This window comes from Streptomyces sp. NPDC127129, assembly GCF_042671585.1.
In the GTDB taxonomy this organism is placed as follows: domain Bacteria; phylum Actinomycetota; class Actinomycetes; order Streptomycetales; family Streptomycetaceae; genus Streptomyces.
Map to the genome: position 1 here is coordinate 164,952 of NZ_JBHXTV010000003.1, position 113,525 is coordinate 278,476.

General features: G+C 72.2%; 98 protein-coding genes and 2 tRNA genes (2 of these 100 cut by a window edge). 46 read left to right on the forward strand and 54 right to left on the reverse strand.

The annotated features are described in order from the left end of the window. Positions 1-2,899, reverse strand: partial view of an excinuclease ABC subunit UvrA gene (gene uvrA, locus ACFVGW_RS06900; protein WP_385851112.1) — the 5' portion only. Its footprint begins 95 nt before the window's first position; only the first 2,899 of its 2,994 coding nucleotides appear in the window; it begins with the start codon at positions 2,897-2,899; the stop codon falls past the left edge of the window. A gap of 187 nt (positions 2,900-3,086) precedes the next feature. Here uvrA and ACFVGW_RS06905 point away from each other — a divergent pair, with 187 nt between their 5' ends. From ACFVGW_RS06905 to ACFVGW_RS06915, 3 genes are all read left to right on the forward strand, one after another. After that, the gene (locus tag ACFVGW_RS06905) at positions 3,087-3,776 is read left to right on the forward strand and encodes a maleylpyruvate isomerase family mycothiol-dependent enzyme (RefSeq protein ID WP_383221147.1); all 690 of its coding nucleotides are present in this window, start codon (positions 3,087-3,089) and stop codon (positions 3,774-3,776) included. 49 nt (positions 3,777-3,825) lie between these two features. Beyond that, positions 3,826-4,482 carry an MBL fold metallo-hydrolase gene (locus tag ACFVGW_RS06910; protein ID WP_385851113.1) on the forward strand — a complete coding sequence of 219 codons (657 nt, stop codon included), beginning with the start codon at positions 3,826-3,828 and terminating at the stop codon, positions 4,480-4,482. Positions 4,483-4,817: 335 nt separating this feature from the next. Then, positions 4,818-6,125 (forward strand): MFS transporter, encoded by a 1,308-nt coding sequence (locus tag ACFVGW_RS06915; protein ID WP_385851114.1) that lies wholly within the window; start codon positions 4,818-4,820, stop codon positions 6,123-6,125. 78 nt (positions 6,126-6,203) lie between these two features. Here ACFVGW_RS06915 and ACFVGW_RS06920 read toward each other — a convergent pair whose 3' ends face one another. The 5 genes from ACFVGW_RS06920 to ACFVGW_RS06940 all read right to left on the reverse strand — a co-directional run bounded on the left by ACFVGW_RS06920 (position 6,204) and on the right by ACFVGW_RS06940 (position 13,430). Then, a complete protein-coding gene (locus ACFVGW_RS06920; protein WP_383221153.1) occupies positions 6,204-7,223 on the reverse strand; it encodes a TerC family protein in 1,020 nt (339 codons plus the stop codon). A 236-nt stretch (positions 7,224-7,459) separates the two neighbouring features. Continuing rightward, complete coding sequence (locus ACFVGW_RS06925; RefSeq protein ID WP_385851115.1) at positions 7,460-9,436, reverse strand: TerD family protein; 1,977 nt, start codon at positions 9,434-9,436, stop codon at positions 7,460-7,462. Positions 9,437-9,542: 106 nt separating this feature from the next. Next, positions 9,543-10,121, reverse strand: coding sequence for a TerD family protein (locus ACFVGW_RS06930; protein WP_352186305.1), 579 nt, complete (start codon positions 10,119-10,121; stop codon positions 9,543-9,545). 151 nt (positions 10,122-10,272) lie between these two features. Next, positions 10,273-12,411 carry an excinuclease ABC subunit UvrB gene (gene uvrB, locus ACFVGW_RS06935; RefSeq protein ID WP_383221157.1) on the reverse strand — a complete coding sequence of 713 codons (2,139 nt, stop codon included), beginning with the start codon at positions 12,409-12,411 and terminating at the stop codon, positions 10,273-10,275. A gap of 71 nt (positions 12,412-12,482) precedes the next feature. Continuing rightward, on the reverse strand, positions 12,483-13,430 hold the full coding sequence (locus tag ACFVGW_RS06940) for an MHYT domain-containing protein (protein WP_385851116.1): 948 nt from the start codon (positions 13,428-13,430) through the stop codon (positions 12,483-12,485). Positions 13,431-13,628: 198 nt separating this feature from the next. On the opposite strand from ACFVGW_RS06940, the gene ACFVGW_RS06945 reads away from it, so the two are divergent. After that, complete coding sequence (locus tag ACFVGW_RS06945; RefSeq protein ID WP_383221160.1) at positions 13,629-14,162, forward strand: methylated-DNA--[protein]-cysteine S-methyltransferase; 534 nt, start codon at positions 13,629-13,631, stop codon at positions 14,160-14,162. A gap of 68 nt (positions 14,163-14,230) precedes the next feature. Further along, on the forward strand, positions 14,231-15,523 hold the full coding sequence (locus ACFVGW_RS06950; RefSeq protein WP_383221162.1) for an MFS transporter: 1,293 nt from the start codon (positions 14,231-14,233) through the stop codon (positions 15,521-15,523). Between the two features lie 97 nt (positions 15,524-15,620). Here the strand turns inward: ACFVGW_RS06950 and ACFVGW_RS06955 are convergent, their stop codons facing one another. Further along, the gene (locus ACFVGW_RS06955) at positions 15,621-15,977 is read right to left on the reverse strand and encodes a cupin domain-containing protein (protein WP_352186309.1); all 357 of its coding nucleotides are present in this window, start codon (positions 15,975-15,977) and stop codon (positions 15,621-15,623) included. A 595-nt stretch (positions 15,978-16,572) separates the two neighbouring features. Between ACFVGW_RS06955 and ACFVGW_RS06960 the strand changes: the two genes are divergently transcribed. Genes ACFVGW_RS06960 through ACFVGW_RS06975 form a run of 4 tightly spaced genes read left to right on the forward strand, consistent with a single transcriptional unit; the run spans position 16,573 to position 20,500 of the window. Then, positions 16,573-17,433 carry a hypothetical protein gene (locus ACFVGW_RS06960; protein WP_352186310.1) on the forward strand — a complete coding sequence of 287 codons (861 nt, stop codon included), beginning with the start codon at positions 16,573-16,575 and terminating at the stop codon, positions 17,431-17,433. After that, on the forward strand, positions 17,417-18,640 hold the full coding sequence (locus tag ACFVGW_RS06965; RefSeq protein WP_385851117.1) for a hypothetical protein: 1,224 nt from the start codon (positions 17,417-17,419) through the stop codon (positions 18,638-18,640). Before ACFVGW_RS06960 ends, ACFVGW_RS06965 begins: the two co-directional genes overlap by 17 nt. 49 nt (positions 18,641-18,689) lie before the next feature. Further along, positions 18,690-19,610: a pseudouridine-5'-phosphate glycosidase gene (locus ACFVGW_RS06970; RefSeq protein WP_385851118.1), complete on the forward strand. Its 921-nt coding sequence runs from the start codon at positions 18,690-18,692 to the stop codon at positions 19,608-19,610. After that, entirely contained in the window at positions 19,607-20,500 is an 894-nt protein-coding gene (locus tag ACFVGW_RS06975; protein WP_385851119.1) for a carbohydrate kinase family protein, read from the forward strand. Before ACFVGW_RS06970 ends, ACFVGW_RS06975 begins: the two co-directional genes overlap by 4 nt. Positions 20,501-20,550: 50 nt before the next feature. On the opposite strand, the gene ACFVGW_RS06980 is transcribed toward ACFVGW_RS06975, so the two are convergent. The 3 genes from ACFVGW_RS06980 to ACFVGW_RS06990 form a co-directional block, all read right to left on the reverse strand. Further along, positions 20,551-21,198, reverse strand: a complete 648-nt coding sequence (locus ACFVGW_RS06980; RefSeq protein ID WP_385851120.1) for a uridine kinase — start codon at positions 21,196-21,198, stop codon at positions 20,551-20,553. Between the two features lie 45 nt (positions 21,199-21,243). Further along, positions 21,244-21,720: a cupin domain-containing protein gene (locus ACFVGW_RS06985; RefSeq protein WP_385851121.1), complete on the reverse strand. Its 477-nt coding sequence runs from the start codon at positions 21,718-21,720 to the stop codon at positions 21,244-21,246. Between the two features lie 99 nt (positions 21,721-21,819). Beyond that, positions 21,820-22,449 carry a winged helix-turn-helix transcriptional regulator gene (locus ACFVGW_RS06990; RefSeq protein ID WP_385851122.1) on the reverse strand — a complete coding sequence of 210 codons (630 nt, stop codon included), beginning with the start codon at positions 22,447-22,449 and terminating at the stop codon, positions 21,820-21,822. An 84-nt stretch (positions 22,450-22,533) separates the two neighbouring features. Here ACFVGW_RS06990 and ACFVGW_RS06995 point away from each other — a divergent pair, with 84 nt between their 5' ends. Both ACFVGW_RS06995 and ACFVGW_RS07000 read left to right on the forward strand, forming a co-directional pair. Further along, positions 22,534-23,745 (forward strand): pyridoxal phosphate-dependent aminotransferase, encoded by a 1,212-nt coding sequence (locus tag ACFVGW_RS06995; protein ID WP_385851123.1) that lies wholly within the window; start codon positions 22,534-22,536, stop codon positions 23,743-23,745. Between the two features lie 64 nt (positions 23,746-23,809). Further along, a complete protein-coding gene (locus tag ACFVGW_RS07000; protein WP_385851124.1) occupies positions 23,810-25,189 on the forward strand; it encodes an MFS transporter in 1,380 nt (459 codons plus the stop codon). A 321-nt stretch (positions 25,190-25,510) separates the two neighbouring features. On the opposite strand, the gene ACFVGW_RS07005 is transcribed toward ACFVGW_RS07000, so the two are convergent. Together ACFVGW_RS07005 and ACFVGW_RS07010 are read right to left on the reverse strand one after the other, a co-directional pair. Beyond that, positions 25,511-25,597: transfer RNA gene (locus ACFVGW_RS07005), tRNA-OTHER, on the reverse strand. A 36-nt stretch (positions 25,598-25,633) separates the two neighbouring features. Further along, on the reverse strand, positions 25,634-26,368 hold the full coding sequence (locus tag ACFVGW_RS07010; RefSeq protein WP_383221178.1) for a hypothetical protein: 735 nt from the start codon (positions 26,366-26,368) through the stop codon (positions 25,634-25,636). Between the two features lie 80 nt (positions 26,369-26,448). On the opposite strand from ACFVGW_RS07010, the gene ACFVGW_RS07015 reads away from it, so the two are divergent. After that, the gene (locus ACFVGW_RS07015; RefSeq protein WP_383311841.1) at positions 26,449-26,907 is read left to right on the forward strand and encodes a hypothetical protein; all 459 of its coding nucleotides are present in this window, start codon (positions 26,449-26,451) and stop codon (positions 26,905-26,907) included. A gap of 12 nt (positions 26,908-26,919) precedes the next feature. After that, complete coding sequence (locus ACFVGW_RS07020; protein ID WP_385851125.1) at positions 26,920-27,579, forward strand: DUF2293 domain-containing protein; 660 nt, start codon at positions 26,920-26,922, stop codon at positions 27,577-27,579. Positions 27,580-27,607: 28 nt separating this feature from the next. On the opposite strand, the gene ACFVGW_RS07025 is transcribed toward ACFVGW_RS07020, so the two are convergent. The 3 genes from ACFVGW_RS07025 to ACFVGW_RS07035 form a co-directional block, all read right to left on the reverse strand. Then, complete coding sequence (locus ACFVGW_RS07025; RefSeq protein ID WP_385851126.1) at positions 27,608-28,432, reverse strand: chaplin; 825 nt, start codon at positions 28,430-28,432, stop codon at positions 27,608-27,610. Positions 28,433-28,594: 162 nt separating this feature from the next. After that, positions 28,595-29,899 carry an SWIM zinc finger family protein gene (locus ACFVGW_RS07030; RefSeq protein ID WP_385851127.1) on the reverse strand — a complete coding sequence of 435 codons (1,305 nt, stop codon included), beginning with the start codon at positions 29,897-29,899 and terminating at the stop codon, positions 28,595-28,597. Further along, the gene (locus ACFVGW_RS07035) at positions 29,896-32,832 is read right to left on the reverse strand and encodes a DEAD/DEAH box helicase (protein WP_385851128.1); all 2,937 of its coding nucleotides are present in this window, start codon (positions 32,830-32,832) and stop codon (positions 29,896-29,898) included. Before ACFVGW_RS07035 ends, ACFVGW_RS07030 begins: the two co-directional genes overlap by 4 nt. Before the next feature lie 188 nt (positions 32,833-33,020). Here ACFVGW_RS07035 and ACFVGW_RS07040 point away from each other — a divergent pair, with 188 nt between their 5' ends. Further along, complete coding sequence (locus ACFVGW_RS07040) at positions 33,021-33,353, forward strand: hypothetical protein (protein ID WP_385851129.1); 333 nt, start codon at positions 33,021-33,023, stop codon at positions 33,351-33,353. Positions 33,354-33,379: 26 nt separating this feature from the next. Here the strand turns inward: ACFVGW_RS07040 and ACFVGW_RS07045 are convergent, their stop codons facing one another. Together ACFVGW_RS07045 and ACFVGW_RS07050 are read right to left on the reverse strand one after the other, a co-directional pair. After that, positions 33,380-33,826 (reverse strand): DoxX family protein, encoded by a 447-nt coding sequence (locus ACFVGW_RS07045; RefSeq protein WP_385851130.1) that lies wholly within the window; start codon positions 33,824-33,826, stop codon positions 33,380-33,382. Between the two features lie 119 nt (positions 33,827-33,945). After that, positions 33,946-34,641 (reverse strand): class I SAM-dependent methyltransferase, encoded by a 696-nt coding sequence (locus ACFVGW_RS07050; protein WP_385851131.1) that lies wholly within the window; start codon positions 34,639-34,641, stop codon positions 33,946-33,948. A gap of 139 nt (positions 34,642-34,780) precedes the next feature. On the opposite strand from ACFVGW_RS07050, the gene ACFVGW_RS07055 reads away from it, so the two are divergent. Further along, positions 34,781-35,062: a DUF6343 family protein gene (locus ACFVGW_RS07055; protein WP_383221189.1), complete on the forward strand. Its 282-nt coding sequence runs from the start codon at positions 34,781-34,783 to the stop codon at positions 35,060-35,062. Positions 35,063-35,094: 32 nt separating this feature from the next. On the opposite strand, the gene ACFVGW_RS07060 is transcribed toward ACFVGW_RS07055, so the two are convergent. The 4 genes from ACFVGW_RS07060 to rpsA all read right to left on the reverse strand — a co-directional run bounded on the left by ACFVGW_RS07060 (position 35,095) and on the right by rpsA (position 38,967). Beyond that, a complete protein-coding gene (locus ACFVGW_RS07060; RefSeq protein WP_383221190.1) occupies positions 35,095-35,463 on the reverse strand; it encodes a tetratricopeptide repeat protein in 369 nt (122 codons plus the stop codon). 204 nt (positions 35,464-35,667) lie between these two features. Continuing rightward, on the reverse strand, positions 35,668-36,276 hold the full coding sequence (gene coaE, locus ACFVGW_RS07065) for a dephospho-CoA kinase (RefSeq protein ID WP_383221192.1): 609 nt from the start codon (positions 36,274-36,276) through the stop codon (positions 35,668-35,670). Between the two features lie 31 nt (positions 36,277-36,307). Continuing rightward, complete coding sequence (locus tag ACFVGW_RS07070; RefSeq protein WP_383290690.1) at positions 36,308-37,246, reverse strand: PAC2 family protein; 939 nt, start codon at positions 37,244-37,246, stop codon at positions 36,308-36,310. Positions 37,247-37,464: 218 nt separating this feature from the next. Beyond that, positions 37,465-38,967 (reverse strand): 30S ribosomal protein S1, encoded by a 1,503-nt coding sequence (gene rpsA / locus ACFVGW_RS07075; protein ID WP_019885395.1) that lies wholly within the window; start codon positions 38,965-38,967, stop codon positions 37,465-37,467. Positions 38,968-39,311: 344 nt separating this feature from the next. On the opposite strand from rpsA, the gene ACFVGW_RS07080 reads away from it, so the two are divergent. Both ACFVGW_RS07080 and hrpB read left to right on the forward strand, forming a co-directional pair. Then, entirely contained in the window at positions 39,312-40,139 is an 828-nt protein-coding gene (locus tag ACFVGW_RS07080; protein WP_385851132.1) for a class I SAM-dependent methyltransferase, read from the forward strand. 81 nt (positions 40,140-40,220) lie between these two features. After that, the gene (hrpB, locus tag ACFVGW_RS07085) at positions 40,221-42,785 is read left to right on the forward strand and encodes an ATP-dependent helicase HrpB (RefSeq protein ID WP_385851133.1); all 2,565 of its coding nucleotides are present in this window, start codon (positions 40,221-40,223) and stop codon (positions 42,783-42,785) included. Here the strand turns inward: hrpB and ACFVGW_RS07090 are convergent. The 3 genes from ACFVGW_RS07090 to ACFVGW_RS07100 form a co-directional block, all read right to left on the reverse strand. After that, on the reverse strand, positions 42,769-43,734 hold the full coding sequence (locus ACFVGW_RS07090) for a DUF3068 domain-containing protein (protein ID WP_385851134.1): 966 nt from the start codon (positions 43,732-43,734) through the stop codon (positions 42,769-42,771). The two genes, hrpB and ACFVGW_RS07090, sit on opposite strands and share 17 nt — an antisense overlap. 14 nt (positions 43,735-43,748) lie before the next feature. Further along, entirely contained in the window at positions 43,749-43,889 is a 141-nt protein-coding gene (locus tag ACFVGW_RS07095; protein WP_352186335.1) for an SPW_0924 family protein, read from the reverse strand. 188 nt (positions 43,890-44,077) lie between these two features. Continuing rightward, positions 44,078-45,817 (reverse strand): lytic transglycosylase domain-containing protein, encoded by a 1,740-nt coding sequence (locus ACFVGW_RS07100; protein ID WP_385851135.1) that lies wholly within the window; start codon positions 45,815-45,817, stop codon positions 44,078-44,080. A gap of 232 nt (positions 45,818-46,049) precedes the next feature. On the opposite strand from ACFVGW_RS07100, the gene ACFVGW_RS07105 reads away from it, so the two are divergent. Next, entirely contained in the window at positions 46,050-46,928 is an 879-nt protein-coding gene (locus ACFVGW_RS07105; RefSeq protein WP_385851136.1) for a DUF4184 family protein, read from the forward strand. 96 nt (positions 46,929-47,024) lie between these two features. Here ACFVGW_RS07105 and polA read toward each other — a convergent pair whose 3' ends face one another. Next, positions 47,025-49,679 carry a DNA polymerase I gene (gene polA / locus ACFVGW_RS07110; RefSeq protein WP_385851309.1) on the reverse strand — a complete coding sequence of 885 codons (2,655 nt, stop codon included), beginning with the start codon at positions 49,677-49,679 and terminating at the stop codon, positions 47,025-47,027. A gap of 178 nt (positions 49,680-49,857) precedes the next feature. On the opposite strand from polA, the gene ACFVGW_RS07115 reads away from it, so the two are divergent. The 7 genes from ACFVGW_RS07115 to ACFVGW_RS07145 all read left to right on the forward strand — a co-directional run bounded on the left by ACFVGW_RS07115 (position 49,858) and on the right by ACFVGW_RS07145 (position 59,911). Next, complete coding sequence (locus ACFVGW_RS07115; protein ID WP_385851137.1) at positions 49,858-52,137, forward strand: FdhF/YdeP family oxidoreductase; 2,280 nt, start codon at positions 49,858-49,860, stop codon at positions 52,135-52,137. Between the two features lie 127 nt (positions 52,138-52,264). Next, entirely contained in the window at positions 52,265-52,771 is a 507-nt protein-coding gene (locus ACFVGW_RS07120; protein ID WP_385851138.1) for a PaaI family thioesterase, read from the forward strand. Positions 52,772-54,041: 1,270 nt separating this feature from the next. Then, the gene (locus ACFVGW_RS07125) at positions 54,042-55,274 is read left to right on the forward strand and encodes a branched-chain amino acid ABC transporter substrate-binding protein (RefSeq protein WP_352186340.1); all 1,233 of its coding nucleotides are present in this window, start codon (positions 54,042-54,044) and stop codon (positions 55,272-55,274) included. Between the two features lie 100 nt (positions 55,275-55,374). Next, positions 55,375-56,304: a branched-chain amino acid ABC transporter permease gene (locus ACFVGW_RS07130; protein ID WP_352186341.1), complete on the forward strand. Its 930-nt coding sequence runs from the start codon at positions 55,375-55,377 to the stop codon at positions 56,302-56,304. Positions 56,305-56,309: 5 nt separating this feature from the next. Continuing rightward, positions 56,310-58,142: a branched-chain amino acid ABC transporter permease gene (locus ACFVGW_RS07135; protein ID WP_352186342.1), complete on the forward strand. Its 1,833-nt coding sequence runs from the start codon at positions 56,310-56,312 to the stop codon at positions 58,140-58,142. Positions 58,143-58,145: 3 nt separating this feature from the next. Further along, a complete protein-coding gene (locus ACFVGW_RS07140) occupies positions 58,146-59,198 on the forward strand; it encodes an ABC transporter ATP-binding protein (RefSeq protein ID WP_385851139.1) in 1,053 nt (350 codons plus the stop codon). Next, positions 59,195-59,911 carry an ABC transporter ATP-binding protein gene (locus tag ACFVGW_RS07145; RefSeq protein ID WP_352186344.1) on the forward strand — a complete coding sequence of 239 codons (717 nt, stop codon included), beginning with the start codon at positions 59,195-59,197 and terminating at the stop codon, positions 59,909-59,911. The genes ACFVGW_RS07140 and ACFVGW_RS07145 overlap by 4 nt, the downstream gene beginning before the upstream one ends. 76 nt (positions 59,912-59,987) lie before the next feature. Here ACFVGW_RS07145 and ACFVGW_RS07150 read toward each other — a convergent pair whose 3' ends face one another. Beyond that, positions 59,988-60,638, reverse strand: a complete 651-nt coding sequence (locus tag ACFVGW_RS07150; protein ID WP_385851140.1) for an ANTAR domain-containing response regulator — start codon at positions 60,636-60,638, stop codon at positions 59,988-59,990. A gap of 93 nt (positions 60,639-60,731) precedes the next feature. Between ACFVGW_RS07150 and ACFVGW_RS07155 the strand changes: the two genes are divergently transcribed. After that, positions 60,732-60,814, forward strand: a tRNA-Leu gene (locus ACFVGW_RS07155). Between the two features lie 84 nt (positions 60,815-60,898). After that, complete coding sequence (locus tag ACFVGW_RS07160) at positions 60,899-61,687, forward strand: helix-turn-helix domain-containing protein (RefSeq protein WP_385851141.1); 789 nt, start codon at positions 60,899-60,901, stop codon at positions 61,685-61,687. On the opposite strand, the gene ACFVGW_RS07165 is transcribed toward ACFVGW_RS07160, so the two are convergent. The 3 genes from ACFVGW_RS07165 to ACFVGW_RS07175 all read right to left on the reverse strand — a co-directional run bounded on the left by ACFVGW_RS07165 (position 61,688) and on the right by ACFVGW_RS07175 (position 64,950). Beyond that, positions 61,688-62,641, reverse strand: a complete 954-nt coding sequence (locus ACFVGW_RS07165; RefSeq protein WP_385851142.1) for a DUF4331 family protein — start codon at positions 62,639-62,641, stop codon at positions 61,688-61,690. Between the two features lie 54 nt (positions 62,642-62,695). Then, entirely contained in the window at positions 62,696-64,132 is a 1,437-nt protein-coding gene (pyk, locus tag ACFVGW_RS07170; RefSeq protein WP_352186348.1) for a pyruvate kinase, read from the reverse strand. A gap of 134 nt (positions 64,133-64,266) precedes the next feature. Continuing rightward, positions 64,267-64,950 (reverse strand): SIMPL domain-containing protein, encoded by a 684-nt coding sequence (locus tag ACFVGW_RS07175; protein WP_385851143.1) that lies wholly within the window; start codon positions 64,948-64,950, stop codon positions 64,267-64,269. Positions 64,951-65,085: 135 nt separating this feature from the next. Between ACFVGW_RS07175 and ACFVGW_RS07180 the strand changes: the two genes are divergently transcribed. Then, entirely contained in the window at positions 65,086-66,885 is a 1,800-nt protein-coding gene (locus ACFVGW_RS07180) for a bifunctional metallophosphatase/5'-nucleotidase (protein ID WP_385851144.1), read from the forward strand. Between the two features lie 6 nt (positions 66,886-66,891). Here ACFVGW_RS07180 and ACFVGW_RS07185 read toward each other — a convergent pair whose 3' ends face one another. The 6 genes from ACFVGW_RS07185 to ACFVGW_RS07210 all read right to left on the reverse strand — a co-directional run bounded on the left by ACFVGW_RS07185 (position 66,892) and on the right by ACFVGW_RS07210 (position 74,715). Beyond that, positions 66,892-68,304: a lysine N(6)-hydroxylase/L-ornithine N(5)-oxygenase family protein gene (locus ACFVGW_RS07185; protein ID WP_385851145.1), complete on the reverse strand. Its 1,413-nt coding sequence runs from the start codon at positions 68,302-68,304 to the stop codon at positions 66,892-66,894. Beyond that, entirely contained in the window at positions 68,301-69,806 is a 1,506-nt protein-coding gene (locus tag ACFVGW_RS07190; protein ID WP_385851146.1) for a pyridoxal phosphate-dependent decarboxylase family protein, read from the reverse strand. The genes ACFVGW_RS07185 and ACFVGW_RS07190 overlap by 4 nt, the downstream gene beginning before the upstream one ends. Before the next feature lie 148 nt (positions 69,807-69,954). Next, positions 69,955-72,447, reverse strand: coding sequence for an aminopeptidase N (pepN, locus tag ACFVGW_RS07195; RefSeq protein ID WP_385851147.1), 2,493 nt, complete (start codon positions 72,445-72,447; stop codon positions 69,955-69,957). Positions 72,448-72,515: 68 nt separating this feature from the next. Next, entirely contained in the window at positions 72,516-73,511 is a 996-nt protein-coding gene (locus tag ACFVGW_RS07200) for an asparaginase (protein WP_385851148.1), read from the reverse strand. Then, entirely contained in the window at positions 73,508-73,816 is a 309-nt protein-coding gene (locus tag ACFVGW_RS07205; RefSeq protein WP_383221222.1) for a chorismate mutase, read from the reverse strand. The genes ACFVGW_RS07200 and ACFVGW_RS07205 overlap by 4 nt, the downstream gene beginning before the upstream one ends. Positions 73,817-73,827: 11 nt before the next feature. Further along, positions 73,828-74,715 (reverse strand): helix-turn-helix domain-containing protein, encoded by an 888-nt coding sequence (locus ACFVGW_RS07210; RefSeq protein WP_383221224.1) that lies wholly within the window; start codon positions 74,713-74,715, stop codon positions 73,828-73,830. An 84-nt stretch (positions 74,716-74,799) separates the two neighbouring features. Between ACFVGW_RS07210 and ACFVGW_RS07215 the strand changes: the two genes are divergently transcribed. Further along, positions 74,800-76,542: a beta-galactosidase family protein gene (locus tag ACFVGW_RS07215; RefSeq protein WP_385851149.1), complete on the forward strand. Its 1,743-nt coding sequence runs from the start codon at positions 74,800-74,802 to the stop codon at positions 76,540-76,542. Positions 76,543-76,622: 80 nt separating this feature from the next. Here ACFVGW_RS07215 and ACFVGW_RS07220 read toward each other — a convergent pair whose 3' ends face one another. Next, positions 76,623-77,420: a serine protease gene (locus tag ACFVGW_RS07220; protein WP_352186358.1), complete on the reverse strand. Its 798-nt coding sequence runs from the start codon at positions 77,418-77,420 to the stop codon at positions 76,623-76,625. 141 nt (positions 77,421-77,561) lie between these two features. On the opposite strand from ACFVGW_RS07220, the gene ACFVGW_RS07225 reads away from it, so the two are divergent. From ACFVGW_RS07225 to ACFVGW_RS07260, 8 genes are all read left to right on the forward strand, one after another. After that, positions 77,562-78,446, forward strand: coding sequence for a hypothetical protein (locus tag ACFVGW_RS07225; protein ID WP_385851150.1), 885 nt, complete (start codon positions 77,562-77,564; stop codon positions 78,444-78,446). A 69-nt stretch (positions 78,447-78,515) separates the two neighbouring features. Continuing rightward, on the forward strand, positions 78,516-80,147 hold the full coding sequence (locus ACFVGW_RS07230; RefSeq protein ID WP_385851151.1) for an ankyrin repeat domain-containing protein: 1,632 nt from the start codon (positions 78,516-78,518) through the stop codon (positions 80,145-80,147). 196 nt (positions 80,148-80,343) lie between these two features. Further along, the gene (locus ACFVGW_RS07235) at positions 80,344-81,495 is read left to right on the forward strand and encodes an ABC transporter substrate-binding protein (protein WP_385851152.1); all 1,152 of its coding nucleotides are present in this window, start codon (positions 80,344-80,346) and stop codon (positions 81,493-81,495) included. Positions 81,496-81,595: 100 nt separating this feature from the next. After that, positions 81,596-82,504: an ABC transporter permease gene (locus ACFVGW_RS07240; RefSeq protein WP_385851310.1), complete on the forward strand. Its 909-nt coding sequence runs from the start codon at positions 81,596-81,598 to the stop codon at positions 82,502-82,504. After that, positions 82,492-83,346 (forward strand): ABC transporter permease, encoded by an 855-nt coding sequence (locus tag ACFVGW_RS07245; protein ID WP_385851153.1) that lies wholly within the window; start codon positions 82,492-82,494, stop codon positions 83,344-83,346. Before ACFVGW_RS07240 ends, ACFVGW_RS07245 begins: the two co-directional genes overlap by 13 nt. Then, the gene (locus ACFVGW_RS07250; RefSeq protein WP_385851154.1) at positions 83,343-84,419 is read left to right on the forward strand and encodes an ABC transporter ATP-binding protein; all 1,077 of its coding nucleotides are present in this window, start codon (positions 83,343-83,345) and stop codon (positions 84,417-84,419) included. Before ACFVGW_RS07245 ends, ACFVGW_RS07250 begins: the two co-directional genes overlap by 4 nt. Then, positions 84,416-85,069, forward strand: coding sequence for an HAD family hydrolase (locus tag ACFVGW_RS07255; protein ID WP_383221235.1), 654 nt, complete (start codon positions 84,416-84,418; stop codon positions 85,067-85,069). The genes ACFVGW_RS07250 and ACFVGW_RS07255 overlap by 4 nt, the downstream gene beginning before the upstream one ends. Before the next feature lie 25 nt (positions 85,070-85,094). Continuing rightward, on the forward strand, positions 85,095-85,850 hold the full coding sequence (locus tag ACFVGW_RS07260; RefSeq protein ID WP_385851155.1) for a GntR family transcriptional regulator: 756 nt from the start codon (positions 85,095-85,097) through the stop codon (positions 85,848-85,850). A gap of 49 nt (positions 85,851-85,899) precedes the next feature. Here the strand turns inward: ACFVGW_RS07260 and ACFVGW_RS07265 are convergent, their stop codons facing one another. The 5 genes from ACFVGW_RS07265 to ACFVGW_RS07285 form a co-directional block, all read right to left on the reverse strand. Beyond that, positions 85,900-86,460, reverse strand: a complete 561-nt coding sequence (locus ACFVGW_RS07265; RefSeq protein WP_385851156.1) for a phosphonate degradation HD-domain oxygenase — start codon at positions 86,458-86,460, stop codon at positions 85,900-85,902. Beyond that, positions 86,457-87,548, reverse strand: a complete 1,092-nt coding sequence (locus ACFVGW_RS07270; RefSeq protein WP_385851157.1) for a TauD/TfdA family dioxygenase — start codon at positions 87,546-87,548, stop codon at positions 86,457-86,459. Before ACFVGW_RS07270 ends, ACFVGW_RS07265 begins: the two co-directional genes overlap by 4 nt. A gap of 155 nt (positions 87,549-87,703) precedes the next feature. Further along, positions 87,704-88,123, reverse strand: a complete 420-nt coding sequence (locus ACFVGW_RS07275) for a ribonuclease (protein ID WP_385851158.1) — start codon at positions 88,121-88,123, stop codon at positions 87,704-87,706. A gap of 282 nt (positions 88,124-88,405) precedes the next feature. Next, on the reverse strand, positions 88,406-89,287 hold the full coding sequence (locus tag ACFVGW_RS07280; protein WP_385851159.1) for an SDR family oxidoreductase: 882 nt from the start codon (positions 89,285-89,287) through the stop codon (positions 88,406-88,408). A 1-nt stretch (position 89,288) separates the two neighbouring features. Next, positions 89,289-90,053 carry an SDR family oxidoreductase gene (locus ACFVGW_RS07285; RefSeq protein ID WP_385851160.1) on the reverse strand — a complete coding sequence of 255 codons (765 nt, stop codon included), beginning with the start codon at positions 90,051-90,053 and terminating at the stop codon, positions 89,289-89,291. 68 nt (positions 90,054-90,121) lie between these two features. Here ACFVGW_RS07285 and ACFVGW_RS07290 point away from each other — a divergent pair, with 68 nt between their 5' ends. Genes ACFVGW_RS07290 through ACFVGW_RS07310 form a run of 5 tightly spaced genes read left to right on the forward strand, consistent with a single transcriptional unit; the run spans position 90,122 to position 94,443 of the window. Continuing rightward, complete coding sequence (locus ACFVGW_RS07290) at positions 90,122-90,883, forward strand: enoyl-CoA hydratase family protein (protein WP_385851161.1); 762 nt, start codon at positions 90,122-90,124, stop codon at positions 90,881-90,883. Then, positions 90,880-91,725, forward strand: coding sequence for a CoA transferase subunit A (locus ACFVGW_RS07295; RefSeq protein WP_385851162.1), 846 nt, complete (start codon positions 90,880-90,882; stop codon positions 91,723-91,725). The genes ACFVGW_RS07290 and ACFVGW_RS07295 overlap by 4 nt, the downstream gene beginning before the upstream one ends. Continuing rightward, positions 91,722-92,468 carry a CoA-transferase subunit beta gene (locus tag ACFVGW_RS07300; RefSeq protein WP_385851163.1) on the forward strand — a complete coding sequence of 249 codons (747 nt, stop codon included), beginning with the start codon at positions 91,722-91,724 and terminating at the stop codon, positions 92,466-92,468. The genes ACFVGW_RS07295 and ACFVGW_RS07300 overlap by 4 nt, the downstream gene beginning before the upstream one ends. Beyond that, positions 92,468-93,517 (forward strand): NAD(P)H-dependent flavin oxidoreductase, encoded by a 1,050-nt coding sequence (locus ACFVGW_RS07305; protein WP_385851164.1) that lies wholly within the window; start codon positions 92,468-92,470, stop codon positions 93,515-93,517. Before ACFVGW_RS07300 ends, ACFVGW_RS07305 begins: the two co-directional genes overlap by 1 nt. 29 nt (positions 93,518-93,546) lie before the next feature. Beyond that, entirely contained in the window at positions 93,547-94,443 is an 897-nt protein-coding gene (locus ACFVGW_RS07310; RefSeq protein ID WP_385851165.1) for a tyrosine-protein phosphatase, read from the forward strand. Here the strand turns inward: ACFVGW_RS07310 and ACFVGW_RS07315 are convergent. From ACFVGW_RS07315 to ACFVGW_RS07340, 6 genes are all read right to left on the reverse strand, one after another. Further along, complete coding sequence (locus tag ACFVGW_RS07315) at positions 94,440-96,095, reverse strand: DEAD/DEAH box helicase (protein ID WP_385851166.1); 1,656 nt, start codon at positions 96,093-96,095, stop codon at positions 94,440-94,442. The two genes, ACFVGW_RS07310 and ACFVGW_RS07315, sit on opposite strands and share 4 nt — an antisense overlap. Positions 96,096-96,184: 89 nt before the next feature. Then, complete coding sequence (locus tag ACFVGW_RS07320) at positions 96,185-96,388, reverse strand: cold-shock protein (protein WP_005318814.1); 204 nt, start codon at positions 96,386-96,388, stop codon at positions 96,185-96,187. Positions 96,389-96,607: 219 nt separating this feature from the next. Beyond that, positions 96,608-97,765: an acetyl-CoA C-acetyltransferase gene (locus ACFVGW_RS07325; RefSeq protein ID WP_383221257.1), complete on the reverse strand. Its 1,158-nt coding sequence runs from the start codon at positions 97,763-97,765 to the stop codon at positions 96,608-96,610. An 18-nt stretch (positions 97,766-97,783) separates the two neighbouring features. Next, positions 97,784-98,413, reverse strand: coding sequence for a TetR/AcrR family transcriptional regulator (locus ACFVGW_RS07330; protein WP_385851167.1), 630 nt, complete (start codon positions 98,411-98,413; stop codon positions 97,784-97,786). 15 nt (positions 98,414-98,428) lie between these two features. Next, positions 98,429-99,235, reverse strand: a complete 807-nt coding sequence (locus tag ACFVGW_RS07335) for an SDR family oxidoreductase (RefSeq protein ID WP_385851168.1) — start codon at positions 99,233-99,235, stop codon at positions 98,429-98,431. Next, positions 99,232-100,368: an acyl-CoA dehydrogenase family protein gene (locus tag ACFVGW_RS07340; protein ID WP_385851311.1), complete on the reverse strand. Its 1,137-nt coding sequence runs from the start codon at positions 100,366-100,368 to the stop codon at positions 99,232-99,234. Before ACFVGW_RS07340 ends, ACFVGW_RS07335 begins: the two co-directional genes overlap by 4 nt. A 56-nt stretch (positions 100,369-100,424) precedes the next feature. Between ACFVGW_RS07340 and ACFVGW_RS07345 the strand changes: the two genes are divergently transcribed. Together ACFVGW_RS07345 and ACFVGW_RS07350 are read left to right on the forward strand one after the other, a co-directional pair. Beyond that, positions 100,425-101,600 carry an acyl-CoA dehydrogenase family protein gene (locus ACFVGW_RS07345; protein WP_385851169.1) on the forward strand — a complete coding sequence of 392 codons (1,176 nt, stop codon included), beginning with the start codon at positions 100,425-100,427 and terminating at the stop codon, positions 101,598-101,600. Beyond that, positions 101,600-102,604, forward strand: coding sequence for an acyl-CoA dehydrogenase family protein (locus tag ACFVGW_RS07350; protein WP_385851170.1), 1,005 nt, complete (start codon positions 101,600-101,602; stop codon positions 102,602-102,604). The genes ACFVGW_RS07345 and ACFVGW_RS07350 overlap by 1 nt, the downstream gene beginning before the upstream one ends. Here ACFVGW_RS07350 and ACFVGW_RS07355 read toward each other — a convergent pair. The 5 genes from ACFVGW_RS07355 to ACFVGW_RS07375 form a co-directional block, all read right to left on the reverse strand. Next, a complete protein-coding gene (locus tag ACFVGW_RS07355) occupies positions 102,599-103,114 on the reverse strand; it encodes a pyridoxamine 5'-phosphate oxidase family protein (RefSeq protein ID WP_385851171.1) in 516 nt (171 codons plus the stop codon). The genes ACFVGW_RS07350 and ACFVGW_RS07355 overlap by 6 nt on opposite strands. 108 nt (positions 103,115-103,222) lie before the next feature. Continuing rightward, entirely contained in the window at positions 103,223-103,597 is a 375-nt protein-coding gene (locus ACFVGW_RS07360; RefSeq protein WP_383292765.1) for a VOC family protein, read from the reverse strand. A gap of 70 nt (positions 103,598-103,667) precedes the next feature. Then, positions 103,668-104,387 (reverse strand): vWA domain-containing protein, encoded by a 720-nt coding sequence (locus ACFVGW_RS07365; RefSeq protein WP_385851172.1) that lies wholly within the window; start codon positions 104,385-104,387, stop codon positions 103,668-103,670. A 139-nt stretch (positions 104,388-104,526) separates the two neighbouring features. Beyond that, positions 104,527-105,405 (reverse strand): alpha/beta fold hydrolase, encoded by an 879-nt coding sequence (locus ACFVGW_RS07370; protein ID WP_385851173.1) that lies wholly within the window; start codon positions 105,403-105,405, stop codon positions 104,527-104,529. Next, the gene (locus ACFVGW_RS07375; protein WP_385851174.1) at positions 105,405-106,007 is read right to left on the reverse strand and encodes a PadR family transcriptional regulator; all 603 of its coding nucleotides are present in this window, start codon (positions 106,005-106,007) and stop codon (positions 105,405-105,407) included. Before ACFVGW_RS07375 ends, ACFVGW_RS07370 begins: the two co-directional genes overlap by 1 nt. A gap of 79 nt (positions 106,008-106,086) precedes the next feature. Here ACFVGW_RS07375 and ACFVGW_RS07380 point away from each other — a divergent pair, with 79 nt between their 5' ends. Both ACFVGW_RS07380 and ACFVGW_RS07385 read left to right on the forward strand, forming a co-directional pair. Continuing rightward, positions 106,087-107,217 (forward strand): LLM class flavin-dependent oxidoreductase, encoded by a 1,131-nt coding sequence (locus tag ACFVGW_RS07380; protein WP_385851175.1) that lies wholly within the window; start codon positions 106,087-106,089, stop codon positions 107,215-107,217. Then, positions 107,214-108,095, forward strand: coding sequence for an alpha/beta hydrolase (locus ACFVGW_RS07385; protein ID WP_385851176.1), 882 nt, complete (start codon positions 107,214-107,216; stop codon positions 108,093-108,095). Before ACFVGW_RS07380 ends, ACFVGW_RS07385 begins: the two co-directional genes overlap by 4 nt. Before the next feature lie 192 nt (positions 108,096-108,287). On the opposite strand, the gene ACFVGW_RS07390 is transcribed toward ACFVGW_RS07385, so the two are convergent. Further along, entirely contained in the window at positions 108,288-109,748 is a 1,461-nt protein-coding gene (locus tag ACFVGW_RS07390) for a glutamate synthase subunit beta (protein ID WP_383221274.1), read from the reverse strand. Then, a protein-coding gene (gene gltB / locus ACFVGW_RS07395; RefSeq protein ID WP_385851177.1) for a glutamate synthase large subunit crosses the window boundary here: on the reverse strand, positions 109,741-113,525 show its 3' portion. It continues 802 nt past the right edge of the window; 3,785 of the gene's 4,587 nt are visible here — the last part of the coding sequence; its start codon lies off the right edge, out of view; it ends in the stop codon at positions 109,741-109,743. Before gltB ends, ACFVGW_RS07390 begins: the two co-directional genes overlap by 8 nt.

A 113,525-nucleotide genomic window follows, 5' to 3' on the forward strand; every position in this document is an offset into this window, starting at 1 on the left:
TCTTCGCGGAGCCGGACGCCTTGCGCGCCGCCGGCACCGTCGCGTCGCTGACCCGGTCGGCACCCAGGATCTCGCGGAGGAACTTGCCGGTGTGGCTCGCCGGGACCGAGGCGACCTCCTCCGGCGTGCCCTCGGCGATCACCAGACCGCCGCCGCTGCCGCCCTCCGGGCCCATGTCGATGACCCAGTCCGCGGTCTTGATGACATCGAGGTTGTGCTCGATGACGATCACCGAGTTCCCCTTGTCGACCAGACCCGACAGGACCTTGATCAGCTTCGAGATGTCCTCGAAGTGCAGACCCGTCGTCGGCTCGTCCAGGACGTAGACCGTGCGTCCCGTCGACCGCTTCTGGAGCTCGGACGCGAGCTTCACGCGCTGCGCCTCACCGCCCGAGAGCGTCGGCGCGGACTGGCCGAGCCGGACGTACCCGAGGCCGACCTCGTTGAGCGTGCGCAGATGGCGCGCGATGGTCGGGACCGCCTCGAAGAAGTCCAGGGCCTCCTCGATCGGCATGTCCAGGACCTCGGCGATGGACTTGCCCTTGTAGTGGACCTCCAGGGTCTCCCGGTTGTACCGGGCGCCGTGGCAGACCTCGCACGGGACGTACACGTCCGGCAGGAAGTTCATCTCGATCTTGATCGTGCCGTCACCGGAGCAGTTCTCGCAGCGGCCGCCCTTGACGTTGAAGGAGAACCGGCCCGGCAGATAGCCGCGGACCTTCGCCTCCATCGTCTCGGCGAACAGCCTGCGGACGTGGTCGAAGACGCCGGTGTACGTCGCCGGGTTCGACCGCGGGGTGCGGCCGATCGGCGACTGGTCCACGTGCACCACCTTGTCGACGAGGTCGTCGCCGTCCACGCGCGTGTGCCGGCCGGGCACCGACTTGGCGCCGTTCAGCTCGCGCGCCAGGTGCGTGTAGAGGATGTCGTTGACCAGCGTCGACTTGCCGGATCCGGAGACTCCGGTGACGGCCGTGAGGACACCCAGCGGGAACGAGACGTCGATGTCCCGCAGGTTGTTCTCGCGGGCGCCGTGCACGGTGAGCCGGCGCGTGGGGTCCACGGGGCGGCGGATGTCCGGCATCCCGATGGCCCTGCGGCCCGAGAGGTACTGCCCGGTCACCGACTCCTTGTTGGCGAGCAGCTCCTTCAAGGGACCGGAGTGGACGACCTTGCCGCCGTGCTCGCCGGCGCCGGGGCCGATGTCGACGACCCAGTCGGCCACGTTGATGGTGTCCTCGTCGTGCTCGACGACGATGAGCGTGTTGCCCATGTCCCGGAGCCGGACCAGGGTCTCGATGAGCCGGTGGTTGTCGCGCTGGTGGAGACCGATGGAGGGCTCGTCCAGGACGTAGAGCACGCCGACGAGACCGGAGCCGATCTGGGTGGCGAGCCGGATGCGCTGGGCCTCGCCGCCGGAGAGCGTGCCGGCCGCCCGGTTGAGGGAGAGGTAGTCGAGGCCGACGTCGACGAGGAACCGCAGGCGCTCGTTGACCTCCTTCAGGACCCGCTCGGCGATCTTCTTGTCGCGGGCGTTGAGCTTCAGCCGGCCGAGGAAGTCGGCGCACTCGCTGATCGACATCGCGGCGACCTCGGCGATGGACCTCTCCATGACCGTGACGGCGAGGACGATCGGCTTCAGTCGCGTGCCCTCACAGGTGGGGCAGGGCACCTCACGCATGTAGCCCTCGAAGCGCTCGCGGCTGGAGTCGCTCTCGGCCTCGCTGTGCCGCCGCTTGACGAAGGAGACGGCGCCTTCGAAGGCCGGGGTGGTGTACGCCCGTTCCCGTCCGTACCGGTTGCGGTAGCGGACCTCGACCTGGGTCTTGTGGCCGTACATCAGGGCCTTCTTGGCCCGTGCGGGGAGCGCGGCGTACGGCAGGTCCGTACGGAAGCCGAGGGCCTGGGAGAGGCCGCCGATGAGCCGGCCGAAGTACTCCTTGGTGTGGCCGTGGGACCAGGGGTGGATGGCGCCCTCGTCGAGCGAGCGGTCCTCGTCCGGGACGATCAGCTCGGGGTCGACCTCCATGCGCGTGCCGATGCCGGTGCAGTCCGGGCAGGCGCCGAAGGGCGAGTTGAAGGAGAAGGAGCGGGGCTCCAGCTCCTCGAAGGACAGGTCGTCGTACGGGCAGTACAGGTGCTCCGAGTACATCCGCTCGCGCTCGGGGTCGTCCTCGGCGAGGTCGACGAAGTCGAGCACGACCATGCCGCCGGAGAGCCCGAGGGCCGTCTCCACGGAGTCGGTGAGCCGGCGCTTGGCGCTGTCCTTCACGGTGAGGCGGTCGACGACCACCTCGATCGTGTGCTTCTCCTGCTTCTTCAGGGTCGGCGGCTCGCTGAGCTGGACGGTCTGCCCGTCCACCCGGGCCCGGCTGTACCCCTTGGTCTGGAGGTCGGCGAAAAGGTCGACGAACTCGCCCTTGCGCTCGCGCACGAGCGGGGAGAGGACCTGGAAGCGGCTGCCCTCGGGCAGCTCAAGGACCTTGTCGACGATGGCCTGGGGCGACTGGCGCGAGATCGGGCGGCTGCACTCCGGACAGTGCGGCTTGCCGATACGGGCGAAGAGCAGGCGGAGGTAGTCGTAGACCTCCGTGATCGTGCCGACCGTCGAGCGCGGGTTGCGCGAGGTCGACTTCTGGTCGATGGAGACGGCGGGCGAGAGCCCCTCGATGAAGTCGACGTCCGGCTTGTCCATCTGGCCGAGGAACTGCCGGGCGTACGACGACAGCGACTCGACGTACCGACGCTGTCCCTCGGCGAAGATCGTGTCGAACGCGAGGGAGGACTTGCCCGACCCGGACAGCCCGGTGAAGACGATCAGGGAGTCGCGGGGAAGGTCGAGCGAGACGTTCTTGAGGTTGTGCTCGCGAGCGCCACGAACGATGAGACGGTCGGCCACGCCGGTCCGCACCTTTCTTGAGAGAGCGGAGGCACAGAGTGCGGGTCACAGATATGCCTGGATGATCCTGAGTACCCAACAACCAAGGATGCCGGATGCTTCCATCGAGCCTATAGCACGCACATTCGATTTCCGGCCTCGCTCCGACCGCTTCACCCGAACGAGTGGCGGCGCTAGGGTCGGGCTCATGATCGACCATGCGCGTGACCTGGACTCTGTACGTGAAGCGACCGAGCGGCTCCTGAGCGCAGCCGCCTCCCTGGACAACGCGGCCGTCGCCGAGGCGTCACGGCTTCCCGGCTGGACCCGCGGCCATGTCCTGGCCCACATCGCCCGCAACGCCGACGCCCTCGTGAACGTTCTCCAGGGCCTGCCGATGTACGCCGACGCCGCCACCCGCGACGCCGACATCGAGCGGGACGCCCCGCGCCCGGCGTCCGAGCAGCTCGCCGACGTCCGCGAGACGGGCGAGCGCTTCCAGGCCGTGGGCGCCGAGCCCGCCGACTGGCAGCGGACCGTGGAGCTGCGCAACGGCGTCACGGACCAGGCGGCCCGCGTGCCCTTCCGCCGCTGGGTGGAGGTCGCGCTGCACCACGTCGACCTGGGGATCGGCTACGAGCTGGAGGACCTGCCGGAGGAGTTCGTCCTGCGGGAGATCGACTTCCTCGCGGAGCGGTTCGCCGGCCACAAGGACGTCCCGTCGACCGGCCTCCGGTCGGAGAGCGGCCGGATGTGGACGACCGGCGGCGGGGCCGAGGGCGGTGCGGTGGCCGTCTCGGGGCCCGCTCCCGAGCTGCTCGGCTGGCTCGCGGGCCGTCGTGACGGTTCCGCCCTGAAGGTCGAGGGCGGCACCCTTCCGCAGCTCCCGCCCCTGTAGTCCCGGCCGTTGGGACCCGTCCGCCGGTGCCCGGCGATAGGCTGAGCCCATGACGTACAGCGGAGCGGTGAAGGTCGGCGGGCCCGCCGATGTGCACGAACTGACGGACCTGATGATCTCCAAGGTCGCGGTCGGTCCGATGGACAACAACGCGTATCTGCTGCGCTGCCGGGCGACCGGCGAGCAGCTGCTGATCGACGCGGCCAACGAGGCCGACACGCTCCTCACGCTGATCGGTGACGACGGCATCGCGTCCGTCGTCACCACCCACCAGCACGGAGACCACTGGCAGGCGCTGGCCGAGGTGGTCGCGGCGACCGGGGCGCGGACGTACGCGGGGGCGTACGACGCCGAGGGCATCCCGGTCCCGACGGACGTCCGGGTCGAGGACGGCGACACGATCAAGGTCGGCCGGGTGGAGCTGACCGCCCGCCGGCTGGTCGGGCACACGCCCGGCTCGATCGCGCTGGTCTACGACGACCCGCACGGCCACCCGCACGTCTTCACCGGCGACTGCCTGTTCCCGGGCGGCGTCGGGAACACCTGGAAGGACCCGAAGGCCTTCGCGAGCCTGATCCAGGACGTGGAGACCAAGCTCTTCGCCGTGCTGCCGGACGAGAGCTGGGTCTACCCGGGCCACGGCAAGGACACCACGCTCGGTGACGAGCGCCCGCATCTGCCGGAGTGGCGCGCACGCGGCTGGTGACGCCTCGGGGACGGGCGTGACGGGCGGGCGTGCGGCCGAGGCCGCCGCCCGTCCCAGCCGTCCCCGCCTCGGGAGGCGCGCGGCCGGCGGCCGTGTGCTCCCGCACGCCCCCGTAACTCCGGTGGACGCCGGGTAGTTGGCGCGACATGCACCACGGTCACTCTCCGCGCCCACCATCACCCCCGGATGCCCCGCCGCTCCCGGACCCCCCGGCTCCGTCCGGCTCCCCGGCCCTCTCCGGCCCCCAGGCTCCACGGGGCTCTCCCGAGGCGCAGACGAACTGCCCCGGCGGGCCGCCGGCACCCGGGGCTCCGGCGCCCGCCGCCGCCCCCTCCATGGGGCGGCTCGCCGTCGCGTCGCTCGTGGGGACGGCCATCGAGTTCTTCGACTTCTTCGTCTACGGGACGGCCGCCGCGCTCGTTCTCGGGCCGCTCTTCTTCCCGACCTTCTCCCCCGTCGCCGGGACCCTGGCCGCGTTCGGCACCTTCGCCGTCGGTTTCGTGGCCCGGCCGCTCGGCTCCGTGCTCTTCGGTCATGTCGGCGACCGGTACGGGCGACGCCCGGTCATGTTCGCCTCGCTGGTGCTGACCGGCTGTGCCACGGTCGCGGTCGGCCTGGTCCCGACGTACGCGACGATCGGGATCTCGGCGCCCGTCCTGCTGCTCGTGCTGCGCTTCCTGCAGGGGCTCGGTCTGGGCGGCGAGTGGGGCGGGGCCGTCCTGCTCACCGCCGAGCACGCCCCGGAACGGCGGCGGGGACTGTGGGCGAGCTTCCCGCAGGTCGGCCCGGCGGTCGGCTTCCTGCTGGCGAACGGGGTGATGCTGGCGCTGTCGGCCGCGCTGACCGACGCCCAGTTCCGGGAGTGGGGCTGGCGCGTGCCGTTCTGGGCCGCGGGCCTGCTCGCGGTGGGCGGGCTGCTGCTGCGCTCCTCGCTCGCCGAGACGCCGCAGTTCCAGGAGCTCAGCGCGACCGGGCGGCGGGCGAACGCCCCGCTCGCCGAGGTGGCACGCGACCACTGGCGGCTCGTCCTGCTGACCGCCGGCGCGCTCGCCGTCGGGTACGCGGTGTTCTACACGGTCTCCACCTGGGCCCTTGCCTACGGCACCGAGCGTCTCGGGGTCGACCGTACGACCATGCTGATCTGCATCATGGCGGCCGTGGCGGTCAAGGGCGCCACGACACCGCTGGCGGCGATGCTGGGCGACCGCTACGGCCGCCGTCCGCTCTGCCTCGCCGGCTGCGCGGCCTCCGCCGCCTGGATGTTCCCCATGGTCGCCCTGCTGCACACGGGGCGGCCGGTGCTGATGTTCCTCGGGTTCCTGGGCGCCCTGCTCGCGTTCATCACCATGTTCGCGGTGGTCGCGGCGTACCTCCCGGAGCTCTACGAGCCGAGGGTGCGCTGCACGGGAGCGGCGGTCGGCTACAACCTGGCGGGCGTCCTGGGCGGGGCGCTGACGCCGATCCTGGCGACGGCGCTGTCCGGGGGCTCGGGGCCGCCCTGGGGGGTGGCGGCGTATCTGACCGTGGTGGCGCTGGTGAGCCTGGGCTGCTTCGCGCTGCTCCCGGAGACGTTGCCGGCCGCCGCCCGCGCGAAGGCGCCGGCGAAGACGTCGGCCCAGGCCACGGCTGAGGTGTCCGGGTAGAGACGCACCGCGGCCGGTGCGAGCGGTGGTGTGCCGCCCGCACCGGCCGCGGTGCGTGGTTCTCCGTGTCGTGCGCGGTCAGGCGCCGACGCTGTCCTTCTCGGTCTCCCCGGCCTCCGCGGCGGGGGCCGTGGAGGCCTCGGCGGCCTCGAGCGCCGCCTGCCTCCTGGAGGCGATCAGGCTGGTGATCGTCGTGATGACCAGGACGCCGCCGATGACCGCCAGCGAGAACGGGATGGAGATCTCGGGGACGTGGACCCCGGACTCGTGCAGGGCGTGCAGCACCAGCTTCACGCCGATGAAGCCGAGGATCACCGACAGGCCGTAGCTGAGGTGGACCAGCTTCTTCAGCAGGCCGCCGATCAGGAAGTACAGCTGGCGCAGACCCATCAGCGCGAAGGCGTTGGCGGTGAAGACGATGTACGGGTCCTGGGTCAGGCCGAAGATCGCCGGGATCGAGTCGAGGGCGAAGAGGACGTCCGTCGTGCCGATGGCGAGCATGACGACCATCAGCGGCGTCAGCACCCGCTTGCCGTTGACCTTGATGAAGAGCTTCGTGCCGTGGTACTTGTCCGCGACGCCGAACCTCTTCTCGACCGACTTGAGGAGACGGTTCTCCTCCCACTCGTCCTCGTCGTCGCCGGCACGCGCCTCCTGGATGAGCTTCCAGGCGGTGTAGATCAGGAACGCGCCGAAGATGTAGAAGACCCAGGAGAAGCTGGCGATGATCGTGGCGCCGGCGGCGATGAAGATCGCACGCAGGACCAGGGCGATCAGCACACCCACGAGCAGCACGCGCTGCTGGAGGTGGGAGGGCACCGAGAACTTCGCCATGATCAGCACGAAGACGAAGAGGTTGTCGACACTGAGCGACTTCTCGGTGATGAATCCGGCGAAGAACTCACCGGACGCCTGACCGTTGCCGAAGAACGCCAGGCCGACGCCGAAGAGCACGGCGAGCACGATCCAGACGATCGTCCAGATTCCGGCTTCCTTGACCGACACGTCATGGGGCTTGCGCCCGATGAAGAAGTCGATCGCGATGAGGGCGCCCAGACCGAGAATGGTCAGCACCCAGAGAGTCGTCGAAACGTCCACTGCGCCTCCGGCGTCGTACGGCTACTTGATCAGCGTCGTCGCTGCCGGAGGTCTCTTCCACCCGGGCCGTCCGCGCGGGACGGGCCGGGCCGGCGCCCCGGGATCGACCCCGCTCGGGGTACGTCCGTATTGACGGGAACGCCGCACATGGGGAGTACTCCCCTCCGCGCCGAGAAGACTACCCGAAGAACCAAGAAAAGGTAAAGGCTAGGGTAAAGAGCCCCCAAAGCAGCAGGTCAGCGGCCCCACTGTCGTCGGGCCTCGGCCACCTGCGCGAGGACCTGGGGCAGTATCCGGCTGCCGGACGGGAAGAGCGGGGGCTCGTACGTCCAGGCATGGCCGACCCACGGATCGGCGAGGTGGTCGTCCGGTACGGGAGTGATCCGCAGCAGCGACCGCCACAGCGGGTCGAGCACCGGGCCGTACGCGGAAGCGGCCTCACGGTCGGCGACCATCAGCAGATGCACCCCGACCGCCGGGCCCTCGTCCGCGAGGTAGCGGAGCTGATTGACCGCCCGGTCGTCGAAGCCGTGCGGGAAGTCATGGACGATCAGGAGCTGCTCGGCGGTGTCCATGCCCGGCGGCAGTGCGTCGGGGGCCCCGGCCCTCAACGCCATCTGGACCAGGTCCACGCGCTCGGTGAGCTGGGCGAGGACGGCCGTGACCCCGGCCGCTCCGGCCGCCGGAGGGCCCGCGAGGACACCCGCCTGGACGAGCGGCGCGAGCGCCGTCGCGCCCGAGCCCGCCGGGTCGACGACATGGACCGTGAACTCGCCCGGCGGGTACACCGCGAGCAGCCGCGCCGCGTGCGCGACGGCGGTGTCCAGCGCGAGCCGGCGCAGCTCGGCCTCGTCGAGCAGCCCGGCCGCCTCGGAGCGCCCGCGTCCGGAGTCCACCCACAAGCCGCGCTCCAGCGGGAGCCTGACCAGCATCGGGATGCGCAGATCCGTGCGCTCGGGGAGGTGGAGGTCGCCCAGGCGCAGTGCCATCGGGGCTTCCATGGGGACGCGGTAGGCGTGCCAGACGGGGTTGTCCCAGCGGGCGTAGGCGGGGGGCAGCGCCGGTTCGACGACCTCGGACTCGGCGGCGAGCTGGGTGAGGTCCCGGTCCAGGACCTCCTGGGCGCGGGCGGTGAGCTCGTCGTGCCGGGCCCGGGCCGCCTCGCGGGCGGCGTCCCCGGCACCGCCGATGCGGCTGCGCGGGTCGGAGAGCACTCCGTCGAGCTCCTTGTCGAGCCGTGACTCGGCGAAGTCGCAGGCGCTGCGGTACGCGGCGGTGGTGCGGGCCAGGTCCTCGAACATCCCCCAGACCTGGTTGTAGAGCCGCTCGTCCATGGACCAGCCGCTCGCGTCCCCGGCGACGGGAGCGGGGGGTGCCTGCCGGGGCTCGGGCTCGGGTGCGGCCGCGCGGCGGCCCGGATGGGCGTAGCTGATGGGGCCGCCGCCCGCGGTTCCGCCGCCCGTGGTTCCGCCGGACGGGGCCGGGGCGGACGGCGCCGGCGTGGAGGGCAGGGGCGTGGACGGCAGCGGCGGAGGCGGCGTCACCGGCAGCGTGGGGGCCGAGTCCGCGGCAGCCATCGTCTCCGGAGCGGCCGCCGGTGCCGAGTGGCGGACGCGCTCGGTCTCGGGGACGCGCGGGGGCGGGGCGGAGACCGAGCGGGCCAGGCCCCTGGCGACGGCGTCCAGGATCGTGGCGGCCAGGTCGGCGGGGCGCTCGAGGCCCTGGTCGCCGAGCATGGCGGCGAGACCGCCCTCGTACCCCTGGCCCATCGCCCGCACCTTCCAGGCGCCCTGACGGCGGTACAGCTCCAGGGCGACGACGGCCGACTCACGGTCCAGGCCGGTGATCGTGTAGGAGGCGACCTCGGTGCCGTCGAGGCCGGTGACGGCCACGAAGGGGGCCGCGACGGCGCCGAAGCGGGTCGGGCCGCCGACGCCGACGGGCAGGGCGAGGAGGAGCGAGAGGCGGTGCACGGCCGCCGGGACCGCTTCCAGGTCGACGGCGAGCCGGTGGTCGGCCGCCGCCTGCTGGGAGACCTCGACTCCGGGCAGCGAGGGCGAGCCCGGGTGGGCGATCCACTCGACGCCGGGGACCCGGCCCCCCTCGTCGGCGAGCGTGGCTCCGGCGACGACCGGATGTCCGGCCGAGACCCGGATCTCCAGTCGGGTGTCGGGCAGGGGATGGTTCTGTCCCCGGACCAGCTCGACCGTCATCGGCTCTGTCCCCTCAGCGTCTTCCGTGCGGATCATGGTGGATATGTGGGACAGCTCCCGGTGGCCTGCCGCCTCCGGGAGCTGTGGGTGCGTCTGCCGTGCCGGACTAGAGGTGCGGCAGGATCGCGGGCATGAGGTCCTGGAACGTCCGGCCGTTGGCCGGGTTGCCCAGGGCCGTCATCTTCCAGCCGGAGCCCGCCCGGTGCACCTTCGCCATGATCTGCGCGGTGTACTGGCCGCCGCCGTCCAGGGTGTAGCGCGCGAGCTCCTGGCCGTTGGTCTCGTCGACGATCCGGCAGAAGGCGTTCTGCACCTCCTGGAACGTCTGTCCGGTGAAGGAGTTCACCGTGAAGACGATCTGGTCGATGTGGACCGGCACGCGCTGGAGGTCGACGAGGATCGACTCGTCGTCGCCGCCCTGACCGGCGCCGCCGACCAGGTTGTCGCCGGTGTGCCGGACCGAGCCGTCGTCACTCACCAGGTGGCGGAAGAAGACCACGTCCACCGGCTGCTTGTCGGCGAAGAGCACCGCGGAGGCGTCCAGGTCGACCTCGCGCGTACGCGAACCGAACAGGCCGCGCCGGGGCGCCGCCTGCCAGCCGAGCCCCATCCGTACGGACGTCAGGTCGCCCCCGCCCTGCTTCTCCAGGCTGATGGCCTGACCCTTGGTCATGTTGACCGTCACGCGCTGTCCCCTCTCCTAGCGATCCCCGCGCCCGCCTTGCTGTGCGTGCGGTTTCCCAGCACCCTACGCAGGGGCACTGACAACGCAGCAGACGTGGTCGCGTTTTGTGTCGGTCTTGCAACACAGCGGGCGGGCCGAGCAGCCCCGGAGGTCAGGCGAGTCCCGCCTCCTTCATCTGACGCAACTCCTTCTTCAGCTCTCCGACCTCGTCACGGAGCCGGGCGGCGACCTCGAACTGCAGCTCCGCCGCGGCGGCCCGCATCCGGTCCGTCATCTCCTCGATGATCGCTGCCAGTTCGGTCGCAGGGCGGTCGCCGAGCTCGACCGTGGAGCCCGCCTTGCCACCCTTTGCCCGGCCCTTCGTCGCGTGCGCGGCGAGCGAGGGGACGGGCGCCTTCGCCCCCTTGCCGTCCTTCGCCTGCCGGTAGCCGGTGCCGAGCAGCTGCTCGGTGTCGACCTCCTCGCGGGCGATGGTGGCGACGATGTCGTTGATCTTCTTGCGCAGCGGCTGCGGGTCGATGCCGTTGGCGGTGTTGTACGCGATCTGCTTCTCGCGGCGCCGGTTGGTCTCGTCGATGGCCTTCTCCATGGCCGGCGTGACGGTGTCCGCGTACATGTGGACCTGGCCGGAGACGTTGCGCGCCGCGCGGCCGATGGTCTGGATCAGCGAGGTCCCGGAGCGCAGGAAGCCCTGCTTGTCGGCGTCGAGGATGGCGACGAGCGAGACCTCGGGCAGGTCGAGCCCCTCGCGGAGCAGGTTGATGCCGACCAGGACGTCGTACTCGCCGGCGCGCAGCTCGCGCAGCAGCTCGATACGGCGGAGGGTGTCGACGTCGCTGTGCAGATAGCGGACCTGGATGCCGAGCTCCAGGAAGTAGTCGGTGAGGTCCTCCGACATCTTCTTGGTGAGTGTGGTGACGAGGACGCGCTCGTCCCGCTCGGTCCGCAGCCGGATCTCGTGGACCAGGTCGTCGATCTGGCCCTCGGTGGGCTTGACGACGACCTCGGGGTCGACGAGGCCGGTGGGGCGGATGATCTGCTCGACGAAACCGTCGCCGCGCGAGAGCTCGTACGTCCCGGGGGTGGCCGACAGGTAGACGGTCTGGCCGATCCGCTTCTGGAACTCCTCCCACTTCAGCGGGCGGTTGTCGAGCGCGGAGGGCAGCCGGAAGCCGTGGTCGACCAGGGTCCGCTTGCGGGAGGCGTCGCCCTCGTACATGGCACCGATCTGCGGGACGGTGACGTGCGACTCGTCGATCACGAGCAGGAAGTCCTCGGGGAAGTAGTCGAGGAGCGTGTTGGGCGCGGAGCCGGGCTCGCGGTCGTCGAAGTGCATCGAGTAGTTCTCGATGCCGGAGCACGACCCGATCTGGCGCATCATCTCGATGTCGTACGTCGTGCGCATGCGCAGACGCTGGGCCTCCAGCATCTTGCCCTGCTTCTCCAGCTCGGCGAGCCGGGTCTCGAGCTCGCGCTCGATGCCGTTGACCGCCTTCTCCATGCGCTCGGGGCCCGCCACGTAGTGGCTGGCGGGGAAGACGTACAGCTCGCGGTCCTCGCTGATGATCTCGCCGGTGAGGGGGTGGAGCGTGGAGAGCGCCTCGATCTCGTCGCCGAACATCTCGATGCGGACGGCGAGCTCCTCGTAGACCGGGAAGATCTCGATGGTGTCGCCGCGGACGCGGAAGGTGCCCCGGGTGAACGCCAGGTCGTTGCGCGTGTACTGGATGTCGACGAAGCGGCGCAGCAGCTGGTCGCGGTCGATCTCCTCGCCGACCTTGAGCGGGACCATCCGGTCCACGTACTCCTGGGGCGTACCGAGGCCGTAGATGCAGGAGACGGAGGCGACCACGACCACGTCCCTGCGGGTGAGCAGCGAGTTCGTCGCGGAGTGGCGGAGCCGCTCGACCTCCTCGTTGATCGAGGAGTCCTTCTCGATGTAGGTGTCCGACTGCGGGACGTACGCCTCGGGCTGGTAGTAGTCGTAGTACGAGACGAAGTACTCGACCGCGTTGTTCGGCAGGAGCTCGCGGAACTCGTTGGCCAGCTGGGCGGCCAGCGTCTTGTTCGGCGCCATCACCAGGGTGGGTCGCTGCAGCTTCTCGATCATCCACGCGGTGGTCGCGGACTTTCCGGTGCCGGTCGCACCGAGGAGGACGACGTCCTTCTCACCGGCGCGGACGCGCCGGTCGAGGTCGGCGATCGCCGTCGGCTGGTCGCCGCTGGGCTGGTAGGGACTGACGACCTCGAAAGGCGCCACCGTACGTTCGATCTGGGAAACGGGCCGCATGGAACCACCGTACGACCCCCCACTGACAGTCGGGCGGGGAACGCCTCAGGGCCTGCCCGCAGGGCCTCTTCTCACCACTCCTGGGATCGGTGGGCACCCCGTCCCGCGCTCTTGGCGCGCCCGCGGCTCTCCCGGTCCGCGCGGCCTCCCCGGCCTCCCCTGACTCCCCGGCCGGCGGGCTGCCGGGCCGACCAGTTCGCGGGCTCGCCGTAGGCGGGGGCGCGGCGCTGGGCCGGTACTCCGGGGCGGTGGGGACCGTGCGCGGAGGGCCGCTGCCAGTCCGGGTCGCCCATCACGAGCAGCGGGTCGAACATGACGACGACCGCGGCGAGGAGCAGGAAGACGGCCGGGCCGACCAGCATCGGCAGCAGCAGCGAGGTGGCCGTGTCGCCGCCGCCCGCGACGGTGGCGGAGTCGTGCACATGGACGTTGACGGCCGCCATGGCGGTGTAGTGCATACCACTGACGGCGAGGCCCATCACCAGGCTGGCACCGAGGCTGGCCAGAAATCCATGGACCGATACGGCCGCCCAGAGCGAGGTGGTGGCCGCGACGACGGCGATCACGACGGAGAGGGCGACGGTGGGGGTGTCGTAGTCGATGGTCCCCTGGAGCCTCATGCCCGCCATGCCGAGGTAGTGCATGGTGGCGACGCCGAGGCCGGTGATCGTGCCGCCGGTGACGAGGGTGAGCGGGGTGGCCCCGCGGTGGCCGACGATGAAGATGCCGATGCCGACCATCAGGATCGCGACGCCCAGGCTGGCGAAGGTGAGGGGGCGGTCGTAGCTGATGGGCGCCTGGCGCACGGAGAAGCCCATCATCGCGATGAAGTGCATCGTCCAGATGCCCGTGCCTATCGACGTCGCTCCGAGCGCGAGCCAGCCCGCTTTGAAGGTGTCGCGGTGACGCAGGGATCTCGTCGTGCAGCGCAGGCCCAGGGCGCCGCCGAGGCAGGCCATGAGGTAGGCGGCGACCGGGGTGACGAGGCCGTAGCTGAATCCGTCGACCGTGCCCTGCATGAGCGTCTGTACCTCCAGCCGTGGTGCCCACGTCGTCCGAAAACAGTCGGTACCGCTGAGTAGTAGTACTACCGGGGCGAGATTATGGCGCGCCGCGGGCCGTACGACCATGAGGTCCGGGAATTGCCGTCGGTGAGACCGGGACGAGACCCGGCTGTGACGACCGTGATGTCAGTGCCCGGTCGTACCGTGAGCGTCATGGACACCACGGTGGAATGGGCGGTCGTGCCGAGCGGTATCGGTCCGCTGATGCTCGCGGCGACCGGGCGCGGACTGGTGAGCGTGGTCTTCCACGCCGACGAGGCGGTCCGGGAGACGGCGATCGGCCGGCTGGCGGGGCAGCTCGGCGCGGAGCCGGTGGAGAGCGCGTCGGGGCGGCTCGCCGAGCCGATACGGCAGCTCGTGGAGTACTTCGAGGGTGACCGGCGCGCGTTCGACCTGGCCCTGGACTGGACGCTGACGACGGGCTTCAACCGCCAGGTGCTGCGTGAGCTGGCCGAGGGTGTGCCGTTCGGGACGGTCGTCGGGTACGGCGATCTGGCGAAGCGGGTGGGGCAGCCCGGCGCCGCCCAGGCCGTCGGGGCGGCGATGGGCGCCAATCCTCTGCCGGTGGTCGTGCCATGCCATCGGGTGGTCGAGAGCGACGGCGGGATCGGCGGCTTCGGGGGCGGACTGGAGACGAAGCGGACGCTGCTGGCCCTGGAGGGCGTCCTGCCGCAGCCTCTCTTCTGAGGCCGCGGCGAGCGCGGGTCGTGCGGGCGGCGTTCTCAGGGGCGGGGCCGGCTGGCACACTCTCGTCAGTGACCAACGCCCCCGATGCTCCTGACGCCGCACGTCCGGCGGAGATATCCACGCCCGTCGCGGCACCCGTGCCCCCGGCGCTCCGGCGGCGGATCCAGGCCGTGCTGATCGCCACGCAGATCCTCGGCGGGCTCGGTATCGCCACCGGCATCGCCCTCGCCGCCGTCCTGGCCAAGGAGGTGAGCGGCACGGAGGCTCTGTCGGGCCTCGCCTCGACGGCCACGGTGGCCGGCCCCGCGCTGCTGGCGATGCCTCTGGCCGCGCTGATGGGTGCGCGCGGGCGGCGCCCCGGACTCGTGCTGGCGTATCTGATCGGGGCGCTGGGCGCCGGGGTCGCCGTCCTCGGGGCGGTCGTGAACAGCTTCCCCTTGCTCCTCGCCGGCCTGGTCGGGTTCGGCGCCGCCTCCTCGGCCAACCTGGCGGCCCGGTTCGCCGCGGCGGACCTGGTCGAACCGCATCACCGGGGCCGGGCCATCTCGACCGTCGTCTGGGCCACGACGATCGGCGCCGTCCTCGGCCCGAACATCGCCGCACCGGCCGGCAGGAGCGTCGCCGGACTCGGCATCCCGGCGACGGCGGGCCCCTTCGTCTGGGCGGCCGGCGCGTTCCTGATCGCGGCGCTCGTGGTCGCGCTGCTGCTCCGCCCCGACCCTCTGCTCACGGCGCGCGCCCTGGCCGCCCCGGAGGAGGACCAGGGGGCCGAGAGCCGCTCCCTCAGGGCGGGTGTGCGGGCCGTACGGAAGTCCCCGGGGGCCCGCCTCGCACTGGTCACCGTGACCGCCTCGCACACCGCGATGGTCTCGATCATGTCGATGACCCCGGTGGCGCTGAGCCACCACGGCGCCGGCATCCAGCTGATCGGCCTCGTGATCAGCGGGCACATCGCCGGCATGTACGCCTTCTCCCCGGTCATGGGCTGGCTGTCGGACCGTCTGGGCCGGCTCTCCGTCATCGGCCTCTCGGTCGGACTCCTCTGCCTGGCGGCGCTGCTCGCGGGCACGGCGGGCCCCAGCCACGGGCAGACCGCGGCGGGTCTGTTCGTCCTCGGCCTCGGCTGGTCGGCGGGCCTGGTGTCGGGCTCGGCGCTGCTCACGGACTCGGTCCCGCAGGCCGCGCGGGCGGCCGTGCAGGGCCTGTCGGACTTCATCATGAACACCGCGGCCGGCCTCGGCGGCCTGATGGCCGGGCTGATCGTGGCCCGCGCGGGCTACGGCTGGCTGAACCTGGTGGGCGCGTGTCTGCTGCTGCCGATGGCGGCGCTGGCGGTACGCGGAGTGCTGCGGCGGGGCTGAGGGGCGCCGGGCACCGGCGGCTCGCGGCGGCCGGCCCGCACCGCACGGCACGCCCGCGTCCGACCGGGCCCTCGACTCCCCCTCACCGCACCACGGTTCAGAGGCTGATGTGGTACGCCTTGCGCAGCGTCTCGTGGACCGTCCAGGTGGTCCGGTCCCCCTCGCGCAGCACGCAGGCGTCACCGGGCCCGATCTCCAGCGTGGCACCGCCCTCGACGGCGACGGTGGCCCGCCCGCTGACGACGACGAAGAGCTCGTCGGCCTCGGTGTCGGTGACGACTCCGGGGGTGATCTGCCAGATGCCGCGCACCTGCTTGCCGTCGGCGGACTCCCAGAGGACCTTGCCGGTCACCTCGGGCGTTCCCGAGACGATCTGGGCGGGGTCGAGCGGCTCGGGCTCGAGCTCCGCGTCGGGGATGTGGACGGCGAACGAGGGCTGGTCATGTGTGGTCATGGCCGGTGACTGTAGCGGGGGCTCGTGGCCGCCTCACCCCCAGGACCGGCTGGAACAACGCCCTCCGCTTCGCCCCTGACCAGGTGACTTCACCGGACCGGCGGACCGCGACGAAATCCGAAGCGCGGGCGGAGGCGGGCGCCGCACGGGCCCGGCCGGCGCTTCCGGCGAGGCCGCGGGCGGGGTCTCGCGGTGGTCCCCGGCGCGGCCGGGAGAGACCGTCGCCGTGCGAGGCGGGCGGGAGCCGGTGGCCGGCCACCGATTCCGAAGGAGTGGTGGAGGCGGCCAATCGGCGTACATCCGGTCGTAGTCGGACCCTCGGACGTCGTACAAGTGGCAGATGAACACTTCGGCTCCCTCGGGGGCGGAACCGCTCATACGCGCACACCGCCGAGGCCTGTGTCCCGGCGCCGCACGGCTGGAGAACACGGCCGGCAGGACAGTCGGCGGACCGGTGTTCCCGCAGGTCACCGCAGGCGCCTTTGGTGCGCCCAATGTTGGTCGGACGGAATCCTCCGAGCCCCCTGTCAAGCCTGGCGTGTGCGCGTCAAACTCGCTCCGTGACCTCCTCCCCCACCTCCGACAGGAGAGTGCGATGCCCGCGTCGTCCTTCATCCCTCGCAAGGCCCCCCGCACCGCCACCGTCCTGACCGCCGCCGCGCTGCTCGCGGTCCTCGCGGCCGCGCCCCCGGCGCAGGCCGCCTCCGAGCCCTCGGCCCGTGAGCCGATAGCCCCCGGCGCCTCCTACAAGGCGGCGTACGACACCCTGGGTCCGCAGCGCCTGACCCCGGCCCAGCAGAGAATGAGCGACGCCAAGCAGGCGGAGGCGTCCAGAGCGTTCGAGGGGATCCGCACCCAGACCGCTTTCGCCGGCTACAAGCTCTCCGGTGGCGTCCACCAGTCCCAGAAGACCTCGTACTGGTGCGGCCCGGCCACCCTCGTGATCGCCCAGTCCGCCGCCGACGAGGTCGCCGGCCGCTCCCAGCAGGACGCGGCGAACCTCCTCAGGACGACCACCAGCGGCACCGCCTGGTACGGCGTCAACATCAACGTGCCCGGTCCCACGGGCTATCCCATGGCCGACGCGCTGAACCACCGCCTTCCCGGGGCCGGTTACGTGCCCCGCGCGCTGCCCTACACCCCGTCCGCCACCGACAAGGCGAACTTCCGGCAGCACATCACGCACAACACCGACAACGACTACGCGATAGCGGGCAACGCTTGGGAGGTACCGGGCGGCCCCCACCTCGTCGGCCACCCCAACGTGGAGATATTCCACTGGGTCGCGATCGACGGATACAACACGGACACCGCCGCCGGACAGGTCAACTACCTCGACCCCGTGGGCGGGGTGAGCACGAGCGTGATCTCGTGGGCGGGCTCCGTACCCAAGTCGGCGCACATCTCGTCCGACACCATCACGACCATCATGGGCGGCCGTGGGTACGTCTGGTAGGTCCTGCTCCCCGGTCGGCGCACGGGCGGCGCTGACCCTGCTGCTGACGGGCACCCTCCTCGCGGGGTGCTCGTCGACGCGGCACGGCGGCCCGGAACCGGCGCCCCGCGAGTCGTCCGCCCCCGCGCCCCGGCCGACCGCGCTCGCCGCCGCGTGCGAGGTGAAGCTGCCCGCGGCCTGGCGCTCCGCGCTCGCCGCCGGCGAGCTGCGGGCACCGGCCGGCGAGCGGGCGATGCTCACCGACACCGGCCCCGGCTGGACGGCCGTCCAGCTCAGCGGCGCCGACCGCAGACGGGCGGCGCTGGTGGCCGGCGGCGCCGCGCCGCGCACCCTTATGGCGCTCGCGGACCCGGTCGAGCACCAACTGCTCGCGGCCGACTTCGACGGCCGCCGGTGGGCCGCGTTCGCCGTCCTGGAGGGACGGACGCTGGACAGCCCGTGGAGTCTGTACGTGTGGGACGCCGAGACGGGCTCGTCGCGGCGGCTCGCCCGGGCCGACCGGCCGGGCCCGCTCCCCCAGCCCGTCGTCCGTGACGGCACCGTCCACTGGGCGCAGGGGGTCGGCGACGGCAGGGCCACGGTGTTCGCGGCCCCGGCCTCGGGCGGCGCGCCCCGCGCCCTGCACACGGGCGTCGTCGACGCGCCCTTCGCGGTGGGCGGACTGCTGGTCTGGCGCGAGTCCACGGGATCCGGCACCCGGCTGGCCGCCGTCTCGCTCGGGGACGGGCGGCCCGCCGAGCTGCCGGGCCCCCTGGCCGCGCTCCGGAACGTCCGCTCGGTCGTCGCCGACGGCGGATCGAACGGAGGGAACGGAGGGAACGGAGGGAACGGAGGCAGCGGAGGCAACGGGTCCGGTGGCGGCACATGGGCCTGGGTGGCGGGCGAGGCCGAGCCGCGCCTGATGGTGTGGCGGGAGGGCGACGCGCGGCCCACGGCGGTCGTCACCACCTCCCCGGCCGTCGACGGCATGGACCAGCTGAGGATCAGCGGCCGCCTGGTCACCTGGCGCACCCCGGAGACGTCGTACGCGCTCGACCTCGGCACGGGTTCGTACACCCGGATCACTCCCGCCTACGGCTACGCGCAGGCCAGGGGCGGGGCGCTGGCGGTCGCGTACAGCGTGGGCAACGCGAAGGCCGACGGCTCCCGGCCGGTGATCCAGGTGGTCGACGCGGCACGGCTGCCCGCCCTGCCGCGGTGTGGCTGAACCTCGCCACCCAGGTTTGAGTGGTGCGTGAGCGCGCCAGAAATGGGACATGTCCACACAGGTGTACGAAGAGGTGCGGGAGGCGCTCCACGAGGGCCGGCCCGTCGTCGCGCTGGAGTCCACGATCATCGCCCACGGTCTGCCGCGCCCGCGCAATCTGGCCGTGGCCGGCGAGCTGGAGGCTCTGGTGCGGGCCGGGGGCGCCGTGCCCGCGACGATCGCGGTGATCGACGGAGTGGCCCATGTCGGCCTCGACGCGCGCGGGTTGGCCCGGATCGCGGAGGACCCGGCGGTACGGAAGCTGGGCCACCGGGACCTGGCACCGGCGCTCGCGACCGGGGCCACGGGGGCGACGACGGTCTCCGCGACGGCGTGGCTGGCGGACGCGGCAGGCATCCGGGTCTTCGCGACGGGCGGGCTCGGCGGCGTGCACCGGCAGTGGACCGAGACACAGGACGAGTCGGCGGACCTGCGGCTGCTCTCCCGGGTCGGGGTCACGGTGGTGTGCGCGGGGGTCAAGTCGATCCTCGACGTCCCCGCGACGCTGCAGCGGCTGGAGACCCTGGGCGTGACGGTGGTGGGGTACGGGACGGAGCACTTCCCGGGGTTCTATCTGACCTCCTCCGGGGAGCCGGTCGACTGGACACTGCGCACGCCCGAGGACGTGGCGCGGGTGATACGGGCCCAGGACGCCCTGGGCGGGCCGCGTGGGGCGATGATCGTCGCCAACCCGGTGCCGGTGGCGGAGCAGTTGGACCCGGAGCTGCACGACCGGATCCTCGCCCAGGGCCTGGCGGCGGCGAAGGAGAAGGGGATCACGGGACAGGCCGTGACGCCGTTCCTGCTGGAGTATCTGATGGTGCACACGGACGGGGCGTCCCTGGAGGCGAATCTGGCGGCGGTACGCGGGAACGTGGGCCTCGGGGCGCGGATCGCCTCCGCGTACGCCAGCGCCGGCGCCGGCGCATGAGCGGTCTGCTGGTCGTGGGCGACGTGGTCACCGACATCGTCGCCCGGCACAGGACACCGCTCGCGCCGGCGACCGACACGGCCGCCGAGATCCGGCGGCTGCCGGGCGGGGCGGGAGCCAACGTGGCCTGCTGGGCGGCGCGTTCGGGCGGCGCGCCGGTGACCCTGCTCGGCCGGGTCGGCACGGACGAGGCCGGGTGGCACGACAGGGCGCTCCGCCGGGCGGGCGTGCGGCCGCTGCTCGTCCCGGACGGCGAGGCCGGCACGGCGACGGTGATATCCCTGGTCGACGCGGGCGCCGAGCGGACGTTCCTGACCGACAGCGGAGCGGCGCTGCGCCTCTCCCCCGCGGACTGGTCCGACGCGTTCCTCGACGGGACGGCTCGTCTCCATCTGTCGGGGTACCTCTTCTTCGCCGGGCCGAGCCGTGCGGCCGCGCTGCGGGCGATGCGCGGTGCGCGGGAGGCGGGGATCCCGGTGAGCGTGGACCCGGCGTCCGTGGGGTTCCTGAAGCAGTGGGGCGTGGAGCGGTTCCTCGCCGCCGCGCGAGGGGTGGAGGCGCTGTTCCCGAACGTCGACGAGGCGCTGCTGCTGACGGGTTGCGCCGACCCGGAGGAGGCGGCCGTGGCCCTGAGCCGGGCGTTCCCGCTCGTCGCGGTCACCCTGGGCGCCGGGGGTGCTCTGGTCGCCGAGTCGGGCGCGGTCACGGGCCGTGTCGCGGCTCCTGAGGTGTCGCCGGTGGACTCCACGGGCGCGGGAGACGCGTTCACAGGGGCGTTCCTGGCCGCGCGGCTCGCGGGCGCGGACGCAGGAGAGGCGGCCGAGGCGGGGTGCCGTGCCGGAGCGGAGGCGGTGACCGTCGTGGGCGGGCGGCCGCCGACGGTCACGTAGGGCGCGTCCACGCCGGTCGGGGACCCCGGTCCTGATCCGCCGGTCACCGCTCAGGCCAGGTCCTGGCCGGGGAGTCCCGTCCAGGCCGGGTGGCGCGGGTCGTCGGCGCGGACGACCACGTCGGCGGCGTCGGACGGCGCGGTCTCGCTCTCGTACCGCTCGAAGGCGGGCAGGGTCCAGGGCTCCTCGCTGCGGCGGGCGAGGGCTCCGGGCGAGAGGCGCAGATGCACGGTGGTGTCGAAGGGGAACCAGTGCCCGAGGAGGAAGGGCCCGTGCACCACGAGCACTCCGCCGGGCGGCAGTTCCACGTAGGGGCTGCGGGTGGCGCGGTCGGTGACCGGGTCCCACAGGTCGGGCAGGACGCGCCCGGTGCCGCCCGCCTCCAGGGGCCCGAACACCTCGCGCCACAGCGCGCCGGTGTCGAACCACTCGCCGTAGTAGGAGTCGGGGTCCTGCTTGCCGTGCTCGAACCGGAGGGACGCGGGCCGCAGGAACCCTCCGGTGCCGACGACGAGCACGGACCGGCCGCGCAGCCGCAGCGCCTGCGCGATCCGTTCCGCGGTCTCCCCGGTCGGTGCCGCGGGCGCGCCGTCGACGGCGAGTTTGAGCCAGGCGCTCCCGTCACCGGGGGTGGCACCGTCGGCATGCGCGGCCAGGGCCTCGGAGAGCCGCTCCCAGGTGATCGCTTCGAATCGCACGGACGTGACCTTGCCACACGCGTACGGCGGTTCGCCGCAGGGGCGTCAGTCCTGCGCGCACTCCGGCGCGGGCGCGTCGACGGAGAGCGGGGCGCCTGCGGGCAGCACGTAGGTGACGTAGAGGACGACGGGCTCGGCGCCGAGGTTGCGTCCGATGTGGACGTGCCTGCGGCCCGCCGGCTCGATGAACGCCTCGCCCGCGGAGGTCGCCTCGACCGAGCAGTCGTCGAGGGTGCGGGTCAGCGTGCCGGACTGGACGACGGCGATGAGCTGGCCGGGGTGGTGGTGCCAACCGGTGGAGCCGCCGGGCGCGATGGTGACGGTGCGGACGGTGACGTCGGTGTCGCCCTTGGGCGGCTTGATCTTCAGCCTGCCGTCGGAGGTGCCCTTGGCGAGCACGGTGCCGCTCACGCCGGTGCCCGGTGTGGCGAGCGCGGCGGACGGGACGACCGCCACGGCGGCGACCGTGCCGGCCACGACCAGGCTCTTGCGCAGCCGCGCCCCGAATATGCCCGTTCTCATGGCTACCCCTCCAACTTCCCGATGCGGCCGCGCTGTTCACGACCGCGGAATCCGGCCATACGGTAACCCGGTGGAGGGGGTCCGGACGGGCGAACGATCTCAGCCGGCCGGTACGGTCCGATCGAGCCGCGCCCGCCCCGCCGCGACCGCTTCCGCGAGGGTGAGCTCCCCGCTCGCCAGGGCCCGGCAGGTCGCGGTGTCCGTCCGCAGGTGCGCGTCCGGGCCCTCGGCGGGCCCGTCCGCGTACGAGACGGCGCCGTCGCCCTCGATCCGTACATGGAACGCGCCCTCGTCCAGGGTCACTTGCACGACGCCTGTCACCACTCCCTCCAGGGCTCGGAGCAGCGGGATCGCGAACCAGTGGGCACGTACGGCGTCGGTCGGGCGCGGTGCGTCCAGGTCCTGTGCGCCCCATTCCGCCAGGGCCCGCAGGACCGGCAGCAGTCCACGTCCGCGCGGGGTGAGCTCGTACACGTACGCCGGGACGGGTGGCGGCAGGCGGCGGCGCGTGACGAGTTCGGCGCCCTCCATGTCCTTGAGGCGGCCGGCCAGCATGTCCGTGCTGACGCCCGGGAGATCGGCGTGGAGATCCGTGTAGCGGCGCGGCCCGGCGAGGAGTTCGCGGACGATCAGCAGCGTCCAGCGGTCGCCGACGGCGTCGAGGGCGCGCGCTGAGGCGCAGTACTGGTCGTAGCTCCGGCGGCGCGGCTGTCGTGGCTGACGTGGCATGCGACGCAGTCTAGACAAGTTGTTGGACTTTCCAAGCCCGAACTTGGTAAAACCAAGCATCATTACTTCTGGGGAGGTCGTCGCATGGAGTTCCGGCAGTCGAGCAAGCTGAGCGAGGTCTGCTACGAGATTCGCGGCCCGGTCATCGAGCACGCCAACGCCCTGGAGGAGGCGGGCCACAGCGTCCTGCGCCTCAACACCGGCAACCCCGCGCTCTTCGGCTTCGAGGCGCCCGAGGAGATCGTCCAGGACATGATCCGGATGCTCCCGAAGGCCCACGGCTACACGGACTCCCGCGGCATCCTCTCCGCCCGGCGCGCCGTCGCCCAGCGCTACCAGGCCATGGGTCTGCCCGAGGTCGACGTCGACGACGTCTTCCTCGGCAACGGCGTCTCCGAACTGGTCTCCATGGCCGTCCAGGCGCTGCTCGAGGACGGCGACGAGGTGCTGATCCCCGCCCCCGACTTCCCCCTGTGGACGGCGGTGACCACCCTCGCGGGCGGGAAGGCCGTGCACTACCCCTGCGACGAGTCGGCCGACTGGTACCCGGACCTCGACGACATGGCGGCGAAGATCACCGACCGCACCCGGGCCGTCGTGATCATCAACCCCAACAACCCCACGGGCGCCGTCTATCCCCGGGAGATCGTCGAGGGCATCCTCGACCTCGCCCGCCGCCACGGCCTGATGGTCTTCGCCGACGAGATCTACGACCAGATCGTCTACGACGAGGCCGTGCACTACCCGGCCGCCTCCCTCGCCCCCGACCTCGTCGTGCTCACGTTCGGCGGGCTCTCCAAGACGTACCGCGTGGCGGGGTTCCGCTCCGGCTGGCTGGTGGTCAGCGGGCCGCAGCAGCACGCGAAGAGCTATCTGGAGGGGCTGACCATGCTCGCCTCCATGCGGCTGTGCCCGAACGCCCCCGCCCAGTACGCCATCCAGGCGGCGCTCGGCGGCCGGCAGTCGATCCACGAGCTCACCGCCCCGGGCGGCAGGCTCCACGAGCAGCGCGACAAGGCCTGGGAGAAGCTCAACGAGATCCCCGGCGTCTCCTGCGTGAAGCCGAAGGGCGCGCTCTACGCGTTCCCGCGCCTCGACCCCAAGGTGCACAGGATCCACGACGACGAGAAGTTCGTCCTCGACCTGCTGCTGCGCGAGAAGATCCAGGTGGTCCAGGGCACCGGCTTCAACTGGCCGCGGCCGGACCACTTCCGGATCCTGACCCTCCCGTACGCCGACGACCTGGACGCGGCGATCAGCCGCATCGGCCGCTTCCTGAGCGGCTACCGGCAGTAGGGCCGCCCGACCCCTACGCTGGCCCTGACGTGGGCCTCCACGGACGGATGGGAGTTGAGGCGCCGTGGAGTTCGGGAAGTCGTCACCCACACCGGAGCGACGGTCCTCGGCACCGCTGCTGGCCGTGTGCGCCGGGTACTTCATGGTCATCCTGGACGTGACGATCCTCAACGTCGCCGTGCCGGTGATCGGCCGGGAGCTGTCGGCCTCCCTCACCGGGATCCAGTGGATCACCGACGGGTACACCCTGGTCTTCGCCGGGTTCCTGCTGACCGGTGGCGCGCTGGGCGACCGTCTCGGCAACCGCCGGGTCTTCTGCGCGGGCGTCGTCGTCTTCGTCGTGTCCTCGGCCGCGTGCGCTCTCGCGCCCAGCACCCCCTTCCTCGTGACGGCCCGGCTGGTGGAGGGGCTCGGCGCGGCGCTGATCGTGCCCGGTTCCCTGGCCCTGCTCCAGCAGGCCTACCCGGCTCCTGCCGCCCGGTCGCGGGCGTTCGGACTGTGGGGTTCGATGGCGGGCATCGCCGCCTCCGCCGGGCCGCTCCTGGGCGGAGTGCTCGTCTCCACCGTGGGCTGGCGCTGGGTGTTCCTCATCAACCTGCCCGTCGGCGCGGCGTGTCTGCTGCTGACCCTGCGCCATGTGGCGCGCTCCCCGCGGCGCGCCACCCGGGCTCTTGACTGGCCGGCCCAGGTCGCGGTCGTCGCAGGGGTGGCGCTGCTGACGGGAGCCCTGAACGAGGCCGGCCGGCGCGGCTGGTCCGACCCGGTCGTCCTCGGCGGGCTGGCCCTGGCCGTGCTCGCCGCTGTGGCGTTCGCCGTACGCGAGCGGCTGGCCCGGTCCCCCGCCCTGCCCCTGGACCTGCTCCGGTCCCGTGCCATGGGCGGCGGAGCCGTCATCGGGCTGCTGTTCAACTTCGGCTTCTACGGCATGGTGTTCACCGCCAGCCTCGAGTTCCAGCAGCATCGCGGCTACAGCGCCCTCGAAACGGGGCTCGCGCTGTTCCCCGCCGTGGCGATGACCATGTTCGCGTCCGTCCTGTCCGGACGCCTGGCCCGCCGCACCGGCGACCGTCCGCTGGTGGTCTCCGGCATGCTCCTGGCCGCCCTGGGGCTCGCCGGCTGGGCCGCGGCCGGTGCCGACCCCGCGTACGCCCTGCTGGTGGTCCCGATGATGGCGGCGGGGTTCGGTACCTCCTTCGCCCTCACCGGCTCGACCGCGACCGTGATGGGCGCCGCTCCCCCGGCGTACTCGGGGACCGCGTCCGCGCTGTTCAACACCACGCGGCAGATCGGGAGCGCCACCGGTGTCGCGCTCGGCGGCAGCCTGCTCGTCACCGCCGGGGGCGGCGCGGGGCTGCGTGTCAGCATGGCCGTCGGCGCGCTCGCCTATCTGACCGCCGCCGTCCTCGCCCGGCTCTGCGTACCGGAGAAGTCACGTACGCCGTAAGGCGTCACGGCTCCGGAAGACTCCGGAAAGGCACCGGAAAAGGAGCGGGTCCGAGGGCGTAGCCTGCCCCCGGACCCTGTTCGATGCCGCTCACATCACACGCCGGCACACTTGAGGACCCGGGTCAGTCGTCATTGCGTCGCGTCCTGCCGTTGGACCACCGCCGATCGAGCTCGGCGGACCAGATTCGAACTGGCATTTCGACGCACCAGGGCCCGGGCCCGGTCGATCCGGCGATGAGCGGCGCATGCTGAGTCTGGAGCAATAGTCTGAGATTGACGCGGTCTGCCTCTGCCTGGTTGGGCCATCCCGGCAGGAAAGTGCCGGGAGGAGGACTCGAACCTCCACTGGAACCGCGGGTTCACGACAAGCCTCAGCTTCAGCTTCGCGCTCCTCGCGCACCCCGGCCGACTTGTGCGGCCGGGGAGTTCATGGGTGTCCCCGCTACCCGAAGAGGTAGCCGAAGACGGCGTCACCGACGCGCTGGTCGGTGACCTCGGCGCCGTTCGCCTCCTCCCGGGCGAACTTCACGGCCTGCTGGAGCTTCTCCACCCGCTCCAGGAGTTCGTTCACCCGCCGGGCCGGCAGCGCGCCGGAGAACTTCACCGTGGTCCAGTAACCGACCGGCACGTCCTCGTAGTACACCTCGACCTGCGCCGGGTGCTTCTCCGTCGCCTCCGCCTTGACGTGGTTGCGCGGCACCTTCTTCGTCCGGACCGTCCGCACGACCTCGGTCTTCCACGCGTCGGTCGACGGGTCCTGCGTCCACGACTCGGCCGCGTCGAGGACCGGCAGCTTGCGCACGAAGGTGTTGATGTCCGTCAGCTGCTTCTCCAGGAAGAGGAGGTACGCGACGGGCACCTGGCTCACCAGGACGCGCCCGTCGACCGTGACGTCGGCGCGCGCCTCGCAGTTGGCCCAGTCCTTGGTGGCGGTCACATCGAAAAGCCGCGTCAACGCCCGTGCGGTGTCGCGCAGTACGTCCTCGGCCTTCACCTGCACCAGCGTGGACTCGGGCGGAAGCTGCTCGCCCTCCTCGTCCTTCGGCTGGTACGTCCGGGAGATGCCGGCGAGCAGGGCGGGCTTCTGCAGCCCGTGGTGCGCCGACGTGAGGTCCTGCTGCGCCCGGGACTTGACGCCCTTCTCCACTGCGATGATCTGATTGAGTTTCGTTGCCACGCGACGGACCCTAGCCGGGACCGGGGCGGTGAATCGAACGATTATTGAGGCCACTTGAGCGGGCGGAGGAGCGACCGGGCATGGAGACGGCACTGATCGCCGTGGCGGGAACCCTGCTGGGTGTGATCGCCACGCACTGGTTCGAGAGCCGGGCCGCCGAACGTACGGCGGCGCTCGCCCGCGACGAGCAGCTGCGGCAGGAACGGATCGCGGCCTACAGCGCCTTCGCGGGAGCGGTCGTCGACTACCGGCGCAGCCAGAACGACCGCTGGTTCCGCGCGGTGGAGGATCCCGACTCGGACCGGGCGGAGGAGTCGCGCTACGCCTCGTACCGTCAGCGCACGGCCACCCGCCAGGCGCTCTTCCGCGTCCAGTTGGTCTGCGGCGACGCGGAGACCCGCCGACTGGCCGAGCAGGCCTTCGAGACGACCAACTGCATGCACGAGGCGACCGGCGAGGAGGACCGCGCCCACCGTTCGCGGGAGGCGAAGGACACGCTCGACCGTTTCATCGCCACCGCCGCACCCGGCGTGCGCTGACAGGGGGACGTCGTGGACCTGGTCGCGCCCGTCGTCGTCGAACCGCTCAAGCGGCGCCGCTGCTCGGAGTGCCGCCAAGGCCCGCTGGAGCGGATGGTCGTCGAGTTCAACGCCCCCGTCTGTCTCGACTGCGCCGACCTGGGCCACCTGGTCTTCCTGCGCCGAGGGGACACCGCCCTGACCCGCCGGGCACGGGAGGGCAGCGCGCTGTGGGCGGTGGTCGTACGGCACAACCGGCGCCGCACCCGGTACGAGCGTCAGGGCCTCCTCGTCGAGGAGACCGCGCTCGCCCGGGCGGAGGCGGCCTGCCTGGCGGACGCGGAGGCGCGGGCGAGGCGCCGGGTCCGGGACGCGGCGCGGCGCGCCGAGCGGGACGCGGAGGTCACGGCGGCGCTGGAGGCCGAGATCCTGCGGCTCTTCCCGCACTGTCCGCTCGACCGGGCCGCGGAGATCGCGGCCCACGCCTCCCACAAGGGCAGCGGCCGGGTGGGACGTACGGCGGCGGGGCGGGCGCTCGACCGGGGCGCGGTCACGGCCGCGGTGCGGGCCGCCGTACGGCATGTCGACACCGAGTACGACTCGCTGCTCATGCGCGGTGTTCCCCGGCACCAGGCCCGGACGAGGGTGGCACCCGCCATCGAGACGGTGCTCCGGACCTGGCGCCCCGGCTGAGGGACGGGGAGGAACCGCGTGGAGGGCCTCAGACCCGCGCGCCCGTGTTCCGTGCGCGGCGGTAGACGAGCGCGCCACCGAGCAGCAGCGCCGCTCCGGCCGCGGCCGCGGAGCCGGCCAGCTCCGAACCCGTGCTGGCGAGCGCGACCGAGCTGGTCTGCGGGCGGGGCGCCGGGGCGGGCTCCTCGGTCTCCGTCCGGGGGACCGGGGGGATGTTCCGCGGCGGCGTGGTCTTGGGCTCCTCGCCCGGCTCCTCGGGCTGGGACGGACCGTTGACCGAGGTGTTGCCGAACGCCGGGTTGCCGATGCCGACGACGTTGACGGAGTTGCCGCTCACGTTGACCGGGAGGTCGACGGGCAGCTGGAGTCCGTTGCCGGAGAGCACGCCGGGCGAGCCGTGGGCCTGGCCCTCGGCGGTGGCCCCGCCCCCGTTGGACGAACCGCCGTGGGACGAACCGGCGTGGGAGCCGCCGTGCTGGGAACCGCCGTGCTGGGGACCCCCGGAGCCGTGCTGGCCGCCGGCGTGCTGCCCGCCGCTGCGCGGAGTGCCGGGCAGGTCCTTGTGCGCCCTGCCCGGCCCGCCGGCGTCCGAGCCGTAGCCGCCGGACGCGCTCGTGTTCGCACAGCGGTTGCCGAACGCCGGGTTGAGCAGCCCGACGACGTTGACGGTGTTCCCGCAGACGTTGACCGGGGCGTGCACCGGCAACTGCACGGTGTTGCCCGAGCCGACGCCCGGCGAACCGACAGCGGCGCCCTGTGCACCGGCGTCGGCGTGCGCGGCGCCCACCGAGAGCGCGAGCGCGCCACCCGTGACCATCAGTGTGGCCAGACCACTTCGGCGAATGTGCCTCATGGCTTCCTGCCTTCCGGAGGTGTTCACGGGCATCCGCCCGTACCGCAATTAACGCGATTCGGGCGAGGCCGGATCAGGCCGTCGGCGGGTTTCACTCCATCGAGTGGGAATGGCTTCGAACGGACGGGGCAGGGCGAGCCGGTGCGGGCCGTGCTCCGGCGGTCAGCGTCCCAGCAGATCGGTGAGCGCGCCGACCGGGTCGGCGTCGGGTGTGCCGCGGGGCCACCAGTCCTCACGGTCGGCGTCCGACTCGTAGCCGTACCAGAGCCCGTCGCGGCCGAAGCGGAGCTGCAGGGAGCGGGTCGACAGTCGGTTCCGCCACGGACGGAAGGCCGGGAAGTCGGCGGCGAGCAGCGCCGGGCGGGCCCGGTCGAAGGGTCCCGCGGGCGGATCCCAGGGCTCTTCGAGGACGGTGAGTCCGGCGGCTCCGCCCTGCCGCCAGGCGGCGACGGCGCGGGCCAGGTCGGTGGGGGTGCGGTCCAGGGCGTACGCGAGGTCGCGGTAGAGCGCGCGGGTGGAGGCGGTGAGTCCGGAGCCCGGGTGGGCGGCGGCCAGCCGCACGGCGTCCTGCCAGGGCGTGAGCGTGGCGACGGGGTCCTGCCCGGAGGTCAGGAAGGTGTGGGCCCGGGCGGCGGCCTCCGTGGCGAGCAGGTCGAGGGCGAGGGGATCGGGCGCGTGGGGGTCCGGCGGGTACGCGGGCGGGCGGCCGGGCCGGGCGGGCGCTGGGAGGGGCGGAGGCAGCGACGGCAGGGCGTGGCCGGGGTGGGGGGCGATCGCGGCGCGGGCCGGGACCGTCGCCATCGGCGGTGCGCCCGCCGTCTTCTCCGCGGCGGAGCGGACCGCGTTGCGCTGGGTGAGGGCGGCGAGGATCTCCTGCTCGCCGCGCCCCCGCATCAGGAAGAGGACGAACGGGTCCTCGTCGAGGAGCCGCGCCGACTGGTAGCAGAGGGCGGCCGCGTGCTTGCAGGGGAACCCGTCGTCCGGGCAGGAGCAGTCGGGGACGAGGTCTCCGGGCGCGGGCAGCAGACCGGTGACGGCCTCCAGGGCGTGCGGGACGTCCTTGTCGAGCAGCGCGGCGATGTGGTCGGGCCGCGCGGCGACCTCGTCGAGGAACCGCTCCCAGCCGTCGTCGCCGAAGGTCCGCAGCCGGATCTCGGTCCGGTACGGACGGGGGCGCGTGCCGTGGACGTAGGCGATGACCCGGCCGGGGGTGACCGTGATGGCGTCGACGTGCCCGCGCCCCGCGTAGGCCTTGCCGCGCGCGAGCCGCGCCGGGTCGAGGGCGGTGTCCTCCAGGGCCTCCACCCAGGCGTTGCCCCACCAGGTGGCGGCGAAGCGGCCGTCCGGCGCCTCGCGCGGGGCGAGGGCGGGGAACGTGCGGCGCAGGTCGTCGTGGCGCGGGCCGGCGAACCGTCCGGAGGCGGGCCGGCGGGCGGGGCGCGGCGAGGAGCCGGCGGGCCGGTTCACGCCGGCCTCCTCAGGGACACCAGGTCCGCCAGCTCGCGGTCGGTCAGCTCGGTCAGCGCGGCCTCCCCGGAGCCGAGGACGGCGTCGGCCAGCGCGCGCTTGGCGCGGAGCATCTCGGCGATGGTGTCCTCCACCGTGCCCTCGGCGATCAGCCGGTGGACCTGGACGGGCTGGGTCTGTCCGATCCGGTAGGCCCGGTCGGTGGCCTGCTCCTCGACGGCCGGGTTCCACCAGCGGTCGAAGTGGACGACATGGCCGGCGCGGGTCAGGTTGAGCCCGGTGCCCGCCGCCTTCAGCGACAGCAGGAAGACGGGCACGTCGCCGGACTGGAAGCGGTCGACCATCCGCTCGCGCTCGGCCACCGGCGTTCCGCCGTGGAGCAGTTGGGCGGGGATCGCCCGGGCCGCCAGATGGTCGGCGAGCAGCCGGGCCATGGAGACGTACTGGGTGAAGACGAGCACCGAGCCGCCCTCGGCCAGGATCGTGTCGAGGAGTTCGTCGAGCAGGGCGAGCTTGCCGGAGCGGCCGGCGAGCCGGGCCGTGCCGCCGCCCTTGGCCGTGTGCTCCTTCAGGTACTGGGCGGGGTGGTTGCAGATCTGCTTGAGGGAGGTGAGCAGCTTCATGACGAGCCCGCGGCGCGCCATGCCCTCCGCGCCCTCGATCTGGGCCATGGTCTCGCGGACGACCGCCTCGTAGAGCGAGGCCTGCTCGCGGGTGAGGGCCACGGGGTGGTCGGACTCCGTCTTGGGCGGCAGCTCGGGGACGATGCCGGGGTCGGACTTGCGGCGGCGCAGCAGGAAGGGCCTGACGAGCCGGGCGAGGCGCTCGACCGCCTCCTGGTTCTCGATCTCCTCGCTGTTCTCGACGGCGCGCGCGTGACGGGACCGGAAGGCCTTGAGGGGGCCGAGGAGGCCGGGGGTGGTCCAGTCGAGCAGGGACCACAGCTCGGAGAGGTTGTTCTCCACGGGGGTGCCGGTGAGGGCCACGCGGGCGGCCGTGGGGATGGCGCGCAGGGCCTTGGCGGTGGCGGAGAACGGGTTCTTGACGTGCTGCGCCTCGTCGGCGACGACCATCCCCCACTCCTGTCCGGCCAGGTGCGGGGCGCTGGTGCGGAGGGTGCCGTAGGTGGTGAGGACGAATCCGCCGGTGCCGGACTCCGGGACGAGTCCTTCGAGGGAGCGGTCGGCGCCGTGGAAGCGGCGCACCGGGACGCCGGGGGCGAAGCGCCGGATCTCCCGCTGCCAGTTGCCCAGCAGGGAGGCGGGGCAGACGACGAGGGTGGGGGCGCGGCGGGCGCGGCGCAGATGGAGGGCGATGAGCGTGACGGTCTTGCCCAGGCCCATGTCGTCGGCGAGGCAGCCGCCGAGGCCGAGCGAGGTCATCAGGTCGAGCCAGGCCAGTCCGCGCAGCTGGTAGTCGCGCAGGGTGGCGTCCAGTCCGGCGGGTGCCTCGGCCTCCCCGGGCCCGGCGACGAGCCGGTCCCGGAGCGTCGCGAGGGCGCCCACGGGCACGGCGCGGACGGTCTCGCCGTCCACCTCGGCCGTACCGCTGAGGGCGACGGCGAGGGCGTCCACGGGCTCCAGGAGGCCCAGTTCGCGCTTGCGGGCCTTGCGGACGAGGTCGGGGTCGACGACCACCCACTGGTCGCGCAGCCGCACGATGGGCCGGTGGGACTCCGCGAGGGCGTCCATCTCCCGCTCGGTGAGCGGGTCGCCGTCGAGGGCCAACTGCCAGTTGAAGCGGAGCAGTTCCTCGCTGTCGAAGAACGCGGTGCCGTCGGTGGCCGAGCCCGGGGCGCCGACCGGCGGGCGTACGACGGCGGAGGCGCTGAGCGAGCGGGCCAGCTCGCGGGGCCAGTGGACGGCCACCCCGGCGTCCGCCAGGCGCGCGGCGGCGGGGCCGAGGAGCTCGTACAGCTCGTCCTCGGTGAGGGCCAGGACGTCCGGGACGTCGCGCTCCAGGAGCCCGCCGAGCGGGGGCCAGACGCGGGCCGCGCGGCGCAGGGCGAGGACGGCGTCGACGCGGGCCCGCGGCCCGAAGAGCTCGTCGCCGTCGCCCGCCCAGAGCGCGGCGGCGTCGATGACGAGGGTGGGGTCGGCGAGGCTGTGGACCTGGAGGAGCGCCGCGGCGGCCCGCCGCTCGTCACCGCCCTCCTCGGCGATGTCGAAGAGTTCGTAGCCGCTCAGGTCGAGCCGCAGCGAGACCCGGACCCCGGCGTCCATGCCGGCCGCCGCCTCGGCCGCCCACGCGCGTGCGTGGGGCAGGTGCTGTGCGGCGCGCGCGGCGAACGGCTCACCGGCCGCGTAGGCGGCGGCAGGGGTACGGGGCAGGGTGTCGGCGACGGCGTCGAGGAAGGCCCGCACGAGCGCCTCCGGGTCGGGCAGCTGGAGCGGACTGCGGCCGGGGACGGGCACGGCGTGGGCCTCGGGGGGCATGGCGGCGGCGACGGCCCTGAGATGGGCGATGTCGTCGGCGTCCAGCGGCCCTGCCCGCCAGGCGTCCAGGTCGTCGGCGGTGAGTCCCGGCAGCAGCCGCCCCCGTGCGGCGAGGTGCAGGGCGTGCAGGGCGGCGGCGCCCCAGCAGGCGGTCGCGGGGTGGGCGTCCGGGCGGTGACGGGAAGCGACCAGGTGCGGCAGGGCCTCGGCGACCCCGAGGACCATCGCGGGGACGGTGCGGCTGCGGACTCCGGCGCCGTGTCGCCGCACGACGGTGAGCTCGGTGAGCGCGGGCCCGTCGGCCGGACCGCCCGCGTCCGGCCCGCCCACGTCGGGCCTGGCGTCCACGGCGCCGTCCGGCGCCCCGCCCCCTCGGCCGCCCCCCGTGGGATCGGGCAGCGCTCCGCCGTCCGGGGCCCAGAAGGCCACCCGCCCCTCGCGGGGCAGCGAGGCAGGGAGGAAGACGGCGGCGCAGCTCTGCCAGGTGTGCTGGGTCATGGCGCCGGTCACCTCCCGTTCCGCGGCGGATTCCTTCTGGATCTCCGACCTTACGGGTGGGGTCTGACAACAGGCCTTCGCGCCGCTTCGCCCGGGCGGACCAGCACCGGGTGACAGCCCGCCCCACAGGCGGCAGGGTGACGTGAACAGGGCTTCTGCCGCCTTCGCCCGACAGACGAGGAACCGCCATGTCCGTTCATCGGCGTATCGGCACCGCCGCCGGGGCCGCGCTCCTGATGCTCACCGTCGCGGGCTGCTCAGGCCTCGGCCGCACCGCGGTGGGCACGGTCAGATACGACACCGAGCGCGAGGTCGTGATCACCGTGACGAGCCCCTTGGTCACCGGCTGCCACAGGCTCGCTCCGTCCGGCGTCACGAGGGTCGAGAACCGCACGCTGCTGGACCTGAAGCTGTACACGAACCGGCAGTGCCAGGGCGACTACATCTACATCGCGACCAACACGACCGACAACATCGCGGCGGACACCCTCCCCTGGCGCAGCTACAGCGTCGTCCACTAGCCGCGGGCCACGGCCGCGCCGGCGCGTCACGCCCGGCGACGGATCCGCGCGAGGAGCTCCGTGGTGCGGTCGCGACGGGTCCAGGCGATCATGGCGAGGGGGGCGGCGAAGAGGACCGGCGTCAGGGCGTTCTGGCCGTCGAACACGGTCAGCTGGGTGACGAACGCCCCGATCATCAGCCCGATGAGCGCGGTCGCCGAGACGCCGGCGAGGAGGGGGATCAGCAGCGCCACGGCACCGGCCAGTTCCAGGGCGCCGACCGTGTACATCAGCCAGTCGCCCCAGCCGATCCGGTCGAAGGCCTCGGCGGCCGACCAGTGTCCGACCAACTTCGGCGACGCGCTCGGGATCGCGAAGAACAGCGCGAGGAGGATCTGCAGGACCCGTACGGTGATGTCGGCGCGGCGGCTCAGGCGCCCCTTCCGCGCGGTGGTCCCGGAGGCGGCGGTCACGGGTGCGATGTCGGTGGTCATGGGTGATCCCCCTGCTGTCGGCGGTGCGTTCGCTGTCACAGGGGTAGACGGGCGGGACACCGGAAACTCATCGTCGTTCCGGTGCCCGACACGGACTTTCTCAGCGGGTCACGGCTCGCTCAGCCGGTCACGGGGCGAGCCCTGACCCAGGTGCCGTCGTCCGTCAGCACGGCGTCGACCGCGAGCCCCGCCTCGCCCAGGTACCGCTCGAACTCCGCCGCGCCCAGGGGCCGCGAGAGGAACGTCTGGGTCCAGCGCAGATCCGGGAAGACGTACTCGGCGAGGACCGAGTTGACGCCGTCGCCGACGGGGTCCGACGACACGATGCGCACCGTGCAGCCGCCCGGGTCCTCGCGTTCGCGCGGCACCTGCCGGTGCCAGCCTTCGCCCTCGCGCTGGATCAGGACACAGCCGTCGTCGCGGACATGACGTCTGCAGCTCTCCAGCAGCGCCTGCCGTTCGGCGTGTTCGGCCGTGTGGACCAGGAAGGAGGCGAGCATCACCACGTCGAACCGCCGCTCCAGGCGCAGTGATTCGATCGGGCTGCGCACCGTCTCCACGCCCGGCACCCGCTCCCTGACCGCTTCCAGCATCTCCGCCGACTCGTCCACCGCCGTCACGGCGAAACCGCGGTCGACCAGAGGCCTCGTCACCCGCCCCGCTCCACAGCCCAGTTCGAGCAGGGAGGCACCGGCCGGCACGGCGGCCTCGATCACATCGGGCTCGCGTCCCACCCCGAGGCGCCGGTAGACGTCGACGGCGCAGCCGTCGGGGGTGATGGCTCCGGGCCCCCTCCCTTGGTGTCCCTCACGCATCCGTCCGCTCATGCCCAGGGGAACGAAGGTCCTCGGGCGGCCGTTCCCGGATCCGCCCCGACGGCCCGGATGTCGCCCGTTCGAGTGACGTTCGCCCCCGCGCGCCGGGGGTAGACCCTCAGTAGGAGATGCGACCGTCATGCGTACTGGCAGTGAACCGGCGACCGCGCGCAGTGCTCTGCGGATGCGGTTCTGGCTGAGTCTGTGGGGTCTGCTCTGGGCCGCCTTCGGTACGACGGTGTTCGCGCTGGTGGGCAGCCCGGGGTGGGCGGCGGCCTGCGGGGTGCTGTTCGTCGTGGCCGCCGTCGACATGTCGATGGTGCTGCGCCACATCCGCCAGGGGCCGCACTGGCAGCCGGGCCGGAACATCCCGCCGTACGAACCCGATCACGGCGGCACGGGCTCGCGCCGCCGCCGCTGACGCCGCTCGGCGGTGTGCGACCCGTACCGGCGTCAGTCCTCGACGCCGAAGCGGGCCGCCTGGAGGTACTCCGGCTTGGGATCGAGTGCGGCCGCGAGGCGGAAGTGGCGGGTGGCCTGGTCGGGCCGGCCGGAGCGCTGGAAGGTGCGGGCCAGCGCGAAGTGCGCGAAGGCGTTGTCCGGTTCGCGCTCCAGAACCAGCTCGAACTCCAGCTCGGCAGGGCGCAGTTGGGCAGCGGCGAAGAAGGCGCGGGCGCGCAGCAGCCGAGCCGCGGTGTTCTCGGGGTGAGCGGCGATCACCGAGTCGAGCAGCTTCACGGCACCGCGGGGGTCCCGCGCTGCCAGCAGCTGCTCGGCGGCGCGGAAGTCGATGACGTGGGTCTCGGGGTTCCTCTCGGCCACGGTGGCATCCTTCCCTTGCTCCGGCGGTTCAACATCGGGCGCGGCAGCGGTATTCCGTGCCGGGAGACGGATCCGGCACGGACGGTGTCGCCACGGTTCCCTCCGCGGCCCGCCGCGGGTGGTGACCGCCGGAGATCCGACCGCCGTACCCGCGATTCCTACCCCGTCGGAAGCGTGGCCGATCGGCGCGGACCTCTCGGCTTTCTACCGGGTTCCCCCGGCGGCCCGCCGGGTCAGCTCGTCCCAGACCTTGCGCACCTGGGGTTCCAGCGCGTCCAGCGGCCCGTCGTTGTCGATGACCAGGCCCGCGATCGCCCGGCGCTGCGCGCGCGTCGCCTGGGCCGCCATCCGGGCTCGTGCCTCGGACTCCGCCATCCCTCGCAGCCGTACCAGCCGGTCGAGCTGCGTCTCCGGGGAGGCGTCGACGACGACCACCAGGTCGTAGAGCGGCGCGAGGCCGTTCTCGGTGAGCAGGGGCACGTCGTGGACGACGACGTCGTCGGGTCCGGCCGCGCTCTCCAGCTCGGCGGAGCGGGCGCCGACCAGGGGATGGACGATCGCGTTCAGGGTCGCCAGACGGTCGGGGTCGGCGAAGACGATCGAGCCGAGCTTCGGCCGGTCCAGGCCGCCCTCGCCGGTCAGGATCTCCGCCCCGAACGCCTCCACGACGGCCGCGAGCCCGGGCGTCCCGGGCTCGACGACCTCGCGAGCGATCTTGTCGGCGTCGATCAGCACGGCTCCGTACGAGACGAGGAGCCGCGACACTTCACTCTTGCCGGCGCCGATACCGCCGGTCAGGCCCACCTTCAGCATGAGCGGCAGCTTAGGACCCGTGGTCCGTCGGCTACGCGTCGCCCTCCCGCTCGGCGAGGAAGCGCTCGAACTCACGGCCGAGCTCGTCCGCCGACGGCAGGTCGACGGGCTCGGCGACCAGGCTGCCGCGGGTCTCGGCGCCGGCCGCCGCGTCGTACTGGTGCTCAAGTCCCTGGACCAGGGCCGTCAGCTCGTCGTCGCCCTCGCCGATCTGGCGCTCGATCTCGGTCTGGGTGCGTCGGGCCTCGGTGCGCAGCGTGTGGGCGACTCCGGGCAGGACGAGGCCGGTGGCGGCGGTGATCGCCTCCAGGGCGGTCAGGGCGGCGTCGGGGTAGGAGGACCGGGCCACGTAGTGCGGGACGTGGGCGGCGACGCCGAGGGTGTCGTGGCCGGACTCGGTGAGCCGGAACTCGACGAGTGCTTCGGCGCTGCCGGGGACCTGGGCCTCGTCGAAGGGGCTCCGGTGGCCGGGCATGAGGTCCGTGCGGCTGCCGTGCGGGGTGAGGCCGACGGGGCGGGTGTGCGGGACCCCCATGGGGATGCCGTGGAAGTTCACCGAGAGGCGGACGCCGAGGCGTTCGACGATCTGGCGGACGGCGACGGCGAACCGCTCCCACTCCACGTCCGGCTCAGGACCGGACAGCAGCAGGAAGGGGGCGCCGGTGGCGTCCTGGACGAGGCGGACCTCGATGGCGGGCGTCTCGTACGACGTCCAGCGGTCGCGCCGGAAGGTGAGCAGCGGCCGGCGCGCGCGGTAGTCCACGAGCCGGTCGTGGTCGAAACGGGCCACCACCTGGTGCGGCAGCGTGTCCAGCAGGCGGTCGACGATCTGTTCGCCGGTCTCACCCGCGTCGATGTAGCCGTCGAAGTGGTAGAGCATGACCAGCCCGGCCGACTCCTGCGCCAGGGCCATGTCCACGACGGCCAGGCCCTTCTGGTCCCATTCGTACAAATCCTGGGGATCAAGCACGATTACCGCTCCTCCTCGCGTTCCTAGAGAAGAACGCTCCCCGGTGCATGAGCATTCCCCGGCGCCCGGTTTTCGTGAGCGGAGTGTGCGCGCGCGAGCACGCGCGCGTGGGCCCGGCGAACGGGCGCGTGGGGACCTCGGGAACGACTGAGGCCCGCTCCCCCGGAGGGGAACGGGCCTCGATCGTTGGCTAGCTAGTGCCTAGGCACAGAGCTGATTCAGCTCTGGCCGCCGGCCAGCTTCTCGCGCAGGGCAGCCAGGGCCTCGTCCGACGCCAGGGCGCCGGAGTTGTCGTCCGACTCCGAGGAGTACGAACCACCGGAGACGCCCGCCGGGGCACCGGCCGGAGCGGCGGCGCCACCCTCGGCAGCGGCGGCCTCGTCGGCCTCGCGGGACTTGATGACCTGAGCCTGGTGCTGCTCGAAGCGCTGCTGCGCCTCGGCGTACTGGGTCTCCCAGGCCTCGCGCTGGGTCTCGTAGCCCTCGAGCCAGTCGTTGGTCTCGGGGTCGAAGCCCTCGGGGTAGATGTAGTTGCCCTGGTCGTCGTAGGACGCGGCCATGCCGTACAGGGTCGGGTCGAACTCGACCGACGCCGGGTCGGCACCGAAGGACTCGTTGGCCTGCTTCAGGGACAGCGAGATCCGGCGACGCTCGAGGTCGATGTCGATGACCTTGACGAAGATCTCGTCGTTGACCTGGACGACCTGCTCCGGGATCTCCACGTGGCGCTCGGCCAGCTCGGAGATGTGGACCAGACCCTCGATGCCCTCGTCCACGCGGACGAACGCACCGAACGGAACCAGCTTCGTGACCTTACCCGGGACGACCTGGCCGATCTGGTGGGTACGGGCGAACTGCTGCCACGGGTCCTCCTGGGTCGCCTTCAGCGACAGGGAGACGCGCTCGCGGTCCATGTCCACGTCGAGAACCTCGACGGTGACCTCCTGGCCGACCTCGACAACCTCGGACGGGTGGTCGATGTGCTTCCAGGACAGCTCGGAGACGTGCACGAGACCGTCGACGCCACCCAGGTCCACGAAGGCACCGAAGTTGACGATCGAGGACACGACGCCGGAGCGGACCTGACCCTTCTGGAGGGTCGTGAGGAAGGTCTGGCGAACCTCGGACTGGGTCTGCTCCAGCCAGGCACGGCGGGACAGGACCACGTTGTTGCGGTTCTTGTCCAGCTCGATGATCTTCGCCTCGAGCTCCTTGCCCACGTAGGGCTGGAGGTCGCGGACGCGACGCATCTCGACCAGGGAGGCCGGGAGGAAGCCGCGGAGGCCGATGTCGAGGATGAGACCACCCTTGACGACCTCGATGACGGTACCGGTGACGATGCCGTCCTCTTCCTTGATCTTCTCGATGGTGCCCCAGGCGCGCTCGTACTGGGCACGCTTCTTCGAGAGGATCAGGCGGCCTTCCTTGTCCTCCTTCTGGAGAACCAGGGCCTCGATCTCGTCGCCGACCTTGACGACCTCGTTCGGGTCGACGTCGTGCTTGATCGAGAGCTCGCGGCTCGGGATGACACCTTCGGTCTTGTAACCGATGTCGAGCAGGACCTCGTCCCGGTCGACCTTCACGATGACGCCGTCGACGATGTCGCCGTCGTTGAAGTACTTGATCGTCTCGTCGATCGCGGCGAGGAAGGCTTCCTCGTTACCGATGTCGTTGACCGCAACCTGCGGGGTGGTGGCGGTGGTCTCGGTGCTGCTCGTCATGTGGGAAAGGGCTCCGGTTACGGACAGAAAGTCGTAGGTACTGCTACGCCGAGAGCCCGTATCGCACCGAAGAAGCCGGACAGCCAATGAAGCGCCTTTCCGGCGGACCGGTGGGCGCCTCGAGAACCGAGGGGACATACAACCGTGCGAGCGCGGCCTGCTCCGTCTGAGGCGCGCAGGCCCGCAGCGCAACCTTTAGCATACGGGGGCAGCCGGACAGGGTCAATGCGCGAAGCGCGCAGGCGGGGCGGTTCGTCCTATACCCGGCACAACTCAAGTCTCCCCAGGCCATCCTGGCCGGGGCCGCGCAGCGACGCTGTGCGCAAACTACATCGACGGGCGAGATGAACCAAGGGTACGAACAGGAAGACGGGTCCGGGTACGAGCCGGCGGCGACCCGGCGTGACGCGGGGGACGCGGAGAGCAGCCGGGCGAGTCGCGGCTGGTGGGACGGGAACGCCGACGAGTACCAGAGCGAGCACGGGGCGTTCCTCGGGGACGACCGTTTCGTCTGGGGTCCGGAGGGTCTCGACGAGGCCGAGGCGGGACTGCTCGGACCGGCCGGCGCGCTGAAGGGGCTCGACGTCCTTGAGATCGGCGCGGGGGCGGCGCAGTGCTCGCGCTGGCTCGCGGCGCAGGGGGCGCGGCCGGTGGCGCTCGACCTCTCCCACCGGCAGCTCCAGCACGCGCTGCGGATCGGGGAGGACGTGCCGCTGGTCGAGGCGGACGCCGGAGCGCTGCCGTTCCGGGACGGCGCCTTCGACCTGGCGTGCTCGGCGTACGGCGCGGTGCCGTTCGTGGCGGACCCGGTGAAGGTGTTCCGCGAGGTGCGCCGGGTGCTGCGGCCCGGCGGCCGGTGGGTCTTCTCGGTGACGCACCCGATCCGCTGGGCGTTTCCCGACGAGCCGGGGCCCGAGGGACTCTCGGTCGCGGCGTCCTACTTCGACCGCACCCCCTATGTCGAGCAGGACGAGCAGGGGCGGGCCGTCTATGTGGAGCACCACCGGACGATCGGCGACCGGGTACGGGACGTGGTGGCCGGCGGCTTCCGGCTCGTGGATCTCGTCGAGCCGGAGTGGCCGGAGTGGAACAGCCAGGAGTGGGGCGGCTGGTCGCCGCTTCGGGGGAATCTGATCCCGGGCACGGCGATCTTCGTCTGCGAGCGGGACTGACGAACACCGTCGGTCATATAAGAGGACCGGGCCTGTGGACAGCGGTGCCCGCCTCCGGGGGCGACGTACGAGACTGAGTGCGTGATCCGACACGACGCACTCGACCGTCTCCCCGTCCGCCATGCCGTGCCCGAGCTGCTGACCGCGCTCGAGGAGCGCGGCACGGCGGTGCTGCACGCGCCTCCCGGCACCGGCAAGACCACGCTGGTGCCGCTCGCGCTCGCGGGACTCATAGGGGACGGACCGCGACGGCGGGTGCTGGTGGCCGAGCCGCGCCGGATGGCGGTGCGGGCGGCGGCCCGGCGGATGGCGTGGCTGCTGGGACAGGACGTCGGCGAGGCCGTCGGCTTCTCGGTCCGCGGCGAGCGCCGGACCGGCCCCGCGACCTGCGTCGAGGTGGTGACGACCGGTGTCCTCCTCCAGCGGCTCCAGCGTGATCCGGAGCTGGCGGACGTGGACGTGGTGCTGCTCGACGAGTGCCACGAGCGTCATCTGGACGCGGACACGGCGGTGGCGTTCCTGGTGGACGTCCGGGCGACGCTGCGGCCCGAGCTGAAGCTGATCGCCGCCTCGGCCACCACCGACGCCGAGGCGTGGGCGGAGCTCCTGACGGTCGTCGACGGCACCGGCCCGGCGCCCGTCGTCCGGAGCAAGGGCGAGGGGCACGGTTACGCCGTCCGGTTCGCCGCGCCGCCCGCAGGCGTCCGGCCCTCCCACGGCACCTGGGTGGACCCCGCTCTGCTGCGTCATGTGGCGGCAACGGTCCGGCTGGCGTGCGAGCGCCACCAGGGCGACGTCCTCTGCTTTCTTCCCGGCACGGGCGAGATCGCGCGGACGGCGGGGATGCTGGCGGACCTCGATGCCGACGTGTTCCAGCTGCACGGGCGGGCGCCGGCGGCGGTGCAGGACGCGGTGCTCCGCGGGGCGGAGCCCGGTGGGCGGCGCCGGGTGATCCTCGCGACCTCGGTGGCGGAGTCGAGCCTGACCGTGCCGGGGGTGCGGATCGTCGTGGACTCGGGGCTGGCGCGGGAGCCGCGGACGGACCACGCCCGCGGCCTGGGGTCGCTCGCCACGGTGCCGGTGTCGCTCGCCGCCGCGACGCAGCGCTCGGGCCGCTCCGGCCGGGAGGCGGCCGGGGTCGTGTACCGCTGCTGGGCGGAGGCGGACGACGGGCGCCGCTCCCGCTTCCCCTCCCCCGAGATCGAGATCACGGACCTGGCCTCGTTCGCCCTGCGCACGGCCTGCTGGGGCGACCCCACGGCGCAGGGGCTCGCGCTTCTGGACACACCGCCGGCCGGGGCGATGGCTGCCGCGCGCTCCGTCCTGACGGCGATCGGTGCGGTGGACGGGGAGGGGCGTGCGACGGAGCGGGGTGTACGGATGTCCCGGCTCGGGGTGCACCCCCGGCTGGCCCGGGCCCTGATCGACGGTGCGCCCGAGGTCGGTGCGCGGCGGGCGGCCGAGGTGGTCGCGCTGCTCAGCGAGGAGCCGCCGCGGGAGTACGGCGACGACCTGGCGGCGGCCTGGCGCGCGGCGCGGCGGGGCGCCGACGGGTACGGGGCGCGCTGGAAGGCGGAGGCCCGGCGACTGGAGCGGTCGGCCGCCGAGGCGGGGCCGGCGTCTCCGCGGGCCGGGGACGGTGGTGCTCCGGCGGGCGGCGGGGAGGACGTCGTGGCCGGACTGGTGACGGCGTACGCCTTTCCCGAGCGGGTGGCCAGGGCGCGGGAGAGCGGCGGGTTCCTGATGGTGTCGGGCACGGGTGCCGAGCTCGCCGAAGGGTCGGGGCTCGGCAGCGCCCCGTGGCTGGCGGTCGCCGTGGCGGACCGGACCGCGCGGAGCGCCACGGCCAGGGTGCGGCTGGCCGCCGTGGTGGACGAGGACGTGGCGCGGGCCGCGGCCGGGCATCTGCTCGCCTCCGGCGAGGAGGTCCACTGGGAGGACGGGGAGGTGGTCGCCCGGTCGGTGTCCCGGCTGGGCGCCGTCGAGCTGACCGCCCGTCCGCTCAGGGACGGCGCCGACCCCGGGCGCGTACGGGCGGCGCTCCTGGACGGGTTGCGGCGCGAGGGGCTGGGGCTGCTGCGGTGGAGCCGGGAGTCGGAGGAGCTGCGACTGCGCCTCGCCTTCCTCCACCGGGTCGTGGGAGAGCCCTGGCCCGAGATGGCGGAGGGGGCCCTGCTCGACCGGGCGGACGAGTGGCTGGAGCCGGAGCTCTCCCGGGCCCGGCGGCGGGCGGACCTCGGCCGGATCGACGCGGGGCAGGCGCTGGGACGGCTGCTGCCGTGGGCGACGGGTGAGGCGGGCCGGCTCGACGAGCTCGCGCCGGAGCGGATCGAGGTGCCCAGCGGGTCGCGGATACGGGTGGACTACGGAGGGGAGCAGCCGGTCCTCGCGGTGAAGTTGCAGGAGATGTTCGGGCTCGCCGAGACGCCGCGGGTGGCGGGCGGGACGCCGGTCGTGGTCCATCTCCTCTCCCCTGCCGGCCGGCCGGCGGCCGTCACCGCCGATCTGGCCTCGTTCTGGCGGGACGGCTACCGCGCCGTGCGGGCGGAGCTGCGCGGGCGCTATCCCCGGCATCCGTGGCCGGAGGACCCGGCGGGGGCGGAGCCGACGCGGCACACCAGCGCGCGGCTCAGGAGGGAGCGGTAGCGGTGCTGTCCGGGCCGGGGTGCCGGCCGCGGGCCTCCAGCCAGAGGGAGAGGGCGAGCAGGAGGAGGGAGAGGGTGAGGAACGTCCACGGGAGGTAGGAGGTGACCAGGAGGACGACCGTACGGTTCGTCCTGACCAGCTCGACCGTGCTGCGGATGTAGTCCTCGCGCATCTTCACATGGCCGGAGAAGGCGGTGACCTTCCAGTCGGTCTTCTCGTTGCGGAGCTCCTCCTTGTGGATCTCCTCGCCGTTGACGGGGGCGCCGGTGACGGGGTCGACCCAGAACATCCGCTTGGTCGTGTACCAGATGGTCATGCCCGACTGGCTGATCATCTCGGGGGTGACGCCCTCGATCGGCATCGTCTTGGGCATGGGGACTTTGGTCCAGGGGATGGTCTGCTCGAAGTAGTAGACGTCCATGCCCCGGAAGGTGCGGGTGCCCTTGTAGTGGATGGGCGCCGAGGTGCGGGAGCGGGCGTCGTAGTACTGGTAGTCCCGCTTCTCGGTGAGGAAGGGCCATTTGAACTCGATGCCCTCGCGCCGGACGGCGTCGCCGTCGACCATCGCCCCGGTGGCGTTGACCGGGTCCTGGGTGTGTGCGTCGAAGATGTAGCGCTCGGGGATCTTGGAGACCATCTTGCCGTCGGGGCCGGTGATGTAGGTGAGCGCGTCCCAGACGACGACGTCGCGGCCGGCGTTCCGCTCGATCCGCTTCGACTCCTCCACGTTGCCCTTGAGCGTCTGGATGATCGTGAGCTTCTCGACCTCCTTGGCCGTGAGGGTCGAGTAGTCGACGAGGGTGGCGGGCTTCGCCTCCAGGACGATCTCCTGGTACTGGTTCGGCGGGATCTTCGCCACGCGGGGGAAGACGTACCAGCGGAGGGTGGGGGCCATCGCGGCGAAGAACACGGCGAAGGAGAGCAGGACGAGGCTGGCGCGGCGGCGCATGGGCGGGGCTCCTCCTACTTCTTGGGGCCGGGGTCGGCGGTGAGGAGGGGCTTGGGCGAGGTGGGCCCGTCAGGCGGCAGGTCGGCCACGGAGACGAGGAGGATGACGAGGAGGACTGGGACCAGCCCGATGGCGGCGGCTACGAGGGCGCGCAAGGTCGGCCTCCCGGTGCTCGATCTGATGCGGCGTCAGGGCTGGGGCACCGTAGCAACGTGGCCGCAAGATGAGAACACGTTGCACTCAGAACACAGAGCTCCGCCCCCTCGTCCGGGCGGACGAGGGGGCGGAGGACGGGCGGCGGCCGAGCGGGGCGCTCCGGTGGGGGCGCTGCTCGGCGGATCGCTCAGGGGGTCCGGGTTGCCTCGGGCGAGCCGGTCGGCGAGGACGTCGGGGCGGGCGTCGGGGTCGGGGTGGGGTCGGGGGCCGGGGCGGTGACCTCGAGCTCGATGGTCAGGGTGCCTCCGCCGGGCGTCGTCAGCCGGAGCAGGAAGGTGCCCGCCTGGTCGTCGGCGTAGATGTCGGGGAGGGTGAGCAGCCCGTTGGCGTCCGTCTTCACCGTGAGGGTCCGCAGCGGCTTGCCGTCGGCGTCCTTGAAGTAGGGGCCCTTGGTCTGGGTCTGCGGGTCGTCCGCCGAGGTGATGAAGGTGGCGGTCAGGCCGACCGAAGCGGCTGCGGCGCCGTCGAGGGTCGCCTTCACCAGGACGCGGTCCGCGAACCGGGCGCCGGTGGTGGCCGTCAGCTCCTTGTCGTCACCGCGGACCAGCGTGTCGGCGGTCCGCTCGGTGACGGTCGCGGTGAACGACACGGGCGCCAGTGCCCGGCCCACGACCGTGGCCCGGACCGTGAACGTGCCCGTCTGCTCGCCGGCCCGGACGTTCGGCGCGACGGCACGGCCCGTGGAGCCCGTGGTGACGCGCACGCTCTTGGCCACACCGCCGAAGTGGGAGTCGGTGGAGCCGACGATCTCGAAGCGCACGCTCACTCCGGCGACCGGCTTGCCCTTCGCGTCCAGCGCCTCGACGGTGGGCCGCTCGGCGAAGGTGCCACCGGCGGCGACCGTCAGCGTGCCGGTGCCTGCGTCCTTGATCCGCACCACCCCGACGGTCGCGGGCGGGGTCGGCGTGGAGGTGCCGGGCTCGGACGGGTTCGGCGTCGGCGTGGGCTTCGGCTTCTGAGGGGTCGGCGACGGCGAGGGGGTCACCGGCGCGGTCGGCGTGGTCTGCGGGGTGCGGCCGCGGCTCGGGGTGTCGCTGCGGTCGACGGGCAGCGTTCCCGTGCCGTCCGGGACCTGGTGGGTGCCGCGCTGGTAGTACTCGAACCAGGAGAGCACCGTGCGCAGATACTCGGTCGAGCGGTTGTAGCTGAGGATCGCCCGGTCCAGATCGGCCTTGACCGCGAGGTCGCGGTTGTTGGCGCACAGGTAGAGTCCGGCGGCCTGCGCGGCGTCGTAGATGTTGTTGGGGTCCTTGCGGCCGTCGCCGTTGGCGTCCTGACCCCAGGTCGCCCAGGTCGAGGGGATGAACTGCATCGGGCCGACGGCGCGGTCGTGCGTCGTGTCGTTGTCGAAGGCGCCGTTGTCGGTGTCCGAGATGTTCGCGAAGCCGACACCGTCGAGCTTCGGGCCGAGGATCGGCGAGAGCGTGGTGCCGTTGGCGTCGACGCGTCCGCCGCGCGCCTGTCCGGACTCGACCTTGCCTATGCCGGCGAGCAGCTGCCACGGAAGGTGGCAGGCGGCGTCGCTGGACCGTATGGACTGCTCCGCGCGCTTGTAGGCGGAGAGCACGGTCGCGGGTATGCCGGCCTCGGCGGGGCCGGTGACGATCGGCAGGTCTATGGAAGTGCCCGGCTTGTTGGGCGTGTTCAGCGGCGGGAGGTCGGTGTAGTACGGCGAGTCGCCGGTCGCCGATCCGTCCGGCGGGAGCGTCGCGTCACCGGCGCCGACCGGCCGGTCCCCACCCGCGGTGTCCGCGGGCGGCGGGACCGCGCCGGGCCCCTGCGAGGCGGCCAGTGCCGCCACCGCCGCGGCCACGACGGCGCCGCTGGTGGCCCCCCTGCGCAGCCGACGGCCGAATTGCGCTGCCATACGTCCGGTTCCTCCCCCTCGACTGCACTCCGCGCTCCCCGCGCGAGGCCTCAGGAGACCCTATGACACCGACGGGCCCCGGAACACCGAGCCCTGACCGTGTTTCACTCTTTCGTCACCTCTTGGCCTCCCACGACCGGGGTTGAGATCGCTCACGCATACTGGGCGTGATCGCCGAGCGTCGGCCGCCGGGACGTTCCCGGGCCGGCGTGGATTCGAGGGGGATGTTCCGATGCCGTTCACGCTCAGTCATGCCGCCGCGGTGCTGCCGGGCATCCGCCGGGACGGCACGGGACGCGGCCCGTTGATCGCCTCCGCGCTGGTGGCGGGGTCGTTCGCGCCCGACATGACCTATTTCGCGGCCACGGCGGTCCCCGGCGCGATGCTCTTCGGAGACGTCACGCACTCCGGGCTCGGTGTCGTGACGGTCGATCTGCTCATCGCGGGCGCCCTGGTCGCGGTGTGGCTGATGGTGCGTGAGCCGTTGGTGGCACTGCTGCCGGGCCGGTGGCAGGGACGGGTGTGCGGGTTCGTCCGGGGAAGTTCGTGGAACGGCCGCGCGCCCCTGCCGCTCGCCGGGTGGTTCTGCGTGTCCGCGGCGATCGGGGCCTCGACCCATGTCGTGTGGGACTCCTTCACCCACCTCGACCGCTGGGGTACGCGCGCGATCCCGTTCCTCGACGCGATCGTGGCCGGGTTCCCGGTCTATCTGTACCTGCAGTACGGAGGGTCGGCGCTAGCGCTGGCGCTGCTGGTGTGGTTCACGCTGCGGGCGCTGCGCGGTGCCGCCGGAGGGGCCACGCCGCCGGACGGCGTGCCGGTGCTGAGCCGTCGGGGACGGTGGCTGGCGGGCGGGCTGATCGGCGCCTGCGTCCTGGCCGGGATCGTCCACCGGTGCCTGCGCTGGTACGCGTACTGGGGCCGGATCGAGACGCCCCTGGACATCGTGCCGACGGCCTGCTTCGGCGGCGGCGCGGGGCTCGCGGTCGGCCTGGTGCTGTACGGCGCGGGGATGCGGCTGCGCGGGACCCGGCCTGCGGCGGCCGCGTCCCGTGAGGGCGGGCTTTCCCGGGACGACGAGCCGGCCGGCTCCCGTCCGGGACCTCGCTGACCCCTGCCGCGGGACACGGCGAACCGTTCCGCCCGTCGCACCCCGCCGACGAGACGGTCTGCCGGCGCGGGCGGTCTCCCGCCCGCGCCGGGGCCGTCAGTGCGCCGCCGACTCCCAGTCCGGGCCCACGCCGACCGAGACGTCGAGGGGGGCTCGGAGGGAGACCGCCGAGGCCATCTGCTCGCGCAGGACGGCCTCGACCTGCTCCCGCTCGCCCGGGGCCACTTCGAGCACGATTTCGTCGTGGACCTGGAGGAGCATGCGGGAGGCGAGCCCGGCCTCGGTCAGCGCCCGGTCCACGTTCAGCATCGCGACCTTGACGATGTCCGCCGCCGTGCCCTGGATCGGCGCGTTCAGCGCCATCCGCTCGGCGGCCTCACGGCGCTGGCGGTTGTCGCTGTTCAGGTCCGGGAGGTACCGGCGCCGGCCGAGCATCGTCTCCGTGTACCCCGTGGCGCGGGCCTCGTCGACGACCCGGTGCAGGTACTCCCGTACCCCGCCGAAGCGCTCGAAGTACGTGTCCATCAGGGCGCGGGCCTCGCCCGGCTCGATGTTCAGCTGCTGGGAGAGGCCGAAGGCCGAGAGGCCGTACGCCAGGCCGTAGGACATGGCCTTGATCTTGCGGCGCATCTCGGCGTCGACGGCCGACCGCTCGACGCCGAAGACCTGCGAGGCGACCGTGGTGTGCAGGTCCTCACCGGAGGTGAACGCCTCGATGAGGCCCTCGTCCTCGGAGAGATGGGCCATGACCCGCAGTTCGATCTGGCTGTAGTCCGCCGTCATCAGCGACTCGAAGCCCTCGCCCACGACGAAGCCGTGCCGGATGGCGCGGCCCTCGTCGGTGCGCACCGGCACGTTCTGCAGGTTCGGGTCGGTGGAGGACAGCCGGCCCGTCGCCGCCACCGTCTGGCTGAAGGTGGTGTGGATGCGGCCGTCGCCGGCGATCGTCTTGATCAGGCCCTCGACCGTGGAGCGCAGGCGCGCCTGCTCACGGTGGCGGAGCATGATCACCGGCAGTTCGTGCTCGGTCTGCCCGGCCAGCCAGGCCAGCGCGTCGGCGTCCGTGGTGTAGCCGGTCTTGGTCTTCTTCGTCTTCGGCAGGTTCAGTTCGCCGAAGAAGACCTCCTGGAGCTGCTTGGGCGAGCCGAGGTTGAACTCGTGCCCCACCGAGTCGTGCGCCTCCTTCACGGCCTGCTGCACCGCTCCGGCGAACTGCTGCTCCATGGCTTCCAGATGGTCCCGGTCGGCGGCGATGCCGTGCCGCTCCATCCGGGCCAGGAGCAGGGACGTCGGCAGCTCCACGTCGTGCAGCAGCTCGGTCGCGCCGACCTCGCCGAGCTTCTCGCCGAACGCGTCTCCGAGATCGAGGACCGCCCGCGCCTGCGCCATCAGGGCGTCCGCCTCGGCGTGCTCGTCGGTGCCGAAGGCGAGCTGCCCGTCGGCGGCCGCCGGGGCCAGCTCACGGTGGAGGTACTCGACGGAGAGCGCGTCCAGGGCGAAGGAGCGGCGCCCGGGCTTGACCAGGTAGGCGGCGAGCGCGGTGTCCATCGTGATGCCGTCGAGCTGCCAGCCGTGCTCGGGGAAGACCCGCAGGGCCTCCTTGGCGTTGTGCATCACCTTCGGCCGGGCGGCGTCGGCGAGCCAGGCCGCGAAGGCCCGCTCGTCCTGCTCGTCGAGGCGGGTCGTGTCGAACCAGGCCGCCTTGCCGTCGGCCGCCGCCAGCGCGACCTCGGTGACGTTGCCCGCGCCCAGGGCCCAGGTGGCGACGGTGGCGACACCGAGCGGCTGCGCGCCGTGCGCCTCCAGCCAGGGCGCCAGTTCGCCGGTGCCGAGGGCGGTGCCGTCCAGCTCGACGCCCGCGTCGGGAACCGGGGCTTCCTCTTCCTCCGCACCGGGGTCCACCGCGAGCAGGCGCTCGCGCAGGCTCGGGTTGCGGATCTCCAGGACCTCGAGGAAGCCCTTCAGAGCGGTCCGGTCGTACGGCGCGCGCTCCAGCTCCGCGACGGTGCGGGGCAGTTCGACGTCCCGGACCAGCTCGGTCAGATGGCGGTTGAGCTTGACCGACTCCAGATGGTCGCGCAGGGCCTGCCCGACCTTGCCCTTGACCTCGTCGGCGCGCTCGACCAGCTCCGCGAAGGAGCCGAACTGGTTGATCCACTTCGTCGCGGTCTTCTCGCCGACGCCCGGGATGCCGGGCAGGTTGTCGGACGGGTCGCCGCGCAGGGCGGCGAAGTCGGGGTACTGCGAGGGGGTGAGGCCGTACTTCTCCTGGACCTTCTCCGGCGTGAAGCGGGTCAGCTCGGAGACGCCCTTGGTGGGGTAGAGCACGGTCACGTGATCGGTGACCAGCTGGAAGGAGTCGCGGTCGCCCGTGACGATCAGGACCTCGAAGCCGGCCGCCTCGGCCTGCGTCGCGAGCGTCGCGATGATGTCGTCGGCCTCGAAGCCGTCGACCGCGAACCGCACCGCGTTCATGGTGTCGAGCAGCTCGCCGATCAGCTCGACCTGCCCCTTGAACTCGTCGGGGGTCTTGGAGCGATTCGCCTTGTACTCGGGGAAGTCGGCCGAGCGCCACGTCTTGCGGGACACGTCGAACGCGACGGCGAAGTGCGTGGGCGCCTCGTCGCGCAGCGTGTTCGCCAGCATCGACGCGAAGCCGTAGATCGCGTTCGTCGTCTGTCCGCTCGCGCTCGTGAAGTTCTCCACGGGCAGGGCGAAGAACGCCCGGTACGCGAGCGAGTGCCCGTCCATGAGGAGCAGGCGGGGACGGGTTTCTTCGGTCTTCTTCGATGCTGTCTCGGCCACGTACACGATCCTGCCACGGACCACCGACAATCCCGTCCACACCCGGTCCGGGCACCGCGCTGTCCCAGGCGCGTGACAGGATCGGAGACGTACGAACGAGGACGACCGCTCAAGGGAGAGCGCGATGGTCAGCAAGCCCCCCGCCGGCGACCCGGTCCAGGACGCGCCGCAGGTCGCGCCGCCGCAGCACGCCGCCGCCGGCCTGCCCGCCGTCGCGCACACCCTCAGGATCGCCCAGGCGCAGATGGGTGTGGCGCGCAGCGCGCGGACCCTGCTCAAGGTCAACCAGAAGGACGGTTTCGACTGTCCCGGCTGCGCCTGGCCCGAGGGCGACAAGCGGCATGTGGCGGAGTTCTGCGAGAACGGGGCGAAGGCGGTCGCCGAGGAGGCGACGCTGCGCCGGGTGACCCCGGAATTCTTCGCCGCGCACCCCGTGGCGGACCTGGCGGACCGGAGCGGGTACTGGCTGGGCCAGCAGGGCCGCATCACGCAGCCCATGTATCTGGCGGAGGGCGCCGAGCGGTACGAGGCGGTGACCTGGGAGCGGGCCTTCGCGATCATCGCCGAGGAGCTGACCGCCCTCTCCTCCCCCGACGAGGCGCTCTTCTACACCTCGGGGCGGACCAGCAACGAGGCCGCGTTCCTGCTGCAGCTCTTCGCCCGCGAGTTCGGTACGAACAACCTGCCGGACTGCTCCAACATGTGCCACGAGTCCTCCGGCTCGGCGCTCAACGAGACCATCGGGATCGGCAAGGGCAGCGTCTCCCTGGAGGACCTCCACCAGGCCGACCTGATCGTCGTGGCCGGGCAGAACCCGGGCACGAACCACCCCCGGATGCTCTCCGCCCTGGAGAAGGCCAAGGCGGCGGGCGCGAAGATCATCTCGGTGAATCCGCTGCCCGAGGCCGGTCTGGAGAAGTTCAAGAACCCGCAGACCGCCACCGGCATGCTCCGGGGCGCGGCGCTGAACGATCTCTTCCTGCAGATCCGCATCGGCGGCGACCAGGCTCTCTTCCGGCTCCTGAACAAGCTGGTCCTGGAGACGGACGGGGCGGTCGACACCGAGTTCGTCGACGCGCACACGCACGGCTTCGAGGAGTTCGCCACGGCCGCGCGCGCCGCGGACTGGGACGAGACGCTGGCCGCGACGGGCCTGGAGCGGTCCGAGATCGAGCGGGCCCTGGAGATGGTCCTCGCCTCGGAGCGGACCATCGTCTGCTGGGCGATGGGCCTCACCCAGCACAAGCACTCGGTGCCGACGATCCGCGAAGTGGTCAACTTCCTGCTGCTGCGCGGCAACATCGGACGCCCCGGTGCCGGCGTCTGCCCCGTCCGCGGCCACTCCAACGTGCAGGGCGACCGCACGATGGGCATCTTCGAGCGGCCCGCGCCCGCGTTCCTCGACGCCCTGGACAAGGAGTTCGGGATCGTCTCGCCGCGCCATCACGGCTTCGACGTGGTCCGCTCGATCCAGGCGCTGCGCGACGGCGAGGCGAAGGTCTTCTTCGCCATGGGCGGCAACTTCGTCGGCGCCACCCCGGACACCGAGGTCACCGAGGCGGCGATGCGCCGGGCCCGGCTGACCGTCCACGTCTCGACGAAGCTGAACCGTTCGCACGCCGTCACCGGCACGCGCGCGCTGATCCTTCCCACGCTCGGCCGCACGGACAAGGACGTCCAGGCGAGCGGCAAGCAGTTCGTGACCGTCGAGGACTCGATGGGCCTGGTGCACGCCTCGCGCGGCAACCTGCCGCCCGCGAGCCCGCACCTGCTCTCCGAGCCGGCGATCGTGGCCCGTATGGCCCGGGCCGTCCTCGGGGCCGGCTCGGCCACGCCGTGGGAGGAGTTCGAGAAGGACTACGCCACGATCCGCGACCGCATCGCGCGCGTGGTGCCCGGCTTCGCGGATTTCAACGCCCGCCTCGCCGCGGACCCGGGCGGTTTCGCACTGCCGCACGCCCCGCGCGACGAGCGCCGCTTCCCCACGGCCACCGGCAAGGCCAACTTCACCGCCGCCCCCGTCGAGTACCCGAAGGTGCCGGAGGGCCGGCTGCTGCTCCAGACCCTGCGCTCGCACGACCAGTACAACACCACGATCTACGGCCTCGACGACCGCTACCGGGGGATCAAGGGCGGCCGGCGGGTCGTCCTGGTCCACCCCGAGGACGCGGCGGCACTGGGCCTGGCGGACGGCGCGTACACGGACCTGGTCGGCGAGTGGACCGACGGCAGCGAGCGGCGCGCGCCCGGCTTCCGGGTCGTGCACTACCCGACGGCGCGGGGCTGTGCGGCCGCCTACTACCCGGAGACGAACGTCCTGGTGCCGCTGGAGTCCACGGCGGACATCAGCAACACCCCGGCCAGCAAGTCCGTGATCGTACGGCTGGTCCCGGCGGCCGGCTGATCACCGCACCTCCTGGGCAGGGGGGCCGGACCGCTCCCGGGAGCCGTCTGGAACAATCACGGCACGCCTAAGCGTTTGCTCAGGCAGGTGTTCACGACGACGTACGAAGACGAACGGAGCCGGGCCGATGGGCGAGCAGCATCACGTGAAGTTCCCGCAGGAGGTCATCGACGAGTACGCCGCGCTCGGCGTCGATCTTCCCGCCCTCTTCTCGGCCGGACACCTCGGCAACCGCATGGGCGTGCAGATCATCGAGGCCTCCGCGGAGAAGGTCGTCGGCACGATGCCGGTGGAGGGCAACACCCAGCCGTACGGTCTGCTGCACGGCGGCGCCTCCGCCGTCCTCGCCGAGACCCTGGGCTCGATCGGCTCCATGCTGCACGGCGGTGTCTCCAGGATCGCGGTGGGCGTGGACCTGAACTGCACCCACCACCGCGGGGTCCGCAGCGGGCTCGTGACGGGTGTCGCGACGCCGGTGCACCGCGGCCGTTCCACGGCCACCTACGAGATCGTGATCACCGACGAGCAGGACAAGCGGGTCTGCTCGGCCCGGCTGACGTGCCTGCTCCGCGAGGTCTCGCCCAAGGACGCCGACAGCATCCCGAACGCGGGCGGGAGCGGCGCCGGCGCCTGACATCCAGCCGGCGCCCGACACCCCTGCCGGGGGCACCACCCCTTTCCCACGCGGCCCGGGACGGTCACCACCGTCCCGGGCCGTGCCGCGTCGGGGCGATCACGGCGTACCGTCACCAGGAGTCACCTTCGCGCCAGCGGGTGCGGTTCCGGATCGGGCCCCGGCCACCGCCTCCCGGGGGCATGGAGCCTCTCCTTCCGGGCACCGTCGCCGGTGGAGCGCACCGGACCCCGGAACACCGGCCCCCGGACGCGGAGCCTCGTCTTCCGAACGCCGACCCGCCGGCCGACCGCTCCCGCGGAGGGCGCGCGCGTTTCGCCCCCCGGACACCGAAGTCGCCGGGCCGGCAGCGCGACCACCGCGCTCGACGACACCGGCGCCGCACCTCGCACCGCACCACCCGGCCCGCGCCCACCCCCGCGCCCGGGCGCCCCGCGTATCAACAGCCTCTCCCGTCACGGCGATTCGCGCAGTTCACCACCCGGATCACCGTCAGGTTCCCTTCCCGCGGCCACCACCGCCGGCGCGCACACCCGCCCCGCCCGTCCCGCTCAACTCCCTTGACCGTAGGGCCTGTTGTGCCCCTGCGAGCAGGTTCTCCCGGGAGTCCCGCCCGCGAGGCATCCGCGCCGCGTCCGGGCTTCGCGGACGGCGCCGGAACCACCACGGGCTCCGCCCGGCGCGGCGGCGGACATCCGCACCGACCTCGCCACGTACCGGGTGAACGACGTGCCCGAGGGGAGCACATGGGCGGAGCTCCGCCGGACGCCCGGGGAACGGAAAGCCGCCTCCGCCTCCCGCCGTCACCCCTTGCCCCCGTAACACTCCGTGACAGTTCTCCGGCCGGAGAGCGGTGCGGTCACTCCACGGCTCCGTCCGCTGACGTTTGAGTGACTGTCCGATATCCGGAGAGCGTCACAAGCGGTCCGACAGGAGCAAGTTCCACTCAAGCCCCTTAGCGGAACTGGGCGTTCTCACTATGTGAACACCACATTGCAGACCCTTATGTCCCGATTTGCCCACCCCCTGTCCACCTCCTCTCCCCCAGGCGATAACAAGACAGTCACATCCTGACCTCGCCGCTCCCCACCTCCTCCACCTGCGCTTAGAGTCACCGCCAGTCACCGCGCCGCCGGGCGCGTCCACTGCACGACCCCAGCACCACCACAGTCATCCCAGTACGGCCCGGCATTCACAAACGGCACCTCAAGCTCCATGCTTCACGGCACCGCCTCAGCTCGAGGGGGCCGCGCCAGGGAAAGGATTCATCGTGCGACACCGTTCCTTGCTCATCCTCACCACCGCGATCACCGCGGGAGCACTCACCCTCACCGCCTGCGGTTCGCGCGACGACAAGGGCGGCGACGCCGCCGGCGGCGGCAACACGACCGTCGTCATCGGCCTCGACGCGCCGCTGACCGGCGACCTCTCCGCGCTCGGTCTCGGCATCAAGAACTCGGCCGACCTCGCGGTCAAGACGGCCAACAAGAAGGAGTACGTCAAGGGCGTCACCTTCAAGCTGGAGTCCCTCGACGACCAGGCCCAGCCCTCCTCCGGCCAGCAGAACGCCACCAAGCTGGTCGCCGACAAGGAGGTTCTCGGCGTCGTCGGCCCCCTGAACTCCTCCGTCGCCGAGTCGATGCAGAAGGTGTTCCAGGACGCGAACCTGGTGCAGGTCTCCCCGGCCAACACCAACCCCTCGCTGAGCCAGGGCCCCAACTGGAACAGCGGTGACAAGAAGCGGACCTACAAGTCCTACTTCCGCACCGCCACCACCGACGCCATCCAGGGCCCGTTCGCCGCCCAGTACGTCGTCAACAAGGCCAAGAAGACCAAGGCCTTCATCATCGACGACAAGAAGACCTACGGTGCCGGCCTCGCCGCCACCTTCAAGGGCGAGTTCGAGAAGCTCGGCGGCAAGGTCGTCGGCACCGACCACGTCAACCCCGACACCAAGGACTTCAGCGCCGTCGCGACGAAGGTCAAGAGCTCCGGCGCCGACGTCGTCTACTACGGTGGCGAGTACCCGGCCGGCGGCCCGCTGACCAAGCAGATCAAGGAAGCCGGCGCCAAGGTCGTCGTCGTCGGTGGCGACGCGCTCTACAGCGCCGAGTACATCAAGCTCGGTGGTGCCGCCTCCAACGGCGACATCGCCACCTCCGTCGGCGCGCCGATCGAGCAGCTGCCCTCCGCCAAGGAGTTCCTGGCCAACTACAAGGCCGAGAACTACAAGGACGCGTACGAGGCGTACGGCGGCTACTCCTACGACTCGACCTGGGCCATCATCGAGGCCGTCAAGAAGGTCGTCGACGGCAACGGCGGCAAGCTTCCCTCCGACGCCCGCGCCAAGATCGTCGAGGCGATGCAGTCGATCTCCTTCGAGGGCGTGACCGGCAAGGTCTCCTTCGACGAGTTCGGTGACACCACCAACAAGCAGCTGACCGTGTACGGCGTCGAGAACGGCGCTCACAAGCCGATCGAGTCCGGCACCTTCGGCGGCTGATCCGCACCACCCCCCTCAAGCACCACCTTCGCCGCGCGGGGCGCTGCACCAAGCGCCCCGCGCGGTGTCACATCCGTCGAAAGTCTCGGAGGACAATGCGGTGAACGAACTGCCGCAGCAGCTGGTCAACGGCCTGCTACTGGGATCCATGTACGGGCTGGTCGCCGTTGGTTACACGATGGTCTACGGCATCGTCCAGCTCATCAACTTCGCCCATGGCGAGATCTTCATGACCGGCGGCTTCGGGGCCCTGACGGTCTGGCTCATGCTCCCCGGAGGCACCAGCCTCTGGATCGCGCTCCCCCTCATGATCATCGGCGCCATCCTGGTCGCCACGACCATAGCCGTCGGCGCCGAACGCTTCGCCTACCGGCCACTGCGCGGCGGACCCAAGCTCGCCCCGCTCATCACGGCCATCGGCCTCTCGCTCGCCCTCCAGCAGGCCGTCTGGGCCTGGTACCCCGAGGCCAAGTCGGCCCGCACCTTCCCCCAGATCCCCGGCGGCCCGATCGAGCTCGGCCCGATCACCATCGGAACCGGTGACGTCTTCCTCGTCGTCGCCGCCCCGATCTGCATGGCCTTCCTCGCCTTCTTCGTCATGCGCACCCGCATCGGACGCGGCATGCAGGCCACGGCCCAGGACCCGGACACCGCACGCCTCATGGGCGTCAACACCGACCGCATCATCGTGATCGCGTTCGCGCTCGGTGCCTCGTTCGCCGCCGTCGGAGCCGTCGCGTACGGCCTCAAGTACGGCCAGATCGACTACAAGATGGGCTTCCTCCTCGGGCTCAAGGCGTTCACCGCCGCGGTCCTCGGCGGCATCGGCAACATCTACGGCGCGATGATCGGCGGACTCGTCCTCGGCATCGCCGAGACCATGGCCACCGCCTACATCAACCACATCCCCGGCATGCAGCAGCTCGGCGGCCAGTCCTGGGCCGATGTCTGGGCGTTCGTACTCCTCATCGTCGTCCTCCTCCTCAGGCCCCAGGGTCTGTTGGGCGAGCGCGTCGCGGACAGGGCGTGACCACCATGACCACCACTTCCGAGAACACGACGGCCCCCGCCGCACCCGAGCCCGCGACCACCACGGCGACCGGACTCCTCCCCCTGCCCGCCACCACCGCACGGGCCCTGGCCCTCGGCGGCGGCGCGCTCACCGTGGTCAGCTGCTTCCTCTCCTGGACCTGGACGGCCGCCTTCCCCGGCGACCTCACCGTCTACGGCTACCCGGGCGGCCTGCAGTGGCAGGTCCTCGTGGCCGGCCTGCTCACCGTCCTGTTCAGCCTCTCCTCGTACGGCGTCAAGGGCACCCACTGGCTCACCCCGGCCGGCGCCGACGCGGCGATCAAGTTCTCCGCGCTCGCCGCCTTCGCCACCGCCTGGTACACGATCATCTCGATCAGCGTCCAGCTCGGCGGCCCGATCAACCTGGAGCCCGGCGGCGCCGTCGTCGGCCTCGCCACCCTGCTCGCCCTGATCGGCGCGCTGGCCCTGCCCTTCGAGCGTCCCGAACTCCACGCCGTGGACCCCGAGGACGACGGCTGGTCCCAGTTCCGCCACCGGCTCGGCAACGGCCTGCAGACCTTCAAGGCCTCCTTCGCCGCGGGCCAGGCCCGCCCGGTGCGCCCGCTGCCCTCCGCGGTCGAGATCCTCATCATCACCGGCATCCTCGCCGCCGGCCTGGGCGTCTTCACCTACGGCATCGGCACCGAGTACGACGAGGCCTTCATCGGCTTCCTGATCACGGCCGGCCTCGGCTTCGCCGCGCTCACCAAGTCCGGCCTCATCCAGCAGGCCACCCAGCTGACGTCGAAGCACCAGAACCTCACCATCGCCGGTGCGTTCACCGCCGCGGCCCTGTTCCCCTTCACCCAGACCGACGACCAGTACGCCACCATCGGCGTGTACATCCTGATCTTCGCGACGGTGGCCCTCGGCCTGAACATCGTCGTCGGCCTCGCCGGCCTGCTCGACCTCGGTTACGTCGCCTTCCTCGGCGTCGGCGCCTACGCCGCCGCCCTGGTCTCCGGCGCGCCGACCTCCCCGCTCGGCATCCACCTCCCCTTCTGGGCCGCCGTGCTCGTCGGCGCCGGAGCCTCCCTGATCTTCGGCGTCCTCATCGGCGCCCCGACCCTGCGACTGCGCGGCGACTACCTCGCCATCGTGACGCTCGGCTTCGGTGAGATCTTCCGCATCACGATGATGAACACGGACGGCACCTCCGGTCCCGACATCACCAACGGCTCCAACGGCATCGCGTCCATCCCGAACCTCAACATCTTCGGCTTCGACTTCGGCATGGAGCACTCCATCGCCGGATTCACCATCGGACGCTTCGCCAACTACTTCTTCCTGATGCTGCTGATCATGGCAGTCGTCGTCCTCGTCTTCCGACGGAGCGGCAACTCCCGCATCGGCCGCGCCTGGGTCGCCATCCGCGAGGACGAGACCGCCGCGCTCGCCATGGGCATCAACGGCTTCCGCGTCAAGCTCATCGCCTTCGCCCTCGGCGCCTCGCTCGCCGGTGTCGCCGGCACCGTCCAGGCCCACGTCACCTACACCGTGACCCCGGAGCAGTACCTCTTCGCCGGCCCCATCCCGCCCAACTCCGCCTTCCTCCTCGCCGCCGTCGTCCTCGGCGGCATGGGCACCATGAGCGGTCCCCTCGTCGGCGCGGCACTGCTCTTCCTCATCCCGAACAAGCTTCAGTTCATGGGCGACTACCAGCTGCTCGCCTTCGGACTCGCGCTGATCCTGCTCATGCGGTTCCGCCCCGAGGGCATCATCGCCAACCGGCGCAACCAGCTCGAGTTCCACGAGAACGCCGAAGCGCCCGCCACGCTCGCCAAGGCAGGTGCCTGAACCATGACGACCACCACCACGACGCAGGACGCCGCCCCGGCCGTCCCGGACCGCGAGCCCGTCCTCGACGCCCGCGGAGTCACGATGCGCTTCGGCGGCCTCACCGCCGTCCGCGACGTGAACCTCACCGTCAACAGCGGAGAGATCGTCGGCCTCATCGGCCCCAACGGTGCCGGCAAGACCACGTTCTTCAACTGCCTCACCGGCCTCTACATCCCCACCGAAGGCGAAGTCCGCTACAAGGGCAACGTCCTGCCGCCGAAGTCCTTCAAGGTCACCGACGCAGGCATCGCCCGCACCTTCCAGAACATCCGGCTCTTCAGCAACATGACCGTCCTGGAGAACGTCCTGGTCGGCCGCCACACCCGGATGAAGCAGGGCCTCTGGTCCGCCCTGCTGCGCCTTCCCGGCTTCAAGAAGGCCGAGAACGAGGCCGAGACGCGAGCCCTCGAACTCCTGGAGTTCATCGGCCTCAAGCACAAGGCCGACCACCTCGCGAAGAACCTCCCCTACGGTGAGCAGCGCAAGCTCGAGATCGCCCGCGCACTCGCCAGCGACCCCGGCCTCATCCTCCTGGACGAGCCCACGGCCGGCATGAACCCGCAGGAGACCCGGGCCGCCGAAGAACTCATCTTCGCCATCCGGGACATGGGCGTCGCCGTACTCGTCATCGAGCACGACATGCGCTTCATCTTCAACCTCTGCGACCGGGTCGCCGTACTCGTCCAGGGCGAGAAGCTGCTGGAGGGCGACAGCCAGACCGTCCAGAGCGACGAGCGGGTCATCGCCGCCTACCTCGGCGAGCCCTTCGAAGGCGCCCCCGGCGAGGAAGAGGTGGCCGAGGTCGAGGCGGCGGAAGCCGCCGCGGAGGAGGCCGCCGCCGAGGCGACCGACACGGACGCCGACCCCGAGCCCTCCGGCACCGACGCCGAGCCCGCCGACGCCGAGACCGCCGACGAGGCCGCCGAGGCCGCCGGCGACGCCACGGACAGCACAGAGACCGCGGCCGAGGACACCCCGAAGGCCACCGGTTCGGGCAAGGAGAACGACGCATGACCGCACTGCTCGAAGTCGAGGACCTGCGCGTCGCCTACGGCAAGATCGAGGCCGTCAAGGGCATCTCGTTCTCCGTCGAGGCCGGCGAGGTCGTCACCCTGATCGGCACCAACGGCGCCGGCAAGACGACCACCCTGCGCACCCTCTCCGGACTGCTCAAGCCCGTCGGCGGCCAGATCAAGTTCGAGGGCAAGTCCCTCCGGAAGACGCCCGCACACAAGATCGTCTCCCTCGGACTGGCCCACTCCCCCGAAGGACGGCACATCTTCCCCCGGATGACGATCGAGGAGAACCTCCTCCTCGGCGCCTTCCTCCGCAAGGACACCGCGGGCATCGCCAAGGACGTCCAGCGCGCCTACGACCTCTTCCCGATCCTCGGGGAGCGGCGCAAGCAGGCCGCGGGCACCCTCTCCGGCGGCGAGCAGCAGATGCTCGCCATGGGCCGTGCCCTCATGTCCCAGCCCAAGCTGCTCATGCTCGACGAGCCCTCCATGGGCCTCTCCCCGATCATGATGCAGAAGATCATGGCGACCATCGCCGAGCTCAAGGCCCAGGGCACCACCATCCTGCTCGTCGAGCAGAACGCCCAGGCCGCTCTCGCCCTGGCCGACCACGGCCACGTCATGGAGATCGGCAAGGTCGTCCTGTCCGGCACCGGCCGCGACCTGCTCCACGACGAGTCCGTGCGCAAGGCGTACCTCGGCGAGGACTGAGCCACCGGCACCGAGAACGAGGAGGCCCGCCCCACAGCGTTGTGGGGCGGGCCTCCTTCTCGTACGTCCGACGTACCTACTGGCCCTTGGCCGCCTTCTTCTCCTCGGAGTCCTCGATGACCGCCTCGGCGACCTGCTGCATCGACATGCGCCGGTCCATCGACGTCTTCTGGATCCAGCGGAACGCCGCGGGCTCCGTGAGCCCGTACTGCGTCTGCAGGATGCTCTTCGCCCGGTCCACCAGCTTGCGCGTCTCCAGCCGCTGGGAGAGGTCGGCGACCTCCTTCTCCAGCGCCCGCAGCTCCGCGAACCGGGACACGGCCATCTCGATCGCCGGCACCACGTCGCTCTTGCTGAACGGCTTCACCAGGTACGCCATCGCACCGGCGTCCCGCGCCCGCTCCACGAGGTCGCGCTGCGAGAAGGCGGTGAGCATCAGGACGGGGGCGATGGACTCCCCGGCGATCTTCTCGGCGGCGGAGATGCCGTCGAGAACGGGCATCTTCACGTCCAGGATGACGAGGTCGGGCCGGTGCTCCCGGGCGAGCTCGACGGCCCGGGCGCCGTCGCCGGCCTCGCCGACGACCGAGTAGCCCTCTTCCTCGAGCATCTCTTTGAGGTCGAGGCGGATGAGGGCCTCGTCCTCGGCGATGACGACGCGGGTCGTCAGCGGCGGGACGTGCGACGCGTCGGCGTCGTCGGGCTGGGGCGACTCGGGGGCGGTCACGGGGGCTCCTCGTTCGGGGCGTGGTGCTGCATGAAGAAGCCTACCTAGCTGCTGGCGCCACCGGTGACCGGGTACACTCCGACTGGCAACCCTGCCGGGTTGGTGGAATGGCATACACGGATGTCTCAAACACATCTGCCCGTGAGGGCTTGCGGGTTCGAGTCCCGCACCCGGCACCGGCCATGAAGCGGATGTTCACCTTCGCGTGAATGTCCGCTTTTCGCTACGCACAGCCAGGGATCATTGCGCAGGGTAGTCGCATGAACTTCCACGGCACAGAGGTGCGACAACGGGCGCTCACGCTCCTTCGAGGCGGCGCAAAGAATGCGGACGTGGCCCGCAGGCTCAACGTCCCCACAGGGACGATCAGCTACTGGAAGCACGTGGATCGCGCGAAGCGCGGCGAGTGCCCGGGCAGGCGCAGCCCGAAGTGCCCGCGTTGCGATGGTCGCGAGTTGGACGAAGTCGCGTACGCCTACCTCTTAGGTCTCTACCTCGGCGACGGACACATCATCCAGAACCGGGCCATGCGGGTACCCAGCCTCTCCATCACCTGCGCGGATTCCTGGCCGGGCCTCATCGACGCGTGCACGGAAGCCATGCAGTCCGTACTCCCGGGGAACTCCGCGTCCAAGGTGCAGCGGAAGGGATGCCAGGAGGTGAAAATCTACTCTCAACACCTCTGGTGCCTCTTCCCGCAGCACGGGCCTGGGAGGAAGCACCAGCGGCACATCTCGCTCGAGCCCTGGCAGCAGGAGATCGTCGACGTGCACCCTTGGGCGTTCATCCGTGGGCTCATTCACTCCGACGGGTGCCGGATCACCAACTGGACCACCCGGCTCGTGGGTGGCGAGCGCAAGCGGTACGAGTACCCCCGGTACTTCTTCACCAACAAGTCGGACGACATCCGAAAGCTGCTCGGCGACACCCTCAGCGCAGTGGGAGTCGAATGGACCACCACCGCCCGTGGCGTCGACCCTTACAACATCTCCGTCGCGCGCAGAGCGTCCGTCGCCCTCATGGACCTGCACATCGGTGCCAAGCACTGATCAGTGAGGTGTCCCCAGGTACGGGAAGTGCGGGAGCAGGTCCTTGTGGGGGCCGATGTGGTCCGAGGTGACCCTGCCGTTCGAGACCATCGCCAGCCGGGCCGAGGTGACGTCGTCCGTGAGCGTGCGTCCGTTGGGGTAGGCGGCGGGCTTGGCGCGGTCGTAGCGCAGGACGTCGGGGAGGACCGTGCGGAGCGCCTTCTCCGCGGCTTCGGGGGTGTAGCCGCCGGTGTGGGCGAGGGCCGCCTTCCAGGGTTCGAGGTAGGTCGCCCAGTCGTCGGCCGGTTCTCCCGCGTTGTAGGCGTCCTTGACCTCCTCCGCGTTCAGGTAGGCGGTGAGGGAGGGGTGGGCTCCGCGGTCGACGGACTTGAGTTCGCCGTCGACGTGGAGGCTGACGCGGGCCCAGACTCCGATCCGGGGGTTGTCGCCGAGTGCCGCGTCGGGCATTTCGAGGGCGATGCCGAAGACGTTCTTGTCGGCGCCCCAGTCGGTGCCGGTCCAGGTGAAGTCGGCGACGATGCCGTCGAGGTCGGCGAAGAAGGGGTCGCTGCGCAGTCCGGCGGAGACCTTGTAGCCGTCGGCCTCGGTCACGGACAGCTCGCGGCCGAAGGAGACGGGGACGTCGGTGAAGAGGGGCGTGCCGGCGGCCTCGTGGGCTCGGGCCTCGACGCCGGTGGCGCGGTGGAGGGCGAGGGTCTGCTCGCCGTCGTCCGCGGGGTCGGAGAAGGTGAAGCTGAAGGCGATGTCGGCCTGGTTGTCGCCGTCGGTGTCGATGTTGATGCGGTAGACGGCGTCGGGGTGGAACGCGGTGCCCCCGGTGGGTGCGATCGGGTTGACGTTCATGATGAGAACGGTGCGCCCGCCGGGAACGGTGAAGGCGAAGAGGTCGGTGAGGTCCAGGCGGGCGTCGTCCATCGGGGAGCGCAGGTGGGGGCCGCTGAGGTGGTGTGACATGGCGTCACTTTCGCGCTCGGACGGGGGTGTCGGGGTGCGACGGGGCCGCCGTGGTCACTCCTTCGGGCTGTCGTCCTCGCCGATGTGGTGGACACGGACGAGGTTGGTGGAGCCGGGGACGCCGGGCGGGGAGCCGGCGGTGATGACGACGATGTCGCCCTTTCGGCAGCGGCCGATGCGCAGGAGCTCTTCGTCGACCTGGGCGACCATGGCGTCGGTGGAGTCGACGTGGGGGCCGAGGAAGGTTTCGACGCCCCAGGTGAGGTTGAGCTGGGAGCGGGTGGCGGGGTCGGGTGTGAAGGCGAGCAGGGGGATGGGTGAGCGGTAGCGGGAGAGGCGCTTGACGGTGTCGCCGGACTGGGTGAAGGCGACGAGGAATTTGGCGCCGAGGAAGTCGCCCATTTCTGCGGCGGCGCGGGCGACGGCTCCGCCCTGGGTGCGGGGCTTGTTGCGCTCGGTCAGGGGTGGCAGGCCCTTGGCGAGTACGTCTTCTTCGGCGGCTTCGACGATCCGGCCCATGGTGCGGACGGTTTCGACGGGGTATTTGCCGACGCTGGTCTCGCCGGAGAGCATGACGGCGTCGGTGCCGTCGATGACGGCGTTGGCCACGTCGCTGGCCTCGGCGCGGGTCGGCCGGGAGTTGTCGATCATGGAGTCGAGCATCTGGGTGGCGACGATGACGGGCTTGGCGTTGCGCTTGGCGAGCTTGATGGCGCGCTTCTGGACGATGGGGACCTGTTCGAGGGGCATCTCGACGCCCAGGTCGCCGCGGGCGACCATGATGCCGTCGAAGGCGGCGACGATGTCGTCGATGTTCTCGACGGCCTGGGGCTTTTCGATCTTGGCGATGACGGGGAGGCGGCGTCCCTCTTCGTCCATGATGCGGTGGACGTCTTCGATGTCGCGGCCGCTGCGGACGAAGGAGAGGGCGATGATGTCCGCTCCGGTGCGCAGGGCCCAGCGGAGGTCGTCGATGTCCTTTTCGGAGAGGGCGGGGACGGAGACGGCGACGCCGGGCAGGTTGAGGCCCTTGTTGTCGGAGACCATGCCGCCTTCGACGACGCGGGTGTGGACGCGGGGTCCGTCGACGGAGGTGACTTCGAGGGTGACGCGGCCGTCGTCGACGAGGATGCGCTCGCCGGTGGTGACGTCGGCGGCGAGGCCGTCGTAGGTGGTGCCGCAGATGTGGCGGTCGCCTTCCATGGGTTCGACGGTGATGGTGAAGTCGTCGCCGCGTTCAAGGAGTACGGGACCTTCGCGGAATCGGCCGAGGCGAATCTTCGGGCCTTGAAGGTCGGCGAGGACTCCGATGCTGCGGCCGGTTTCGTCGGAGGCTTTCCGTACGCGCTGGTAGCGCTCCTCGTGTTCGGCGTAGCTGCCGTGGCTGAGGTTGAAGCGGGCGACGTCCATTCCGGCCTCGACGAGTGCCTTGATCTGCTCGTACGAGTCGGTGGCGGGCCCCAGGGTGCAAACGATTTTCGCTCGGCGCATGGTTTGACCCTAGGGCTTACCGGCGGGTAGTTGAGGGGCCGGGCATGTCTGTTCAACAACCTTTGCGTGAAAGGTTATTGACAAGTCTTGAATCTGTGCGGGCGGGTGCTCCGATGAGCGTTTCGGGGGTGGTTCTAGAGGGCCGGAGGGGTCATCGTGAAGCGGGCCGTCACCTCTGCCGTGACTGTCTGGAGTTGGGGTTCCAGGTCGAGCGGTGGAGGGGTGTCGGAGGCGTCGGCGGCGAAGGCCATGCGCAGGCCGCCTCCGGCGGCCGGGGGTGGGACGAGGCCTGTGTCCGAGAGCTCCAGGAGGGCGGCGAGGGAGGTTCCGAGGGCTTCGGCGTAGGCGCGGGCGCGCTGGACTGCCTCTCCCACCGCCGTTCGGCGGGCTTCGGCGTAGGACGGGGAGTCGGGGCGCAGCGCCCACCAGGGGCCGTCGACGCGGGTCAGTTCGAGGTCGGCAAGGCGGGTGGTGAGTTCGCCCAGGGCGGTGAAGTCGGTGAGCTCCACGGTGAGATGGACGCGTCCCTGATAGGCGCGGATGCGTTCGCCGCGGCCGTGCCGGCCCGGTTCGGGGGTGATGGAGAAGGCGCCGGTCTCCAGTTTCTCGACGGCGTCGCCGTAGGACTTCACGAGGTCGAGGGCGAGGGTGTTGCGCCGGGTGAGGTCGGAGAGGGTGGCCGCGCGGTCGGTGCCGCGGGCGCTGACCGTCACCGCGATGCGGGCGATTTCCGGATCGACGTCGAGTCGGGCCTCGCCGCGGACGGCGACCTGCGGTGCCTCCGGGGTGGGGTGCGGGCTCGGTTGGGGGGTCGTCACGTCGGGCTCCCTCGTACGGGTGACGGCTGCGATCCCGAACACTTTCCCACTCCGTGACCCGAAAACTCTGTCGCGCGGGGGACGGGTTGGGCCAGAATCTACGCGCGTTGTGCACCACCGGACCAAGGAGAACACATGCCGCTGAACCGCCGGACGTTCCTGGAGAGCTCCGTCGCCGTCGGAGCCGGAGCCGCCCTCACCACGGGGGTCGCCGCCGCCCCGGCCCAGGCCCACGGACCGCGTCCCAAGCCGGCCAAGCGGTACTCCTTCACCGTGATGGGCACCACCGATCTGCACGGCAACGTCTTCAACTGGGACTACTTCACCGACAAGGAGTTCGACGACAAGGCGCACAACGACGTGGGCCTCGCGAAGATCTCCACCCTGGTCGACCAGGTGCGCGAGGAGAAGGGGCGGTGCAACACGCTCCTCATCGACGCCGGCGACACGATCCAGGGCACCCAGCTGTCGTACTACTACGCCAAGGTCGACCCGATCACCGCCCGCCGCGGTCCCGTGCACCCGATGGCGCAGGCGATGAACGCGATCGGGTACGACGCGGCCGCGCTCGGCAATCACGAGTTCAACTACGGCATACCGGTGCTGCGGAAGTTCGAGGAGCAGTGCGACTTCCCGCTGCTCGGCGCCAACGCGCTGGACGCGAAGACGCTGCGGCCGGCGTTCCCGCCGTACAGCATGCACCGGCTGCGCACGCCGCACGGCCGGGACGTGAGGGTCGCGGTCCTCGGTCTGACCAACCCGGGCATCGCGATCTGGGACAAGGCGAACGTCAGCGGCAAGATGGTCTTCCCGGGTCTGGAGGAGCAGGCGGCGAAGTGGGTGCCGAAGCTGCGTTCGATGGGCGCGGACGTGGTGGTCGTGTCGGCGCACAGCGGTTCCAGCGGTACGTCCTCGTACGGTGACCAGCTCCCCCATGTGGAGAACGCGGCCGGTCTCGTCGCCGAGCAGGTCCCCGGCATCGACGCGATCCTCGTGGGTCACGCGCACACCGAGATCCCCGAGTACCGGGTGAAGAACAAGGAGACCGGCAAGGACGTCGTGCTGTCCGAGCCCCTCAAGTGGGGTCAGCGCCTCACCCTCTTCGACTTCGACCTGGTGTGGGAGAAGGGCCGCTGGGTCGTCGAGAAGGTCGGCGCGCAGGTGCTGAACTCCAACACCGTGGAGGAGGACCCGGAGATCGTCGGGCTGCTCGCCGACGAGCACAAGAAGGTCGTGGCGTACGTCAACCAGATCATCGGCACCTCCAGTGCGACGATGGCCACGGCCGACGCGCCGTGGAAGGACGAGCCGATCATCGATCTGATCAACCACGTGCAGGCGGAGACGGTGAAGGAGGCGCTGGCGGGCGGCGCGTACGCGGCTCTGCCGGTGCTGTCGCAGGCGTCCTGCTTCTCCCGTACGGCGGCGATCCCGGCCGGTCAGGTCACCATTCGTGACGCGGCCGGGCTCTATGTCTTCGAGAACACGCTGGAGGCGCGTCTGCTCACGGGTGCGCAGGTCAAGGACTACCTGGAGTTCTCGGCGCGGTACTACGTGCAGACCCCGGCGGGTGCGCCCGTGGACACGGCGAAGCTGACGAACGCGGACGGTACGCCGGACTACAACTACGACGCGGTGTACGGCGTGACGTACGAGATCGACATCGCCAGGCCGGCGGGTTCGCGGATCGTGAACCTGTCCTTCGGCGGGAAGCCGATCGACCCGGCCGCGCAGTTCGTCCTCGCCGTGAACAACTACCGGGCCAGCGGTGGCGGCGCGTTCCCGCACGTCGCCAAGGCTCAGCAGCTGTGGGCCAATTCGGACGAGATCCGCAACACGATCATCCAGTGGGTGAAGGCGAAGGGGTCGGTCGACCCGGGCCAGTTCGCGTCGGTGGACTGGAAGCTGACCCGGGACGGTGTCCCCGTCTTCTAGGGCGGTTCAGCTCTGCGTGAGAGGCGTCAGCGCCTGGCCCTGGGCCGGGACGCGTGGCGCCTCTCGCCGTTCCAGGCCGAAGCTGGTGAAGGCGGTTCGGCGCGGCAGCGGGTACGGCTCCTTGCCGGTGAGCGAGTTGAGGATGGTGGCGCTGCGCCAGGCGGCGAGTCCGAGGTCGGGGGCGCCGACGCCGTGGGTGTGCTTCTCGGCGTTCTGTACGTAGACGGAGCCGGTGACGGATGCGTCGAGGTCGAGCCGGAAGGCGTCATCGATCCTGGCCCGGCCGGCGGAGTCGTGGCGCAGGTAGGGGTCGAGTCCGGCGAGCATCCGGTCGACGGGGCGTTCGCGGTAGCCGGTGGCGAGGACGACGGCGTCGGTGGTGAGGCGGGAGCGGGTCGACTGCTGCAGGTGTTCCAGATGGAGTTCGACCTTGGTGGTGGCGACGCGGCCGGCGGTGCGGACGCGCACGCCGGGGGTGAGGACGGCGTCGGGCCAGCCGCCGTGGAGCGTGCGCCGGTAGAGCTCGTCGTGGATGGCGGCGATGGTGTCGGTGTCGATGCCCTTGTGCAGCTGCCACTGGCGGGGCACGAGTTCGTTGCGCGTCTGCTCGGGCAGTGCGTGGAAGTAGCGGGTGTAGTCGGGGGTGAAGTGTTCCAGGCCGAGCTTGGAGTACTCCATGGGTGCGAAGGCCTCGGTCCGGGCCAGCCAGTGGATCTTCTCGGCGCCTGCGGGTCTGGCGCGCAGCAGGTCGAGGAAGATCTCGGCGCCGGACTGGCCCGACCCGATGACCGTGACGTGCTCGGCGGCGAGGAGCCGTTCGCGGTGCTGGAGGTAGTCGGCGGAGTGGAGGACGGGGACGTTCGGGGCGTCGGCCAGCGGCTTCAGGGGTTCGGGTACGTACGGTTCGGTGCCGACGCCGAGGACGACGTTGCGGCTGTAGGCGCGGCCGAGGGCCTCGGCCTCGCCGTCCTTGTCGAGCTGGGTGAAGTCCACCTCGAACAGGGCGCGTTCGGGGTTCCAGCGGACGGCGTCGACCTGGTGGCCGAAGTGCAGCCCGGGGAGCTGGGCGCTGACCCAGCGGCAGTAGGCGTCGTACTCGGCGCGCTGGATGTGGAACCTCTCGGCGAAGTAGAAGGGGAAGAGCCGGTCGCGGGAGCGCAGGTAGTTGAGGAACGACCAGGGGCTGGCGGGGTCGGCGAGGGTGACCAGGTCGGCGAGGAAGGGGACCTGGAGGGTGGCGCCCTCGATGAGGAGGCCGGGGTGCCAGTGGAAGGCGGGGTTCTGGTCGAAGAACGCGGTGGCGAGGCCGCCGGGGACGCCGTGGGCGAGCGCGGCGAGGGAGAGGTTGAAGGGGCCGATACCGATGCCCACCAGGTCATGGGGGTGGTCGAGGTCGCGCTGGGGGGTGCTGCCGGTCATCGGTCGGTGCTGCCTTCCACGAGGTCCAGGATGTCTTGGAGGTCGCCGGGGGTGGCGTGGGGGTTGAGCAGGGTGGCCTTGAGCCAGAGCCGGCCGTCCGCGTGGGCGCGGCCCAGGACGGCCCGTCCCTCGGTGAGGAGGGTGCGGCGGATCGCGGCGACGGTGGTGTCGTCGGCGCCGGCGGGCCGGAACAGCACGGTGGTCAGGGCCGGGCGCTCGTACAGCTCCAGGTCCGGGGTCTTCTCCACGAGGTCGGCGAGCTGCTGGGCGAGGTCGCAGACCCGGTCGACGAGGGCGCCCATGCCGTCGCGGCCGAGGGCGCGCAGGGTGACGGCGATCTTGAGGATGTCGGGGCGGCGGGTCGTGCGCAGGGAGCGTCCGAGGAGGTCGGGGAGGCCTGCCTCGGTGTCGTCGGCCGCGTTGAGGTAGTCGGCGGTGTGGGAGAGGGCCGCGAGGTCGCGCCCGTCCCGTACTGCGAGGAGTCCGGCGGCGGCCGGCTGCCAGCCCAGTTTGTGCAGGTCGAGGGTGACGGTGCGGGCACGGTCGAGGCCGGCCAGGAGCGGGTGGCGGGTGTCGCTGAAGAGCAGGGGGCCGCCGTAGGCGGCGTCGACGTGGAGTTCGGCGCCGTGGGCGTCGCAGAGGTCGGCGATCTGCGGGAGGGGGTCGATGCGGCCGGTGTCGGTGGTGCCGGCGGTCGCGGCGACGAGGAGGGGGCCGTGGAGGTCGGTGAGCGCCTCGTCGAGGGCGACGGGGTCGAGGGTGCCGTTGGGGGTGGGCACGGTCACCGGTTCGGGGAGGCCGAGGAGCCAGGCGGCGCGGTGGAAGGAGTGGTGGGCGTTGGCGCCGACGACGGTCTGGACGCTGTGGCCCGGGCCGTGGCGTTCGCGGGCGAGGAGGAGCGCGAGCTGGTTGGACTCGGTGCCGCCGGTGGTGACGAGGGCGTCGGGGCGGGGCGGGCGGGACGCGGCGGGGACGCCGCCGGATCCGGTGCGGTCGGATCCGGTGCGGTCGGATCCGGTGCGCTCGGGTCCGGTGCGGTGGGGTCCGGTGCGGTCGGGTCCGGTGGCGTCGGGGCCCGGGGGGTAGACGGCCGTGGACAGGGCTTCGGTGACCAGGGCTTCGAGGGCGGAGGCGGCGGGGGCCTGGTCCCAGGAGTCCATGGACGGGTTGAGCACGGACGCGGCGAGGTCGGCGGCGGCGGCGAGGCCGAGGGGCGGCGTGTGGAGGTGGGCGGCGCAGAGGGGATGGGCGGGGTCCGCGGCACCTTCGGCGAGCACGCGGGTGAGGGTGCGGAGGGTCTCGGTGGGGTCGGTGCCGTGGGTGGGGAGCGGGTCTCCCAGTGCCTCCCGGACGCGGGCGGTGACCTCGTCCGGGCCGCCGGAGGGGATCGGTCCGCCGCGCGCGGTCGCGCCCGCGCGGAGTGCGTCGAGGACGGTGTCCAGGAGGGGGCGCAGGGCGTCGGTGTCCGTCGCGGCGAGGGGTGGGGCGGGGTCGGCACGCATGGGCACGAGCCTGCCGGGGGTTCTGGGGGTATGTCCGACGATGTCTCGGGAGCAACCCGAACGGGGGACGGGTCCTTGACAGGACGCCGTCCCCCGGGTGGCCGTTCGCCCGCGGTCGGTGGGCGGTGAGCCCCGGGCCCGCGGTCCGTCAGGCGGTGCGGACCGTCAAGGCCCGTCGCAGGTCGGCGAGTTGGTCGACGAGCTTGCGGTGGAGGGCCGGGGTCAGCTCCGGGTCGGCGAGGTGGGACTCGCCGAGCGCGAGGGACTCCTGGTCGATCGCGAACGCGGGGAACGCGTAGCGGCCGGCCGCGGCGGCCATCGCGGCGCCCCTGCGGGCGCCGAGCGCGATGGCGGCCGGGTAGAAGCGCGTCACGTACTCCCGTACCAGATCGGCCTGTTCGGGCTGCCAGAAGCCCTGGGACGTCGCCGTGAACAGGTAGTTGGACAGGTCGTCCGAGTCGAAGAGGGCGGACCAGGCGGCCGCCTTCGCCTCGGGCGTGGGCAGGGCGGCCCGGCAGCGGGCCGCGCCCTCCTGGCCGGTGGCGCTCGGGTCCCGCTCCAGCTCACGGTCGATCACGGCGCCGTCGACCGCGCCCAGGGCCGAGAGCCGGGCGAGGATGCGCCAGCGCAGCTCCGGGTCGAGCTCCGGTCCGCCGGGGACGGTCCCGTCGGCGAGCCAGCCGGCGAGGGTGTCGGGCTGCGTGGCGCTGCTGATGAACGTACGGACGGCGGTGAGGCGCAGTCCGGGGGCGTCGCCGTCCTCGGTGTGGCGGATGAGGGTGCGGGCCAGGGAGGTGAGCTGGGCGAGCGCGGCGGGGCGGTCCTCGGGGGCGAGGTAGTGGTCGGCGATCTGGGTGCGGGCGAAGGCGAGGACGCCCTGCACGACGGCCAGGTCCGACTCCTCGGGGAGGTGGGCCTCGGCCGTGGCGAGGTAGTCGCGGGGGTCCAGTTCGCCGTCGCGGACCATGTCGCGCAGGGTGTTCCAGACGAGGGCGCGGGTCAGGGCGTCGGGGATGGCGGAGATGGAGCGCAGGGCGGTCTCGAGCGAGGTCTCGTCCAGGCGGACCTTGGCGTAGGTGAGGTCGCCTTCGTTGAGGACGACGAGGGCGGGGCGCGGTCCGGGGAGGTCGAGGGGCGCGGTCTGCGGGACGTCGGTCTCCGGGCGTTCGCGCGCGACGAGGCGGCGGCCGTCGACGAGGTCGCGGTCGTAGACGCCGACGGCGATGCGGTGCGGCCTGCTGCCGTCGTGCCGGACGGTGAGCGTGGTGCGGGTCTCGTCGCCGCCGAGCTCGGGCGTGAGGGTGTCGACGCCGGTGGTCCGCAGCCACCGTTCGGCCCAGGCGTGGACGTCGCGTTCGGTGGCGGAGGCGAGGTTGTCGATGAAGTCGGCGAGGGTGGCGTTGCCGAACCGGTGGCGCTTGAAGTGGGTGTTGATGCCGGCGAGGAAGTCCTTCTCGCCCATCCAGGCGACGAGCTGGCGCAGCGCGGAGGCGCCCTTGGCGTAGGAGATGCCGTCGAAGTTGAGGAGCGCGGAGGCGGTGTCGGGGACGGCTTCCGGGTCGGGGGCGACGGGGTGGGTGGAGGGGCGCTGGTCGGCGTCGTAGCCCCAGGACTTGCGCTCGATGCCGAAGTCGATCCAGGTGTCGGGGAAGCGGTCGGAGCACGCCTCGTTGACGGTCTGGTAGCCCATGTACTCGGCGAAGGACTCGTTCAGCCAGATGTCGTCCCACCAGCGCAGGGTGACGAGGTCGCCGAACCACATGTGGGCCATCTCGTGGGCGATGACCATGGCGCGGGTCTGGCGCTCGGTGACGGTGACGGCGGAGCGGTAGACGAACTCGTCGCGGAAGGTGACGAGGCCGGGGTTCTCCATGGCGCCCGCGTTGAACTCGGGGACGAAGGCCTGGTCGTAGGAGTCGAAGGGGTAGGGCTCCTCGAACTTCTCGTGGAAGCGGTCGAAGCAGGCCTTGGTGATGTCGAGGATCTCGTCGGCGTCGGCGTCGAGGTGGGGCGCGAGGGAGCGGCGGCAGTGGATGGCGAAGGGCAGTCCGGCGTGTTCGGTGCGGACGGAGTGCCAGGGGCCGGCGGCGACGCAGACGAAGTACGTGGAGAGCAGCGGGGTGGCGGCTGCCTTCCAGCTGCCGTCGGGCTGCTGCTCGGTGATGCTGTTGGCGAGGACGGTCCAGCCTTCGGGTGCCTTGACGCTCACCTCGAAGACGGCCTTGAGGTCGGGCTGGTCGAAGGCGGCGAAGACGCGCTGGACGTCTTCCATGAAGAGCTGGGTGTAGACGTACGACTCGCCGTCGGTGGGGTCCTTGAAGCGGTGCATGCCCTCGCCGGTACGGGAGTACCGCATGGTCGTGACGGCGCGCAGCTCGTGCTCGCCCTCCGTGAGGCGCAGCGGGACCCGGTTCTCGTCGAGGGAGGCGGGGTCGAGGGGCTCGCCGTCGAGCTGGAGGGAGTGGAGCGTGACGGGCTTCAGCTCGACGAACGTCTCCCCCGCGGTCCGGGCGGTGAACCGGATGAGCGTGGTGGATTCGAAGGTCTCGTCGCCTGTGGTGAGGTCGAGGTCGACCGTGTAGTGCTGGACGTCGAGGAGCTGGGCACGGGTCTGCGCTTCGTCGCGCGTCAGTACGGACATGGGGCCATGCTGCCCGATGGTGCCGGGGCGGGGCACGGGGGTTCCGCCGACGGCTTCGCGCGGCGCCGTCAGGCGAGGCCGGCACCCGTGACGTGGGCGTAGGCGGCGGTGATGCCGGGTCGGTCGTATCCGCTCGGGCTCCTGGCGCCGGTGGAGAGGAGCGCGTGGAGCAGGAGGCGGGCCTTGGCGGGGTCGAGCGGGCCCGCGGGGACGAGTCCGCGCTTCAGGAGGTCGTGCTCGGATCCGGGACCGCGGTAGGTACGGCTGAGGGTGGCTCCGGCGCCGGTGCGGGAGGCGAGGACGACGGGGATGCGGGTCGCGAGCCGTTCCAGGGGTTCGACGAGCCAGGTCGGGACGTGGCCGGCGCCGAAGGCGGCGACGACGAGGCCGTCGAAGCGGGTGTCGACCGCGTCGAGGAGTTCGCCGCGGTCGCCGAGGGAGAGGGTGACCAGGGCGACGCGTACCCCCGGGTCGAAGCGGAGCGGGTGGATGGCGCTGGTGCCGGTGGGGCGGAGCAGGACGCGCGGCTCGCCCTCGACGACGGCGCCGAGCGGCCCGGCGCCCGGGGAGGCGAAGGTGGCGACGGAGGTGGTGTGGGTCTTGCGGACGAGGCGGGCGGCGTGGATCTCGTCGGCGAGGACGACGAGGACGCCGAGGCCCGCGCAGCCGGGGTCGGCGGCGACGGTGATCGCGGCGGCCAGGTTGGCGGGGCCGTCGGCGCCGGGCAGGTCGGGGCGGCGCATGGCGCCGGTGACGACGACGGGCCGGTCGGTCTCGCAGAGGAGGTCGAGGAGGAAGGCGGTCTCCTCCAGGGTGTCGGTGCCCTGGACCACGACGACGCCTGAGCCGGCGGCGACGGTGTCGCGGACCTCGGTGGCGAGGGCGGCGAGGTCCTCGGAGGTGAGGGAGGAGCTGGGGAGCCGGCGGAAGTCGCGCAGTTCGACGGAGAGGCCGGCGTCGGTGACGCCGAGGCCGGCGAGGACCTCGGCTCCCGTCATCCGGCTCGCGTCGCCGCCGCGCGCGGAGATCGTCCCGCCGAGGGTGAAGACCGTGACCGGGTTCATCGTTGCGCTCCGTCCGCGATCGTCTCGTGGTGGCGGATGACCTCCGCGATGATGAAGTTCAGCAGCTTCTCCGCGAACGCCGGGTCCAGTTTCGCGCTCTCGGCCAGCTCCCGCAGCCGGGCGATCTGGCGGGACTCGCGTGCCGGGTCGGCGGGCGGCAGCTGGTGCTCGGCCTTGAGGACACCGACCTGCTGGGTGCATTTGAAGCGTTCGGCGAGCATGTGGACGACCGCCGCGTCGATGTTGTCGATGCTCTCGCGCAGCCGGGTCAGTTCCGCAGTGACGGACTCGTCGATCTCGCTCATGAGCAGCGAGCTTAGACGGATCGGGAGCGGAGGGTCGGCGGGTGTTCGGGATCCGGGATCTCGTTGCTCCAGCCGCCGGGCACGCTCCGGCCCTGCTGTTCGCGGAAGCGGACGGGGGCGGTGCCGACCCGGCGGGTGAAGAGCCGGGAGAAGTAGGCGGGGTCGTCGTAGCCGACGCGGCGGGCGACGGCGGCGACGGGCAGCTCGGTGGCGGCGAGGAGTTCCTTGGCGCGGCCGAGCCGGATGGTGAGCAGATAGTCCTTGGGGCTGCAGCCGGCGGTGCGGCGGACGGCGGTCCGCAGTTCGGCCTGGGTCATGCCGTGGCGGGCGGCGTGCTCGGCGACGGACAGCGGCTGGAAGGCGTCGCGGGCGAGGGCGGTGAGGACGGGGTCGCCGTCGGCGTTGGTGTCGGCGCGGGCGCGGCGCAGGGCGACCAGGAGTTCGTGGACGGCGGCTCCGGTCTCGACCTCGAGGAGGGGGTTGCCCCGGCGGGCGGCGCGGGCGATGCGGCCGACGGCGGCGCGTGCGGCGCCGGCGTCGGCGAGGGGGACGACGGGCCGGTCGGGTTCGATGTAGCCGAGTTCGGTGTAGGTGGCGGTGGCGGGTCCCGCGAAGTCGACGAAGGCCTCGTCCCAGCCGGTGCCGGGGTCGGCGGAGTAGTGGTGGGGTACGCCGGGGGTGAGCCAGATCAGGGCGGGCGCGGTGATGGTGGTGCGGCGTCCGTCGGGGCCCCGGTACCAGCCGCTGCCGGCGCTGACGAGGACGGCCACGTGGTGGTCGAGGGTGCGGGGGCCGACGGTGGGCAGGGCGCCGTGCTGGAGGCCGACGCCGAGGCAGACGAGGCCGAGGCGGTGGTGGACCGGGCTGGGGGTGAAGTAGCGCATCCAGGTGTGGTACATCCGCCGTACCTGCCTTTCTTCCGTCCAAACAGCGACGATCTTTGTCCATGGACCGGTCCGCCGCCAGAGGGCGAGGGTGAGGTCATGAGCACGTTCGCTGTGGGTGACGAGGACTTTCTTCTGGACGGCCGGCCGGTGCGGCTGCTGTCGGGGGCGCTGCACTACTTCCGGGTGCACGAGGAGCAGTGGGGCCATCGCCTGGAGATGCTCCGGGCGATGGGGCTCAATGGTGTCGAGACGTACGTGCCGTGGAATCTGTACGAGCCGGAGCCGGGCCGCTTCGGGGACGTGGGGGCGCTCGGCCGGTTCCTGGACGCGGTGGCGCGGGCCGGGATGTGGGCGATCGTGCGGCCGGGGCCGTACATCTGCGCCGAGTGGGAGAACGGTGGGCTGCCGCACTGGCTGACGGGGCGCCTGGGGCGGCGGGTGCGGTCGGAGGACCCGGAGTACCTCGGGCATGTGGAGCGCTGGTTCCGCCGGCTGCTGCCGCAGGTGGTGGAGCGGCAGATCGGCCGCGGCGGTCCGGTGATCATGGTCCAGGTGGAGAACGAGTACGGGAGTTACGGCTCGGACCGGGGGTATCTGCGCCAGGTCGCGGATCTGCTGCTCGACTGCGGGGTGGAGGTCCCGCTCTTCACCTCGGACGGGCCTGAGGACCACATGCTGACGGGCGGTTCGGTTCCGGGGGTGCTCGCGACGGCGAACTTCGGCTCGGGGGCGCGGGAGGCGTTCGCGGTGCTGCGGCGGCACCAGCCGTCGGGGCCGCTGATGTGCATGGAGTTCTGGTGCGGCTGGTTCGACCACTGGGGCACGGAGCACTCGGTACGGGACGCGGCGGACGCGGCGGCGGCGCTGCGGGAGATCCTGGAGTGCGGGGCGTCGGTGAACGTCTACATGGCGCACGGGGGGACGAACTTCGCGGGCTGGGCGGGTGCGAACCGGGCCGGTGAGCTGCACGAGGGCGAGCTGCTGCCGACGGTGACCTCGTACGACTACGACGCGCCGGTGGACGAGGCGGGGCTGCCGACGGAGAAGTACTGGCGGTTCCGTGAGGTGCTCGCGCGGTACGCGGAGGGGCCGCTGCCCGAGGTGCCGGCGCCGCCGCGGCGGATCGCCGGGCCGGTGGAGGCCGCCCTGACGGAGTGGGCGCCCCTCGATGAGGTCCTGGAGGTCCTCGGTGACGAGGAGTCCCGGGCGCCGGTGCCGCGGACCTTCGAGGAGCTGGGTGTGGACCGGGGTCTGGTCCGCTACCGCCTGGAGGTTCCCGGGCCACGGCGGCCGTACCCGCTGTCCGTGTCCGGGCTGCGCGACCGTGCGGTGGTGTACGTGGACGGGGTCCGGGCGGGCGTGCTGACGTCGGAGGACGCGGTGCTGCCCGAGCCGGTGGCGGGGCCGGCGGTGGTGGAGCTGTGGGTGGAGTCGCTGGGGCGGGTCAACTACGGGCCGCGGCAGGCGGAGCCGAAGGGGATCACGGGCGGCGTCCGGCACGAGCGGCAGTACGTGCACGGGGTGCGGTCCCGGGGGCTGAGGCTCGACGCCTTCGAGGCGGCGGCGGTGGCGAAGGTGCCGTTCCGTCCGGTGGCCGACGGGAAGCTGCCGGGTCTCCACCGGGCGGTGGTGGAGGTGTCCGGGCCGGGCGACGCGGCGCTGTCGCTGCCGGGCGGGACGCGGGGCTTCGTCTGGGTGAACGGCTTCTGTCTCGGCCGGTACTGGAGCGCGGGCCCGCAGGAGTCGCTCTTCGTCCCGGGCCCCGTGCTGCGGGAGGGCGCCAACGACGTGTGGGTGCTCGAACTGGAGGGCGGGGCGGGAAGCGTGCGGCTGGGCTGAGGGGCGAGCGTGTACGGGGGCGGCGGCCCCGCCCCCGTACACGCTCGGGGTTTTGCCGGTCGTACCGGTCCTACGTGGTGTTAGAGGGTCGCCGCGGCGGACTTGATCTGGGCGGCGAAGGTCGAGACCTCGGTGTACACGCCGGGGAGGCCCGGACGGGCGCAGCCCTCGCCCCAGCTCACGATGCCGACCTGGATCCAGGCGCCGGCGTTGTCGCGGCGGAACATCGGGCCGCCGGAGTCACCCTGGCAGGTGTCGACGCCGCCCTGGTTGTAGCCGGCGCAGATCTCCTCGCCGGCGACGAGGGAGCTGCCGTAGGCGGCCTTGCAGTCGGTGTCCGAGACGAACGGGACCGTGGCCTTGCGCAGGTACCGCTGCTGCGCGCCGCCCTCGCGGGTGGCGCCCCAGCCGGCGACGGTGAAGGTGCCGCTGTTGTACGCGGTGGTCTCGGCGATCTTGAGGGTGGGCACCGAGGTGATCGGCGAGGCCAGCTTGATCAGGGCCCAGTCCTTGCCCTGGCCGTTGTAGCCGGGGGCCTGGAGGACCTTGGTCGAGCGGACCTTGATGGCGCTGCTGGACTGGAGGTCCACGACTCCGGCGGTGGCGGTGATGCTGGTGTTGTTGCCGGAGCCGTTCACACAGTGGGCGGCGGTGAGGACGATCTGCGACGTCAGCATCGAGCCGCCACAGCCCATGGAGAGCCGGACCATCCAGGGGAACTCGCCCTGGGCGGCGCGGGTTCCGCCGACGACCGGGGCGGGCGCGGCGAAGGCGCTGGAGGGCTGGAGGCTGACGGCCGCGAGGACGACGGCGCCGGCGGCGGCGATTCTCTGAAGGGCGCGGACGAACCTGTTCTTCTTCAAGTGTCTGCCTTTCATGGGGGGTTGGCCTTGATGGCATGTGCCCGTCAAGGCTTGGTCGGGATTATGGACAGCGCCCCGTGAGGGCCACAAGGGCGCGTTTTCGGCCAGCGCCGCACTCCCGCGAGGCCTCGTACAGTGGAGGGAAGGGGGTGCGGCGTGCCGAACGGAAGCGAAGTCGACGGGGTCGTTCACGGGTTTCCGCACCTCGCCACGGTCCGGGCCTCGATCACCGCGCTGTACCGGCGACTGTCGGCGGACGGGGTGCGGCGGTACGGAGCGAGCGTGTCCGCCCAGGCCGTGGCCTTCGCCGACGAGGAGGACCTCCACCTCGGCGCCCAGCGCGTGGCCGGGGCCCTCGTGCACCATCTGAGGCTGCCCGAGGCGCGGATGATCGTGAGCTTCCGGGAGATGGAGCACGCGGCGGGCGTCGAACTGGCTGCGGGTCCCGAGTACTTCGTGGAACTGAACGACCGTTTCCGGGGCCACCGCAGGGACATCGGGGCGGCGCTGGCCCATGAGATCACGCACGTGCTGCTCCACCGCCTCGACCTGGGCTTTCCCGGCACCAGGGACAACGAGATCCTCACCGATGTGGTGACCGCCTATCTGGGGGCAGGCTGGCTGCTGCTCGACGCGTTCCGGGAGGACGGGATGTCCAGCCAGAAGCTCGGGTACCTGACGCCGGAGGAGTTCGGGTACGTGCTGGCCAAGCGGGCCGAGGTGTTCGGGGAGGACCCCTCGCCGTGGTTCACCAGCCCCCGCGCCTACGAGGCGTGGATCCGCGGGCGGGAGGAGGCGGTGCGCGACGCCCGGCGGCCCCCGCTGGCGGCGGCGGGATGGGCGGCCCGGCACCGGTACGCGAAGGACCGCCGCTACGGACGGGCGGCCCAGGACGCTCCGTACGCCTTCGAGGGGAGCGGGGCCTCGGCCCGCGTCTCCTTCCCGTGCCCGGTGTGCCGGCAGCGGCTGCGGGTGCCGACGGGCCGGCGGGTGCGCGCCCGATGCGGGGTGTGCGAGGCGGTCCTGGAGTGCGACACGTAGTCCCGACGGGTGGTTCGGGGGGCTGTTACTCATTTGCGCCGTCCGCGCCCCGCGGGTGAAGGTCGGTGGATGAGCACGCTGTTCGAGGCAATGCACGAGGGGGACGACGCCGTGGTGCGCGTCCTGCGGAGCGGGGTCTCCCCCGAGACGGACGACGAGGGGGAGACGGCGCTCTACCGGGCGGCCGTCGCGAACGAACCGGGGATCGTAAGGCTGCTCCTCGCGGCCGGGGCGGATCCCGGGCGGGGCAGCGGCGAGGAGGCGGGGGACCTTCCGCTGTGCGGTGCGGCCTGCGGCGGGCACGCGGACGTGGTGCGGGCCCTGCTGGCGGGCGGTGCGCGGGCGGATCAGGCCGAGGCGTACGGATTCACGGCCCTGGACTGGGCGGTGCGGCTCGGGCACGCGGAGACGGTACGGGTCCTGCTCGGACACGGCGCCGCGCCGAGCCGGCCCGGGCCGGACGGACTCCCGCCGCTGGTGGCGGCGGCACGGCGCGGTTCGACCGCGAGCGTGCGGGCGCTCCTGGAGTACGGCGCGGGGCCGGCCGAGGACGCCCTGCGCGAGGCGCGCCGCTGGATCGGGGTGGACATCGCCGGGGAGCTGCGGCGCGGACTTCTCGAAGCGGACCGGCCCGCGGGGCCCGAGGGGCCCGAGGAGACCGTGGTGCGGCGGGTGCGCGAGGACGGCGGGGTGACCGTCGTCGTCGACGTGCTGCGGGCGGACGGCGCGCCGAGCCGGGGCAACGAGCAGCAGACCGGCCACGCCGCGATCGCCACGCTCCTGGAGCGGGCGCTCGGTGTGCGCGTGTCGCCGGAGGAGCTCGCCACCCGGGCCCTGAACTGCGCGGACCCCGGCCTGGACGACTGGCAGGAGGCGGTCCGCGCGCTGGCCGACCGCGACGACGAGGAGACCTTCAAGGTGGCCGCCGCCTGGTGCGCGAGCGGGGGCCCGCTGCGACGGGCACTGGGCGCCCGCGTCCTGGGCGGCCTCGACCGCTTCACCTCGCGGGCCGTCCCGGTGCTGCGCCGGCTCGCGGCGGAGACGGCTGCGGAGACGGAGTCGGCGAAGGCACGGACGGCTGCGGAGACGGAGACGGGGTCGGCGAAGGCGAGGACGGCCGAGGAGACCGCAGCGGTGAAGGCGGGGGCGTGGCCGGCGACGGTGGCCGGTTCAGGGCCGGGCGGCGGCCCCGGCACCGCGCCGGGCGCCGCCCGCGAGCCCGCGCTCTCCGTCGTCGTCGCACTCGGGCGGTGCGGGGACGCGGAGGCGCTGCCGGAGCTGCTCCCGCTCGCCGATCACCCGGACGTCGAGGTGCGGCGGGCGCTCGGCTGCGCGCTCACGGGCCCGGTGCCCGCCGGGCATCCCGAGGCGGTGGCGACGCTGATCGCGCTGAGCCGGGACCACGACCACGGTGTACGGGACTGGGCGACGCTCGCGCTCGCGGAGGTTCCCGAGGACACCCCGGTCCTGCGGGAGGCGCTCGCCGCCCGGCTCGCCGACGACGACGAGGACGCGGTGGCCGAGGCCGCCCGTGGGCTGGCGATGCGTCAGGATCCGCGTGCCGTGGAGGTCCTGGCACGCCTCCTCGCCGACGGCGACCCGGAGGGGACGGCCCGCGACACCGCGCTGGCCGCCGTCGAGTACATCGCGGACCCCCGGGTCAGGACCCGCCTGGAGTGGACGACGCCGCGCTGCCGCTGACGGCGGGGCCGGAACACCTCGCGCCCAGGGCGCGCCACGGCCCCGGGCCGAGCGCCCCGTTCCGCCGGGGAATCGCAGGGCGGGCTTCTCCTCGCGTTCACCGAGGGGTCACCGCGACCCTCCGTAATGCAGGAGTTGTATGGACAACAGTTGTTCATACATCTTGGCCCCGCTCCCCTTCCCCCATGGAGTACGCGTGACCTCCCCTGCCCGCGCCGCCGTCCTGCTCGGCGCCCTCGGCCTGACCGCCCTGTCCCTCACCGCCTGCGGCGCCGCCCCGACGAAGGACGCCGCCGGCGCCGACGGGAAGAACCTCGCCACCGCCACCTCCGCCACCGAGGCCGGCGGCATGGACGCCCTGGTCGCCGCCGCGAAGAAGGAGGGCACGCTCAACGCGATCGCCATCCCCCGCGACTGGGCGAACTACGGCGCCATCATCGACGGCTTCACCGCGAAGTACGGCATCAAGGTGAACGTCGAGAACCCCGACGGCTCCAGCCAGGACGAGATCAACGCGGTGAAGTCCCGCAAGGGCCAGGACCGCGCCCCCGACGTGCTCGACCTCGGCGCCTCCTTCGCCCAGGCCGCCGGCGAGCAGGGCCTCACCGCCCCGTACAAGGTCGCCGCCTTCGACAAGATCCCCGAGACGCAGCGCGACGCACAGGGCCGCTGGTTCAACGACTACGGCGGCTACGTCTCCATCGGCTGCGACGCCAAGCGGGTCAAGGTCTGCCCGCAGACCTTCGCCGACCTGCTCAAGCCCGAGTACAAGGGCAAGGTCGCCCTCAACGGCAACCCGACGAAGTCCGGTTCGGCCTTCGGCGGCGTCTACGCGGCGGCGCTGGCGAACGGCGGCTCGTTCGACGACATCCAGCCGGGCATCGACTTCTTCGGCAAGCTGAAGAAGAACGGGAACTACAACCCCGTCGAGTCGACCCCCGCCACCGTCGAGAAGGGCGAGACGCCCATCTCCATCGACTGGGACTACCTGAACGCCGGCTACGCCGAGCAGTTCGCGTCCAAGGGCGTCGACTGGAAGGTCGCCGTACCCACGGACGGCGTGTACGCCCAGTTCTACTCGCAGGCGATCAACAAGGACGCCCCGCACCCGGCGGCCGCCCGTCTGTGGCAGGAGTACCTGTACAGCGCCGAGGGCCAGAACCTGTGGCTCAAGGGCTACGCCCGGCCCGTCCTGATGACGGCCATGGAGGCCGACGGCACGATCGACAAGACGGCCGCCGCCGCGCTGCCGAAGGTCGCGGGCACCCCGAAGTTCCCCACCGAGCAGCAGACCGCCAAGGCCAAGGAGACCCTGTCGCAGGGCTGGGCCGCGGCCGTCTCCGGGTGACGCCTCGATGACTCCGCATCCCTCCGCCTCCCCGTCCGGGGCCACCCGCGCGCACTCCGCGCGGGTGGCCCCGGCGGGGCCGGGGGCCGCCGGTTCCCCCATGGCCGACGACTCCCCCACGACCGCCGCCCCGCCCGTGGCCCCGCCCGCTCCGAGCGCCCCCGTGCGCCGGGCGCGGCGCCGCGGGCGGCCGGCGGCCTGGACGGCCGCGCTGCCGCTCTTCCTGGTCGTCGCGCTCGCCTTCGGCCTGCCCGCGCTCGCCATGGCCGACGGTGCCTTCACCGTCGCCGACGGCGGGTACGGCCTCGACAACGTGACCCGGTCCGTGGACGGCGCGTACCGCACCGCGCTGATCGGCAGCGTCGAGCTCTCCGCGCTCACCGCCGCCGCGGGCACGGTCTTCGGGCTGTTCCTCGCCCAGGCCGTGGTCTCCTCGCGCGGCCGGGCGCTCCGCGAGGCCGTCCTCACCGCGTCGGGCGTGCTCGCCAATTTCGGCGGTGTCCCGCTCGCCTTCGCGTTCGTCGCCACCCTCGGCAACGCGGGCGTGCTCACCACGCGCCTCGGGCTCGCCGACCACGGCTGGTCGCTGTACGGATTCTGGGGCCTCGCCCTGACCTATCTGTACTTCCTGGTGCCGCTGATGGTGCTGACCGTGGCTCCCGCGCTCGACGGACTGCGCGTCCAGTGGCGCGAGGCCGCCCACGACAACGGGGCGACGGCCTGGCAGTACTGGCGCCACGTCGGCATCCCGGTGCTCCTGCCGTCCCTGCTCGGCGGGTTCGTGCTGCTCTTCGGCAGCGCGTTCGCCGCGTACGCGACGGCCGCGGCGATGGTCGGCAGTTCCGTACCGCTGGTCACCCTGCAGATCGCGGACGCCCTCTCCGGCAACGTCCTGGTCGGCCAGGAGAACGTGGCGCTCGCGCTGAGCCTCGACATGGTCGTGGTCGCGGCCCTCGTGATGGCCGTCCACCTCCCCCTCCAGCGAAGGAGCACCCGATGGCTCGCCTAGGACGTCCCTTCGTCCTCCTGGTCGCGGGGGTCTACTTCCTGGTGCCGCTGCTCGCGTCCGCCGTCTTCACCGTGGACATCCCCGGGCAGGGGCTCACCCTCTCCTCGTACACCCGGATCTTCACCGCTCCCGGCTTCACCGGCAGCCTGCTGCTCTCGCTGGCGCTCGCGGCGGCGACCGTCGCGCTCGTCCTGCTGATCACTCTCCCCGCGGCGGTCGCCGCCCGGCTCTCGGCGCCCCGCCTGCGGCCGGTCCTGGAGGTCGTCTGCACGCTGCCGCTGGTGGTGCCGCCGGTGGCGCTGACCGCCGGGCTCGGGACCGTCCTGCGCTGGGGACCGGAGAAGCTCTCCACGACGCCGCTCTACCAGACGTTCGTGGCCGTGCAGAACCCGGACTTCCCCTTCGTCCTGGTCCTCGCGTACGCCGTGATGGCGCTGCCCTTCGTGTACCGCGCGCTCGACGCGGGCCTGCGCTCCGTCGACGTCCGCACCCTGGTGGAGGCCGCGCGGGACTGCGGCGCGTCCTGGCCGCGGGCGCTGGTCTCGGCCGTACTGCCGAATCTGCGCGGTGCGCTCCTGAACGCCTCGTTCCTGACGCTGGCACTGGTGCTCGGCGAGTTCACGGTCGCCTCGCTCCTCGGCTACCAGCCCTTCGCGGTGTGGATCGTGCAGGCCTCCGGCTCCGACGCCCGGCTCTCGGTGGCCGTGTCGCTGCTGAGCCTGCTGCTGACCTGGGTGCTGCTGCTCGCGCTGACCACCGTGGGCAACCGGCGCCGCCGTTCACCCCGCCCCTCCCGTACGTCCGAAGCCACCGACGCCTCCCGAGGAAAGACCTCCCGATGACCGTGACCGACACCCCCACCCGGACCGGAGCGGCTCTCCGGCTGAGCGGCCTGCGCCGGTCCTTCGGCTCCGCCGTCGCGCTCGACGGCCTCGACCTCGACGTCGCCCCCGGCGAACTCCTCGCCCTGCTGGGCCCGTCCGGATGCGGCAAGACGACCGCGCTGCGCGTGCTCGCCGGATTCGAGCGGCCCGACGAGGGCCAGGTGCTGCTCGACGGCGAGGACATCGTGCCGGTGCCCGCCAACCGCCGTGACACGGCGATGGTGTTCCAGTCGTACAGCCTCTTCCCGCACCTCACGGCCGCCGACAACGTGGCCTTCGGGCTGCGGATGCGCAAGGTGCGGGCCGCCGAGCGGCGTGCCCGCGCCGGTGAGCTGCTGGAGCTGGTGGGCCTCGCCGGTTACGGCGACCGCTTTCCGCACCAGCTCTCCGGCGGCCAGCAGCAGCGGGTCGCGCTGGCCCGCGCGCTGGCGCTGCGCCCCCGGCTGCTGCTGCTCGACGAGCCGCTGTCGGCGCTCGACGCCCGGGTGCGGGTGACGCTGCGGGAGGAGATCCGCCGGCTCCAGCTGGAGCTCGGCATCACCACCGTGTTCGTCACGCACGACCAGGAGGAGGCGCTCTCGATGGCCGACCGGGTCGCCGTGATGAACGGCGGCCGGCTCGAACAGTGCGCCACGCCGACGGAGTTGTACGAGCGTCCCGCCACGGACTTCGTCGCGGAGTTCATCGGCACGATGAACCGAGTACCGGGCCGGGCCGCCGGCGACGGCCACGTCGAGGTGCTCGGCGCCCGGCTGCCCGTCGAGGGACCGGACGGCACGGGTGACGTGCGGGTGCTGCTGCGGCCCGAGGCCCTGGAGGTGACGGCGGGCGGCCCCGCCCGTGTCACCGGCACCTCGTTCCACGGCCCGACGACCCGGCTGCGGATCACCCTCGCCGACGGTACGGACGTCAAGGCGGACGTCTCCACGCACGCGGCGGCCGGGCTGACCCCGGGCACGGACGTCTCCGTCCGCCCGCGGCAGCGGCCCGTGCTCCTCGCCTCCGGCGCGCCGACGGGCGGTGCGGCGTGACGCGGCTGCAGGCGGTCCTCTTCGACATGGACGGGACCCTCGTCGACACCGAGGGCGTCTGGCTGGACGTCGTCGAGGCCGCCGCCGCGCGCCGGGGCCGCGCCCTGGACGGCGGGCGCCGGACGGCGGTGACCGGACGGTCCGTCGAGGACACGGCGGCGCTGCTCCACGCGTACCTGGACGCTCCGGCGGCCGAACTCGCCGCCGAGCTGGGCGCGGACTTCGCCGGCCGGCTCGCGGTGGCCGCCGCGCCCCGCCCGGGCGCGCTGCGGCTGCTCGCCGCGCTCCGTGCGAGCCGGGTGCCGACGGCGCTCGTCTCCGCCTCGCCGCGGGCGGTCGTCGCCCAGGTGGCGAGCACCCTGGACGGGCACCGGTTCGACGCGCTGTTCGGCGCCGAGGACACCGTACGGACGAAGCCGGAGCCCGATCCCTATCTGGCGGCGGCCGTGGCGCTCGGCGCCGAGCCGGAGCGGTGCGTGGCGGTCGAGGACAGCCCGACGGGGGTCGCCTCGGCCGTCGCCGCCGGGTGCCGCGTCCTCGCGGTGCCGTCGACGGAACCGCTCGGGGCCTTCGCCGGGACCGAAGGCGTCACGCTCGCGGACTCGTTGACCGAGGTCGACCCCGAGCTGCTGAGCTCCCTGGTCGGGTGAGCGGGGCGCATGACAGGGTGGGCGTGTGAGTGAGGAACGGGCGCGGACGCCGCTGTATCTGAAGGTCGCCGCCGATCTGCGGACCGCCATCGCGGCGGGCGAGTACGGCTCCGGGGCGAAGCTGCCGGCGGAGGACGAACTGGCCCGCCGGTACGGCGTGTCCCGGGGCACGGTCCGGCAGGCGCTGGCCGCGCTGCGCACCGACGGCCTGATCACCTCCCGGCGCGGCTCGCGCCGGGTGGTCCTCGGCGGTCCGCGGCTGCACAGCTTCGGCGAGCTGCGCTCCTTCACGCGCTGGGCGCGCTCGCTCGGCGAGGAGCCGGGTGGCCGGATCGTGGCGGTCGAACGGGTCCCGGCGGACGCGGAGGAGGCCGAGAAGCTCCGTGTCGAGGAGGGCGCGCCGGTCTACCGGGTGCGAAGGCTGCGGACGCTCGCGGGCAGCCCGGTGATGGTGGAGCGGACGACGTATCCGGAGCGGATCGGGGAGCTGGTGGCCGGGATGCCGCTGGACACGGTCTCGCACTCGGAGCAACTGGAGCTGCACGGCGTGCTGTTCGCCGATGCGCGGCACACCATCGACCTGGTGCCGGCCGACGCGGACGACGCGGAGCTGCTGGGCTGCCGGGCCGGGGAGTCGCTGCTGCGGGAGCGGCGGCACTCGACCGACCCGGCGGGCAACCCGGTGGAGTGGTCGCAGGACCGGTATCTGCCGGGGACGGTGGCGTTCACGATGCAGAGCTCGACGGCGACGAGCGCGCTCGGCCGCCGCCTCGGCTCCTGAGCACTCGGCTCGTGCGCACTCGGCTCGAGCGCACTGGGCTCGTGAGCGCTCAGCTCGCGAGGAGCAGCCGGGCCAGCAGGGGCCGGAAGTGCTCGAAGCCGGGCGTCGACAGGTCAGGATCCTTCGCCTGCTCGTCCCAGCGGCGTACGGCGACGGCGTCCGCGGCCCCCGGGTGGGCCTCGAAGGCACGGACCTGCTCCTCGGTCATCGGCCCGCCCTGGACGGCCAGGGTGTGGACGGAGGCCTCGGAGAGCAGCGCGAAGTAGCCGGGCTCGACGGCGCACAGGTACCGCTTGGCGGCGACGTGCAGCCGTACGGGTTCGGTCACTTCGGGCCCGAACCACTGATCGAGCCAGTCGGCCCCGGTGTGGCTGTGCCGGTTGTCGGTGCCGTTCGCCATCAGGTCGCGGCCGGTGACCGCGCCCCGGAAGTGGCCGACGTCGTGCAGGAGCGCGGCGGCGACCAGGTGGGGCGGGGCGCCGGCCGCCTCGGCGAGCGCCCCGGCCTGGAGCATGTGCTCGGCCTGGGTGACGGCCTCGCCGAGGTACTCGGCGCTGCCCTCGCCCTCGAAGAGCGCGGCGAGGGTGTCGAGGGGGTGGACGGTCGTCACATGGCCTCCCGGCGCAGGACGGCGAGGGTGGAGGCGAGGCCGTCGATGTCGGCGTAGGCGCCCTGGAGGTGGCGGTCGCCGGACTCGGCGAAGGCGGTCCGGGCGTGCAGCAGGCGCGTGTTGTCGAAGATCAGGCAGTCGCCGGGGGCGAGCCGGAAGTCGAGCTGGAGCTCGGGGCGGAGCAGCAGCTCGCCGAAGCGCCGGTAGGCGGAGTAGAAGCCGGCGAGCAGGCCGGCGGGCAGCCGCAGGGTGCCGATGGAGCGGTTGTTGAAGCGGATCTCGCGGATCCGGCCGGTCGGGTCGGTGCCGATCAGGGGCCGGTGGGCGCGGAGTTCGGTGTGCTCGTCGGCGAAGGCGAACGGGACGGGGACGCGGGTGAGGATCTCGTACGCATCCGGGTCCTCGGCGCGCAGCAGGGCCGCCGCGTGGAATCCGTCCACCAGGCCGGAGTCGCCGCCCTGCGCCGCGTTGGTGAGGCAGTGCAGCAGCTGGAGCGTGGGGACCGGATCGCGGTAGGGGTTGTCGGTGTGCGGGGTGATCCGCGCGCCGGTGAAGGCGAGGTTGTTGGGGTCGGCCTCGACGCGGACCTCGAAGAGCTCGCCGTAGTTGGTCACGCGTACGTGGCCGAAGGTGCGGGCCACGTCGAGGACCTGGCGGTCGCGGACGGGCACGTCGCGTACGAGCGCGAAGCCGAGGCGGAGGACCGCGTCGAGCAGATCGGCGCGGACGGCGGGGTCGGACGTGTAGGAGGCCCAGCCGGCCTCGGGGATCCCGTCCGCGAACCGCTCGGCGGCCCACAGCTCCTTGTCGTCCTCGGTGCGGCCGTCGCCGGGGCCGGCCGCCGCGCCGGGCAGGTGGGCGTCCAGCCAGGACTCGGCGTAGAGCGAACGGTGGCCGTCGGGGGCCCAGACGACCTCGCGGGCGGGTGCGCCGTCGGGGGTGCGGGTGTCGTGGACGGTGCCGACGGCGAGCGCGGCGGGGAGTTCGGTGATCTGGAACAGCTTCTGGCCGTTGCGCGGGTCCCGGCACTGCGCGCAGGGGCAGTTGTCGCGTAGCCAGAGCGGCGGCGCGGCGGCGAGTGACGCCATGAGGTTCTCCAAGTTGTACAGACAACTTCTGTTCGGCCTGGAGCCTCGCAGCCACGGATGGCCGACGGGTTACGGACAGCCCAACACCCGGTCCGCGACCGGCCGGCATGGGGGTAGGTCCGGTCGCGGAACGGGGGCTGACGGGTCGGGCCGGCTCAGCAGCCGTGGTCGACGAGGTCGAACGTGGCGTAGTGGTCGGCCGTGTAGTAGTCCTCCTGGTGGGACTCGCCGGTCACGATCCGACGCGCACCGCGGGTGGAGGACCCCGGGGTCTTCACCGTGTACTCGTGGTAGTAGCCGGTGGAGTGGTCCGGGAGGACTCCTTCCCGGTTCTGGAAGACGGTGCCGTCCTGGGGGTACGGGAAGGGCCCGTCCTGCTCGATCAGGCGGAGGGTGTCGTGGGCCTGGGAGGGGAGGTCGGAGAGGCAGATCTCTCCGACGGCGGCGGCCGAGAAGGAGGAGGCGGACGGACCCGCTGCCGGGGCGACGGCCGCGCCGGCCGGGGCACCGAGGAGGAGGGTCGTGACGAGGGCGGCGGCGCCGCCGATGACGGTGAATCGTGGGGGGATTCGCATGGCTCGATGATGACGCGCGTAGAAGTGACTCCGACAGCCCAACTCCCCTCATTTCGCTGGACGTTAACTTCTCCTGCCCGATGTGGTGACCGCGTGTGCGGCCCACACGCGAGCGCCACGAAGTCCCCGTCTCCCGGGTGTCGGGAACGGGCTTCGCGGCGCGGGCGGTGCCCTTCGGGCCTCGGAGACCGGGACGCGCCGGCACCTTCGGGCGTCAGAGGCGGGGACGCGCCGTCGCCTTCGGGCGTCGGAGCCCGGGACGCGCCGGACCGGCCGGCACCCTCACCCTCCGGAGCCGTACACCGGCTGCGGCACCTCGGCCTCCGCCAGGAGCTTCAGCGCCGTCCCGCCCGCCTCCGCGGGGCTCCACCGCGCCCCCTTGTCGGCCGTCGGGCCGGGCCGCCAGCCCTCCATGACGGTGATGCGGCCGCCCTCCGCCTCGAAGACCCGGCCGGTCACCCCCGTCGAGGAGGCCGAGCCCAGCCAGACGACCAGCGGGGAGACGTCCTCCGGCACGCCCTCCAGGCCCGCGAAGGCCCCCTCCGTCATCCGGGTTCTGGCCGCCGGAGCGATGGCGTTGACCTGAACGCCGTAGCGGCCCATCTCCGCCGCCGCGACCAGCGTCAGGCCGACGATCCCGGCCTTGGCCGCCGCGTAGTTGCCCTGCCCGACGCTGCCCGCGAGGCCCGCGCCCGAGGTGGTGTTGACCACCCGGGCGACCGGCTCACGGCCCGCCTTGGCCTCCGCGCGCCAGTACGCCGCCGCGTGCCGCAGAGGCAGGAAGTGGCCCTTCACGTGGACGCGCATCACCGCGTCCCAGTCGTCCTCGCCGAGGTTCACGAGCATCCGGTCCCGCAGGAAGCCCGCGTTGTTGACCAGGGTGTCGAGGCGCCCGAAGGCGTCCAGGGCGGCGGCGACCAGCGAAGCCGCCCCCTCCTGCGTGGCGATGTCGCCGCCGTGCGCCACGGCCTCGCCGCCCGCCGTACGGATCTCCTCCACCACCTGCTGGGCGGGCGAGCCCGACCCGGCGGAACCGTCGAGCCCCACCCCCAGGTCGTTGACGACGACCCTCGCCCCCTCGGCGGCGAAGGCGCGCGCGTGCGCCCGCCCCAGACCCCGTCCCGCTCCGGTCACGATCACGACCCGGCCCTCGCACAGTCCCATCTCAGCTCTCCTTGTTGACAGTTGCGGCATCCAGGAACGCGGGGCGCTCGCCGCCCCCGTGCACCAGCAGCGAGGCCCCCGAGACGTACGCGGCCCGGTCGGAGGCGAGGAAGACCGCCGCCTCCCCCACGTCCGAGGGCTCGGCGAGCCGGCCGAGCGGCACGGTCCGGGCGACGGCCGCGATCCCGTCCTCGTCCCCGTAGTGCAGGTGGGAGAGTTCGGTCCGGACCATCCCGAGGACCAGGGTGTTCACCCGGACGTACGGGGCCCACTCCACGGCCATCGAGCGCGCGAGGTTCTCCAGGCCCGCCTTCGCGGCGCCGTACGCGGCCGTGCCCGGCGAGGGCCGGGTCGCGCTGACGCTGCCGATCATGACGACGGAGCCGTGCGAGGCCCGCAGCAGCCCGTGGGCGGCCAGCGAGACCCGCAGCGGAACGGCCAGGTTCAGCTCCATCACCCGCGCGTGCCGCTCGGCATCCCCCTCGCCGAGGAGCCGGTACGGCGTTCCACCGGCGTTGTTGACCAGCACGTCCAGCCGTCCGTACCGCTCGCCGACGCCGGCGAGGAACGCGCCGACGGCGGCGGGTTCGCGCAGGTCGACGGGGACGAAGGCGGCCTCGCGGCCCCCGTCCGTGACGGGCGTGTCCGGCGGTCTGCGGGCGCAGACGACCACCCGCGCCCCCGCCCCGAGGAACGCCCGCGCGATGCCCGCGCCGACACCGCGCGTGCCGCCGGTGACGACGGCGACCCTCCCGTCCAGCTCCATCGGCTGCTACCTTTCCTCACCAAGCAGTCACCTAACAAATGTTTGGTGGAAAGGTAGCTGATCCGCTCATGGGTGTCTCCACCACAAGCCCGGGCAAGGGCATCGCACAGGTCACCGTCGACTTCCCACCGGTCAACGCCCTTCCCGTGCGGGGCTGGTACGACCTCGCCGACGCCGTCCGCGCGGCCGGCCGGGACCCGGGGACCCGCTGCGTCGTCCTCGCCGCCGCGGGCCGCGGATTCAACGCCGGGGTCGACATCAAGGAGATGCAGCGCGACGCCGGGCACGGCAGTCTCATCGGCGCCAACCACGGCTGCGCGCAGGCGTTCGCGGCGGTGTACGAGTGCGAGGTGCCGGTCGTGGCCGCGGTCGGCGGCTTCTGCCTGGGCGGCGGCATCGGACTCGTCGGCAACGCGGACGTGATCGTCGCCTCCGAGGACGCCACCTTCGGACTGCCCGAACTCGACCGGGGCGCGCTCGGCGCCGCCACCCACCTGGCACGGCTCGTCCCCCAGCATCTGATGCGCGCCCTGTACTACACCTCGCGCACCGCCACCGCCGCCGAACTGCACGCCCACGGCTCGGTCTGGAAGGTCGTGCCGCGCGAAGAGCTGCTCGACGCGGCGCTGGAGCTGGCGGCCGAGATCGCCCGGAAGGACGGGTATCTGATCCGGCTCGCCAAGGCCGCCATCAACGGCATCGACCCGGTGGACGTGCGCCGCAGCTACCGCTTCGAGCAGGGCTTCACCTTCGAGGCGAACCTCAGCGGGGTCGCCGACCGCGTGCGCGACACCTTCGGCAAGGACGAGGCCAAGGAGAGTTCCCCGTGACCGACAAGACCATGACACCCGACGAGGTGGTGGGCCGGCTCCGCTCCGGCATGACGATCGGCATCGGCGGCTGGGGCTCGCGCCGCAAGCCGATGGCCCTGGTCAGAGCGGTGCTCCGGTCCGAGATCACCGATCTCACGGTGATCTCCTACGGTGGCCCCGACGTGGGTCTGCTGGCCGCGGCGGGCCGGATCCGCCGCCTGGTGGCCGCCTTCACCACCCTGGACTCCATCCCCCTCGAACCGCACTTCCGGGCCGCCCGCGAGCGCGGCGACTTCGCGATGACCGAGCTGGACGAGGCGATGTTCATGTGGGGCCTGCACGCCGCCGCCAACCGGCTGCCCTTCATGCCCGTCCGGGCCGGGCTCGGCTCGGACGTGATGACGGTCAACCCCGAGCTGCGCACCATCACCTCGCCCTACGACGACGGCGAGACGTTCGTCGCCGTGCCCGCCCTGCGCATGGACGCCGCCTTCGTCCACCTCAACCGCGCCGACCGGCTCGGCAACGGCCAGTACCTGGGCCCCGACCCGTACTTCGACGACCTCTTCTGCGAGGCCGCCGACACCGCGTACGTCTCCTGCGAACGGATCGTCGAGCGGTTCGGCCCCGGCACCGCCCCGCAGTCCCTGCTCGTCAGCCGGCACAGCGTCACCGGCGTGGTCGAGACCCCGAACGGCGCCCACTTCACCTCCTGCGCCCCCGACCACGACCGCGACGAGCCCTTCCAGAGGCTGTACGCGACCACCCCCTGGCCCGAGTTCGCCGAGCGCTTCCTCTCCGGCAAGAGCGAGGACGACTACCAGCAGGCCGTACGGACCTGGCACGAGGAGCAGCGATGACCGGCCCGACCCCTCTCCCCCCGCCCACCCGCGCCGAGTACTGCGTCCTCGCCTGCGCCGAGGCCTGGCGGGACGGCGGCGAGGTGCTCGCCGCCGCCATGGCACCCGTCTCCTCCTTCGGCGCCCGGCTCGCCAAGCGCTCCTTCGCCCCCGAGCTGCTGCTGACCGACGGCGAGGCGATGCTCGTGGGCCTCGACGGGGAGGTCGAGGGCTGGCTGCCGTACCGCCGCCATCTGACGATGGTCACCGGCGGCAAGAGGCACGTGATGATGGGCGCGAGCCAGATCGACCGGTACGGCAACCAGAACATCTCCTGCATCGGAGACTGGTCCCGGCCCTCCCGGCAACTCCTCGGCGTACGCGGAGCGCCGGTCAACACCCTGAACAATCCGGTGAGTTACTGGGTCCCGAAGCACTCCCCGAGGGTCTTTGTCGAGCGCGTGGACATGGTCAGCGGCGTCGGTCACGACCGCGCGGCCGCCGCCGGCGTGGGCCGCTTCCACCGGATCCCCCGGGTCGTCTCCGACCTCGGTGTCTTCGACTTCGAGACGCCCGACCGCTCGATGCGGCTCGCCTCCCTGCACCCGGGCGTCACCGTGGACCAGGTCCGGCAGGCCACCGGCTTCGGCCTCGCGATCGGCGACGACGTGCCGTACACCCGCGAACCGACCGCCGAGGAGCTGCGGCTGATCCGCGAGGTCATCGACCCCCACGGGATGCGGGACCGGGAGGTCCGGGTCTGATGGAGACGGCGCTCACCAGGCTGACCGGCGTACGCCACCCGATCGTCCAGACCGGCATGGGCTGGGTCGCGGGTCCGCGCCTGGTCACGGCCACGGCCGAGGCGGGCGCCCTCGGCATCCTCGCCTCCGCGACGATGACGGTCGAGGAGCTGCGGTCCGCGGTCCGCGAGGTGAAGTCCCGTACGGACCGGCCGTTCGGGGTCAATCTGCGCGCGGACGCGGGCGACGCCGGCGAACGGGTCCGGATCATCATCGAGGAGGGCGTGCGGGTCGCCTCCTTCGCGCTCGCCCCGTCCCGTGAGCTGATCGCGGAGCTGAAGGACGCGGACGTGGTCGTCATCCCCTCGATCGGGGCCCGGCGGCACGCCGAGAAGGTCGCGGCCTGGGGCGCGGACGCGGTGATCGTGCAGGGCGGGGAGGGCGGCGGGCACACCGGCGAGGTGGCCACGACGGTCCTGCTGCCGCAGGTCGTCGACGCGGTCGGCATCCCGGTGATCGCCGCGGGCGGATTCCACGACGGCCGCGGCCTGGTGGCCGCGCTCTCCTACGGGGCCGCGGGCATCGCCATGGGCACGCGCTTCCTCCTCACCTCCGACTCCACCGTCCCCGACGCCGTCAAGGCGAAGTACCTCGCGGCGACGGTCAGGGACGTGACGGTGACCACCGCCGTCGACGGACTGCCGCACCGGATGCTCCGTACGGAGATGGTCGCCACGCTCGAACGGGCGGGCCGTGTACGGGCGTTGGCGCAAGCGGTCCGGCGCGCGGCGGGCTTCCGCGGGATCTCGGGGCTCTCCTGGTCGCGGATGGTCCGCGACGGTCTCGCGATGAGACACGGCAAGGACCTGTCGTGGAGCCAGGTCCTGCTCGCCGCGAACACTCCCATGCTCCTCAGAGCGTCCATGGTCGAGGGCCGCACCGACCTCGGTGTCATGGCGTCCGGACAGGTCGCGGGAGTCATCGAGGACCTCCCGAGCTGCGAGGAACTCGTCCTGCGGGTCATGTCCGAGGCCGAGCACGTGCTCCGCACCCTGCCATCACCAGGGTGAAACCCTCATCCTCCCACGGGAGTTCCGCCATGCCACTGTCGAGACGCGCACTGCTGAGCACCGCCACCGCCGCGGCCTTCGCGGCGGCCACCGCCCCGGCCGTCGCCGCGCCCCGGAGCCGGCCGCGCGCCGCGGCCGTCCGCCGCATCCCGCTCCAGGGCGCGGTCAACGTACGCGACCTGGGCGGCTATCTCACCTACACGGGCGACCGGGTCCGGCACGGTCTGGTCTACCGCGCCGACGCGCTGAGCAAGCTGACCGACGCCGATGTGACGGCCCTCGCCGGGCTGCGCCTGGGGCGGGTCGTCGACTTCCGGATCCCTCTGGAGGTCCAGTACGACGGCGCGGACCGGCTCCCGTCCGGGCTCGTCGCGGTGTCGCGGCAGGTCACCGACAACGGTCTCTTCGGGCAGCTGCTCGCGGCGATCGGCTCCCGCGACCCGGTCCGCCAGGAGCAGATGCTCGGCGGCGGCCGGGCGGCCGCGTTCATGCACGAGGTGTACCGCAGCTTCGTCACGAGCGCGGCGAACCGCGCCCAGCTCGGCCTCACCCTCCGCGAGCTGGCCGGCCTCGGCTCCACACCGTCGCTGTACCACTGCACCTCGGGCAAGGACCGCACGGGCTGGACGAGTTACCTGCTCCTGACGGCCCTGGGCGTGCCGGAGCAGACGGCCGTCGGCGACTACCTGGCCTCGAACACCTTCCGGGCCGCGTACGACGCGAAGGTGCGGGAGGGCCTGAAGCAGGGCGGCCTGATGCAGAACCCGGACCTGATCATCCCTCTCCAGGAGGTGCGGACCGAGTATCTGAGGACCGCGCTCGACGAGGTGAGGAAGGGGTACGGCAGCCTGTTCCGCTACCTCACCGACGGGCTGGGCCTGGAGCTGGGCACGCTGGCCGGGCTCCAGGACCGCCTCGTCGACTAGCTCTGCGCCGCGGCTCCGCCGCCCCGGCGGCCGCCACGGCCGCCGCCGGTCCCGGAGCCGGAACCGCCGGCGCTGCGGGTGCGGGTGGACGCGCCACCCGTACGCGCACCGCCGGTACCGCTTCCGGTACGCGCACCGGCCGTGCCGCTTCCGGTGCGCGAGCCGGCCGTGCCCGTACGGGTGCCGGCGCCCGAGCGGGCACGGCCGCCGCCACCACCGCGGCGGGAACGCTGGCCGCCCGTGCGGGGCTGCGCGGGCTGGGCCGGCTGCGGGACCTCGATGACGACCGGGACGCCCGAGGGCTCGCGGGCGCCGGTGAGGCGGGTGAGTTCCTCGTCGCTGGACTTGATCTGCGCCGTACGCGGGCTGATGCCGGCGTTCGACATCAGGCGTCCCATGTCGCGCTTCTGCTCGGGCAGGACGAGGGTGACGACGCTGCCGGACTCGCCGGCCCGGGCGGTGCGGCCGCCGCGGTGCAGATAGTCCTTGTGGTCGATCGGCGGGTCGACGTTCACGACCAGGTCGAGGTCGTCGACGTGGATGCCGCGGGCCGCCACGTTGGTCGCCACGAGCGCGGTGACCTGGCCGTTCTTGAACTGGTCCAGGGTGCGGTTGCGCTGCGGCTGCGAGCGGCCGCCGTGCAGGCCGGAGGCCCGTACGCCACTGGCGAGCAGCCGCTTGACCAGCCGGTCCACGGCACGCTTGGTGTCCAGGAAGAGGATCGTCCGGCCGTCGCGGGCGGCGATCTTCAGCGTGACGGCCTTCTTGTCGGTCTCGTCGGCGATGTAGAGCAGGTGGTGCTCCATCGTCGTGACGGCACCGGCGGACGGGTCGACGGAGTGCACCACCGGGTCGTCGAGGAACATCTTCACGAGCCGGTCGATGTTCTGGTCCAGGGTGGCCGAGAACAGCATCCGCTGGCCGTCGGGCTCGACCTGCTTGAGCAGCGCGGTGACCTGCGGCATGAAGCCCATGTCGGCCATCTGGTCGGCCTCGTCCAGGACCGTGATCGCGACCTGGTCGAGCCGGCAGTCGCCCCGCTCGATGAGGTCCTTCAGCCGGCCGGGGGTGGCGACGAGGACCTCGGCGCCACGGCGCAGGGAGTTGGCCTGCTTGGTGATCGACAGACCGCCGACGACGGTCGCGAGCCGCAGCTGGACCGAGGTGGCGTACGGGGAGAGGGCGTCGGTGACCTGCTGGGCGAGCTCGCGCGTGGGCACCAGGACCAGGGCGAGCGGGGCCTTGGGCTCGGCGCGGCGGCCCGCGGTGCGGGCGAGCAGGGCGAGGCCGAAGGCGAGGGTCTTGCCGGAGCCGGTGCGGCCGCGGCCGAGGATGTCCCGGCCGGCGAGCGAGTTCGGGAGGGTCGCGCCCTGGATCGGGAAGGGCTCGGTCACGCCCTGGGCGTTCAGCGTCTTGACCAGGGCCGCGGGCATGTCGAGGGCGTCGAAGGACTCGACGGAGGGGAGCGCGGGCGTCAGCGTCTCGGGCAGGGTGAACTCACGCGGCGGCGGAGGCGTGGCGGGGCCACGGCCGCGGCCGGCGCCCTTGGCCTTGGCCCGGGGGGCGGCGGCGGAGCCACGGCGGGTATTTCCGGACGGGTTTCCGGAGCGGGATTCCGCGGCCCGGCGGGGCCGCCTTTCGGAGCGGGTCATGGGAAATGCCTTCCTGGCCTGAGCACAGCACAAGCCGGGACCCGCACCTGCGCGGTGCGGGCCCCGGCTGCGAGAAACGCGTCCGGCAATTAGGCCGGGAGGATGTTCTCCGCCTGCGGGCCCTTCTGGCCCTGCGTGACGTCGAAGGTGACCTTCTGGCCTTCCTGCAGCTCACGGAAGCCGGAGGTCGCGATGTTGGAGTAGTGGGCGAAGACGTCGGCGCCGCCGCCGTCCTGCTCGATGAAGCCGAAGCCCTTTTCCGAGTTGAACCACTTCACGGTTCCGGTAGCCATAATTTTCTCCTGAATAGGTAAGGGTCCCATCCCGGAGAGTCCGGAAAACAAAATCGCGCCTGAGGAACATTCCCGTCAGGCGCACATAAAGTTCATGGGTACCAACTAGCAACACAGGAACCTTAGCACGCCGCCCCACCCGGAGGGCGGGACGGCGACGAGCGTCACACCGGGGGCGGTACGGAGATCAGAGCTCGGCCGGACGGCGCGTGCCGGGCCTCAGAGCCGCTCGATGACCGTCACGTTGGCCTGGCCCCCGCCTTCGCACATCGTCTGCAGGCCGAAGCGGCCCCCCGTGCGTTCCAGTTCGTGGAGCAGCGTCGTCATCAGTTTCACGCCCGTCGCGCCCAGAGGGTGGCCCAGGGCGATCGCGCCGCCGTTGACGTTCACCCGCTCCGGGTCGGCGCCCGTCTCCTTCAGCCAGGCGAGGACGACCGGGGCGAAGGCCTCGTTGATCTCGACGAGGTCCATGTCGTCGATGGTCATGCCCGCCTTCTTCAGGGCGTACGCGGTGGCCGGGATCGGGGCCGAGAGCATCCGGATCGGGTCCTCGCCCCGCACCGAGAGGTGGTGGACCCGGGCGCGCGGGGTGAGGCCGTGTTCCCGTACGGCCCGCTCGCTCGCCAGGAGCATCGCCGCGGCGCCGTCGGAGACCTGGGAGGAGCAGGCCGCCGTGATCGTGCCGCCCTCGATCACGGGCTTCAGGCCGGCCATCTTCTCCAGGGTGGTGTCCCGGCGCGGGCCCTCGTCCACGGTCACGTCCCCGTAGGCGACGGTCTCCCGCGCGAAGCGGCCCTCGTCGATCGCGCGCAGTGCCCGCTCGTGCGACCGCAGGGCGAATTCCTCCTGGTCACGGCGGGTGATGCCCCACTTCTTCGCGATCAGCTCGGCGCCGTGGAACTGGTTGACGGGCGCGTCGCCGTACCGGGCGCGCCAGCCCTCGGAGCCCGCGTAGGGGCCCTCGCTCAGGCCGAGGGGCTCCGCGGCCTGCCGGGAGGCGAAGGCGATCGGGACCATCGACATGTTCTGGGTGCCGCCGGCCACGACCAGGTCCTGCGTGCCGGAGAGCACGCCCTGCGCCGCGAAGTGCACGGCCTGCTGCGAGGAGCCGCACTGGCGGTCGATCGTGACGCCGGGGACCTCCTCGGGGAGGCCCGCCGCCAGCCATGCCGTACGGGCGATGTCCCCGGCCTGGGGGCCCACGGTGTCGAGGCAGCCGAAGACGACGTCCTCGACGGCGGAGGGGTCGACGCCCGAGCGGGCGACGAGGGCCTTCAGGACGTGCGCGCCGAGGTCCGCCGGGTGGGCGGAGGCCAGGCCTCCCTTGCGACGGCCCACCGGGGTGCGGACCGCTTCGACGATGTAGGCCTCGGCCATGACAACTCCTCCAGACGGCTAGGGGCGTACGGCGATTCCGTCCAGGACCATCGACAGGTACTGGCGGGCGATCTCGTCCGGGCTGTGCTGTCCGCCCGGGCGGTACCAGGACGCGGCGACCCAGACGGTGTCGCGCACGAACCGGTAGGTGAGCCGGATGTCGAGGTCGGCGCGGAAGGCCCCGGCCTCGACCCCGCGCTCCAGCGTGCCCAGCCACGCCTTCTCGAACTTCTGCTGCGAGTCCGAGAGGTAGTGGAAGCGGGGCTGGTCGGTGAGGTGCCTGGACTCCTTCTGGTAGATCGCGACGGCGGCGCGGTGCCGGTCGATCTCCCGGAAGGACTCGGTGACGAGGGCCTCGATGGTCTCCCTGGGGCCGAGTCCGGCGGCGAGGACGGCGTCGTACCCCTCCCACAGCTCGGTCAGGAAGGTGGAGAGGATCTCGTCGAGCATCGATTCCTTGGAATCGAAGTGGTAGTAGAGGCTGCCGGCGAGCATGCCGGCGGCGTCGGCGATCTTCCGTACGGTCGTGGCGTTGTACCCCTGGGCGGCGAACACCTCGGCCGCGGTGTCCAGGAGTTCCCTGCGCCGCTCGGGCGAGGCGCTCACCGGGGGCTTCTTCTTGCTGTTGCTGCTGACGGTCTTCGGCACACGTCCATTCTGGTCCTAGGCGTGCTGACTGCTGACCGAGACGGTCTCGCCGGTCATGTAGGAGGAGTACGCGCCGGTGAGGAAGACGATGACGTTGGCGACCTCCCAGGGCTCGGCGTACCGCCCGAAGGCCTCGGCCGCGGTGAGTTCGGCGAGCAGCTCGGCGGAGGTGACCTTGACGAGGTGGGGGTGCATGGCGAGGGACGGGGCGACGGCGTTGACGCGGACGCCGTACGGCGCCGCTTCGACGGCGGCGCAGCGGGTGAGGGCCATGACGCCGGCCTTGGCGGCGGCGTAGTGGGCCTGGCCCGCCTGGGCGCGCCAGCCGACGACGGAGGCGTTGTTGACGATCACACCGCCGTGCTCGGCCTCCGCGAAGTGGCGCAGGGCGGCGCGGGTGCAGCGGAAGGTGCCGTTCAGGGTGACGTCCAGGACGCGGCTCCACTGGGCGTCGGTCATGTCGACGAGTGCGGCGGTGCCGCCGAGCCCGGCGTTGTTGACGACGGCGTCGAGCCGGCCGTGGAGCCGTACGGCGGTGTCGAAGAGGGCCTGGACCTGGGCCTCGTCGGTGACGTCGCAGGGCAGCGCGTCGACGTGGTCCGCGCCGAACTCTGCGGCGAGGGCGGCCTCGGTCTCCTTGAGCCGGCGGGCGTGTGCGTCGCTGATCAGGACCCTGGCTCCCTCCTCCAGGAAACGCCGGGCGGTGGCCCCGCCGATGCCCGCGCCGGCGGCGGCGGTGATGACGGCGGTACGGCCGGTGAGGAGCCCGTGCCCGGGCACGTACGGAGGCGGAGTGGCGGGTGGGGTGACGGGTGGGGTCATGGGCGCGGCTCCTTGGGGAGGCCGAGCACCCGCTCGGCGATGAGGTTGCGCTGGATCTCGCTGGATCCGGCGTAGATCGTGTCGGCGCGGGAGAAGAGGAAGAGCCGCTGCCACTCGTCGAGTTCGTACGGTTCGGCGGCGACGACCGTGGCGGCGGCGCCGCAGACGTCCATGGCCAGCTCGCCGAGGTCGCGGTGCCAGTGCGACCAGTACAGCTTGGCCGTCGAGGGGTCGGTGCCGCGCCGGGCACTCGCGCGCATGGCCTGGAGTCCGGTCCAGGCCCGGGTGAGCCGGTCCCGGATCAGCGGGTCGGCGAGGGCGCCGTTGCGCCGGGCGAGCGCGATGAGGCCTTCCAGCTCGCGGCGGAATCCGACCTGCTGGCCGAGGGTGGAGACGCCGCGTTCGTAGCCGAGGGTGGCCATGGCGATGCGCCAGCCGTCGCCGGGGGCGCCGACGACGTTCGCGGCGGCGGTCCGCGCGCCGTCGAAGTAGACCTCGTTGAACTCGCTGGTGCCGGTGAGCTGGACGATCGGCCGGATCTCCACGCCCGGCCCGTCCAGGGGAACGAGGAGGTAGGAGAGTCCGGCGTGGCGCCGGGAGCCGGGCTCGGTGCGGGCGACGACGAAGCACCACTGGGACTCGTGGGCGAGCGAGGTCCAGATCTTCTGTCCGTCGATCACCCATTCGTCGCCCTCGCGGACGGCGCGGGTACGGACGGCGGCGAGGTCGGATCCGGCGCCGGGTTCGCTGTAGCCCTGGCACCAGAGCTCCTCGACGGCACGGATCGGGGGCAGGAAACGGGCTTTCTGCTCCTCGGTTCCGTGGTCGATGAGGGTGGGGCCGAGGAGCTGTTCGCCGATGTGGTTGACGCGGGCGGGGGCGTCGGCGAGGGCGTACTCCTCGTGGAAGGCGATCTGCTCCTCGATGCTCGCCCCGCGCCCGCCGTACTCCGTGGGCCAGCCGATGCAGGTCCAGCCGTGGGCTGCCAAGTGGCGTTCCCAGGCGAGGCGTTCGGGGAACGCCTCGTGTTCGCGGCCTGGGCCGCCGAGTCCCTTGAGAGCGGCGAACTCGCCCCCGAGACGGTCCCGCAGCCAGGCGCGTATCTCGGCGCGGAACTCCTCGACGCTGCTCATGGCGCTGCTCATGGCCGTACGTTAACCTACCAAACACTTGTTAGGGAAGGAGCCCGATGGACCCGTCCTGCAGCGCCGAGGAGGACGCCTTCCGCGCGGAGGCCCGGGAGTGGCTGCGGGCCCACGTGCCCGCCGAGCCGCTGCCCTCCCTGGAGACCGAGGAGGGCTTCGCCGCGCACCGCGCCTGGGAGGCCGAGCTGGCCGGCGGCCGCTGGTCGGTCGTCTCCTGGCCCGAGCGGTACGGCGGCCGGGACGCCGACATCTTCCGGTGGCTGGTCTTCGAGGAGGAGTACTACGCGGCGGGGGCACCCGGCCGGGTCACGCAGAACGGCATCAGCCTCCTCGCCCCGACCCTCTTCGACCACGCCACGGAGGAGCAGCGGGCCCGCGTGCTGCCGTCGATGGCGACCGGCGAGGTCGTCTGGGCGCAGGCCTGGTCGGAGCCGGAGTCCGGCTCCGACCTGGCCTCCCTGACCTCGCGCGCGGTACGGACGCCGGGCGGCTGGCTGCTGTCCGGGCAGAAGACCTGGTCCTCGCGCGCGGCCTTCGCCGACCGGGCGTTCGGCATCTTCCGTACCGACCCGCAGACGGACCCCGCACGGCCGCACCGGGGGCTGACGTATCTGATGTTCGACCTGCGGGCGCCGGGGGTGACGGTCCGCCCGATCGGGCGGCTCGACGGGAAGCCGGCGTTCGCCGAGCTCTTCCTCGACGAGGTCTTCGTGCCGGACGAGGACGTGATCGGGGAGCCCGGCCAGGGCTGGCGGATCGCGATGTCCACGACCGGCAACGAACGCGGGCTGATGCTCCGCTCCCCCGGCCGTTTCCTCGCCGCCGCCGACCGGCTCGTGCGGCTCTGGCGCGAGGGCGAGGAGGATTCGGGGCCGCTCGACGCCGGGCCCCGCGACCCGGGGCTGCGCGACCGGGTCGCCGACGCGGTGATCGGGGCCCGGGCGTACCAGCTCTTCACGGCGGGCGCCGCCGCACGGTTCGCGGCAGGGGCGACGATCGGGGCGGAGTCGAGCCTGAACAAGGTCTTCTGGTCGGAGTACGACATCGCGCTGCACGAGACGGCGCTCGATCTGCTGGGCGACGAGGCGGAGTCGGCGGACGGCGCGTGGGGCGAGGGGTACGTCTTCTCCCTCGCGGGCCCGATCTACGCCGGCACGAACGAGATCCAGCGCGACATCATCGCCGAGCGGCTGCTCGGCCTGCCGAAGGGGCGGCGCTGATGCGGATCCTGGCGACGGAGGAGCAGCGCGCCTTCGCGCGCTCGCTGGACGCGATGCTGACGGCGGCGGCGACGCCGACGGCGGTACGGGCCTGGGCGGCGGACGATCCGTCCCCGGGCCGCGCCCTGTGGTCCCGCCTCGCGGAGGCGGGCGTCTTCGCGCTCGCGGTACCGGAGCCGTACGAGGGCGTGGGTCCGCTGCCGGTCGAACTGGTCACGGCGTTCGTGGAGTTGGGCCGGCACGGGGTGCCCGGCCCGGTGGTCGAGACGGTGGCGGCCTCGGCGCTGCTCGCGGAGCTGGCGCGGCGGGGCGCCGACGGTCCCGCGAAGCGCCTGCTCCCGGGGATCGCCGCGGGCGGGACGATCGCGACGCTGGCGACGGACGCGCCGCCCGCCCCGCCCCGGGGCGCCGCCCTGGACGCGGACCGCGCCGACCTGGTCCTCGTCGTCGAGGCGGACGTGCTCCGGATCGCCCACGGCCACGAGGGCGTACGCGTCTCCGCAGATCCCGCGCGCCGGTTCGCCCGGCCCGCGCCCGGCGGGGAGGTGCTGGCCGCGGGGCCCGCCGTCACCGCCGCCGTCGCGCACGCCCGGGACTGGGCCGTGCTGGCGACCGCCGCCCAGGCGCTCGGCGTCGGCCTGACGCTGCTCGACCGGACCGTGGCGTACGCGAAGCAGCGCCGGCAGTTCGGCACGGAGATCGGCTCCTTCCAGGCGGTCAAGCACCGGCTGGCCGACACCCTGATCGCGCTGGAGTTCGCCCGCCCCCTGGTCGTCGGAGCGGCGCTCACCTTCGCGGGCACCGATCTCGCGGCCGCCAAGGTCACGGCCGGCGAGGCCGCCTACACCGCCGCCCGGACGGCCCTGCAGATCCATGGCGCCGTCGGCTACACCGAGGAGCTCGACCTCTCCCTCTGGCTCCGCAAGGCCCGGCCGCTCAGGGACGCCTGGGGCACACCGTCCTGGTGCCGGGCCCGTGTCCTCGGCGCGTACGGCGGCTCATGACGCTTCGAGCGGCGGGCTGTCGTCCGTACCGCGCCGGATCGTCCGCACCCTTCGCCCCGGCGACCAGGTGCGGACGACCAGGTCGTCGCCCTCGACGACGGTGCGGACCACCTCCGTCACCTCCACCCGGAAGACATGGAACGGCAGCGGCATGCCCACGGCCTGCGCGTACCGCTCCAGCCCGGCCGGATCGGTGACCTCGACGGCACGGCCGGAGATCCGGACGTCGCCGCCGCCCATGTCCGTCCCCGAGCCCGGGTTGGCGAGGAGCGCGAACCGGCCGTCGCGACGGAGATCGAGCGCCTTGCGGGAGTTCGGCATCATGCCGAGCCAGAGCTCGTCCCAGCGGAAGTCGGCCTCGATGCCGCTGAGCCGCGGCGAGCCGTCCTTCCGTACGGTGGCGAGCGCGTGGTGGGTGTACTGCCCGAAGCGTTCGCGGACGGTCGTGGCGAATGCGGGCTCGGCGGCCTCGAAGGCCGCCCAGGTGCTTGCGGTTCCGGTGTCTCCCATGACTCCAGGAAACACCGGATTCCCGACACCTTCTGTCTGGATTACTCCGCGGTCCGGATCACTCGCCGTCCGGACCGGGACGACGGCGGCCCCGACCTCCGGATCCGGCTACTCCCCGCGCTCGGCGGCCGACCGCTCCACGCAGAACTCGTTGCCCTCGGGGTCGGCCAGCGTGGCCCAGCCCGTACCGTCCGCGTTCCGGTGGTCGCCGACCATCGTGGCGCCGACGGCCAGCAGCCGCTCGACCTCCGCGTCCCTGCTGCGGTCCTCCGGCCGCAGGTCCAGATGGACCCGGTTCTTGACCGTCTTCCCCTCGGGCACCTGGACGAAGAGCAGATCCGCCGCCGCGGAGTGGACCAGCGCCTCGGGGTCACCGGGTGCGTCCTCGTCGGAGACCTTTCCGTCCAGGACCTCGGCCCAGAAGGTCGCCAGACCGTACGCGTCGGAGCAGTCGAACGTCACGTGTCGCACAAGAGATGCCATGCTGCCACTATCGCCCGGTCAACACCGCGCGAACCAGCGGGTTTTCCGCGGTTCCCGGGCTGCCGGCGCCTCACGGGCGGACGATGGCGGCGGCCCGGGCCGAGGAGAGCCAGGCGGGGAACTCGGAGACGAGCCGGTCGTACAGCTCGGCGTCCGGGACCCTGCGCGGGTCCGTCCCGGCGTGGAAGAACCCGGCGTTGTCGACGAGCCGCCTTTCCGGTACGGCCAGCTCGTCGAGCTTGCGCAGGAATTCGAACTGCCGGCTGCCGGGGTCGCCGAAGCCGATGAACTGCCAGAAGAGCGGCAGCTTCGCCGCCTTGCAGACGTACCGCTCGGCGGCCAGTTTGTTGATCGGTCCGCCGTCGGTCTGGAAGACGACGAGCGCGGGCGCGGTGGCGCCGCTGTCGAGGTAGTGGTCGATGACCGCGTCCATCGCCAGGTGGTAGCTGGTCTTGCCCATGTGGCCGAGCCCGGCGACGATCCGGTCGATCCGCCCCTGGTGGTCGGCGAGTTCGATGTCGGTCTCGGCGTCGATGTCGGTGGAGAAGAAGACCACGGGCACCCGCCCGTCGTCGTCCAGGTTGGCCGAGAGACCCAGCACCCGGTCGGCCAGCGCCTGGACACTGCCGTCCTTGTAGTACGGCTTCATCGAGCCCGAGTAGTCGAGTACGAGATAGACGGCGACGCGCTGCCCGTCCAGGCCGTGCTTGCGCAGGGAGACCCCCGCCGACTTGTAGAGACTCACCAGCGCCGGTGCGGTCTCCTCGACCTTGCGCAGACTCAGTGCCATGGACGGCTCCCCTCCCCAGGACCCGCGCGGACCGCTGCCGCGCGGACTCCTCCCGCATGGACTCCCGAGCGTACGTGATCAGCCCCGCGGCGCCGCACGTGTTCCAGGGGCCGGTGTCACCGGTCACCCGTCGCGGCCGTCACCGGTGCCCCGTCGCGGCGAGGATCAGCGAGGCGACGCGGTCCGGAGCCTCCAGCGGGGGCCAGTGGCCGACGTCGGCCAGGGCGTGGAGCGCCGCGTCCGGCATGCGCTCGGCGATCCGCTCGGCGATGTGGGCCCCCGAAATGGGGTCCAGCAGGCCCCAGACGAACGCCTTGGGCAGGTCGCCGGTCTCCATGGCCCCGACCCAGCGGTCGCGGTGCGCGGTCCGGTCGTCGATGTACCGGATCAGGAGATGGGCGTTGCGGTGGCCGTCGTCACGGCTGAGGCCCTGCCACATCGCGGCCACGTCGGCGCTCGCGTCGTACCCCTCGGCGAACGTCGGGGCGAGGGCGGCGGCGAGGAGTTCGGCGCTCAGGGATGCGCTGAGCTGCGGGCCGAGCTCGGGGTCGAGCAGCGCGGACTGGGCCGGTTCCGGCCGGTGGAGTTCGGGGTAGATGCCGCCGTTCAGCAGCGTCAGGCTCGTGATCTCGCTCTTCGACGCCCCCTCGGCGCGGCGCGCGACGAGTTCCTGGGCCACGGTGGTGCCGTAGTCGTGGGCCACGAGATGCGTCGAGCGCACCGCTTCGTGCTGCCACAACGCGGCCACCAGGTCGGCCTGTTCGTGGATCGAGTACGTGTGGCCGGCCGGCTTCTCGCTCGCGCCGAAGCCGAGGAAGTCCGGCATGAGGAGGGTGTGGCGGGCGGCGAGAGCGGGTGCCGCCCGTGCCCAGTCGTGCGACGAGCTGGGGAACCCGTGGAGGAGCGTCATCACGGGTCCGCTGCCGGCCCGGCGGACGAACACCTCACGCGGGGCGCCGGAGACGGTGAGCGTGATCCGCTCGCCCTCGGCCCACCACTGCTCGGTCTCTGTCGTCATCACAGTCTCCTCTTCCGCAGGTCCTCGATGTCCGCGAGCATGGCGTCCGCCAGATCGCGCTCGGCGGCGTAGTACCGCTCGGCCCAGGTGAGGGTGAGCATGGGGTACTCCCAGGCCTCCTCGTCCTTCGCGCCCTCCACGTCGGCCTCCGCGCGCAGGCGCATCGACTCGGCGAACTCCCGGTGCCGGGCGAGGACGTCACGCATCTGCCCGGGTTCGAGGAGATGCCCGAGCCAGAGCCTGAGCATGGGGCCGTGCTTGAGCACCGGCGGGTCGACGGCCGCGGTGCGGGCCCAGGTACGGACGGCGGTCATCCCCTCGTCCGTGATCCGGTAGACCCGCTTGTCACGGCTCCCGGTCTCCTGGGCGACCGTCCGCGAGGTGGCGAAGCCGGCCTGCTCCAGGCGCTTCAGCTCGCTGTAGATCTGGCTGAACGACGGGCTCCAGTAGAAGAAGCGCAGCGACTGGTCGGCCCACTTCTTGAGGTCGTAGCCGGACAGCTCCCGACCGAAGGAGAGCAGTCCGAGCACCGCCCAACTGGTCGCCGGGAACCGGGGGTTCTCCGGCTCTCCACTCCGCTCCGCCGTCGTCTCGTCCGCCACGGACCGAAGTCTACGACTCCCTTCCGCACCGCACCTATGCCTGCTAGAAGTATTTCTATTCGGCATAGAGGAGTTCACCGTGAAGTTCTCCATGATCTTCGAGGCCCAGCTCGTCGACCCGACCCCCGAACGTGAACGCCAGGTCATCCACGACTGCGTCGAACAGGCCGTCCACGCGGAGAAGATGGGCTTCGACCGCGTCTGGGCCGTCGAACACCACTCCCTCACCCAGTACGCGCACATGAGCGCGTCCGAGGTCTTCCTCTCCTGGGTCGCCGCCCGCACCGAGCGCATCCGGATCGGCCACGGCGTCGTCACCATGCCGTTCGGCTACCAGCACCCGGTACGGGTGGCCGAGCGCGCCGCCATGCTCGACGTCCTCAGCGGCGGCCGGGTGGACATCGGCGCGGGCCGGGGAGCGACCCGCCAGGAGATGCGCATGTACGGCGTGCGCCAGGAGGACACGTATCCGCAGATGGAGGAGGCCCTGCGGATCTTCTCCGGAGCCTGGCGCGAGGAGCGGTTCGAGTGGCACGGATCGATCGACATCGGCCCGGGTGCCGTCCTCCCCCGCCCCGTGCAGGACCCGCACCCGCCGCTCTTCATGGCGTGCTCGAAGCACGACACCCTCAGGCTCGCCGCCGAACTCGGCATCGGAGCACTGGTGCTGGGGTTCGCGGGCGCGGACGACGTCCGTGCGATGCGGAAGGTGTACGACGACGCCATCGCCGTCCGCGACGGCTCGCGGCTCGTCTCCACCGAGGTCAACGACCACTTCTCGGCACTCTGCCCCACGGTCGTCCTGGACGACGCGGAGCGCGCGTTGCGCCTCGGCACGCGCGGCCAGCGTTTCTTCGCCGAGTCGATCGCCCACTGGTACGGCGGCGCCCCGGCCCCCACCGGCTACGCCGAGGACGACGACCACACGGCCGCCCTCGAACGGCGCCGCGAGGAGCTGGTCGCCCGGCTCCACGAGGCGAACGTCCCGGCCCGCCCGGTCGACACCGGCCCGTACAACCCCGACCACGCCTACGGGGACGCCGACACCGCGATCGCCTACGTCGAGCGGCTGCGCGAGATCGGTGTGGACGAGGTGATGTGCCTGATCCAGATGGGCACGGTCCCGCAGGAGGTCTGCATGGAGACCATCCGGCAGTGGGGCGAACGGGTCATCCCGCACTTCCGCGCGCGGGAAGGGGCGGCCCGGTGACCGACCCCCTGACACCGGCGGCCCGGGCGCTCTGCGAGGCGATGTCGGCGGCCTTCCCGCCCCCGGGCTCGCCCCGGGCACTGCGGGCGGCGGCCCGGGCGGGCGTACGGGACGCCCCGCCACGGCACGAGACGACGGCGAACGGCGTCCGCGTACGCCTGTACGGCGCCGGGCCGGGTCCCGGGCCCGGCTCCCGGCCCGTCGTGGTCTTCGCCCATGGCGGGGGGTGGGTGCTGTGCGACCTCGACACGCACGACGGGCTCTGCCGTGAACTGGCGGTCCTGGCAGGGGTCCCGGTGGTCTCCGTGGACTACCGGCGCGCCCCCGAGCACCGCTTCCCGGCCGCCGAGGACGATGTGTACGCGGTCCTGGAGTGGGCCGCCGCCCGGTACGGAGGCCCCCTGATCCTGGCGGGCGACTCCAGCGGCGCCAACCTCGCGGCGGGCGCGGCCCTGCGCGCCCGGGACGGGGGCGGCCCACCGGTCGCGGGCCAGCTCCTCTTCTACCCGGCCCTCGACCACCGGCTCGACTCCGTCTCGGCGGAGGCGTACGCCGAGGGCTTCTTCCACACCACGGCCCACATGCGCTGGTACTGGGAGCAGTACGTGGGCCCGGCCGGCGACCCGGTCGCCGCCTCCCCCGGCCTCGCGGCCGACCTCACCGGCCTTCCCCCGACCCTCGTGGTCCTCGCGGACTGCGACCCCCTCCGGGACGAGGGCCTGGCCTACGCCCGCCGGCTCTCCTCGGCGGGGGTCCGCGCCGAAGTGCGGCTGCACACCGGGACGTTCCACGGCTTCCTGGGGGCGCGCGGCGTACTGCCGGAGGCGGACGCGGCCCTGGCGGGCGCCGCGGGCTGGCTCGCCGGCCTGTGCGGATAGGCCGGCCGTCGTCCCGGGCGGGCCCCGGCTCCGCAGGGCGTCGGCGTGGGCGGCGAGCGCGGGGAGCGCGGCCCGCCGGGGCGTCCGGGGAACGCGCCGCGGCGCCCTCCCAGTCGTCCGGTCGGGGACATTCGGGGGGCGCCGCGCTCAGTTCCGTACGTCGTTGTACGGGACGTCTTGGGGACGGGACGGTCAGACCGTCAGGGCTCGGTCCGTCGGGCGGATCGGGGCCGGGAGGTCGCTCGCACCCGTCAGGAAGCGGTCGACTCCGCGGGCGGCCGAGCGGCCCTCGGCGATCGCCCAGACGATCAGCGACTGGCCGCGGCCGGCGTCACCGGCCACGAACACACCACCGACGTTGGTGGCGAAGTCCGCGTCACGGGCGATGTTACCCCGCTCATCGAGGTCTAGACCAAACTGCCCGACCAGGCCGTTCTCGACGTCCGTGCCGGTGAAGCCCATCGCGAGCGTCACCAGCTGCGCCGGGATCTTCCGCTCCGTGCCGGGCTTCTGCGTCAGCTTGCCCTCGACGAACTCGACCTCGACCAGGTGCAGGAACTGGACGTTGCCGTCCTCGTCGCCCTCGAAGTGGGTGGTGGAGACGGAGTAGACCCGCTCGCCGCCCTCCTCGTGCGCCGAGGTGACCTTGTACAGCATCGGGAACGTCGGCCACGGCTGGCCGGCCACCCGCTCCTCGCCCGGTCGCGGCATGATCTCCAGCTGTGTGACCGAGGCCGCGCCCTGGCGGTGGGCGGTGCCGACGCAGTCCGCGCCCGTGTCGCCGCCGCCGATGACGACCACGTGCTTGCCCTCGGCCGTGATCGGCGCGGTGACGAAGTCGCCCTCGACGACCTTGTTGGCGAGCGGGAGGTACTCCATCGCCTGGTGGATGCCGGACAGCTCCCGGCCCGGGACCGGCAGGTCACGGGCGGTCGTGGCGCCCGCGGCGATGACCACCGCGTCGTACCGCTTGCGCAGGTCCGTCGCGGTGATGTCGCGGCCGATCTCGACACCCGTACGGAACTTGGTGCCCTCCGCGCGCATCTGCTCGATGCGGCGGTTGATGTGCCGCTTCTCCATCTTGAACTCGGGGATGCCGTACCGCAGCAGTCCGCCGATCCGGTCGGCCCGCTCGAAGACGGCGACCGTGTGGCCGGCCCGCGTGAGCTGCTGGGCCGCGGCCAGACCGGCCGGGCCCGAGCCGACGACGGCGACGGTCTTGCCGGACAGGCGCTCGGGCGCCTGCGGCTTGACGTCGTTGCCGTCCCACGCCTTGTCGATGATCGAGACTTCGACGTTCTTGATGGTGACAGCCGGCTGGTTGATGCCGAGCACGCACGCCGCCTCGCACGGAGCCGGGCAGAGCCGCCCGGTGAACTCCGGGAAGTTGTTGGTCGCGTGCAGCCGCTCGGACGCCTGCGCCCAGTCCTCGCGGTAGGCGTAGTCGTTCCACTCGGGGATCAGGTTCCCGAGCGGGCAGCCGTTGTGGCAGAACGGGATGCCGCAGTCCATGCACCGGCCGGCCTGCTTGCTGATGATCGGCAGCAGGGAGCCGGGGACGTAGACCTCGTTGAAGTCCTTGACGCGCTCGCCCACCGGACGGGTCTTGGCGACTTCGCGCCCGGTGGTCAGGAAGCCCTTGGGGTCAGCCATGGGTCGCCGCCTCCATCATCTTCTCGGTGGTCTCGGCCTCGGAGAGACCGGCGAGCTCAGCGGCGTCCTTGGCGGCGAGCACTGCCTTGTACGTGGTCGGGATGATCTTGCTGAAGCGCTCCGCGTTCGCGGACCAGTCGGCAAGGAGCTTCTCCGCGACCGTCGAACCGGTCTCCTCGTGGTGGCGGCGCACGACGTCGTGCAGCCACTGCCGGTCGGCGTCGTCGAGCGCCTCGACGGCGGACAGGTTGCCGGAGTTGACGTTGTCCCGGTCGAGGTCGACGACGTACGCGACGCCGCCCGACATGCCGGCCGCGAAGTTGCGGCCCGTCTCGCCGAGGACGACCGCCGTGCCGCCGGTCATGTACTCGCAGCCGTGGTCGCCCACGCCCTCCGAGACGACCAGCGCGCCGGAGTTGCGGACGCAGAAGCGCTCGCCGGTGCGGCCCCGCAGGAACAGCTCACCGCCGGTCGCGCCGTACGCGATGGTGTTGCCGGCGATCGTCGAGTACTCGGCCAGGTGGTCGGCACCGCGGTCCGGGCGGACCACGACACGGCCGCCGGAGAGACCCTTGCCGACGTAGTCGTTGGCGTCGCCCTCCAGGCGGAGCGTGACACCGGCCGGCAGGAACGCGCCGAACGACTGGCCGGCGGAGCCGGTGAAGGTGATGTCGATGGTGTCGGCCGGGAGACCCGCGCCGCCGAACTTCTTCGTCACCTCGTGGCCGAGCATGGTGCCGACCGTCCGGTTGATGTTGCGGATAGCGACCTGGGCCCGGACCGGCTGGGCCTCCTCGGCCGTCGCCGCGCCCAGCGCCTCGGCGGCGAGCTCGATCAGCTCGTTGTCGAGGGCCTTCTCCAGACCGTGGTCCTGCTCGACCAGGGCGTGGCGGACCGCGCCCTCGGGCAGCTCGGGCACGTGGAAGAGCGGGGCCAGGTCCAGGCCCTGCGCCTTCCAGTGCGTCACGGCGCGGCTGGTGTCGAGCAGCTCGGCGTGGCCGACGGCCTCTTCGAGCGTACGGAAGCCCAGCTCGGCGAGGATCTCGCGGACCTCCTCGGCGATGAACTCGAAGAAGTTCACGACGAACTCGGCCTTGCCGGAGAAGCGGTCGCGCAGGACCGGGTTCTGTGTGGCGATGCCGACCGGGCAGGTGTCCAGGTGGCAGACGCGCATCATGACGCAGCCGGAGACGACGAGCGGCGCGGTCGCGAAACCGAACTCCTCGGCGCCGAGCAGCGCGGCGATGACGACGTCACGGCCGGTCTTGAGCTGACCGTCGGTCTGCACGACGATCCGGTCGCGCAGGCCGTTGAGCAGCAGCGTCTGCTGGGTCTCGGCGAGGCCGAGCTCCCAGGGACCGCCCGCGTGCTTCAGCGAGGTGAGCGGGGAGGCGCCCGTACCGCCGTCGTGGCCGGAGATGAGGACGACGTCCGCGTGCGCCTTGGAGACACCGGCGGCGACCGTGCCGACGCCGACCTCCGACACCAGCTTCACGTGGATACGCGCGGCCGGGTTGGCGTTCTTGAGGTCATGGATCAGCTGAGCCAGGTCCTCGATGGAGTAGATGTCGTGGTGCGGCGGCGGGGAGATCAGACCGACACCCGGGGTGGAGTGCCGGGTCTTGGCGACCCACGGGTAGACCTTGTGGCCGGGCAGCTGGCCGCCCTCACCGGGCTTGGCACCCTGGGCCATCTTGATCTGGATGTCGTCCGCGTTGACCAGGTACTCGCTCGTCACACCGAAGCGGCCGGAGGCGACCTGCTTGATGGAGGAGCGGCGCGCCGGGTCGTACAGGCGCTCCGGGTCCTCGCCGCCCTCACCGGTGTTGGACTTGCCGCCCAGCTGGTTCATGGCGATGGCGAGGGTCTCGTGCGCCTCGCGGGAGATGGAGCCGTAGGACATGGCGCCCGTGGAGAACCGCTTGACGATCTCGGAGACCGGCTCGACCTCGTCGATGGAGATCGCTTCCCGGTCGGCGAAGCCGAAGAGCCCGCGGAGCGTCATCAGGCGCTCGGACTGCTCGTTCACCCGGTCCGTGTACTTCTTGAAGATGTCGTACCGCTTGTTGCGCGTGGCGTGCTGCAGGCGGAAGACGGTCTCCGGGTCGAACAGGTGCGGCTCGCCCTCGCGGCGCCACTGGTACTCGCCGCCGATCTCCAGCGCGCGGTGCGCGGAGGGGACGCCGGAGGCGGGGTACGCCTTGGCGTGGCGGGCGGCGACCTCCTTGGCGACGACGTCCAGACCGGCGCCGCCGATCTTGGTGGCCGTGCCGTTGAAGTACTTCTCGACGAAGGCGGTGTCGAGGCCGACGGCCTCGAAGACCTGGGCGCCGCGGTAGGAGGCGACGGTCGAGATGCCCATCTTGGACATGACCTTGAGGACGCCCTTGCCGAGGGCGTAGATCAGGTTCCGGATGGCCTGCTCGGGCTCCAGACCCTCGATGAAGGTGCCGGCGCGGACCAGGTCCTCGACCGTCTCCATCGCCAGGTACGGGTTGACGGCGGCGGCGCCGTAGCCGATGAGGAGGGCCACGTGGTGGACCTCGCGGACGTCGCCGGCCTCGACCAGCAGACCCACCTTGGTGCGCTGCTTGGTACGGATGAGGTGGTGGTGGACGGCCGCGGTGAGCAGCAGCGACGGGATCGGCGCGTGCTCGGCGTCGGAGTGGCGGTCCGAGAGGACGAGCAGGTGGGCGCCGCCCTCGATCGCCGCGTCGGTCTCGGCGCAGATCTCCTCGATGCGGGCGGCGAGCGCGTCGCCTCCGCCGGAGACCCGGTACAGGCCGGAGAGGGTCGCGGCCTTCATGCCGGGCATGTCGCCGTCGGCGTTGATGTGGATGAGCTTGGCCAGCTCGTCGTTGTCGATCACCGGGAAGGGCAGCGTGACGCTGCGGCACGACGCGGAGGTCGGGTCGAGCAGGTTGCCCTGCGGGCCCAGCGAGGAGTGCAGCGAGGTGACGAGCTCCTCGCGGATGGCGTCCAGCGGCGGGTTGGTGACCTGCGCGAAGAGCTGGGTGAAGTAGTCGAAGAGCAGCCGGGGGCGCTCGGACAGGGCCGCGATCGGCGAGTCCGTGCCCATGGAGCCGAGCGGCTCGCCGCCGGTGCGGGCCATCGGGGCGAGGATGATGCGCAGCTCTTCCTCGGTGTAGCCGAAGGTCTGCTGGCGGCGGGTGACCGAGGCGTGGGTGTGCACGATGTGCTCGCGCTCGGGCAGGTCGGAGAGCTCGATCTCCCCGGTCTCCAGCCACTCGGCGTACGGCTTCTCGGCGGCGAGGCCGGCCTTGATCTCGTCGTCCTCGATGATCCGGTGCTCGGCGGTGTCGACGAGGAACATCTTGCCGGGCTGGAGGCGGCCCTTGCGGACGACCTTGGCGGGGTCGATGTCGAGGACGCCGACCTCGGAGGAGAGGACGACGAGGCCCTCGTCGGTGACCCAGTAGCGGCCGGGGCGCAGACCGTTGCGGTCCAGGACCGCGCCGACCTGGACGCCGTCGGTGAAGGTGACGCAGGCCGGGCCGTCCCAGGGCTCCATCATCGTGGAGTGGTACTGGTAGAAGGCGCGCCGGGCCGGGTCCATGGAGTCGTGGTTCTCCCACGCCTCGGGGACCATCATCAGGACCGCGTGCGGCAGCGAACGGCCGCCGAGGTGGAGCAGCTCCAGGACCTCGTCGAAGGAGGCGGAGTCGGAGGCGTCCGGGGTGCAGACCGGGAAGATCCGCTCCAGCGAGCCCTCGCCGAAGACGTCCGAGGCGAGCTGGGCCTCGCGGGCCGTCATCC

Coding starts and splice junctions, on each gene's coding strand:
- ACFVGW_RS06905 (WP_383221147.1), top strand. CDS start 3,087: ATGATCGACCATGCGCGTGACCTGGACTCTGTACGTGAAGCGACCGAG.
- ACFVGW_RS06910 (WP_385851113.1), top strand. CDS start 3,826: ATGACGTACAGCGGAGCGGTGAAGGTCGGCGGGCCCGCCGATGTGCAC.
- ACFVGW_RS06915 (WP_385851114.1), top strand. CDS start 4,818: ATGGGGCGGCTCGCCGTCGCGTCGCTCGTGGGGACGGCCATCGAGTTC.
- ACFVGW_RS06925 (WP_385851115.1), bottom strand. CDS start 9,436: ATGACGGTCGAGCTGGTCCGGGGACAGAACCATCCCCTGCCCGACACC.
- uvrB (WP_383221157.1), bottom strand. CDS start 12,411: ATGCGGCCCGTTTCCCAGATCGAACGTACGGTGGCGCCTTTCGAGGTC.
- ACFVGW_RS06940 (WP_385851116.1), bottom strand. CDS start 13,430: ATGCAGGGCACGGTCGACGGATTCAGCTACGGCCTCGTCACCCCGGTC.
- ACFVGW_RS06945 (WP_383221160.1), top strand. CDS start 13,629: ATGGACACCACGGTGGAATGGGCGGTCGTGCCGAGCGGTATCGGTCCG.
- ACFVGW_RS06955 (WP_352186309.1), bottom strand. CDS start 15,977: ATGACCACACATGACCAGCCCTCGTTCGCCGTCCACATCCCCGACGCG.
- ACFVGW_RS06960 (WP_352186310.1), top strand. CDS start 16,573: ATGCCCGCGTCGTCCTTCATCCCTCGCAAGGCCCCCCGCACCGCCACC.
- ACFVGW_RS06970 (WP_385851118.1), top strand. CDS start 18,690: ATGTCCACACAGGTGTACGAAGAGGTGCGGGAGGCGCTCCACGAGGGC.
- ACFVGW_RS06975 (WP_385851119.1), top strand. CDS start 19,607: ATGAGCGGTCTGCTGGTCGTGGGCGACGTGGTCACCGACATCGTCGCC.
- ACFVGW_RS06985 (WP_385851121.1), bottom strand. CDS start 21,720: ATGAGAACGGGCATATTCGGGGCGCGGCTGCGCAAGAGCCTGGTCGTG.
- ACFVGW_RS06990 (WP_385851122.1), bottom strand. CDS start 22,449: ATGCCACGTCAGCCACGACAGCCGCGCCGCCGGAGCTACGACCAGTAC.
- ACFVGW_RS06995 (WP_385851123.1), top strand. CDS start 22,534: ATGGAGTTCCGGCAGTCGAGCAAGCTGAGCGAGGTCTGCTACGAGATT.
- ACFVGW_RS07015 (WP_383311841.1), top strand. CDS start 26,449: ATGGAGACGGCACTGATCGCCGTGGCGGGAACCCTGCTGGGTGTGATC.
- ACFVGW_RS07025 (WP_385851126.1), bottom strand. CDS start 28,432: ATGAGGCACATTCGCCGAAGTGGTCTGGCCACACTGATGGTCACGGGT.
- ACFVGW_RS07035 (WP_385851128.1), bottom strand. CDS start 32,832: ATGACCCAGCACACCTGGCAGAGCTGCGCCGCCGTCTTCCTCCCTGCC.
- ACFVGW_RS07040 (WP_385851129.1), top strand. CDS start 33,021: ATGTCCGTTCATCGGCGTATCGGCACCGCCGCCGGGGCCGCGCTCCTG.
- ACFVGW_RS07045 (WP_385851130.1), bottom strand. CDS start 33,826: ATGACCACCGACATCGCACCCGTGACCGCCGCCTCCGGGACCACCGCG.
- ACFVGW_RS07050 (WP_385851131.1), bottom strand. CDS start 34,641: ATGCGTGAGGGACACCAAGGGAGGGGGCCCGGAGCCATCACCCCCGAC.
- ACFVGW_RS07055 (WP_383221189.1), top strand. CDS start 34,781: ATGCGTACTGGCAGTGAACCGGCGACCGCGCGCAGTGCTCTGCGGATG.
- coaE (WP_383221192.1), bottom strand. CDS start 36,276: ATGCTGAAGGTGGGCCTGACCGGCGGTATCGGCGCCGGCAAGAGTGAA.
- rpsA (WP_019885395.1), bottom strand. CDS start 38,967: ATGACGAGCAGCACCGAGACCACCGCCACCACCCCGCAGGTTGCGGTC.
- ACFVGW_RS07080 (WP_385851132.1), top strand. CDS start 39,312: ATGAACCAAGGGTACGAACAGGAAGACGGGTCCGGGTACGAGCCGGCG.
- ACFVGW_RS07090 (WP_385851134.1), bottom strand. CDS start 43,734: ATGCGCCGCCGCGCCAGCCTCGTCCTGCTCTCCTTCGCCGTGTTCTTC.
- ACFVGW_RS07100 (WP_385851135.1), bottom strand. CDS start 45,817: ATGGCAGCGCAATTCGGCCGTCGGCTGCGCAGGGGGGCCACCAGCGGC.
- ACFVGW_RS07105 (WP_385851136.1), top strand. CDS start 46,050: ATGCCGTTCACGCTCAGTCATGCCGCCGCGGTGCTGCCGGGCATCCGC.
- polA (WP_385851309.1), bottom strand. CDS start 49,679: ATGGACGGGCACTCGCTCGCGTACCGGGCGTTCTTCGCCCTGCCCGTG.
- ACFVGW_RS07115 (WP_385851137.1), top strand. CDS start 49,858: ATGGTCAGCAAGCCCCCCGCCGGCGACCCGGTCCAGGACGCGCCGCAG.
- ACFVGW_RS07120 (WP_385851138.1), top strand. CDS start 52,265: ATGGGCGAGCAGCATCACGTGAAGTTCCCGCAGGAGGTCATCGACGAG.
- ACFVGW_RS07135 (WP_352186342.1), top strand. CDS start 56,310: ATGACCACCACTTCCGAGAACACGACGGCCCCCGCCGCACCCGAGCCC.
- ACFVGW_RS07140 (WP_385851139.1), top strand. CDS start 58,146: ATGACGACCACCACCACGACGCAGGACGCCGCCCCGGCCGTCCCGGAC.
- ACFVGW_RS07145 (WP_352186344.1), top strand. CDS start 59,195: ATGACCGCACTGCTCGAAGTCGAGGACCTGCGCGTCGCCTACGGCAAG.
- ACFVGW_RS07160 (WP_385851141.1), top strand. CDS start 60,899: ATGAACTTCCACGGCACAGAGGTGCGACAACGGGCGCTCACGCTCCTT.
- ACFVGW_RS07165 (WP_385851142.1), bottom strand. CDS start 62,641: ATGTCACACCACCTCAGCGGCCCCCACCTGCGCTCCCCGATGGACGAC.
- pyk (WP_352186348.1), bottom strand. CDS start 64,132: ATGCGCCGAGCGAAAATCGTTTGCACCCTGGGGCCCGCCACCGACTCG.
- ACFVGW_RS07180 (WP_385851144.1), top strand. CDS start 65,086: ATGCCGCTGAACCGCCGGACGTTCCTGGAGAGCTCCGTCGCCGTCGGA.
- ACFVGW_RS07185 (WP_385851145.1), bottom strand. CDS start 68,304: ATGACCGGCAGCACCCCCCAGCGCGACCTCGACCACCCCCATGACCTG.
- ACFVGW_RS07190 (WP_385851146.1), bottom strand. CDS start 69,806: ATGCGTGCCGACCCCGCCCCACCCCTCGCCGCGACGGACACCGACGCC.
- pepN (WP_385851147.1), bottom strand. CDS start 72,447: ATGTCCGTACTGACGCGCGACGAAGCGCAGACCCGTGCCCAGCTCCTC.
- ACFVGW_RS07200 (WP_385851148.1), bottom strand. CDS start 73,511: ATGAACCCGGTCACGGTCTTCACCCTCGGCGGGACGATCTCCGCGCGC.
- ACFVGW_RS07205 (WP_383221222.1), bottom strand. CDS start 73,816: ATGAGCGAGATCGACGAGTCCGTCACTGCGGAACTGACCCGGCTGCGC.
- ACFVGW_RS07210 (WP_383221224.1), bottom strand. CDS start 74,715: ATGTACCACACCTGGATGCGCTACTTCACCCCCAGCCCGGTCCACCAC.
- ACFVGW_RS07215 (WP_385851149.1), top strand. CDS start 74,800: ATGAGCACGTTCGCTGTGGGTGACGAGGACTTTCTTCTGGACGGCCGG.
- ACFVGW_RS07220 (WP_352186358.1), bottom strand. CDS start 77,420: ATGAAAGGCAGACACTTGAAGAAGAACAGGTTCGTCCGCGCCCTTCAG.
- ACFVGW_RS07230 (WP_385851151.1), top strand. CDS start 78,516: ATGAGCACGCTGTTCGAGGCAATGCACGAGGGGGACGACGCCGTGGTG.
- ACFVGW_RS07240 (WP_385851310.1), top strand. CDS start 81,596: ATGGCCGACGACTCCCCCACGACCGCCGCCCCGCCCGTGGCCCCGCCC.
- ACFVGW_RS07245 (WP_385851153.1), top strand. CDS start 82,492: ATGGCTCGCCTAGGACGTCCCTTCGTCCTCCTGGTCGCGGGGGTCTAC.
- ACFVGW_RS07250 (WP_385851154.1), top strand. CDS start 83,343: ATGACCGTGACCGACACCCCCACCCGGACCGGAGCGGCTCTCCGGCTG.
- ACFVGW_RS07270 (WP_385851157.1), bottom strand. CDS start 87,548: ATGGCGTCACTCGCCGCCGCGCCGCCGCTCTGGCTACGCGACAACTGC.
- ACFVGW_RS07275 (WP_385851158.1), bottom strand. CDS start 88,123: ATGCGAATCCCCCCACGATTCACCGTCATCGGCGGCGCCGCCGCCCTC.
- ACFVGW_RS07280 (WP_385851159.1), bottom strand. CDS start 89,287: ATGGGACTGTGCGAGGGCCGGGTCGTGATCGTGACCGGAGCGGGACGG.
- ACFVGW_RS07285 (WP_385851160.1), bottom strand. CDS start 90,053: ATGGAGCTGGACGGGAGGGTCGCCGTCGTCACCGGCGGCACGCGCGGT.
- ACFVGW_RS07290 (WP_385851161.1), top strand. CDS start 90,122: ATGGGTGTCTCCACCACAAGCCCGGGCAAGGGCATCGCACAGGTCACC.
- ACFVGW_RS07300 (WP_385851163.1), top strand. CDS start 91,722: ATGACCGGCCCGACCCCTCTCCCCCCGCCCACCCGCGCCGAGTACTGC.
- ACFVGW_RS07305 (WP_385851164.1), top strand. CDS start 92,468: ATGGAGACGGCGCTCACCAGGCTGACCGGCGTACGCCACCCGATCGTC.
- ACFVGW_RS07310 (WP_385851165.1), top strand. CDS start 93,547: ATGCCACTGTCGAGACGCGCACTGCTGAGCACCGCCACCGCCGCGGCC.
- ACFVGW_RS07315 (WP_385851166.1), bottom strand. CDS start 96,095: ATGACCCGCTCCGAAAGGCGGCCCCGCCGGGCCGCGGAATCCCGCTCC.
- ACFVGW_RS07320 (WP_005318814.1), bottom strand. CDS start 96,388: ATGGCTACCGGAACCGTGAAGTGGTTCAACTCGGAAAAGGGCTTCGGC.
- ACFVGW_RS07325 (WP_383221257.1), bottom strand. CDS start 97,765: ATGGCCGAGGCCTACATCGTCGAAGCGGTCCGCACCCCGGTGGGCCGT.
- ACFVGW_RS07335 (WP_385851168.1), bottom strand. CDS start 99,235: ATGACCCCACCCGTCACCCCACCCGCCACTCCGCCTCCGTACGTGCCC.
- ACFVGW_RS07340 (WP_385851311.1), bottom strand. CDS start 100,368: ATGAGCAGCGTCGAGGAGTTCCGCGCCGAGATACGCGCCTGGCTGCGG.
- ACFVGW_RS07345 (WP_385851169.1), top strand. CDS start 100,425: ATGGACCCGTCCTGCAGCGCCGAGGAGGACGCCTTCCGCGCGGAGGCC.
- ACFVGW_RS07350 (WP_385851170.1), top strand. CDS start 101,600: ATGCGGATCCTGGCGACGGAGGAGCAGCGCGCCTTCGCGCGCTCGCTG.
- ACFVGW_RS07355 (WP_385851171.1), bottom strand. CDS start 103,114: ATGGGAGACACCGGAACCGCAAGCACCTGGGCGGCCTTCGAGGCCGCC.
- ACFVGW_RS07360 (WP_383292765.1), bottom strand. CDS start 103,597: ATGGCATCTCTTGTGCGACACGTGACGTTCGACTGCTCCGACGCGTAC.
- ACFVGW_RS07365 (WP_385851172.1), bottom strand. CDS start 104,387: ATGGCACTGAGTCTGCGCAAGGTCGAGGAGACCGCACCGGCGCTGGTG.
- ACFVGW_RS07370 (WP_385851173.1), bottom strand. CDS start 105,405: ATGACGACAGAGACCGAGCAGTGGTGGGCCGAGGGCGAGCGGATCACG.
- ACFVGW_RS07390 (WP_383221274.1), bottom strand. CDS start 109,748: ATGGCTGACCCCAAGGGCTTCCTGACCACCGGGCGCGAAGTCGCCAAG.